Below are 115,343 nucleotides of genomic sequence, written 5' to 3'. Positions count from 1 at the left end.
AATCTTCTGGAATCATCATTTCTTTGACTACCCTATCTCTCTTTCTGCATCCACCTTGCGATCTATGGGCTTTGTGCTAACCATGAAAGTTGGTTTTAGCTACCTTTGGTCCATGATTCACAAGTTGCCAGAAACAAACCTCGAAAACTTCTACATTAATCGCTTTGGCAAAAAGCTGTATTCTATGTTCTTTGAGGGCTACACCGAGAAGCTTTGGGGCAGGCATCCAAGCCAGATTTCTGCCGATTGGGGTGCTCAGCGCGTTAAAGGCTTGAGCATTGTTGAAGTTTTGAAGAACGCTATTTCTAAGCTTATGCCTAAGAATAAGGCAAGTCAGAAAGAAGTTGAGACTTCTTTAATTGAGGAATTTTGGTACCCTAAGCTTGGTCCAGGTCAGCTTTGGGAGACTGTTGAACGCCGTTGCCGAGAAAATGGCGCTACTGTTTTAACTGGCTCTAAGGTTGTTGCCATAAAGCAGGCGGACGGCAAGATTTGCAGCGTTGTTGTTGAAAATCAAAATGGCGATCGCAGTGAGCTTCATGCAGATCAGTTCATTTCGTCTATGCCAATTAAAGATTTGGTTGCTTCTATTGAGCAAGGCGCGAATGGCGATGCAAATGCAGAAGTTCCACAAGACTTGCAAAAAGTTGCGTCTGGCCTTCCTTACCGCGATTTTGTGACTGTTGGCTTGCTTGTTAAGCGCATGCGTTTGCGCAACACTACCGACATTCCAACGCTTGGCAACCCACCTATTGTGCCAGATTGCTGGATTTACGTTCAAGACCCTGGCTACAAGGTTGGACGTTTGCAAATCTTTAACAACTGGAGTCCATACCTTGTTAAGGATGTTGATAATACCGTTTGGATTGGTCTTGAATACTTCTGCAGCGAAGGCGACGATTTTTGGAATATGAGCGACGAAGAGGCTCGCAAAAACGCCATTGACGAGCTGATTCGCATGCAAGTTATTGACAGCGAAGATGACGTTTTAGACGCTCATCGCGAACGCGTTCCAAAGGCCTACCCTGCTTACTTTGACACTTATGCTCAAATGCCTGAGCTTGTTAAGTACTTAGACGGTTTTGGCAACTTGTATTGCGTTGGTAGAAATGGCCAGCACCGCTACAATAACCAGGATCACTCAATGGCAACTGCTATTGAAGCTGTACAAAACATCAATAGTGGTAAGAAGTCTAAAGATAACGTTTGGTCTGTTAATACCGAAAAGTCGTATCACGAAAAGAAGTAGCGCTTGTAACGTTTATAACGTCTGCATTGCCACGCGTGTGTTGTGAGTCGTATGAGTGTAGTAGCATACATTTATCAGCGATTAATACACATTGATATGTGTTTGTCGTTATATTCACAACGGATTTTCCGTAATCTTCCACGTAAAGCTCCAAGCAGTCTATCTTGGAGTTAGGGAAAGGCATAACTGTGGCAACAAGCCAAAATCTTGATGATATGAAGCTTTCGGAGCTTAAGGATCTTGCAAAGCAAATGGGTCTGCGCGGTACGTCTACAATGCGCAAGCCAGATTTGGTTGCTACGCTAACTGCTGCGCGCAATGGTGGGGATGCGCCAGCTGGTGTTAGCGTTCATGTTCCTAAAAGCACTGTGCGAATAAATCGTGTTTCTCAAAGAGATGACGAAGAGCAAAACAATTCATCTTCTTTTGAACTCCGCTCGAGCATTGACACGAATCGCGATTTTAATGATTCTTCTGATTCAAGCGATGCAAATAGTGGTGAGCGTCATCGCAATTTTGCGCGCGAAAATCAGACTCATCGATATCGCAAAGAAGGCTCTACAAATGTTACGAGAGAAGATAACGCTCGTACAAATGCAAGCGTAAACGCTGAGCAAAATAATGGTAGTAATTTTGCTAAAACAGACGAAGTGGATGCTAATTTAGATCAGATTCTTGCCACTTTGCCAAGTGAAAAGTCTTCTACTTCAAACGCTAACCGCAACTCGGAATCGCGCAGAATGCGTATGTCTACTCGCTCTAGCGAAGAAAATGATTACACTTCTAAAGCAGAAAGATCTGATAGATTCCAGCGCAGAACGCGACGCACTAGAGACGACTACGATTCTAAAGCGGAACGTGCTGAACGTGCGGAACGCTCCGAGATTCGCGAAGAGCACGAGATTCACGAGCAAGCTCCACGTCGCGAAGAGCCGAAAGAAGAGCTTGTTCCAGTTGCTGGCATTGTAGACGTGCTTGAATCTTACGCATTTGTGCGTACTTCTGGCTATTTGCCTGGCCCAAATGACGTTTATGTTTCTATGAGCCAAATCAAAAAGTACGGCTTACGCAAGGGAGATGCGGTTCAAGGCTCTATTCGTGCTCCTCGCGAGGGAGATCGCAGGAATCAGCGTCAAAAGTTCGTTCCTTTGCAAAGTGTTGACAGCATTAACGGCATGAGCGTAGAAGAGTCTCAAAATCGCCCACAATTTGCTAAGCTCACACCTTTGTATCCGAATGAACGCTTAAAGCAAGAGACTACGCCAAATCGCATGCTTGGCAGAATCATTGATCTTGTGGCACCTATTGGCAAGGGTCAGCGTGGTTTGATTGTTTCGCCTCCTAAGGCTGGTAAAACAATCACTTTGCAAAATATTGCTAACGCAATTGCTGTTAACAATCCAGAAGTACATTTGATGGTTGTTCTTGTAGACGAACGCCCAGAAGAAGTTACCGACATGGAGCGCACTGTTCAGGGTGAGGTTATTTCTTCTACATTCGACCGCCCAGCATCAGACCACACTACTGTTGCAGAGCTTGCGATTGAGCGCGCTAAGAGGCTTGTAGAGCTTGGCCAAGATGTTGTTGTTCTTCTTGATTCCATGACTCGCCTTGCTCGCGCATACAATATTGCTGCTCCTGTTTCTGGCCGTATTCTTTCTGGCGGCGTAGATGCTCAAGCGCTTTACCCTCCTAAGAAGTTCTTTGGCGCAGCACGAAACATTGAAAATGGCGGCTCTTTGACTATTATTTCTTCTGCTTTGGTGGAAACTGGTTCAAAGATGGATGAAGTTATTTTCGAAGAGTTTAAGGGCACTGGAAACATGGAGCTTCGTTTGAGCCGCGATTTGGCAGATAAGCGACTGTTCCCAGCTGTAGACATTAATTCTTCTGGCACGCGCCGCGAAGAGTTGATTACTCCTGCTCAAGAGTTGCCGATTATTTATCGCTTGAGGCGATTGTTCGGCGGACTAGAGCCAGAACAGGCTTATCAGACTTTGGTGCCGCGCTTAAAGAAGACTGCTTCTAATCGCGATTTTCTTGCAGCAATTGTTCAGCAAGCCAACAATTCCACAAATGGCGGAACAAGCGCAATCGCGTAAAATTTAAGCGTAAAATTTACGTATAAAATAAAAATCTAAAATCTAAATTAAAATGCCTCTTGATTTAATAATCTGGGGGCATTTTTAATAATCTGATACACAAAAAATAGAATGGCCAAAAGTTTATATACGTAAACATGTGTTAAATAATGTGAAAAACCGTGATTTTTTATCTAATTTTGTTCTTTTTCATTAAAAAATACGATACGATTAAAGAGACTGCAGGGGGCGCAGCTAAAGTCGAAGAAGCAAAACAAAGATTTTGGTGGCGCTGTATGAGGATGGAGGTCGCATGACGGGAAACTCTCATAGGATTGAAAACAATATACCTTCTGGCTTGGAAGCCAGCGCGAGCACAGTTGCTCCAATAGATTCTACAGACGCAATCATTGTAGACATTCTTGAGCACGATGGTCGTGCAACATTAACCAAGCTAGCCAAAGCTTCTGGATTATCTGTTTCCGCTGTACAATCCAGAGTTCAAAAGCTCGAGCGCAAAGGAATCATAACTGGGTATCGCGCTTTGATTGACTACGAGCGCAGAGGATTGCCTGTAAGTGCATTCGTTGCAGTTACGCCTCTTGATTTTGAGCAAGAAGCTTCCGTTCCAACCAAATTGAAAGACATTGACGGCATTGAAGCGTGCTATTCGATTACTGGAAGCCCAAGCTTTATGCTTGTTGTTCGCGTTGCAACTCCTAGCAAGCTAGAAGAGCTAATCAACACAATTCACCGCGTTGTTCCAGTTAGCACAGAAACAACAATGGTTTTGCAAACTTATTTCGACTAGAAGTAATATGTGCGACTTTTATAAAGAATCGATTGACGCGCGCAAACATTTTGATGAATCGCATTGCAGCGATTTCAGCGATTGCAACGATTGCAGTGATTATAGTGATTGCAACGATTCAATGAATGAGATTTTTGCGCTGCGTCAGTCGATTGACAATATTGACAATGCAATTGTTTCACTTCTAGCAGAGCGCTTTAAAGTTACGGAAAAAGTCGGAGAAATAAAAGCTCGCGCAAATCTTGCTACAGAAGATAAGTCTAGGGAAAATCGCCAGGCGAATCGACTTAAAAAAATTGCTGAAGAATCTGGATTAAAAGAAGAAATCGCGCTAGAGTATCTACATTTTGTAGTAGCGGCGGCAAAAAAACGCCATCAAGAAATCAAAAATAGTCAAAAATAAATACAAATTTAATCAAAAATAGTAAAAAATATAGCAAAATATAAAAAATATGCGCGCTTAGAGTCATAATAAAAATATGACTATTGCAACCGTTGAACGTTACGCACAAATGCTTGATGCAGCCAGCAAAGGTGGATACGCCTACCCTGCGATTAACGTTACTAGCACACAGACCTTAAACGCAGCACTACAAGGATTTGCCGAAGCACAAAGCGACGGCATTATTCAAGTGTCTGTTGGCGGATCCGCATATTTTTCTGGCCAGTGCGTAAATAATCGCGTTGTTGGATCAATCGCATTTGCGCAATTCGCGCATCAAGTTGCTGCACAATACCCAAACATTACGGTTGCATTGCACACAGATCATTGTGCAGAAGCCTATTTAGACGATTGGATTAGGCCACTTTTAGCTTATGAAGCAGATCAAGTTGCAAACGGCAAAGAGCCGATTTTTCAGTCGCATATGTGGGATGGGTCCACAGTTAAACTTGAGCACAATCTAGATATTGCAGAAGAATTACTAGAAGAGTCTGCAAAAGCACGCACGATTTTAGAGATTGAAATTGGCGCAGTTGGCGGCGAAGAAGACGGCCACAGAGCAGATATTGACGAAAAGCTGTATTCCACTCCCCAAGACGCTATGCGCGTTGTTGAGCGATTAGGTTTAGAGGATCGCGCAAAATACATGGCCGCTTTTACGTTTGGAAACGTTCATGGAGCTTACAAGCCAGGAGTTGTTAAGCTTAGGCCGCAATTACTAGACAACATTCAGAGCGCTGTATACAACAAGTACAAGCTTGATTTGTGTAATCGCAAGTTTGGCGTGCCAACAAAACCATTCTTGCTAGTGTTCCATGGCGGGTCTGGCTCTACAGCCGAAGAAATTGCGCAAGCTGTAAAATATGGCGTTGTAAAAATGAATATTGACACAGATACGCAATACGCTTTTACGCGCGCAATCGCCGACCACATGTTCCACAACTACGATTCCGTTCTTAAAATCGACGGCGAAGTTGGCGCCAAGAAGCTTTACGATCCAAGGTCTTGGGGCAAAGAGGCAGAAAAAGCAATGGCTCAGCGTGTTGTTGAAGCATGCGTGCAGCTAGGCTCTGCTGGAAAAGCTCTAAAATAGTGTAATCGCAAATATTATTTGGCATTATTCAGCATTATTTGGCATTATTCGGTATTGGCTTTGCGCTAATCTTAACACGTAGGAATTGTGTTTATTTGGGCAACGTTAGCTCAAAAATGGAGGTTCAGCATGCCTGGAATTGTGCTTATTGGCGCTCAATGGGGTGACGAAGGCAAAGGTAAAGCAACTGATTTAATTGGTTCTAAGGTAGATATTGTTGCACGTTTTAACGGCGGCAATAATGCTGGCCACACTGTTGTTGTAGGAAACGAATCTTACGCATTGCACTTACTTCCTAGCGGCATAATCAGCCCAAACGTGACTCCCGTTATTGGAAACGGCGTTGTTGTAGACCCAGAGGTTCTTTTTGAAGAGATTGACGCGCTAGAATCACGCGGCGTTGACTGCTCGAAGCTGCTTGTTAGCGAGTCAGCGCATGTTATTACGCCGTATCATCGCGTAATCGATAAAGTTACAGAGCGATTCCTTGGAAAGCACAAGATTGGCACAACTGGCCGCGGAATTGGCCCGACTTATGCCGATAAGATTAATCGCGTTGGTATTCGCGTACACGATTTGTTTAACGCGGATCATTTGCGAGATAAAGTAGAAGCCAGCTTGCATCAAAAGAATCAAATGCTTGTTAAGCTCTACAACCAGCACCCAATCGATATTGATGCCGTTACAAGCCAGCTCGTAGAACTCGGAAAGCGCTTAAAGCCATACGTTGCCGACACTTCGCTTGTGCTAAACCAGGCAATGGAAAATGGTAAAACCGTGCTTTTTGAAGGCGGCCAGGCAACTATGCTAGACGTTGACCACGGAACATACCCATTTGTAACGTCTTCTAATCCTACAGCTGGAGGCGCTTGCACAGGTACGGGCGTTGGTCCTACTCGCATTAATCGCGTAATCGGTGTTGCTAAGGCTTATATTACGCGCGTTGGCGAAGGCCCATTCCCTACAGAGCTTTTGGACGAAAGCGGCGATTGGCTGCGCGAGCAGGGTCACGAATATGGCGTAACTACTGGTCGCCCTCGCCGATGCGGATGGTTTGACTCTGTTGTTAGCCGCTATGCAACTCGCGTAAATGGCCTAACTGATATTGTTCTTACAAAGCTAGATGTTTTGACTGGCTTAAAAGAGATTCCAGTTTGCGTAGCTTACGATGTGACTTTAGCAGATGGAAGCGTTGAGCGCGTAAACGAGATGCCAGTAGATCAGTCTTTGTTTGCTAGCGCTAAGCCAGTTTACGAGATGCTTCCAGGCTGGAGCGAAGATATTTCTAAAGTGCACAAGTTTGAAGACTTGCCTGCAAACACTCAAAGCTATGTAAAGCGCTTGGAAGAGCTTTCTCATTGCCGCATTTCTGCAATTGGTACTGGTCCTCAGCGCGACCACATTATTAGCGTTCATTCGTTGATTGATTAGTGGCTATTAAATAGTAATTTAATGCGATTTAAGGCGGCTAAAAATATGAGTGTTTCGAGCGAAAATCGCCCAGTCTTGCCTAAAAAGCGCCAGCATAAAACACTTGGAGCAAAAATCTATTTTGTTGTTTTTATTGGCGGATTGCTTGGCGCTTTTGTGCGTAGTGAAATAGGCGTTTTTACGCACGGTATGCATTGGGATTCGGGATATTCTATGCTTTTTAGCCGCTTTACTTTTGCAACTCTTTTATCTAACGTTTTAGCATGTTTTATTCTTGCTTTAGTGAGTTCTCTTGTTGCAAATAGATTGCACTGCAAAAATAAAGACTTAATAAAATACGGTTTTTGCACAGGATTTTGCGGCGGACTTTCAACAATGTCTACTTTTGCTTTTGAAGGCGCATATTCCGCATTTACCGCAATGAACATTGTAAAAGTAATTGCCATTATGGCATTTTCTATGATTTTTGGCATTTTAGCGGCTCTTGCTGGAAGCTTAATTGGAGATAAATTTTCTGCTTTTAATAACAAAGGCGGCGCAAAATGATGTTTTACACATACGTTCTTTTTTTGCTGCCTCTTGTTTTTGCAGGACTTGGCGCAATGCTCCGTTGCGCAATATCTGACGCAATCGGGCGAGTTTATAGCCACGATTTTCCAATCGCAACTTTGCTAATCAACGCTTTTGCATCTTTTATAATGGGCTTAGTTACATCCCTAAGTTCTGCAATTATATACAATTTAACTTTTGCTTCAGCTATTGTTTACACTTGCGCTTTGGGATTCTTAGGCGGATTTTCAACGTTTTCAACCGCAATCTTAGAAGTCGTAAGCCTGTTTAAGCTAAAGAAAATCAAGCTTGGACTATGGCTTTTTGTTAGCGAACTAATAGTGCCATTCTTATGCGCATTTATTGCATACGCTGGACCGTGTTTTGTAATGTTTTTACTTCTAAAGTCTTAGTTTTTAATTTTATTAATTGACGTATTTTATTTATTAATTAACGTATTTTATTAATTAACGTTTATTGTGTTATTAAAATGTTAAAATGCTTTGTGTATTTGTTTGCGATTTGATTTAAGAATAGGTTTATTGTGGCTTTGAAGAACGTAGGCGGTTTTATACGCGACTTTTTGCGCGACTTTTCGGATCGCATTCTTAAAACGCTTAAGCATCTTAGATGGAAGATGGTTCTTGCAGGCGTAGTTGTTGGCCTTGTTTCGGGAGCGCTTGTAGCAACTTATAGACTTGGGATTGAGTACGGAACCGATTTTGCGCGATGGATGTATGCGCGAATGCTGCAAAACATGCTTTGGATTGTGCCGTGCGTAGCTTTTGCGATTGTTGCTGGATTCTTTATTGGGTGGATGAGTCGCAAAGAAAGCATGGCGTCTGGAAGCGGCATTCCACAAGTTGTTGGATACGTTCAACGCGGTCTAAAAATGTGTTGGAACACCATTTTGCCTGTTCGATTTGTAGGCGGATTGTTGGGTTCACTATTTGGCTTGTCTCTTGGGCGCGAAGGCCCTTCGATTCAAATCGGAGCTTGCGGCGCGCAAATGATGTCTCGCATCTTTAGAAAAGGCAATAAAAACGATACGCAAGAGCACTATGTTGTAACTGCTGGAGCGGCAGCTGGCTTATCTGCAGCATTTAGCGCTCCACTTTCTGGGCTTATGTTTGCTATGGAAGAAGTTCAACACGGATTGTCTTCTACTGTTCTTATGGGAGCTGCTGCTGCATCTATTTGCGCGGATTTTGTGTCTCAAACATGCTTTGGACTTCGACCTGTTTTAGACTTTGGACGTATTCCAGACTTACCAATGACACTTCATTTTTGGCTGATTCCGCTTGGCATTTTTGCGGGACTTATTGGCTCTTTAATGAACAGATCCTTGCTTGGATTGCAAACGCTGTATAAGTATTTGCCAAAGTGGGCTCCCGTATCTGTAGCATGCTTAATCGCGATTCCTGTTGGCTTATATTTGCCAGATGTTCTTGGTGGAGGCTCGAATCTTGTTAAGCTCTCTGAATATGGAAAAGCAAGCATAGCGCTTTTGTGCATTCTGTTTGTTGCAAAAATGCTATTTACTTCTACAAGTTTTGGGTGCGGAGCGCCTGGTGGAATTTTTATGCCAATTCTTGCTGTCGGCGCTCTTGCAGGAGGCGTTGCTGCGCGCTCAATAATAAGCATTCCGATTCTTGGCATTGACGCAAAGCTAATGCCGATTTTTACAGTGTGTGTTATGGCTGGCACGCTTTCGGCTTCTGTAAAAGCTCCGCTCACTTCGATTTTGCTAACTGTAGAAATGTCGGGAACAATGATTCACACTCTTCCAGTTGCTGCATCTGCTTTTATTGCACTTCTTGTATCCGATATTTTGCACACTAAGCCAATCTATGGCGAACTTCTGGAAAGGTACATGGCTTCCAATCCAAAACTTGTGCGTTAATATGCTTATACGCTTGTACAAAAATACGCTAAAACAGCAATGTGGATAACTTTTTGGCGGATTTGCAACGTTTATTGAGCCTTTAACCACATTCTTACAAAAGTATTGCTTATTTATTTTGTATGCGATTCAATAGCTGCATGAGCAATATGAGTATTGATAACTACGATGCACCTTCGTGCGCTGCTAGGGTACTTAACACGTACCCTCCGCAGGCTAGTGCGCTTAAAAACGCCATTAATCAGTCTAACAATGTTAACGACTCAACTGTTATTGCATCTTTTAATCGCAGTTGTGAACTGGCTGAAAATCCTACGTTTAACAAAGATTTTGGCGTTATAAATAATCGTGTTCTTAAAGACAATAGTGTTGCTCAAGAAACTACTGGAAGCTTGAACTATTCACTAAAGCCTTTTCCAAAAAATGTTGTAATTGGTTCAGCAGCAAATAGCGGGATTGGCTTAAGTACTACTCTTGCACTTCTTGCAAGCAATATTGCTAGTAAAAAATACGTTGTAGCTTTAATCGATGCAGATATTTCTAATGGCGGTTTAGATGTTTTGCTTGGATTAGAGCAAGACGAAGGCAGAAGATTGCAAGAGGTTCAAGCTCCTTTAGGAAGATTAGACGGTTACGTTTTGCGTTGCGAGCTTTTGCACTGGAACAACGTGGATATTTTGGCCTATTCTCCTTGGAAAAATCAGGAGCCTAAGCCGTGGGTTATTGAGGCTGCAATTAGGGGTCTTGCTAAAGCTTGCGACGTTGTGATTGTAGATATTGGATCTGGATTTTCGGCAAGAAGACTTTTACAGAATCTTCCTCCCCTAGCGCATGTTCCAACAATTTTTGCATCGGAGCTTAGCGTTTTAGGTTTAGCTCGATTGCGAGCGCATATAAAAAATCTAGAGTCGGATCATAAAAATTACGCGGAAAATCTAACTTATATTGTTGCAGGCTTAAATCCACGCGGGCTTTCTAGCAGATTTTGCCCAGTAGAGATTACAGAAGCTTGTGATTATTTGCTTTGCAATGTAGAAGGCCCAATTGGTCACGATTCTAAGATGTACGAAGACATAATTGGCGGATATGGGATTAGAAACATACCAAAATGCGCGCAAAGTGCAGTAGAAAAAATCACCATATGGCTGCTTGGCGACTCGCGCAAATCGGGTTTAATGGCATCTAGCACGAAAGGTGATTCTTCTTATGCGTTTGGCAGATTTTCAAAAATAGTGGGTGGTAGGCATGGCTTTACAAGATATTGATTTTGGAATTTTGCAAGATATTGCAGATAATCCAAATGTAACGGATATTGTTGTTACAGACGAGGGCAGAGTTTGGGCAGACTTTGGGCTTGGGCTCAATGAATACAATCCAAGAATCCCGTTTGATAATCCCAGCGTTTTGCGCGAATATGCAGTCTGGCTTTGTGCTCAATTGGGTAAACGATTAGACGACGCATGCCCAATTGCAGACGCTTCTAGCCCACTTGGTGTGCGCATTCACGCGCTTATTGCACCAATAGTTTTGAGCGGAGCTGCCATTTCGATTCGCTTCCCCGCGCTAAAGCACTACTGTTTAACGGAACTTAGCAGCAAAGGCATGTTTCCAATTGAGCTATCTAGGATTCTTTATTTGCTTGTTGAAAGTCGCGCAAATATTTTGATTACAGGTAGCACGGGTTCGGGAAAAACAACACTTATGAAGGCTCTATTAGCTTCTTGTAATCCAAAAGACAGAATAGTTACTGTTGAAGAAACTAGGGAATTGGGATGCGTTTCTAACGATTACGTTTCTTTAGCAACAAGAGAGGCAAACGTTGAAGGCGCAGGATGCATTGATTTACAAGAGCTCGTAAAAGCCACTTTGCGAATGCGACCAGACAGAATCATTTTAGGAGAATGCAGAGGAAAAGAAATCGCCGATTTATTGCGCGTTTTTACATGCGGACACAAAGGCGGAATGACGACTTTGCACGCGGATAAAGTGCAAAAAGTTCCAGCACGATTAATGGCACTTGGCCTACTCGCTGGGTTGGAGCCAATGGCACTTTGCGCTCTTGCTGCAGATGCATTCGATGTTGTTATTCACGTTGAGCGAGTAAATGGAATGCGCGTTGTAAAGGAGCTTGGAGTTTTAAGATCTAATGATTCTGGCGCTCTGGAAGGTGTTCCTGTTTTAAGAGTTAAAGGCGCACAAATAGAGGCTACTTTAGCGTGGAAAGATTTTTCATCTAAATGGCATTTGCCACTAAATTCGCAAATCGTTTTAAGAGCTTAATAGGCAAAACAAGCAAACTAACAAGCAAAATGAGCTAACAAAGGATTTAACATGAGTATTGAAGAGTCGCTAGCATCTCTTGTTGCATCTTTAAAATCGGGAGCTTCGTTTGAGTCGATTATTAGCGTATGCTCCGATTGCAATGTTAATGGCGATGCGCGCAAAGCATACAACAAACAAATAAATGCAGAATCAATATTAAAGTGGATTGACTCTAGACTAAGCGAAAGCACAATAGAGTCTAGCCTAGATAGCTCTTTCAAAAACGCGAAGAAAACAAAAAATACAAAAAATTATAAAAATGCCAAAAAACAGAAAGACATTCGTAAAATAGCGCAATCTCTTATGAGTGTATACAAGTTGAGTAATTCGATTGGCTGCCCAATGGCAGATTGCGTTCAAGCTGTTGCGGATTCTTATTATGCAAACAAAAGGGTTGATGACTTAAGCGCAGAAGTTTTTGCAATGCCAAAAGCAACTATTAAGTTACTTATTGCACTGCCGTTTTTGTCTCTTTTAACTGGTCAGCTTTTAGGAGCAAACCCAATACTAATGATTTTTACTAGCTACAAAGGCTATACGCTTTTAAGCGTTGGAATGGCATTTTACGCGGTTGGAGTTATTCGGGTTGCGCGCATTCTTAAAAATTCTAGAAATGCAATGCAATCTGCTTCTTTTAATGGCAATTAAAACTCGAACAAAACAGCAATAAAAAAAAATAATCTAAGAAGTATTTTAGTCAAAACTTAATGCAGTAAAGGAGGATAAATGTTAAGAGCAATTATTATTTGGCTTATTTTAGTTGCATACATAATTATTTTGTGCAAACTTTTTTCTAAGCAAATGGCATCTAGCTCGCTCTATGAGCGCGCTGTTAAGCCGAGCGTTTTTATGCAAAACACTTACGATTTTAGACAAAACATAATAAGCGATATAGATCCGATTCTTGGTTTGCAAATGATAATAGTTGCACTAAAAAGTGGTGTTGCAATAACTAGAGCTCTAGACGTAGTTGGTTGTTCTTTGCCTGCATCAAAAGGAATTTGGCTAAGTCGCGTTTCTAAGGCGCTTATCTCTGGCAGCACTTGGAGAGAAGCTTGGAGCGAGCCACATGTTTGCTTTAGTAAAAAAGATAAGAACGCTTACACGTCTTTTATTTTGAGCACATGGCTAAAAAATTCTTTGCGTGAATCTTGGATTTACGGAAGCTCCCCCGTACCAGTACTTAACGCCGTTTTGCAAAACTACGAGCAATCAATGAAGAATGTTGCAAAAAAAGAAAGTTCTAAACTTTCTGTACGACTTCTTTTGCCAGTTGGATTGTGCTTTTTGCCAGCGTTTATTTTTGTTGGCATTTTGCCAACAGTTGCATCATTTATGCACTAAATAAAAGATTTTTGCAGATTGATAGTCGCGCGCAAAAATGGCACTTAAAAAATTTGTATCCAAGCTGGGTGCATAAATAAAAAATAAACAATAAATAAAAGAAAGGAAGATAAGTAACATGAAAACAATTGCTAAAGCATTTTCAAAACTTTGTTGCGAGCTTACAATAAACGCAAACAAAGGATTGATTAAAGCAGAACAGGCGTGCAATAGTATGCAAAACCGCTTGGATAACAGTCTAAAGAAACTAGACGAAGGAGCGGTTACTGCAGAATATGCGGTTGTTCTTATAGCTGCTACAGCTTTTGCAACAGTTCTTATTGCTATTGCTAAGTCGGATGCTGTGCACAAAGCTATTGGCGAACTTGTTAAAAGAGCTTTGCACGTTAGCTAATGTACAGAAGAATATACGCGTGAAACATTGCGTGAAACATTCTAAGCTCTTGTTGATATTTAACAAGATTTGATGAGATTAAACAAGATTCAGTTAAACAAGATTCAGTTAAACAAGATTAAACGAATACTAAAGAACTAAGCATAAACACTAATTGGAGATTCACTAATGCGAAAGAAATGAGAAAAATGAAGAATTATACGTTTTTGAATATTTTCAACAAAAGGAATGCAAAAAATACGAGCATAAATAGTTACAAGCACACTAAAAGCACTAAATTCACTAAAGATGCTAAAAATATTAAAAATGTTAAAGATTCAGGTGCAGTAACCGCAGAATTTGCGATTATTCTACCTACAGTTGCAATTCTTGCTATAGTGTTAATTTTTGTAGGCAAATCAGTAGTAAATACAATGAATTGCAACGATGCAGCAGGCCAAGTTGCCTATTACATTGCATCTACACACGATTCTAAAGAAGCTCAAAACATAGTGCATAAAGTATCTGGAAAAAATAGTTCTGTAAAAGTCGAATATGTTGGAAATATGGCAAATATTGTTGTTAGTTGCCCAGTCGTGCCAGACCCGCTGAAGGTTTTACCAATGCAAGTAGAAGCGCGCATTAGTCAGGTTTTAATATGAGTCAAAAAAGAGCTAAGCGATTAATAACGCAATGCTTAGAAGCTAAACATTCACGCGGAGCGGATTGCGGATCTGGAACTATGCTTGGCATAGGATTAGTAACCGCAATCTGCTCTATTCTGGTTCTTTGTGCGGTTATTGGAACGATTCTTGTTTCCAAACATCGCGCCTACGCGTTAGCAAATGCGGCAGCAATATCGGGAGCAGTTGCTATACAAAACATGCACGGAAATGCTTGCAAAATCGCGCAAAACACAGCTACAGCAAACAATGCAAAAATCGAGTCTTGTGTGGAAAAAGATAACGATGTATCGCTAAAATTAAGCGTTCCTTTACACGTTCCAATGGCATCTAGAATAACCGTAAGCGCTAAAGCAGGTTTAGTTGATTGTAGCGAGTGAACCATAATGTAGCATGTAGTAGAGTGCGCATCGTTAGCATGTTAGTGCTTAGATGCTTAAAATGGAACAGATGATTTGCTTAAACAGTAAGCGGATTTAAGTTAATATCTAGTTGGCGGTAGGTTATAGTTATGGCACTTGCGTTGTATCGAAGATATAGACCAGACACTTTTGAAGGTGTTATTGGTCAAAATCAGGTTACGATTCCGCTTATTAGAGCGCTTGATCAAGGCAAAATTACGCACGCGTACCTATTTTCTGGTCCGCGCGGATGCGGAAAAACAAGTTCGGCACGAATTTTAGCGCGATGCATTAATTGCGAACAAGGCCCAACTTCTAAGCCGTGCGGAAAATGCCAAAGCTGTAAAGATCTTGCAACAGGCGGTCCAGGTTCTATAGATGTTGTAGAAATAGACGCAGCAAGCCACAATGGTGTTGACGACGCTAGAGAATTGCGCGAGCGCGCAGGATTTGCACCAGCAAGAGATAGATATAAGATTTTTATTTTAGACGAAGCTCATATGGTAACTCCTCAAGGCTTTAACGCTTTGCTTAAGATTGTAGAAGAGCCGCCTGAGCACGTTATGTTTATTTTTGCTACGACTGAGCCAGATAAGGTGATTGGAACAATCCGCTCCAGAACTCACCACTACCCGTTTAGACTTGTGCCACCAGAAGTAATGGGCCCGTATTTAGAAAACATTTGCCAAAAAGAAGGCATTAACGCGCAAAAAGGCGTATTACGACTTGCTATGCGAGCAGGCGGCGGATCGATGCGAGATACTCTTTCTGTGCTAGATCAATTGATGATTGGCTCCGTAGATGGCGTTATATCGCTAGATTCTGCAGTTGCTCTTCTTGGATTTACGCCTTCTAACTTAATTGGGGATGTTGTTGACGCTCTTATTGAAAAAGATGGAGCAAAACTTTACGAAACTGTGCAAAAAGTTATTGTTGGAGGCTTCGATAGTCGCAAGTTTGTAGAAGATTTGCTTGGTCGCTTGCGCGATTTGTTGCTATTGTCTTCCGCTGGAATAGATAGTGCTAAAAACTTGCTTGGGGATTTATCTCCAGAAGACATGCAAGATTTGCAACGTCAGTCAAGTCAGCTCACTTTGCAAAGCTTGTCTAGAATGGCAGAAATAGTAAATAATGCTTTTGCTGGAATGGCAAATGCTGTTTCGCCTAGAATGAATCTTGAAATTCTTGTTGCGCGCCTGCTTTGCACTAGAACGGATTCAAGTGAAAACGCTCAAACGCAAGTTTATGCAAAAAATGTTGAAGCGCCAAAAGCGAACGTAAAGCATTTTATTGGCTCGGCCGACGCAACTAAAAATGCAAATGCAGCTGGGTTTACAAGCGCAACCGAGTCTGCAAGCATAATGCAGAACAATGCGCAAAACGCTACTCAAAACAATGCGCAAAACAATGCGCAAAACGCTCAAAAATCTGTTATTACAAATGCGATTGAAAATGATGAAACAGTTGCAAAGTGGCCAGAACAGCCAGAAAACGCAAATGTGAATGCAAGCGCAAATGTGAATGAAAACTCAAACGCGCCTCAAATTTTAGACGTTGACGAATCTTGGAACAATCTTGTTAAAAGTCTTCCAAACGACGTTCGCGAATACGTAGAGCGAAATCACGTTCCAAAAGTTAGATTAGATGAAAGCAATCCGCTAAAAAGAAAGCTTGTATTAACTTTTGACGAACCTATAAGTCAGCATGCTTTTGCGCTTGCTCTTTGCACAACTGCTCCTTACGATGGCAAAAAAGTTCCAGTTGTTGTTATGAGCAAAGTAAAAGACGTTTTTGGTAAAGACGTTTCAATCGCGCCTGATTCGGTTGCAGAAAACGGGCAAAAAGTTGAGTCTGTAGCAAAAATGGATCCGCAAAAGCTTGCGCAAGTTAAGCGCGAATTACTTATGCGCAAAGCTGGAATTGTAAAAGGATTTGGCAAAAAGACAAGCGAAGAAAGCGAGTTGAGCGCTGATAGCCCTTTAGGCGGCGATAATTCTTTAGACGAATCGCAAGATGACGCTTGGGCTAGTATGGCTTCTGCTCCAATGGGAGATGCGATTGCATATACACAGTCGCAAGATAAATCGCAAGCACAAGCTCAAACTCAGCAACCGCAAGCACTGCCTAGTCAGCAAGAAAAGCAAGCAATAAAGCCATTTAACAGTGCGCAAAACGTGCAAGAAATGCATGAAGCAAAAGAAGCTCAGCAATCGCAAGTTTCATCGCAAGCGCAAACTCATTCTTTAGAAGTCATAAATGGTGCTCAAGAAGACGAATGCTCAATGCAAGACGAGTCTTTAGAATCCGCTACAAATTTGAGTATAGACGACTTGGAAAAAATGTTTGAAGTCAAATCTGTAAAAGAATTCAGCGCAAGCGACCCAAATAATCCTAAAAACGCGCACACTCGCAAAAAGAAGAAAGAGAAATAAATGCATAATGTGTCATCATACGAAGGCGCAATCGGCAGAGTTATAGACGCATTTTCTAGCCTTCCTGGAATCGGCCCAAAAGGCGCACAACGAATCGCATTTTACATACTCTCGTCTTCTAACGTGCAAGCGCAAGAACTAATCGACTCAATTAACGACTTAAAAGAAAACGTGCGATTTTGCGAAATTTGTGGAAACGTGTGCGAAAAAAGCCCATGCGTTGTTTGCTTAGACCCCAGAAGAGACCACACAAAAATATGCGTTGTAGAAGAGCCAAAAGACATTATGAGCATTGAGCGCACGCACGAATACGCAGGCGTTTACCACGTTTTGGGCGGAGCGATTAACCCAATGGCAAACGTGGGGCCTGCAGACTTAAAAATAACGCAACTGCTTGAGCGCTTAAAAGACGCACAAGTAAAAGAGGTTATTTTAGCGCTGGACCCAAATATAGAAGGCGAAGCAACCGTTACGTATTTAGCGCGACTGCTTGAGCCGCTAGGCATAAAGGTGACTAGGCTAGCAAGCGGATTGCCAGTTGGCGGAGACCTTGAATATGCAGACGAAGTGACTCTTGGGCGCGCTTTTGCAGGAAGACAAGATGTTTGAAGATTGCACGCGGAAAAGTCGCAAGCAGCCGCTAGCCAGAATGCACGCCACTAATATATTGCAAAATAAAAATAAATAGAGCACGCTTGGTAATCTGATTTTGTAGTCTGATTTTAGATTAGTTCTTCTAACGCGCGTGCTTTAGAAGCATAACAGCTGAACATAAGGGGTTAAAGTGGCTCTTATAGTGCAGAAATACGGCGGTTCGTCTGTAGAAGACACGGACGCAATTCAACGCGTAGCAAAAAGGATTCTCGATACAAAAGCTGCTGGAAACGACGTTGCGGTTGTTGTTTCGGCTATGGGAGACACAACAGACAATCTGATTGACCAAGCAATGAGCGTAAACGCGCATCCGCCTGCACGAGAGATGGATATGCTTATGACTGCAGGAGAGCGCATTTCTATGAGCCTTCTAGCAATGGCGATTCACGCGCAAGGCTCGCACGCATACTCTTTTACAGGCTCGCAAGCTGGTTTTATGACGGACGCGCAATTCGGAGCGGCGCATATTCGCGCTGTTAAGCCAGATCGCGTTCAGCACGCGCTTAAAAAAGGCAGTGTTGCTATTGTTGCAGGATTCCAAGGAATTAGCGAGATTGGCGACGACACAACGCTTGGGCGAGGCGGCTCAGATACTTCGGCAGTGGCGCTGGCTGTAGCTTTGGGTGCGGATATTTGCGAGATTTACACAGACGTTGATGGCGTTTTTACAGCAGACCCTAGAATTGTTCCAACAGCAAAGCGAATCCCCGTTATTGACTACGATTCAATGCTAGAAATGTCGTCTTGCGGATCGCGCGTTTTGGCTTTGCGATGCGTTGAATATGCGCAACGATTTAGCATGCCATTGCACGTTCGAAGCTCTTTTTCGCACAGAAATGGCACTTTGGTTGTTCCTAATGGCGTAGATCCAAAGAGCCTGCCAAATCTAAGTTAATTATTTATTAAAAGATATAGGCATAAAACACAAAATAAAACACAAAATAAGACGGTAAATAACACAAAGTAAATAAGAAAAGACAATAGACATAGGCAATAGACAGAAGGCGGCAAAAATGGCAAATAAAATAGCAAATGTAGATATTCGCTCAACAATGGGCGATTTATTCCCAGACTTAGGCCCAGAGACCCCTGTGATTTCTGGCGTTGCGCACGATAGAAGCGAGTCTATGATTACTCTTCGAGGCGTTCCCGATAAGCCTGGAAATGCTGCAAAAGTATTTACAACTCTTGCTGCTGCAGACGTTAACATAGACATGATTGCCCAGGCAAGCGCATCCACAGAGACGGCAGACATATCTCTTACAGCTCCAAGCTCGGCTTTAGACGCCGTTTGCAAGGTTTTGCAGGGAGCGCGCGGCGAATTGCAATTTACGTCTATGGACGTGGACCCTTCTGTTGGAAAAGTCGCAGTTGTTGGCGTTGGAATGAAAACCTATTCTGGTCTTGCAGCCACCTTCTTTACAGCTCTAAGCGATCACGGAATTAATATTCTTATGATTTCCACATCCGAGATTCGCATTGCGGCGATTGTTCCAGTAAAACAGCTCGACGAGGCGGTTCGCGCACTTCACACAGCCTACGGATTAGACGCAAGCAAAGTCGAAGCTGTTGTTTATGGAGGAAGCGGACGCTAATCGCGCGCAAAAATCACGCAAAATCACGCTTAAATAATCGCAAAAATCAAAGAAAATCGCAAAATAATCGCAGAATAAGGGAGACAAAATGGCAATTATAGGCAACACGGGCGTAAACCTTGCGGTTTTAGGTGCCACTGGCCAAGTCGGAATGGTTATGCGCCGCGTATTAGACGAGCGCGATTTTCCAATTAAAAACTTGCGATTTTTGGCTTCCGCGCACTCTGCTGGAACCGTTTTGAACTATCGCGGCAAAGATGTTGTTGTAGAAGACGTAGAAAAAGCAGATTTAAGCGGAATAGACATTGCGATTTTCTCTGCAGGCGGCGGAACATCCAAAGTGTGGGCGCCGCGATTTGCGGATGCTGGCGCAATAGTAATCGACAACTCTTCTCAATGGCGTATGCATAACGATGTGCCACTGGTTGTTGCAGAAGTAAATCCGCAAGATTTGAACGATATTCCGCGTGGGATTGTTGCTAATCCAAATTGCACAACAATGGCGTGCATGCCTGTTCTAAAACCACTTTCTGACGCTTTTGGCTTAAAACGACTTATTGTATCTTCTTACCAGGCGGTTTCGGGAGCTGGCAGAGCTGGCGCGTTGCAACTTATGAACGAAGCGCAAGCGGCTTTAGATCAGGGCGCAGATAAGCTTGTGTTTAATGGAGATGCGATTGATTTTCCGCAACCAACAAAAGTTGCGCGCACAATCGCATTCAACGTTGTGCCATTTATTGGCGCGATTGTTGATGACGGATCGCAAGAAACCGACGAGGAGCAAAAGCTTCGCAACGAAAGTCGTAAAATTTTGCACTTGCCAAATCTTGCAGCAAGCTGCACATGCGTGCGCGTTGGCGTTTTTACCGGTCACGGAATGAGCATTAATGCCGAATTTAATCGCGATGTAACTCCAGATATGGCTCGCGAAGTGCTAAAATCGGCCGCCGGCGTTGCGCTAGACGATATTCCTACGCCTCAGCTTGCTGCAGGAAAGTCCGCAAGCTACGTTGGCCGCATTCGCCAAGACCAAGCAGTTGATGGAAAGCGCGGATTAGCAATGTTTATTACAAACGACAATCTTCGCAAAGGCGCTGCGCTTAACGCTGTGCAATTGGCGGAAATCGTAGCTAAAAAGCGCGGATTTGCGTATTAATCGAGCTAGGTCGCACTCGCGATTGTAGAAAATTTTACGTAAGATGTAATTATGTCTATTGCTTCGCAAGAAATACAAAAGCAGCTTGACCGCATTGTGGCTCTCGGCTACCCAGATGTTGCAGATATGAGCGCAGCGGCGTTTCGCGCTTTAGCATTGCCACTCATTCGCGCGCTTGAGCAAAGCGATTTGGGAACAAACATTCTTCTTGTTCCTACTCGCGAGCTAGTTTCGCCAGAATCTTTGATTTCTCGAACTAGCATTGAGCGAATGGCTGGGTTTACAACAATGCCGCCTCGAGATATAGCTAGTTTCTTGCCACAAGATGGTTTTGAGCCTCCAGAAGGGCCATTTTACCTTGCGATTGATCCGCATACGGGTACGTCGTATTTGAACCGTGAGCCAGATGTTGCTAGAAAGCTTATTGACTCCGATGAGCGCCTTCCTTTGACTTTAGAAGAAGGATTAGCGATTGCAACGCAGCATCCTGATTGGCTTGAGAGTAAGAATGGATTTAATCTTTTAGGCTCAAAAAGCTCCGATGGAAGGGTTCCAAGTATTTGGATAAGTCAAGGAGCCGCACGTCTTGGCGCTGTTTGGCCAAATTCAAGGCACACTTGGCTTGGAAACGCATATTGTACTGCAAGACGCGGCGTATCGCTGTTTCAATAGAGCATCCGCAAACCCCGCAAACCCAGAAAAGTCCTATAAGTAAGGTGTAATTTTGGCATACATAACATTTGATCATGTTGTAAAAGAGTACCCATCTGGTACAGGCGTCGTGCGAGCGCTAGATGATGCCAGTTTTACAGCCGAGCGCGGCAAACTAACTGTTATTTTAGGCGCTTCGGGAGCTGGAAAAACTACAGCATTGAATATTTTAGGCGGTATGGATACAGCAACAAGCGGTAGCGTAACTGTTGGCGATTTAAATGTTACAAAGCTAAATGGCCGTGGTCTTGTGAAGTATCGAAGAGAAGATATTGGATTTGTTTTTCAATTTTATAATCTTGTTCCAAATTTAACGGCATTAGAAAACGTGGAGCTTGCTTCCCAGATTTGCGCGGATCATTTTGACCCAGCTCAAACACTTATTGACGTAGGTTTGGAAAACAGACTTAACAATTTCCCAGCACAACTTTCTGGAGGCGAACAGCAGCGAGTTTCTATTGCGCGCGCACTTGCTAAAAAACCTAAGTTGCTTTTATGCGATGAGCCTACAGGTGCGTTAGATTACGAAACCGGAAAAGCTGTTTTGCAATTATTGCAAGATATTTGCCAAAAAGAAGGAATGACGGTTCTTATTATTACACACAATGCTGCTATTGCTCCTATGGCTCATAAAGTTGTGAGATTCCATTCTGGAAAAGTTATAAGCGAAACAGTGCAAGAAAATCCTACGGCAATTGCAGATATTGAGTGGTGATTTGTAGAGTGGTGATTTGTAGTGAGTATTGAGACTGTAAAATCTAAGAAAATCAAGCGCAAAATTGCGATTCGCAATAAGCGCACACACTCTATTTTGCCAATAGTTTTTATTAGCGCTGTAAGAATGTGGATTCACGAATGGCGTCGCTTTTGCATACTAGCAGTTATAGCAATGCTTGGTGTTGCTGTTATGACTGGCATTTATGCAGGATGCAACGATATGCTTCTTGGAGCAGATGACACTTACTCTAAGCTCAAAGCTTACGATTTACAAATCGTTTCCACTCTTGGATTGACTAAAAACGATGTTAAATCAATCAAAAAATTGCCATTTGTTAGTGAAGCCGAGGGCGAAAAGTCTTTTAAAGCTACTGCTAATCCTTCAAATAATGCCGACTCATCTTATGCAATGAACGTTGTGCAGTATAATCACGATTCTAAAAATCTAAATCGCCTGCATCTACTGCGCGGCAATATGCCAACTAATAATCACCAAGCTGCCGTAACTGAACGATTTTTGCACGATAGTGGATTGAATATAGGCAGTACGCTGTTTTTAAGTGTGCAACAAAACTCTGGTTTGCCTAATGCTACTAGTCAAAATCAAAAATATAAGCTTCTAATCACAGGAAGCGTGCTAGACATAAACGACTTAGACAATCCAAATGGGTATCAATCAAAAGCTTTCCGCAATTCTGTAATATCTCGCTACCCAATTTTTACATATGCGATTAGTGAAAGCACAAAAAATCTTCCATACACGTCTATTTCTGTGCGCCTAGATGAGGCTCGACGAGTTAACGATTTTTCACAAAAGTATCGCGCAATTGTGGCAAATGCTTCAAACCAAATTAAAAATAGCGTGCAAAATGATTGCGAAGAAGCGCGCACAAATCAAGTTATAGAAGACCAAACTAATCAAAAAGTAGATCAAACTATAGCCAACATGCCAATGCTTAAAAACGCTCCCAACTCGGTTTTAGCTAAGGCTCGTGCGCAAATTTACGCAAAAATTAAGCCAGAAGTGCAAAAGAATGTTCCTAAAGCAAAATGGTATATTACTACTCGCGTTGAGAATGGAAGCTATGCTCGCTTGCGATCCGACGTAGCTTCAATTCAGTCGCTTGGATATGCCTTCCCCGTGCTTTTTCTTGTAGTAGCAATGATGATGAGCCTTACATCCATGGCAAGAATGGTAGAAGAAGAGCGAGGGCTAATTGGAACGTACTTAAGCTTAGGGTATGGTCGTTGCGCAGCAATAACAAGACACGCTTTCTTTGCGATTTTTGCATGCTTTATAGGCGGTGGAATAGGCGATATTCTAGGATTCTTAGCAATCCCATCTTTACTACTTAAGATTTTGCGCGGATTGTACACAGTTCCTGGAGTTGTTTTACGATACGACTGGCTGTACGGCTCGCTTTGTGTGCTCGCGTTTGTAATACCAGTTGCAATATGCACAATAATCGTAAGCTGGAGGGAGACAAGGCAAGTTCCAGCGGCATTATTGCGTCCAAAATCTCCAAAAGCTGGAGCCCGCGTGCTTCTTGAACGATTACCTTTTATTTGGAATCGTCTAAGCTTCCTAAACAAAGTATCTATAAGAAATCTAGCTCGTTTTAAAAGCAGATTATTTATGACGATTGGCGGCGTAGCTGGCTGCACGGCGTTAATTGTATGCGCGCTGGCACTAAACGATACCGTTGCAACACTTGGCATTCGCCAATATGACGGCATTTACCACTACGACATGATTTCTATTTCCACTCCAGATGCATTCCAAAATATGAAGAAAAGCGTGCAAAAAGATAAATCCAACAATCTTGTTGATGCCATTTTGCCTGCCTACATTAGCTCTGGAGAAATCGCAAAAAGCAATGCGAATAATGGTAATTCTAACAGCAAATCTAACAGCAAATCACATAATAGCAGCGTTGAAGATTCCGAAAGCGTGCAAATCGTAGTTGTTAAAGATTCGGCAACGTTGTCTAAAATGATTCGCCTTCAAGATGTTAACAATAATTTGCAAAATATTTCGCTTGATGACTCGGGTCCGCTTCTTTCACAAAGCGCATCATCATCGCTAGGCATTTCGAGTGGAAACTACATTACAATAACCAACTCAAGTTTTAAGCGTGCAAAAGTGAAGTTGCGCGCAATCGTGCGTAATCTTATTGGTTCAAACATTTATATGACTTCTCGTTGCTATGAAAGAATATTCGGTTTTAAAAATGGGAAAAATGTTAAGAATAATGCGCTAATGATGCGCCTTCGCGGAAACGATGACGCAAAAATTCGTTACGCAGATCAGTTTGCAAACAGAAACGGCATTCTAGCTGTTATGAGCATTACGCGCATGAAACATTCGTTTAGCTTCGATTTAATGAATGCTGTTGTAGCGCTTATAGTAACTTTGGCTGCTGGCTTAGCATTAGCCGTGCTATTCACGTTAGCAAGCACAAATATTTCGGAGCGCTCGCGAGAGATGGCAACGCTAAAAGTTCTTGGGTTCTACCGTAGAGAAGTTCACGCTTACGTTCATAAAGAGATGTTTACTCTTACTCTAATCGGTGTGATTGTTGGCTTACCTCTTGGAAGATTGGTTGCAAGTCTATTAACAAACGCATTAAAGATGCCTGCACTGTATTTTGAGGTTGAGGTTTCTCCATTAAGCTATGCGATTGCTGGCTTTGCAACGCTGATTTTTGCTTTGATTGTTCAATGGTCAACTAATCCCGCATTGGATCGCATTGACCCTGTAAGTTCGCTTAAAAGTGTGGAATAATCCTATATGCGTTAAAAATGTTTAACAATAATCCAAATAATATAAATAATCCAATATTTAAGGGTTCCTATAAAATTGAAAGCTCACGACTAAAAGAATGGAGTTATAGCAATGAGTGATATTGACCAAACTAACAATGGTCACACTAACAAGATGGAGCGCAGCCTTACAAAAAGACACGTTCAATTCATTGCTATAGGCGGAACAATCGGCACTGGCCTATTCTTAGGCTCGGGCAAATCCATTAGTCTTACAGGCCCAAGCATTATGTTTGTGTACATAATTGTTGGCCTAATCATGTTTTTGCTTATGCGCGGCATTGGCGAACTCATGTATAAAGACCCAAACCAGCATACTTTTATTAGCTTTATTACGCGATATTTAGGCAAAGGCTGGGGCGATTTTGCAGGATGGTCGTATTGGATAGTGCTTGTGCTTATTGGCATGAGCGAGATTACGGCAGTTAGCACGTATTGCGTTACGTTCTTCCAAACTTTTGGCATAGACGTTAGCAGCTGGAAATGGCTTATAGAAGTAGCGTTTTTGGCTGCTTTAGTGTGCATAAATCTGGTTGCTGTAAAGCTATTTGGAGAAACAGAGTTTTGGTTCTCAATGATTAAAATCACGCTGATTGTGGCTCTTATTGTAACTGCTGCCGTGATGGTTATTATTGGCTACCATTACCCTGCAACGGAGATTAGTGGCGTTGCAAATCCCGCAGGTCACGCAGGATTTGACAATATTTTCAACAACTTCTCGCTTATGCCAAATGGATGGCTGGCATTTTTGATGAGCTTCCAAATGGTGTTCTACGCATACCAGCTTATTGAGTTTGTAGGCGTTACAGTTTCGGAAACTAAGAATCCTCGCCAAGTTTTGCCAAAGGCGATTAACGAGATTATTATGCGAATCTTGATTTTCTACGTTGGAGCGCTTGCTTCAATCATGCTGATTGTTCCTTGGCAACAATTTAAAGCCACCGATTCTAAAGGCGTTTATATGTCTCCGTTTATAATGGTTTTCCATTATGCAGGGCTTCATTGGGCTTCAGCGCTTGTGTTCTTTGTGGTTATTACGGCAGCATCTTCTGCGCTTAATTCGCTGCTTTATTCTGCAGGAAGGCACATGTATCAAATTGCGTTAGAATCTAATTCTCCTGTTCTTTCGCATTTGCGCAAAGTTTCGCGCACTAAGGTTCCTGCGCGAGCAATTATTTTTTCTGCTGCGCTAATCCTGTTCTCGCCGATTATTAACTCAATTCCTGGAGTGCATGGCGCGTTTATTGTGTTTGCTTCTGCATCTTCGGCAGTAATAATCATGATTTACATTTTGATTATGGTTACGCACAGAAAGTACCGCGCTTCGGCTGATTTTATGCCAGACGGCTTTGTTATGCCGCACTATAAGTTGCTTAATTCGCTAACGATTGCATTCTTTGTGTTTGTGTACATAACACTGTTTATTAGCGAAGACACTCGCGGATCTGCGATTGGCGGCCTTATTTGGCTCTTGCTTTTTGGAGGCTATTGCGCGTTGCATCAGCGCTGGCAGAATCGCGATTTAGCGGAGGCTTTGGGTAGGTAGTTTTTGTGCATGTAGTTACGCGATTTATGCTACGCTTTTTGTGTGCGAATTATTGTTGCGGATTGTAGTGCAGAATACACGGGCAGACTTAATGCAAGTCTTCCAACAGCTAAGCGCGTTTTGCTTATTAAAGAAGACGGAAGCGTGCTTATTTTTTCAGAGATTGGCTCATACAAGCCTCTAAATTGGATGGTTGCTCCGTGCACGATGCACGTTGAGAAGGATTCTGGCGAATCGTGCGAATCTGAAGAATCAGACGAATCAGATAGTAAATCTGAAGAATCTGATAGCGAATCTTGCGAATCAGATAATGAATCTTGCGAAGAATCTAATGCCGTGCCTAATGCCGAATCTGTTTTTGCAAACGGAACTGTTCTAAAAATAGCGGCCAAAAAGGGCAACGACATACTTCGCATTGTTTTGCAACACGTTTATAGCGATTCTTCCTACGACTTAGGAGAGGACCCAGGTCTTGTTAAAGACGGTGTGGAAGAGCATTTACAGCATTACTTAGCAGAGCAAATTGAACGCATTGGCAAAGGCGCAAAGCTTGTTCGACGCGAATACCCTACTGCGATTGGGCCAGTGGATATTATGGCTAAGGATTCTAACGGCGTTCACGTTGCTATTGAGATTAAGCGAAATGGCGGCATTGACGGCGTTGAGCAGCTTACGCGATATTGCGAATTGCTAAACCGCGACCCACTTCTTAAACCTGTTCGCGGCATTTTTGCAGCGCAAACAATTAGTCCACAAGCGCGCGTTCTTGCGCAAGATAGAGGATTTACTTGCCTTATTTTGGATTATGACGATATGCGCGGTGCTGATTCAAACGAGCTGCGACTTTTTTAGGCATACTCGCGAATCGCGTTCTGCTATCCTAGCGCATCCACACAGTTACGCATCCACACATCCACGCAGTCACACAATCGCGGTCGCTAAATCTCAAGCGTTCCAGCAGCCAAATCGCCAGCAACAAACGTCATAAAATAAAATGGCATAGTCGCGATTTTCTGATTTGCATCATAGCCATAATTATTTTTAGAAACTTTTATTGCAAACTCAAACTTATTGTGCATTGCAAACTTATTTAAAGAATTAAGAGTTCCTCTGCCTTTTTTAACATCAATCGGAAAAAGCTTGTTATTTGATTCAACTATAAATTCCAATTCCGAATCCGATTTTCCACGCCAATAAAACAGATTTAAACCATTTGCACTAAGTTCATTCGCAACGTAATTCTCAAAGAAAATTCCAGATAGAGTATTGTCTCTTTCGTTTGAAATAAAAGATGCTGCATTTATGCCACTTTGATACGAGAACATGCCAATATCGCACAAAAATAGTCGGAAATTACTTTCGTTTTCTTGCATAAGCGGCATGGTTATACGCTCTTTGAGTTGGAATGACTGATTAACAATATGGGTCATAAGCAGCCACTGAATGGACGTAGCAAAATCTCTAGTTCTACTATCTTTTTTAATAAGACCAGCTGAAAAGTTTTTTGATTCCTTGTTAAGCTCTCTAAAAATATTCTCAAATAAAAGTCGAGATCTTAAAATCGATTCGCTACTTGCTTGATACAACTCCATATCTGCAAGATAATTGTCATAAAGCGAGCGCAAAATCTCACGCGATTCTAGTAAATCTTTACGTTCAATATATGCTTCTACTGCTTCTGGCATACCCCCAATCAGCAAATATTTATACACCTCGCTTAATGCAAGATTGTGTATTTCGGAAGAAAGCGCTTGCTTAGAATCATAAGCTTCACGCACCTTAGAATATAAAAGACTGTTATTGTTTAGTAGAAACTCACCAAAAGTCATTGGATAGATTGTTATCTGGTCAATTTTGCCTACTGGAAATAGGAATTGACCAACTGCTGATTTAGACGAATTTTGCTTGTGAGCTTCGCGATGCAATTTGATTCGCACCATTGAACCCGTTGCAATTACGTGAATTTTTCTAAAATCTTGGCAAAAATATTTAAGCGACGAAATAATATTTGGGCATTCTTGGATCTCGTCAAAAATCAGCAAAGTGCCTTCATCTATAGCCTTGGAAAATCGCAAAGACAAGTATTCTATAATCTTTTCTGCGTTTGCTGTGCTTTCGCAAAAGTTACGAACCTCATCTTCTTTTTTAAGATCGATGTAAATATAGCTATTTTTATAATATTTTTCTGCAAATAAATCTTTTACTAGATACGTTTTGCCAACCTGACGTGCGCCCCATATTATTAGTGGCTTGCGATTTGGCTTACTATTCCAGGCGATTAATTTTTGTAATGCTAGTCGTTCCATGGCTTACTCTTTTTAATGTTGATATTACAACGATTATAGCATTATTTGCCAGTTTTGGGATGTTTTTTGAGTAATTATTTGCCAGTTTTGGCATGTTTTTTACGCAATAATTTGCCAGTTTTGGGAGAATTTATGTAAAAATTAAGTATTTATAATATTGTTACGTACAATATAACAGTTCTATCCCTATCTCTTCTCAAGAATTGGAAGTTAGAGCTGTAATTACTCGATTATCTCGAGCACCATCTCCTGCAATATCTAACTAATATTCTCAGCAACTATTTTGGCAATATATAGCCTATCTAGCCACCAACATTGTTTGGTGATAGTTTCACCGTTTGGAAGTGTTATAACATCATTGCCATTTTTACCGTGTGGCCTCATATGAAATACGTGATTAAATGACATCTTAGGAAGCTGATTCTCATCCGTTCCATAGCCAGTAGATTTACCAAATACCATAATCTCATGCACTTTATTCCATGCAGGCGCAACATATTTTTCAATATCTTCTTCTGGCATATTCCATAGAAAACCACCAACTAAAACATCATCTTTATAGCAAGTCGATTTTCTATTTCTCCCGTTGCTCTTAAAAACAACAAAATAGAACTTATTATTCTCAAAGAACTTATACAATCGTGAATCATGCCACTGCATATTTGGATCTGCCAATTCGGCCCAATCATCCTCTTTTAACGCAGGGAAAGACATATTCTGCTCTGGTTTACCATCATCATACAAAACAGTAGTTTTTAATTGAGTCACACTCGCTGCAGCAAACTGTTCAATTTCTTCTATTCTGTTCTTTTTTACGCCCAACATCTTCAGTGCAAGCTGCGAATTAAAAGAATAATGCGTTTTAAGCTCCACATTAAATTTGTTGGCCAAATCAGAAATTTTAGAACCAACATATTGCCCAATCTTCTTTTGCACATAATCATTAAGATTTTCGTTAATAGATATTGGCAACCGTTCAAAAAGACTACCGTCACCTAAAACTCTTTGTGCAACAATGGTCATATAGCTAGGCTTATACGAAAACGCGCGTTGTTTTGCACGTATATATTTACTTTCAAATCCACTTGGCGCAGGAGCATCTCTCAACGACTTTGCAGCCGTTTCTCCCTTAGTGCAAGCAGCAAGATAATTAGTATCGGACTCGCTTAACCTATCTGCATAACCAGAAGCTACTTTATTTTTTATGTATTCCCAATCTTTACGGATTGTTTCTAGCTCACCAGGTTCATATTTTAATACAAAAGAACCGTAAATAGTGCAATCAAGTCTGGATTGGTTAATTTTATCAATCCTGTTATCAAGATAATAAATAATAATCATCTGACGCGCTTTTTGCCAAAATGATGAATTATCAAAAACCTCATTACACAGCGTCAAATAGTTGATAATATCAACGACCAAACGTTCTTTAGCAACTATTTTATTTTTCTTATTTGAACGAATAGGCGTGACTTTCAATTCATAAAATTCATCAGCAACCATAATATCTGGTTGCTTATCGGAATTTATAGAATACCCAAAAACTGATTCTTCAATAATACTGCCTAAAGAACCCTTGTTACCTGCTTTTTCGCCACGACCAGTTTTATCAATCTCGCGAAAAGTTTTGCCATTTATTCCAGTAAGAAGAGCGGTTATTTCGTCAATGTCTGAAAACTTGCGATTATCACCTATATGATTAAACATGTTTTCCACCATTCTGCATCTTCCTACGCACAACTTTATTTATTACATTTTCCTATTAACTCAATTCCTACGCAACCTACAAATAATCATAATTATTTAGATATGAATTTTATGCCAAAATGTCATTAGCGAGAATTTCACCAATTCTATGAGGAATACCAGTAACCAGCGCATTCCCCATACAAAACGCTCTATGGCCATCACTCATTCCATCATTCGTCCAACCTTTAGGAAACATTTGCAGCTGGTCTAACTCATCTGGAACAAGCCTTCTCAATCTGCCATCTTGCATAACAACATGTTTGGTTCTGCTAGCGCTTTTCCCACCTTCACCTGTAAGAATAGTTCTGCTTGGTGCATCAATTTTATCCGGAAAAGCAACAGGACCTTCGGAATACATGTACTCGAATCCATTTGAAGCTGTTCGCAACTCCCTTTTACCGCCTTTAAGATACTGCCAAGAAGCAAGCTTGTCTTCTTCAATCCAATATTCTTTAGGCACTTGATTGGCGTTAACTAAAACGCTACCTAATGTCGTTGAATTGCCAGTAAACACAGCATCCGTTTTAACGGTATAAACTACTCCATCTTGCATAACACCAGCATTCTGGAATAGGCTCACTTTAGCCTGTTTGCCAAAATCTTGAGATATAACATACGGATTGTCACTAATAGAAAATTCATATTGCGCAGCGTTTTTTTCTGAAACAGATACTGGAAAAGCTCGTGCTATAACACCATTTTGCAAAAGCTGAGAAAGCTTGTTAGACCATTTTTTAGTATTATGCTCTGCAAAAATATATACACGTCTACGCCTTTGAGGCATCCCATACTCAGCAGCATTAATAACGCGCCATTCCACGCTATACCCTAAGCGAAAAAGACAAGATAAAATAATGGCAAAATCCCTACCACGCTGTGCGGCAGGTGATTTTAATAAACGATCAACATTTTCAAGTAGAACATATTTAGGGTGGCGTAATTCCAACATTTTATTAATACTCCACCACAGAACTCCTTTTTTGCCGTCAATTCCGGAAGATAATGCTAAAGGTTTTGCCACAGAATAATCTTGACAAGGAAAACCGCCAACAAGCATATCAAAATCTGGAATATCACATTCCCCATGTTCAAATTTTTTAAGCACTTCTGCTATATCTTCATTAACACAGCTACCTTTGCCAAAACGCTTCTCATAGCATCTCCACGCAAATTGCTTGGATTCTTGCCCGGCAGGCTCCCACTGGTTTGCCCAAACAGTTTTGAAAGGTCCTGCTGGTTCCGCAGTAAAATTGTTTCCATCAGAAGGAGTATATCCTTCAAGCCCAAGACGAAACCCACCTACTCCCGCAAAAAGTTCAGCAACTTTTATTGTCTTGGACATACAAACCCTCACAGCACTAACGAATTTCAACAACTACATAATTTAGTATAAATTCAATACACAAAAAGATCAAATTTAATTCAACTATAAATTCCAATCCCAAATCCGATTTTCTACGCACTTTTATATCAGTCATGACTATGTACAAAATATAAAATATTAAAAATATAAAACACAAAAGCCAGCAACTAAAAGTTGTGAAAGTAAAAGATTAAAGCACAACTAAAAGTTGCGGAAGAAAAACGCTAAAATAGTGAATATGAGTGCAACAGTAGCGAAGAGATACGTTGAAGCAGCTGGCGGAATCATCTACCGCTTGCGCAAAACTGCTAGCAAAGAAAGCAAGCCAAACAATCCGAACAGCACAAATCCAAATAAAGATTTCGGCAATGTTGGCAGCGAATCCAACGCTTGTAATCAAGTGTTAAACGAAAGCAACATAGAACTTTGCCTTGTTTACCGCCCAAAATACAACGATTGGAGCTGGCCAAAAGGCAAGAACGAAGCCAATGAATCGCATCGTCACACTGCTGTGCGCGAAGTTGGCGAAGAGACTGGCTACGCAGTTACACTTGGACCACATATTGCGCAAATCGAGTATCCACTCGAAAACGAAGGCAAAAAATCGTCTGCAAAAAACGGCATAAAAAGCATCACAAAAAACGGCTCGCAAAATAACGATCAGCCAGAAGTAATCAAGCGAATTCACTATTGGATGATGCGCGAAATCAGCGAAAGCGATGCAATAAAGCGACTTCCAGCATTTGGCCCAATAAAACCAGCAAAACCTACAGAAATTGGCAATGTTATTTGGCTTACACCCGAAGACGCTCGCAAAAAACTTACGCACGATAGCGATCAGCTTGTTTTAGACGCATTCCTTGAGCGAATCGAGTCTGGGCAAGCAAATTATAAAACGCTGATTCTTGTGCGTCACAGCAAAGCGGAATCGCGAAAAGCTTGGCAAGGCAGCGAAGCCACTCGCCCAATCACGCCTCTTGGGTCCGCCGCATCATACGCGCTTGGTCGCGAGCTTGCTTGCTATGCTCCAAACAAAATTGTTTCTTCTCCTTGGAAGCGATGCTTGGAAACTGTAGACGCTTTTGCAAAAAACTCTTCAATCAATATAGAAAAAATTGCAGAGCTTACAGAAGATTTTCACGACAAAAATCCAAAATCAACTCTAAACGCGCTAACAAGTGAAATCAAAAATCTTATAGATACAACTAACGATGGCAACACGACAGAAACAAAAACAACAAAAACAACAAAAACAAAAACAGAAACAGAAACACCAACCGCAACAACAGTTATGTGCTTGCATCGCCCAATTATTGGAACATTTTTTGCACATTTAAGGGATATTTCTAAGCCAAAAGCAAATAAACGCATACTTAGTCAAAAATCGCCATATATGCCTACTGGAAGTGCCGTAATTTTGCACATTGTAAGCTCCAAAAAAGGTCCTAAAATCATAAACATAGAAAAGGTTTTGCCAATTGTCTACTAATATTAATTCGCAATCGGGTTCAATTCACTCTAGCAGATCCGCGTTTATGCCAAGTCCAATCGGCTCGAATCGCCCTAGCAGGCCAGCGCAAATGGATCCAGCAATGCTCGCGCAAATCGAAGGCGGCACAGACCCACAAATCGTAAACGAAATTAGTCACACTTCAGCTGCCGTTTTGCTAAACCGCGTTCATAAAACGCAAACTCCCGAGATTGTTGAGCGCGTGCTTAACTTGGTAGAAAACGAGGGCATTGAAATTATTGCGGATTTGTGGAGTAAAGCAGAGGCCCAATCTCTTCCTGGAATGCTTTGGCGATTGTATTTGCTTAGAACATCACTACGCAAGAATGGCGACTCTTATGCTGCATATTGGCGCATTGGCGAGCCAGAGGCCACTAGCGCTTCGGCGATTACTGGAGTTGACGAGTCTCCTACAAAAGAAGATATTGCGCGACTTGCAGACTCGATTCTTTCTGGCGCGTTTACTGGCGATTTTGCTGTTGCACTATATCGCGCTTCGGCGTTTAGCGCGATTATTTCGCGCGGAATGCGCACGTACGCAAAAAGACTAGGCCAGACGCAAAATTCTGAAAGCAGCAGCGCGCAAAAAATTGCCAACGTTTTACACACTTGCGCAAACATGCACGCGCTTTCTTTAGACTTTGCTAGCGGCGCAAAATTGTGGCAGGCAGGCAAGCTTGATTAGATTATGCGCGGCGCGCTGAAATCGAAAAGCATGTATACTCGGGAGTGACGCTGGCTTGTGCTTAAGCCCCGGGCTCCATTTTTTGCCGCTGCGAGCGGCGTTTGCGCCGACAGGCGCTTTCGCAAGTCAGCGTTTTTAAGATGTTTTAAATTCTCCAACAATTCACAAAATTCAACCTTCATTAACAATTGTTTATATTTTTTCTAAATAATCACGGCACGCCGCTAGCTTAACGTGCAATGCTTGCACTAATCTAGAAGGTATGGATCTTCATGTTTTACATCATCCGCTGGTGGACCACAAGCTCACCGTTTTGCGAGATAAGAATACACCATCTAATATTTTCCGCGAGTTAGTTTCCGAATTGGTAACTCTCGAAGCATACGAAGCAACCCGCAACTTGGAAGTTAGCGATCGCGAGATTGAAACTCCTATTTGCAAAATGACTGGCAAGCATTTAAACCGTCCACGCCCAATGGTTGTGCCTGTTTTGCGCGCTGGCCTCGGTATGCTCGACGGCATGACTCGCCTTCTTCCAACCGCTGAGGTTGGATTCCTTGGCATGAAGCGCGATGAGCAGACGCTCGACATCGTCACTTATGCTAACCGTTTACCAGAAGATTTGACTGGTCGTCAATGCTTCTTGCTGGACCCAATGCTTGCCACTGGCGGCACTCTTATTGCTGCTACGCACTACTTGGCAGAGCGCGGCGCTAAAGATGTTACTGCTATTAACATTTTGGCAGCGCCAGAAGGCTTGGAGCGCATTGAGAAGGAGATTGATCCTTCTATTGACTTTAAGGTTGTTGTTTGCGCTGTAGATGAGCATTTGAACGACAAAGCTTATATTGTTCCAGGTCTTGGCGACGCTGGCGATCGTTTGTACGGCTTGATTGACTAATAATCACCAGCTAAATCAAACGAAAACTAGAATCAAAAGCTAGAAATAAAACTACAGAATAGCCTGCTGATTTGCAACACTTTGCAAGTTCAGCAGGTTATTTTGTATTTAGCGTTGACAAATTTAGCGCAGATAAATCTCTTACCGCGGACGAGTTACGGCGACTTCGCGAGCGCGCTCGGCTAATTCGTCTAATTTAGCAAGCTCTGCGCGTTGAGAATCAGTCTGCTGTGGCGCAAATTCACCGTAACGATTTTGCGCAGCTGTACGAATTAAAAAGTCAGCCAGACGCGGATTTTTCGGCAAAACCGATCCGTGCATATAAGTGCCAATAACGTTGTATTTGCGCGCACCTTCCGTGTGGTCTTCGCCGTTGTTCCCACAATTTTCGCCATCAACCAATCCAAGCGGCTGCGTTCCATCTTGCAAGCTTGTGCGCCCAGAATGGTTCTCGTAGCCCACAATATCGCCAAAATCGGCACTATGCTCCACAAGATTTCCAATCATGCGCACGTCTTGACCAACCGTATGCTCGCCAAGTATTCCAATTCCTTGAAGCTTTTGCCCCTCAGCGGTTTCAAAATACTCTCCAAAAAGCTGGTACAGCCCACAAATCATAAGCATTGGAACGCCATTTTTTGCAAGCTCTCGAATCGCGTCTGCGCGCGCAAATAAATCATCTGTAACTCTGCTTTGACCATGATCTTGGCCGCCGCCGCCAAGAATCATATCTACTCTCTTTGGCCAATCATCGCCAACGTTGTACTCGTGAAGCACAGGCTTGTAACCATACAATTCCGCTCGGCGCATAATCGTAAGCACATTGCCATAGTCACCATAAATATTCATGTCTTTTGGGTATAGCGACACAATATCTAATACGCGATTCTCGGCTTTACTTGCAACTACAGTATTCGCTTGACTAACATCACTAACATTATTCATGACGACTACTTTCTTTACTTTCCAACTCCAACGTCTTTAACGCTTGCGATTTGCCCCAATGTATCTCGCACGCGAAGCATTGCAGTGTATGTGCAATATATGCGTTTTGCGTTTTTAACATTGCTACTAAAATCGCCATTTACAAAAGCTTTAACATCTTCTTCTAAATCGGTGTTCACATTTCTAGAAGCAACTTTGTTGTATTGCAAACGCAAAGCCATATCCCACGCGCGCGTGCCAGAAACGCAAGCGACTCCAACGCCACTAAGGCTCGTAAAATCAACGTCCCACAGCCAGCTCATATCTCGCCCGTCCGCATATTCGTCGCAAATCGCTATCATGGTATCGTGATTTGCAGGCTCACACGAGGCGAGCGCAAGTCTAAATCCAATAGGATTTTTCACTAGAACAAGCTCCACAGAAGCGCCGTTAACTTCGATTACTTCGCCTCGCCCAAACGCTGGCGTTACGCGAGAAATCGCATCCATAAGCGCATTGTCGTTAAATTTTGCCAGCGTTGCATCTTTTTTAGCAGCATCCGCCAAAATCGCTCGCACAATCGTAGACGCAGCAGCAGCGTTAAAAACGTTATACACGCCTCGCAACTTAACGCTAGCAGTCTTTCTGCGCCCATCAATCAAAAAATCGGCCTTATTGCCATCAACTTTTGCCAACACAACATCTGCATGCAAAAGATTGCGCGAATCATCATGCGAATCATTGCGCGAATCATTATGCAAAGCATCACGCGAATCGCCAGCCAAATCGCCACCCAAATCATTATGCAAATCGTCGTCGGTTGGAAACATGCTTCTTAACGAATCATCCAAACCAAAATACTTTACTTTACAAGGCGGCAAAACGTCTTTAGAAAGCGCAGAAATTCGCGGATCTTCGCGATTTAGTACAACTACCTGCTTAGTCGCACGAGCCACATTACTCAACAATTTAGCTGTAGTGTCAATCTCGCCAAATCTATCTAACTGATCTCGCATAACGTTTAGAAGAAGCGAATAGCGCGGCTTTATTTGATTTACAAAATGCACAGCGTAAGCTTCATCAAGCTCTAAAACAGCTATATCCGCATTCAACTTTGTACCAAAAACAGGCATTTCTTGCACCAATGATGCAACAACTCCGCGCGTAAAATTCGATCCCGTAGGATTTGTAAACACGCGCAATCCAGCATCTCTAAGCATAGACGCAACCATGCGAGTTGTAGTGGTTTTGCCATTAGTTCCCGAAATTAGCACAACTCCGTAAGGCAAACTCCCTAGCGTTCTAGCCAAAAACCCACTGTCTAGTGTTTCTACAACTTTGCCTGGCAAAGCACTTCCGCCGTGGTGCAAAGCTCTAGAAACCGCACGAACCAGCTTTCCTACAGCAGGCATAAAAGCATCAAGCAGACTGGCCATCATAGCCTCCAACAGCATCGTTTCCTTGTGCATATGATTGCGACTGGTAGTCTTGCGGCATATCTTTAAACTTAGATGTTGCTCCAAGAAAAGCTAGATTAAACGTTCCTGTAGGGCCATTACGATGCTTTGCCATAATAATGTCTGCTTCGCCAGGGCGATCTTCTTTGTTGTAAAAATCAGGCCTATGCACAAGAAACACAACGTCTGCATCTTGCTCAATAGAACCCGATTCGCGCAAATCCGAAAGCTGCGGCTTTTTATCGTTTCGCATTTCTGGTCCGCGGTTTAGCTGGCTTAGTGCAACAACTGGCACTTCTAGCTCTTTTGCTAAAAGCTTTAACGCGCGCGAAAACTCGGAGACCTCTTGCTGCCTCGATTCAACCCTTTTACCCGAAGTCATAAGTTGCAAATAGTCGATTACAACTAGCTTTAAGTCGTTAGTCTGCTTTAGTCGCCTACATTTTGCGCGAATTTCCATAAGACTCATATTTGGGCTGTCGTCTATAAAAAGCGGAGCATCCTTCATTTTTGACCAAAACGCGTTTAGCTTAGTCCACCTATCGGTTGTAATGTCTTCTGGAGTTCCACGATGCATTGCCGTCATTGGAATATCCGTTTCAGCTGCGATTATTCTTTGAGCAAGCTCCAATTTGTTCATTTCTAGCGAGAACACTATTGTTGTCATATTGTGATGCAACGCTGCAGAACGCGCAAAGTCGATTCCAAGAGTTGACTTTCCCATTGCAGGCCTACCAGCTACGACTACCATTTGCCCAGGCTGCAAGCCTTGCGTACTATCGTCAATGTCTCTAAATCCTGTTGGAACGCCTTTTTCAATCTCGTTGCTTTGCAACTTGTCTAACTGTTCGAGAGCGTCTTGCACAACAGGACCAATAGCAGAATAATCCTGATGAACTTTGCCCGAGCCCATCTCGTAAACTTCGGATTGCGCAAGGTTCACAACATCTTCCGCTTGGTCTCCAGTGGCCGAATAGCCCATTTGCGCAATCTTTGTTCCAGCAGCAATCACGTTTCGCAAAATCGCATTTTTGTGCACAATATCCGCATAATATAGCGCGTTTGCGGCTGTAGGAACGCATGCTACAAGGCTATGCAAGTAGTCTGCTCCACCAATTTTCTCTAAGTTTTCGTCTTTTAGAAGCTCGTTTGCAACTAAAACAACGTCTACTGGTTGCGACCCAGAAAATAGGCTTATAATCGCGTCGTAAATTGTTTGATGCTTTGGAACGTAAAAGTCTGCCGTTTCTAGGATTTGCGAAACTTCGCCAATAGCATCTTTGCTCATTAGCATTCCGCCTAGAACGGCCATTTCTGCGTCTTCGTCGTGAGGAGGAACCTTGTCAAACAAGCTAACATTAGCGTTAGCGTTGTTTAATCGGTTTGAATCTTTTCGATTTGACTGCCACATATCATTATCTGCCATAAAATCGAGTATAAACGTCTGCACGGAGCACGCAAACAAAAGTTTATATAAACTAACACAAATCGTAAGTTAAATGCTTTGCGATTTTACAAATCAACTTAAAAGTAACAAGTCACAAATCACAAGTCACAAATCAACTTAAAAATCACAGATTTGCGCACTTCATCCAATCATCCGTTTTAACTCTAAGCGAATTTCCAAGCGCGCGTCCGCCAATATACACAGCATTAAGAGCAACCCACAGCGATATTGTTTTAGTAACATCTCCCGCAAAAAGAGCCACATTTGCCACACAAACCGCACTAATTGCAAGAAGATAAACAACTGCTGTAATTGAGCATGATTTAGCTAAATACTTGTGGTCTCCAGCTCCGATTAACACTCCATCTATCGCCCACATAAATCCAGATAGCGGCAAGAAAATTCCAAGAATCGTCATTCCGATTGAAACCAAAAGTTGCACTTCTGCATTTGGACTAAACAGCGGCGAGCATAACCATCCTGCAAATATCATTACAATTCCAACTATTACGCTACTTAACGCTCCTACTTGTGCGCAAACTTTTGTGATTACATTAGCGCGTTTTGATAATCCAGCTCCAAGCGCGGAAGCGACTATTGTTTGAGCTGCAATTCCTATAGCGTCTAATATGTTCATAACAAAATTCCAGCAAGAATTTGCAACTTGATATGCAGCTAAAGTATTGGTTCCAAGTCGCGCAGCCGCTGCAACAGTCGCCACCATGCACGCGCGTAATGCCAATGTGCGTATAAACAGCGGAATGCCACTTCCAGCGCTTTTAAGTATGCTGTGTGCTTGCGGACGCAAACGTGCTTTTTCGCGAGCTGCCCAAAAAATCGCTGGAAGCGTTAAAACAATACCCATATACCATTGCGCTATCATTGTTGCTATTCCAGACCCAGCAATTCCAAGGTTCATTCCAAACACAAATAGAATATCTAAAATCGCGTTTAGCACAGCTCCACTTATTGCAGCAAAAAGCGTGATTTTTACTTTGCTAAGTCCTCTAAAAATGCCATTTGCAGCGTAAATTAGCAACATTGCAGGTAAACCTGGCATAACAGTTTGAGTGTAAATAATCGCGTTTTTAAGCGTTTCGCCATTTGCGCCAAAACTTTGGCAAAGCGGGCGCGCAAACACCATTAAAACAAGCGTTAGAACAACCCCAAGCACGAGAGCAAGCCACAATCCATCCATTCCAACGCTTAGCCCTTGGCGATTTTTGCCAGCACCCAGTAGCCTTGCAACTTGGCTTGTTGTGTTATACGCCAAAAACAGGCACAGCCCCGTTGTTGTTAAAAGCACGGTTGAGCCTATTGAAAGCCCCGCTAATTGCGTTTTACCTAAATGACCTACTATTGCAGTGTCTACTAAAACAAACGCTGGTTCTGCAATAAGCTGGCCAAATGTAGGAATAGCTAGAGAAAATATGTGTTTCAGTAGGTCTTTTTTGTTAACGTTTTCACTCTGATCGCTCATAATAATGGCCTATTTAACGCCTTTTCATGCCTTTTTGGTAATTGAATCATTTATCTTGAATTATGCAATCGCTATCATAAAATTTTTTGAATTGCAAACTGAATATGATTTCAAAAAAGTTATCCGCAGGATATCCACAAAGTTATCCCCCATTTGTGGACAACTTTTATAGATATACACAGCAACACGCCTAAAATGTGGATAACTAAAAGTTTTATCCACATTGTGCAATCCGAGTGTGTCACATTTGCGTCTTGTCTTCAGCGTCAATCGCAGATTTTTCTTGAGCAATACCAGAAAAATCGTACGCGCGCTCACCTTGATCCGCTAAATCAACGCCCTTACGCTCTTTAGCCTCCGATATTCTCCAACCAAAAAGCTTCTCTAATCCAAATGCAAGCAACGCGCTAACGGCTCCAGAATAAAGAATCGTGATTGCAAGAAGGCATATTTGCGCAATTAGCTGATGCCAATCGCCAGTAGAAAGCAATCCGCTCGCATCCGCAAATAATCCAACAGATAGAATGCCAATAAACGCAGCAATGCCATTTACGCTTACAACGTGTAGCGCACCATCGTAGCGAGTAAAAGTCTTAGAATGCGTAGCAAGGCATGTAACAACTCCAACAATCGCACCCAATACAACCGCCCACAAAGGCGCTATAACGTCTGCAGCGGCGGCACTAGCAGCCAAACCAGCCATGATTCCACTAGCTGCTCCAACGGCACTAAAGCACCCCGAGCGCAAGCGTTCCGTAACGCCCCAAGCGAGCATAGACGCAGACGCTGTAATAGTTGAGCTAACCCACGCATATCCAGCAACTCCTGGAAGACCTACAGAAGAACCAATCATTAAGCCAAGCCAGCCAAACCAAATGATGAAAATTCCAAGAACAACAAATGGAACATTGTGCGGAGCGCGTGCAGAAACATTGGCAAAATTGCCATTAGCCGCAAGCTCGCTAGCGTTTTCTAAAGAAGAATCGCCCTTAGCTTTAGAATCATCGCTAGAAGCAGCAGAATCATTAGTCTTATTAGACTTTGCGACTTCCATCAAAAGTGCGCGAACTAAATTGCCCTTGTGCTCCGAATTTGCGCCACCCAAAGTCGCAAAAGACTTGGTATGCAAAACAAAATTCTTAAGAGGAAAATGAGCATGACCGCCAATAATAAGCACAATTGCTAAAGCCGAAACTGCCGCAGCTACGTGCAACAAAGATCCGCCTGCAAAATCATGAACCTGGATTCCAAGAGCCTGAGATATAGCGCCATTAGGAGAAAGCAGACCGCCTCCGCAAACCATGTGCGCAAGAGGCGCAAACACAAGAGTTACCCAAACAGCTACGAATATTAGCCAAATCGCGTAGCGCACACGACCAGCAAGCGCGCCAGTTATAAGAGCTACAGCAACAACCGCGCACGCAAGTCTAAATGCCGCTGGAATTCCGCCAGCAAGACCAGTGTTTGCGTCCATCGAAGTAAAAATGCCGTGATCTGCCACCATTGAATCACGTAGCAGCAATCCGCTTACAGGGTCGCCAACAACTCCGCCAATCATGTCTTTTCCAGCAAAGGCCATTGACCAGCCCCAAAGCGTCCAAACTATGGTTGTTACCGCAATTGCACCAGCGGAAAGCATCATCATGTTAACCATTGACGTTGCGCGCTCGCGGCCACCATAAAACAGTGCGATTCCTGGCGTAATTATAAACACTAATGCGGCAGCCAGTAACGCCCATTGCGGATCCATTGCGGTCATTTTTCACCTCACAAACGCAGCCATCGGTGGTTGCAATTTAATTTATATTCTAATCAACTCAAGCTAAAAGTTACTAAAGCAAAATTACTTAATCTAAAATGCGACTAAAACCAAAAGCAACTCAAGCCAAAATGCCGTCTACAAAACTTTCTGGGTCAAACGGAGCAAGGTCATCTGGACCTTCCCCTAGCCCAACAAGCTTTACAGGAACTCCAAGCTCGCGTTGAACAGAAATCACAATTCCACCCTTTGCGGAACCGTCTAACTTTGTTAGCACAACGCCCGTAATTCCAATAGCTTGAGCAAAGACTTTTGCTTGAGCCATTCCATTTTGGCCAGTTGTAGCATCAAGAACTAAAAGCACTTCGTCTACAGGAACAGTTTTCTCGATTACGCGGCGGATTTTGCCAAGCTCTTCCATAAGATTTGCCTTATTTTGCAACCTTCCAGCCGTGTCTACAATCAAAACGTCTGCGTTTGCTTCTTTGGCAGCCGTAGCGCCATCAAAAGCCACGGAAGCAGGATCTGCGCCATCTTTTTGACTACGAACAACTTTAACGCCTGCAGCATTTGCCCAAGTTTCAAGCTGATCGGCAGCAGCCGCGCGGAAAGTATCGGCAGCAGCAAGAATTACAGAACGATTTTTAGAAACCATTAGTCGCGCAAGCTTGCCAGCAGTAGTGGTTTTCCCAGTGCCATTTACGCCAACCATCATGATTACGCTTGGCTTATTTGCATCTTGCAAATCTGCTTTTAGGCTTCTATCGGTTTTGCTGCCAACAACATCCAGAAGTTTCGCGCGCAATGTTTCGCGAACCTCTTGAGCGTCTGCAGCCGCAGAAATCTTAGCGTCTTTTTTAAGAGACTCAACCAACTCTTCGCTTGCTTGAGCGCCAACATCTGCCATTAAAAGCGTATCTTCTACATCTTGCCAATCGTCTTCACTAAGATTATCTTTGCTTAAAATGTTAAAAAGCGCGCGTCCAAAAGGATTTTGACTATTCGCAAGCTTGCCTCTAAGCCTGGCCATTCTAGACGTTGCATTTTCTGGTAATTGCGCGCTAGAATCACCATTATTTTCAGCGCTACTAGACAATGGGTCTTCTTTGCTAGTAGGTATTACTGGGCCATGCGATTTTCCAATAATTCGCAAAACAACAGCTACCGCCACTAAAGCAACAGCTAAAATAACTGCGCCAACAGTAAACCATATAACCAAATTTAAGTCCATAACCATGTTCATATAATAAGCCTATGAAATTAAAGGGACACATTAAAGAAAATTAGCTTAAATTATAGTTGAAATTGTTGATTATTCGCAAAAATCACGCAAATATTAGTGTTCTAATACAATAATTTTTATAGACCATTATGAGTGAAAATTTATGCTACATTTGCAAACCACTTTAATGGCCACTTTAAAATCAAACTGAATTGGGGTGATAGTTTATGGAAAATTTGCCATTAGTCAATGTTTACGGAGCCGATTGGTGTGGCGATTGCATTCGCGCAAAGTCCGCGCTTAACCAGTTTAATGTTGCTTTTACTTGGCACAATATTGAGTCCGAAGACGGAGCTGCTCAAAAAGCTGTTGAAATTAGCGGTCAGAAGCATATTCCTGTTGTGACTTTTAGCGACGGCAGCTTTATGGTTGAGCCATCTGCAAGTCAAATCAAAGATAAGCTTATGCAACTAGGACAACTTGCAAACTAACACGCCAACATCAAAGAAGTTGGATTAGTCTACAAAATGTAGTACACTAAGCATTTGTTGCCCCTTTAGCTCAATTGGCAGAGCAGAGTCCTTTTAAGTCTTGGGTTGTGGGTTCGAGTCCCACAGGGGGCACAAAATAAGCACTGCACGTAGCAGATGGTTCTTAAATTCCAAATCATCTTGTTAAACGCAGTGCTTTTATGCTATAACACTTAGATTTCTATATCTCTACAAACAGATAACAAGTAAATAACAGATAAATAGCATATAAATATAAACTTATTTACCTATTTACGCTACTCTCCAGCAAACACCACGCCCTTACGCAGCATAATGTTAGCGTATTGAGCACGCTCACCCGTGGCAACAACACAATATGCCTTCTTTGCCTCATCGTAGAACGCAAATCTTTCAAGAGTTCCTAAAGTGCTTGCTCCACGCTTATCGTATTTAGCAATAATATCTTCATATTCTTTCCAGATTGGAGTTTCGCAAGGGTCTCCTGGAACAACTTCCATAAGTGTAGCTGGCTTATCGGTGTATTGATCGAGTGGCATCAACTTTAAGATTGCAGTTAGCAATTCCGAAGTTCCATGACCATCGCAGCGTACAACTATAGCGTCTTTTCCTACAGACTCAGTTGGAAAATTTCCATCGGCCAATACTAAAACATCTCCATGGCCCATTTCGCAAAGAACCTTCAGCAATGCTGGAGGAATTATAGAATCTACACCTTTTAACATAATAATCTCCCTTGATTAATTGATAAATAACTATGATTAGTTGGCAATCATTGACAACTAACAAGAAAATTCTATCACCATTCACAAAAGAAATTAACAAAATTCCTAAAATAAATACGAATTATTCCATATTTCAAAGAGAATAATTCCACACTTCACTAAACAAAAGTAAAGCAGATGCAAAGCAGGTGCAAAACAGGTGCAAAGTAAGGAATCTCTTAAAACGCTAGAAAAACAAAAATGCTCACAAAAGCACGCAAAAGCTCAGCTTGCCCAAACACTTGCATCTTGATCGTACTCATCGTAGTCGCTCGCTGCAGGAGCAGCTGCAGGCGCAGGCGTGGAATACGTGTACTCGTCGTCTACAACGCCAGAATCCGCATCTGCATTAATCGCAGCCAGAACGCGCTTATCCATCTTGTATTGTGGCAAAACGTTCTTAATATAACTTGTTACAGCATCTTGCATAGAAACGTCGTGCCCAACGCGCTCTGCCATAAACCAACGATGATCCAAAACTTCGTGGAAGAACTGCGCAGGTTGGATTTGCGACCTAAACTCAGGCGGAATCATGCGAACAGTAGGCTCAAATACTTCGCGCATCCAGTCCGTAGCAACAATCTCCAGCTCTTCGCCTTGACGCCATGTAGAAGTGCGGTACGCGTCTAAATCGTTAAGCAACCTACGAGCTTGATTTTCTTGCACATCTAAGCCAGTTAAGCGCAAAAGCTTTCTAGAAGCGTATCCAGCGTCCACAACTCGCGGTCTAACCAAAACTCTTCGCCCATCTTCGGAAGTCTTCATCTCAAGCTCGTCTACGTCAAATCCAAGCTCGTTAAGACGATTCACGCGGCGCTCAATACGCCACATTTCGTCTGGGCTAAACTTATCTACGTCTGTAAGCGTGCTCCAAAGCGAGTGATATCTGTCTACGAGCCTGTTTCCAATGCTAATTTCGTCAACTTCTCCAGGCAAAAGCTGGCCAGAACTCAAATCCATTAATTCGCCGATTATATTTGTGCGAGCTAAGTCAATATCGTATTCTCGCTGACCTTCAGTAAGGCTTCCATGCAAATCGCCAGTTTCCGCGTCCACCAAAAACGCAGTAAATGCATCGGCATCGCGCAAGAACAGAACGTTAGAAAGCGAAACATCTCCCCAATAGAATCCGGAAAGATGCAAACGGACCATAAGCACAGCAAGCGCATCAATTAAACGCTCCGCAGTATCTGGTCGCAAAGTTCTAGCAAATAGCGCACGGTACGGCAAAGAGAATTTAAGATGACGAGTAACAAGCATTGCTTCAAGTGGCTCGCCATTCTTATCTTTTCTACCAGCAACAACCGCTATAGGTTTAACTGTTGGAAGTTCCAGCTTGCGCAAACGTCTTAAAAGCTCATATTCGCGCTCCGCGACTTGACGAGTAATCTCCTTCATTGCATACACTTCGTCGCCTACGTGTACAAATCGCACAACGTGCCTAGATATACCTCTAGGAAGGTTAACAAAAAGATTTGTAGGCCATTGAGAAAGCGGCAGCTCCCAAGGAAGCATAAACATTTGAGGATTAGAGCTTGCAGCAGTAATCTTCAATGCTGGCGGTTCCGCAGAAGATACAGTCTCACTAAGTGCAGAAACCGATGTTGCTTGCGCAGCACGCGGATCCATTGAAGGAGTATCGTTCCATTCCATAAAATCTAGTCTACCCGTAAAGATGAACGCTAATAACCAAATGTGAATAAATGCAAATATAGCTACAAACTAAAATAAGCTAAATCATGCGAAAACGGGGCTCGCCTAGCGAACCCCGCCATACCCTTATACAGAAATCTTGGGCACTTAAAGCAAAAGCAAGTGCCCAAGAAAACGCTAGTTCAAACGCAACTCTGTAGAAGGTGCAAACAGGTGCATCTTGGATGGATCAATCTTAATCTTTACAACGTCACCAACCTTTGGAAGCGCACGTGGGTTCACGCGAATCGTTGTGAGCTTGTTCTGGTCGCTCATCATTGTAGATGCTTCTTCTGGAGATCCATCGGTGATGATGTTTCCGTAGATGTAACCGTCGGAGCCAAGATCTTCCACGTTTACAACCTTCAAGGAGAAGGCATTTGGATCGTCGGAAGTTGCCAAGCTTGCATCTTCTGGACGGAAGCCAACAATAATCTGACCCTTATCTTCTTCTGTAAGCTTATCAACAGCTTCTGCTGGAAGAGTAATGGAATCTTCGCCAATCTGAGCCTTGCCATCAACCACTGGATGCTGGTTAATGTTCATAGATGGGGAACCAATGAAGCCTGCAACAAACACGTTTGCTGGGCGGTCATAAAGCTCGGTTGGAGCGCCAACCTGCTGCAAAATGCCAAGCTTAATAACGGCAATGCGGTCGCCCATTGTCAAAGCCTCGGTCTGATCGTGCGTTACGTAAAGAGTAGTAACGCCGAGCTGACGCTGCAATGCTGCGATTTGTGTACGAGTCTGTACGCGAAGCTTTGCATCAAGGTTAGAAAGAGGCTCATCCATAAGGAAGACTTTTGGTTCGCGAACAATTGCGCGACCCATTGCAACACGCTGACGCTGACCACCAGACAAAGCCTTTGGCTTACGATCCAAGTACTCAGTCAAATCCAAAACTTCAGCAGCTTTTTCAACGCGCTTGCGGATTTCTTCCTTGTTTACGCCTGCAATCTTAAGAGCAAAGCCCATGTTATCTGCAACAGTCATATGTGGATACAATGCGTAGTTCTGGAACACCATTGCAATATCGCGATCTTTTGGCTGCATTGTAGTAACGTCTTGACCACCAATAAGAATGCGACCTTTGTTAACCTCTTCCAAACCAGCCAACATTCGCAGCGTTGTGGACTTACCGCAACCAGATGGACCAACGAGTACAAGGAACTCGCCATCCTTAATAGTCATGTTCAAATCATCAACCGAAGGCTTATCGTTGCCTGGGTAGATTCGAGTTACATGATCAAATACAACTTCTGCCATGATATTTTCCTTTCATCGGCAGGTACGTGCCGAACGATCCGTTGTGAAGGGTGTGCACCAAAGACCCCAAGTCCTACATCGGCGGCGTCAATCGTCCACATTTACTTACATGGTTCATTGAAGGTTCTCTTCGTTGAGCCATGATTTAATATATCATGTTTATTCAGTAAAAACAGCAAAATTACAGTATTTTCTAACACTTCGGCGTGTCGAGTATAAAAATCACTCATAAACAAAGGCTTATAAACACGATTACTTTTACAGTAGATATATAAACATTTGTTTATAAAATCGCGTGTTTAGTGTTAAAAAACAAATTGGCATAGCTGCACACTAACATAATGCATTATGGAAGATGTGAGCATGTTTGACTTGCGCTCTGGCCAAAATGTTGGCGGATACACGCTGATTGAGCGACTGGGCGGAGGCGCTATGGGCTCCGTTTGGCGAGTAAAAGACGACGGTGGCCATTTTTACGCAATGAAGATTTTGCGCGCATCGATGCTAGAAAACGAAGACGATAATTTGGAGTCTGCCGAAGTTAGCAATCCGCAAGAGCAAGCGAGACTTAGACTTAGGCGCGAGGCGCTAGCTTTGCAAAAAATACACCACGAAGGCGTGTGCTCAATAGTAGATATGGAGCTTGATGCTTCAATCGCTTTTATAGTCACAGAACTTATTGACGGCCACAATCTTAAAGAAGACGTTGCAATTAACGGCCCATACGCTGGTGGCGATTTAGAACGACTTGCGCACAAACTAATCGACGCTGTAAAAGCGGTTCATAGTGCGGGCATAATTCACCGAGATATTAAGCCTACAAACATAATGATTTCCACTACTGGCCCCATTTTAGTTGATTTTGGAATATCTATGGGGCAGGGCGAGTCGCATGTTACGCGAACTGGCCTTGTAATGGGAACCCCTGGATTTATTGCTCCAGAAATCATTGAAGGCGGAGAATCGAGCGAACTTACAGATTGGTGGAGCGTAGCTGCCGTTCTAGCTTTTGCAGCAACAGGAAAGCCTGTTTTTGGAACCAAGCCAATAATGGCAGTTTTAGAAAGAGCAGCATCTGGGAACGCAAATCTTAATGGCCTTCCAATAAGAACAATGCAGGCGTTCAAAAGCGCATTAAATCCTAAAAGAAGCGAGCGATGCACTCCAGAACAGCTTGAAAACGCAATTTTCCAAGATGCCATGAACCCTACAGACTGGCAGGATTCAAGCTACCCTTTTGAGCACAGCTTTAGTGGAGAAACTGTACCCAATAATGCCAAAACTCACGATTTTAACACGACTTTTCAAACAAGAACGCTTCCAGAAAACCCTAGAAAAATGTGGGTTTCTAAGAATGTTGACAATACAACTTTGTTACACTCTACAGAATCGGATTTAATAGACCCCGAGCCAACATCTTTACTAGACGCCACTAGCACATCCACTACCAAGGTATACGCAAACGGGTTAGAACAAGCTATAGATCCAGAACAGGTTACAGAGCCAGAACAAATCGCAAATTCAGAACAAGCAACCAAAATTGCTGAGCCGCCTGAGTTAGATGAAAATCCGCATCCAAACGTAAATAAATACTTATTTCGCGGGCGAGTAGCCGCGGCTATATTCCTTACTCTTGCAAGCTTACTAGCTGCGATTTCTCCAATAGATGCGCTTGCAGCAAATCTTATTTTTATGCTAATTACAGCAACAATCGGATACAATGTTTGCTCAAGTGTACGCAGAAAACGCGCGAACGAATCCGTTGGTGGAAAAGACGTATTCATAAGAATCGCTAGCATACCGTGGCATTTTATTAAAGCAATAGCATACTCGATTAAAAAAGTCATAACTCTTGCAATAGCAGGAGTTATTGGAGCATACGTGTACCCAATTTTAATCCACGCATCTAGCCAATTAATCAAAGTTCAAGTTTGGTCAATTAGCGTGATTTTACCAACATACGCTCCAGATATTTGTTCGCCAACTTCAATTGGATACATTATTGGATTTATTGCAGGATGGATTATTTCTTTTATATTAGGTAAAACTAAAATATTCGCCGTTGGAGCAGGGGCCATTTGCGGCGCGGGAAAATCGCAAGCAACCGATGGCGATTAAGCCCGTTGATACCGTAATCTAAACTATTCTTTTAGATTAATTTACTTATGTATGTTATTTGTAAAAATCAGGGGAAGGATAGGCATGCCTAACAGTAGCAAAAGCGCGCAAAATCAATCAAATCAAAATCTTCAAGCGCGCAAAGCTAAAGAATTACGCCAACAAACAATCGTTGGAATTGTTGTTGTTGTCATTTTAATTGGCATGATTGCAGCAATTGGAATTACAGCCCTTAACGCCACTAATGCGCAAAATCAAAAGAATGTCGAGCAAGCTCAACAAGCAAGACGAGCTGTTAAAAAGCTTACGACTAATCAAAAGCCTAAGTACGCAAACGAACAAGGCGGAATTTTAATCAGCAAAAACGGCTATAACACAACGGCTCCAAACGCTCCGACTATAGCGGTTTATGCCGATCCTTTGTGCCCAGGATGCGGTAATTTTAATCGCGATTCCGATCAAATGCTTATTGCAATGATGAAAGCCGGCCAAATCAACCTTGAGATTCACCCAATGTCGTTCTTGGATCGAATTTCTAGCGACCACTATTCAACACGCGTAACTGGCGCAATCGCATACATTTCTTCTAACGACGACAATCCTTCGCACTTACTTCAATTTATTAACAACATTTTTGCCGAAGACTTCCAGCCAGAAGAAGGCGACGACTACAAGCCTGTTAGCAACAAAAAGCTGATTGAGCAAGCCATAAACGCTGGCGTTAGCGAAGAAGTGGCAAACAAAGCATTCAACAGAAATTATCTTGATTGGCAAAACGCTATTAATGCCGATACACCAAATCGCAAGGCTTTGTGGAATGTTAGTGGAGCAAATAAGGGAGCTATGACAACTCCTACAACCACTATCAACGGGAAGCTGCTTGATATGGTTGAGGTTAGCAAGAAGAAGCTTAGTACTCCAGATGCAATTCTTAAGTCTATTGGATTAGATAAGTCTAAGGTTGGAGTTGAAGGTGTTATGCCAAAAGTAACAGATAAAGATCAGCCAAATCCTCTTGACTAGTTCTTGTTGATTAGCGTGTTAGCGCCGAAGAGTTGCACTTGACAGCGGATGCTGATACACTAATCAATGTTTTGCTCGCGAAGATTTTTAACTAGCGTGCAAGAACTCGCCTCCTTAGCTCAGATGGCCAGAGCGGCCGCCTTGTAAGCGGCAGGTCGCCGGTTCGATCCCGGCAGGAGGCTCCATTTTATAGGCGTTTTGCAGAGTAAAAGCAAAGTAAAAGCAGAGTAAAAATAGTCTGAATTATAAAAATCCACTTGTATGCATATTATGAATCATAAGCATGTAAAAAGTTTTTAGTAAATTTACAATAACAATAATAAGATAATAAATTATAAATAGATTTATTTTATGATGAACCGTAAAGCTTACAAGAACAATTTATGCTGATTACTTCGCTTGAGTAAGTTCTCGGGAACCTTCCCCCAACTCAGGGTTTCCGAGCAAGAGGATGGAGCGTCCCCCAACCAGCTCCTCCTCATGGGGGCAGGACAAATCCCCTTCTCTCCTGCCCCCTTTACCTTTTATAGTTTTATAGTTTAAGATTGATTCTTCTTAACGCATTTTTAATGAGTTAGATCATATGCTTATAGTCTTATTTTTGGCTGATTGCAATCATTGCTATAATTAAAATTCAGTTTTGCATTGAAAGTGAGGTTGAATGGCACGCAGATGGACACCTCAGCGGTTTGTAATAATGAGAAGACTACGCGTTTTTATATGCGTTCTAGCTCTTATTATTTCTAGCACTGGGATTTTTGCACTTTCTGCGCGTAAATCTATTGCTTTAATCATAAATGGCAAAACTAAAGTAGTAACAACTTATGCATCTACTACACAAAGACTTCTACAAGAACAAAAAGTACCAGTTAAAACACACGACCAAGTTATTAGTACTTCGGGAGACATATTAGCAGATCACGCAACTGTTACCGTTAGAAGCGCTTATCAAACATCCATTACAGTAGACGGTGTAACAATACCATTTTGGACTGTTGCAACAAGCATTGATCAATTAATCGGATTCTTCCAAGCAAACGCAGATCATGCTGCAAAAATAACTGTTAATTTGCAAAACATTTATAACAAGCTTACTGGTGGACTTTCTATAAACAAAAAAGGACCAGTCACAGTTATTTGCGATAACAAAACAAGAGTTGTTCCAGACGGAACACTGCCAGCAAGCTCAATTCTTGATTCTTTAGGAATAGTCTTAGGAAAAGAAGACCAAGTAACTGTTAGCGAAGAAAACGGAAAAACTTTGCTTCGCATTCTTAGAGTAACGCATGGAAAAGAATCTAGAAACGTTGTTATTCCATTTAGCACTATAAACGTAAACGACTCAAGTCTTGCAATCGGAGCTAGAGTTATTAAACAAGCTGGCGCAAATGGCGAGCGCATAGATTTGTATAACGTGACTTATGTGGATGGCAAAGCTCAAAGTGCAACGCTAATAAAGCAGTCAATTGTTAAGCCGTCGATTGATCAAATTGTTGCAATTGGCGCAAAGTCTACTCCTAAAACTCAAAACGAATCTAAGCCAAGCAAACAAATCAATAAACAAGAAGAAAACAAGAAACCAAATAGTCAAACTAGTCAAACTCAATCGCAAAAAACAAACACGAATCAACAAAATACACAAAACAAGAGCGCACAACAGGGCGCGCAAAATCAAAACATTCAACAAAATAATAACAACAATCAGCAAAGTTCTAAGCAAACTGCTGAAACTTCACAAGCTATAAAACAAACACCTGCCCCAACACCAACACCAACTCCTGCACCTGCACCTGCAGATAACCCAAACGGCATGGTTCATGCAACGCCCGAACAAGCAAAACTTTATGCTCAAGCAGCATGCGCACAACTTGGTTGGACTGGAGCAATGTGGGAAGACCTTGTTAAATTGTGGACAAAAGAATCGAATTGGCGCTGGAACGCAGAAAATAAAAGCTCTGGCGCGTACGGAATTCCGCAATCACTTCCAGCAGATAAAATGGCGAGCGCGGGAGCAAACTGGCATGAAGATGCATCAATACAAATAACGTGGGGCCTTAGTTACATTAGAAGTAAATACGGAAATCCTAGCGAAGCGTGGAAGCATTCACAAGAAATTGGATGGTATTAAAGTTTGGATGGTATTAAATTGACGAAAGATAATATTGAAAATCAACAAGGCCGTCTTCTTGGAGCAGCTGATATTCGCGCAATCGCAGCGCAAGAAGGCATTACGCCTACAAAAAAGTTTGGTCAAAATTTTGTTATTGACCCTGGAACAGTTAAGAAAATCGTTGCTGCGTCAAAAATTAATTCAAACGATTTTGTTATGGAAGTAGGCCCTGGTCTTGGCTCTCTTACACTTGCGATTCTTCAAGCGGGCGCAAATCTTACTGCTGTAGAAATAGATCCTCCGCTTGCTAAACGTTTGCCGAGTACTGTTAAAGAATTTATGCCTAATGCTTTAGAACGGTTTAATGTGATTCTTAAAGACGCGTTAGAGGTAAACGCTCAAGATGTTCCCGATTTAGCAAAAGCGGCGCACTTTACGCTTGTTGCAAATCTTCCATACAACGTTGCAACACCGATTATTCTTACTCTTTTAGAAAAATTCGATAATCTTACAAGCTTTCTCGTAATGGTTCAAAAAGAAGTTGCAGATCGCTTATGCGCGCAGCCTGGCAATAAAACGTATGGCACTCCAAGCGTAAAGTTGGCTTGGTATGGTACTGCTCAAAAAGCTGGTTTGATTGGCAGAAACGTATTTTGGCCTGCTCCAAACGTTGACTCCGCGCTAGTGTACTTTAAGAGAAACGATAATCCAAAAGGCAGCGAGCAAGAAAAAGAAAAAGTGTTTAAGATTATTGATGCAGCATTCCAGCAGAGAAGAAAAACGCTAAACGCAGCACTAAAAGGCATTGTTCCTAAAGAAGCTTACGAACTTTCTAAGATTGATTCAACAAGACGAGGCGAAACTTTAACTTGCGACGAATTTTTAGCTCTCTGTAAAGCTTTTAACAGTTAAAATACGTTGCTAGCACACCGTCATGCATAGTAAGTAAAATAGCTAACACTTATGCATACGCATATGCACGCAAGAAGCACATAGTATAAAGCACACAGTACAGATCGGAAGTTAGCATGACGCAGTTTTACGACGAGCGACTAGCCCGAAGAGAGTTCATGTATCAAAGAAAACGATTTGTGCTATCGTCTGTTGCAATCGGAGTTGCAATTGCCTTTGTTTTAGCTCTTATTGTGCAATCGCATCTTTTTGGAATCGCTGCTCCTAGAACTCCAGAAGTAGACCCAAACTATGGCGTTCAAGCGCCTTGTGCTATAAAAAACAAAGACGAAAATAAAGCGTCTTATATAGATAATCGCGCTGTTTCTATACGCGTTCTAAATGGAACAAAATTCCGCGGATTTGCGCGAGCAGTCGGGGAAGGCCTTAGAAATCGCGGTTTTAACTTAATCGAAGTTGGAAATAGCGAAACACGCGTTAAGCGCACAACAATCTATTTTGGAAAACAGTCGATTAACGAAGCTTATACACTAGTAGCCAATTTTAAGGACGCCATTTTGCGCATAGATGACCGTCAAGATAAGCTTATTGACGTCGTTTTAGGAGCCACTTTTAGCAATCTTCGTCCTAAAACCGACGTTCCTGCCGCTGGAGCTGCAATTAACGAGATTAGAGGCTGCGCAGCGTATAACACAATTAAGAATCTTCCAAAAGCTGCAAACCACAAGCCTATTCAGTAAGATTCTAGCTTACATAGACGCTTTGCGCGATTCGCTTTATTCAGCTTGACTTTCGTACCATTTTTTAAGCTCGTCAACAGCAACACTGTGCTCTACAGGACCATTATCTAGTCTGTATTCCAGCATGTGCTTGTATGCTTTACCAACAATAGGACCAGGCTCCAAACCAAGAAGATTCATGATTTCATTGCCATCCAAGTCTGGACGAATTGCGTTAAAATCTTCCTGCTTTTTTAATTCGCGTACGCGATCTTCCATCTCGTCCATCGCATGCTCAAACATAAGCGACTTGCGCTTGTTTTGAGTAGTAGCATCTGCGCGCGTTAGGCGATTTAGACGCTCGTACAAGTGTCCTGAATCCTTAACATACCTTCTAACTGCAGAATCCGTCCAAGGCTCGTCTACGTAGCCATGGAATCGCAAATGCAAATTCACAAGCTCGCTTACATCGTCAATAATATGATGGTCAAAATGCAAAGCTTTCATGCGCTTTCGAGTCATTTTAGCTCCAACAATATCGTGGTGATGGAAGCTAACTTTTCCGCCGTCTTCAAACTTTCTAGTGCGCGGCTTACCAATATCGTGCAAAAGAGCAGCAAGTCGCAAAGTTAAATCTGGGCCAGGAACCGCACCTTCGTCATCTGTTTCAAGCGCTATTGCGCGCTCAAGAACCATCATTGTGTGCTCAAAAACATCCTTATGCCTGTGATGCTCGTCGATTTCTAAGCGCAAAGCAGGAATTTCTGGCAAAACCCTATCTGCAATACCAGAATCAACCATTGCTTCAATTCCAGCGCGCGGATTTGCCGAAAGAAGCATCTTTGTTATTTCGTCGCGAACGCGCTCCGCAGAAACAATATCTAATCTAGAAACCATGCTCAAAATGGCCTCAGCCGTGCTTGCTTCAATAGTGAAACCAAGTTGAGCAACAAAGCGAACAGCACGCATCATTCTTAAAGGATCGTCGTCAAAAGATTGACGTGGATCTACTGGAGTTCGCAAAATACCTTTAGATAAGTCGCTTGCTCCGCCAAATGGATCCACAAATTCTAGACTTGGCACGCGCAAAGCCATTGCGTTTACAGTAAAATCGCGCCTAGAAAGATCACCTTCCAAAGTATCGCCATATTTTACTTCTGGCTTTCTAGAATCTGGATTATAAGCATCGCATCTGTAAGTTGTTATCTCTACTTTTACTTCGGTTCCGTCTTTTCTGCGCTTCAAAGCTCCAAGCGTGCCAAACTTTCGACCCATATCCCAAAAACCGTCATGACCCCAAGACCTAAGAAGTGGCTCAAATTCTTCTGGCTTAGCAGATGTGCAAAAGTCAAGATCGTGCGAAACTCTATGCAAAAGCATGTCTCGCACAGGGCCGCCAACAAGCGCCAACTCGTAATTGTGATCGGCAAATAATTTACCCAACTCTATGGCTTCTGGCCAAACTTCAAAGTTCACAGACACGCTTAAAAACACCCTTTCAGCAAAAATCAAACTACATTCCAGCATACCGTTACCCCAATGCACAGCGGATTGAGTAAGGTGGAGTGTATGGTTACTCCGAAAGACTTAAGACGCATGCTCGCCAGAGCCTCGGATAATCATACCCAAAACACTCCAAGCATTCGAGTTACTCCTCTTGATGTTGCTAGAATGAAAAGCAAAATTCAGCCACAACAAGCCGAAGAAGAGGAGTCGATTTTTGTTGATATTTCGGGCTTTTCAGGCAGCTACACTGTTGAAAACATTCATGTTAATATAACGGAATCCAGGCAGCAAATATCTTCTATTAATGCCCCTTCTCCTGCATTAATGCCTCAAAGAAGAGTTAATGACGGCCCTAAAACTTTTGCTTCTCTAGACGCACAGGATTTGCCTATTGTTCGAGAATATTCCGCTGGAGGATTAGTTTTTGACTCTCTTGGGCGTGTCGCGGTTATAGCACGGCATTCGCGAAGTGGCCACATGGAATGGTGTTTGCCAAAAGGTCATATTGAAAAAGGCGAAACACCGCAACAAACAGCAGTTAGAGAGATTCGCGAAGAAACGGGTATTCTTGGCGAAGTTGTTGATTCAATCGCAACTATCGACTACTGGTTTACTGGAACAAGCCAGCGTGTGCATAAACTTGTTCACCACTTTGCGCTTAAGTATGTTAGCGGCGAATTATCTGTTCTTGGAGACCCAGATCACGAAGCAGAAGATGCGATTTGGGTTGATTTTAAGAACCTTAACGACATTTTAAGCTACCCAAACGAACGAAAAATAGCATGGATGTATGCTAAAAAGGCGAATAGGCGGCAAAACCGTGATTAACGTTACCAATGTGATTAATGTGATTGATTTTTCAAAAAACCAGTTGCGTAAGTCGCAAAAAAACGCGTTTTTAAGACTTTGCGTAACCACAGTTCTAATGGCACTCTTGCTTGCGACTTTCCCATTTTTCTTCGCACCAAAAATCGCGTATGCTAATCAGTCTTCCCTAAGCTCCTACTCTTTGTATAACACAAAATCCAAAGGAATTTCGCTAAAAATCGTAAAGTCAACTTCGATTCTTACAGATAAAAGCGGATACCACATTAGTCTTCTGCTTAAAAACAACAGTTCTAAAGATTTTCCAGAAGGCAAAATTCAAGTCACTTTTAACCCTTGGTACACTTTTATGTCTAGAACCGACTTGCAAAAATGGAGCCAAGCCGAGTCTAGGATTCCAACGCCTCAACTAATAGGCGAAGTTAGTGTTCCAGCGCTTGCAAGCGGAAAATCTTATAGTGCGCAAATCGACGTTGATGCAAACAGTCAAAATCTTTCAAACATTATTTATTGGGGTCCAAAACCTGTTTCTATAACGTATTCTTCTTTAGATTTTAAGCATTATTATTCTGTTAAATCGTTTGTAACTCGAGCAAATATTGGCATTAAAAACGTTCAAACTCCGCCAATTAATGTGACTTTACTAATGCCAATAATCGCAAAATCTTCCGATTGGCGTTTTAACATTAGCAAGCACAATATTTCTCCTTCTATTAACGCCATTAGTGAATCGCAAGAAAATTTAACAAATCCTACAACAGGCTCCACAACAAGTTCTGCAACTAACAGAAAAATCAGACTTAGTAAAAACAGTATTAAGCGCATTACTTCTTTGATAAATCTTGTTCAAAAGCATCCAAAGTTGCAAACAATAGCAGACCCAAACACTCTTAAATTTAGTGAACCAACATTTACACCTTCCGTATTTATGCAAAATAACGGTTTTAACATAAGCAGGTATGCGGAATCTGAAAATCATGTTTCTTATAAACTAGCCGGAATTGGTTTAGATTCTTGGAGTAAAAAATCATCTGTATTAGAAAATTCAACAACAAAGCCGCTAAATCTTGATTCCTACGCTTTTCAAACAGGCGAAAAATGGACTCTACGCGCACTAGAACAGGCTGCCGCAAACGGATACAAAACAGTAGTGGCAACTAGCGGATTCGACCCTCTAGCAAACCGTTTTGCCATAAAAAATGGTGTTTACGAGGTTCAAACATCTTCGGGAAGCGTAAAAGTGCTTTCTTGCCAAGAAACGCTTAACGAATTAATAAATGGACATTTTACGAGCGTTCAATCGGCAGCAGAAACCACTAGCGCAGGACTTCTAAACAGACTTGCAGCACAAAGCGCCTTCTACCAGATGGAACAGCCTTATATGCCTAGGCATTTGCTACTAACGTTTAGCCCAGATTCTTCTATACCTTTAATCGAATCAGTTGTAAGCATTCTAGAAAAATCGCCTTGGATTAGTCTTCTAGATATAAATTCTTTAACACACTCAAAAGCGATTACTAAAGAGCACCTTGGATATAGCCCAGTTCCTAAGACGAGCGCAATCGAAGGAAAATCATTAATCGCAAGCAAATCTAAGATTAGCCAACTAGCTTCCGATAGAATGCTAGTAAACCAATTTATAAACAGCATTCTTGATCAAAATGAGCTTAATAACCATAAAACATGCGAGTCAGATGCTCAGTCTCTTGCAAAACAAAACGCAAAGTTAAAAATTAATCAAAACAGCAAAATCTGGAGCGAAAATCTTATTAAACTTTTTGACGCAATGGCTCAAAGAGAGCTAGATAATACGTTAAATAGCGCTAGCCAATCAAACAGTAGCGCTAGCGAATCGCAGACACAAACCAAAAATGGCACTCACGATTTGGCTAAAATGCTCATTTCTGGAATCAATATTATTCCTCCAAAAGACGTTACTCTTGTAAGCGAAACAGCAACCATGCCGATTACAATCAGCAACACAAACCCATACCCGATTAGCGTATATTTAACTGCGTATACCAATTCTATGGAAATAGTAACTAGAAGAAAAACACCAGTTAAAATCGCAGCAAATAGCGAATCCCAGGTGATTTTGCCACTTAGATCTACAACATCTAGCAAAGTTAAAGCCACTTTTGCTCTAGAAGATAGAAACCACAACGTTTTTAGTAGCACTAAAGAGACGGCAATCACAAGCACGCTGCAAATCAGCGATAAAAGCGGTACGATTATTATAATATTTGCTTTTGCACTTGGAGCTTTTGGGCTTTTCAGGCAGTTTAATCGTAAAAAGGATCCAGACGAATGAATTCAGTAGGCCGCAACTCGATTATAATGGCAAGCGGCACGGCTGCTTCCAGAATAACTGGCCAGATTAGAACAATTTTGCTCGCCGCAGCTCTTGGCACAACTGGTTTAGCAGCAAATGCTTACCAGGCTGGGTCTATGATTCCTCAGCTTATTTATACGCTTGTTTCTGGCGGAATTTTCAACGCTGTTCTTGTTCCACAAATCGTTAAGACTCTAGAAAAACAAGATGCAAAAAATAGGCTAAATAAGCTAATAACATTTGCTATTATCCTGCTTTTAGGCGTAACCGCTTTAATGGCGATTGCCACACCTGTTTTAACATGGCTTTACGTTGGGTCCAACCCAGCAATGATTGCACTTACAAACGCTTTTACGCTGTGGTGTATGCCTCAAATATTCTTCTACGGACTTTATACAGTACTAGGCCAAGTTCTGGCTGCTAAAGGCAAGTTTGCAATGTACGCTTGGAGCTCTGTTGCTGCAAACATTGTTAGTTGCACGGGATTTGGCGTGTTTATTGCGATTTTTGGAAAGGCAAGTAGGCAGCCTGCACATTTTTGGAACAACACTACAATGCTTTTAACTGCAGGCTTTTGGACTTTAGGTGTTGCAGCTCAAGCACTTGTTTTGTTTATTCCTCTTAAAAAAATCGGATTAAAGTATAAGCCAAGTTTTGGCATTAGCGGCATTGGCTTGCGCTCTATGGGACCTGTTGCAGCTTGGAGCTTTGCAATAGTGGCTGTTAGTCAGCTTTCTACAATGGCTACAACTCACATAACAACAAGCGCACCTTCTATAGCCGAAGAAACCTTGGGATTAAGCCAATTTGATGTTGCAGGAAACGCCACTTTTCAAAACGCATACACAATGTTTATTCTGCCATATTCGCTTATAGCTGTATCGGTTGCAACCGCTGTTTTCCCCAAAATCTCCAAGTCGATTGCGCAACACGATTTATCTACAGTTCGCGCAGATTTAAGCTCTTGCATTAGAAGCGTTAGCATTTTAATGTGCTTCTTTAGCGTTGCTTTTATTGTTATTCCAATGCCTATCTCTTTGGCTCTGCTTCCTTCAATTAGCATAAAAGAGGCGTACTTAATGGCCGATCCTCTTATGATGCTTTCGATTGGCTTGCCACTATCTAGCGCCTATTTGATTATTCAACGCACATTCTACGCTTTTGAAGACGGAAAGCATCCATTTATGTTTTGCGCAGCGCAACTTTGCGTAGAACTTGTTATTGTGTTTTCTTGCATAAAGTTCCTTCCGCCAAACTACTGGGTTAGCGCTTTAGCAGCAGCTGCATCATTTAGCTACATTCTTACTTTCCCTGCTCTTGTTAAAATGATTAGGTCTCGTTTTAACAATAATTTAGACGATAAGCAGCTTATTGTTACTCACATAAAGGTGATTGCGGCTGCTATTGTTTCTGCTGTTGTTGGAATTTTGGCTCGAGAATTTATTTACAAGTGGATTTCTTTAGATTCACCAAACCTTCGTGGCGTTAATCGATGGTTGCTTGCGATTTTTGTTTGCGCAATTATAACTATTATTCTTGTAATCGTTTACGTATCTACTCTTTTGCTTTTAAGAACAAGCGAATTGGCAATCATTATTAATCCAATTCTTAAAAAAATCGGCGTAAAATGGTCGTTCTTGCTAAATCTTGAGCGCGCAAATGCTGTTAAAAGTAATGCCAAAAACAGCAGTGAAAGCAGCAGCAAAAATGGCAACAAAAATAATTCGTCTCGCGTTGTTCGTTCAAAATAGGCAAAAACGGTGCAAATGTGTAATAAAAGGTCACAATAGTCAACAATAATCGTCACAATACAAGTTGATAAGCATAAATCAACACAGTGAGCAATAATTAAATCAAAATAATTAAACAACAATAATTGCAAAAATAAGGAGCGTTTACTAAATTCTTCAATTACAATAATTGATGGGATTTATTATTTACGCATATTCATTACTCATGTAGGAAGCCGGGGAGTAGATGAAACCTCAGTTGGGAGATATTATACTTAATCGCTACGCTCTAATATCACCTTTGCGAGAAGAAGCAGGCATTCAAGTATGGAAAGCTAGCGACCGCATACTTGCTAGAGATTGCCAGCTCTTTATTGTGCGCGACCGTAGATTCCTTCCCGAAGTAAACACAATATCTTCTACTCTTGCACTATCTAGAATCCGCAAATTTACGCCAGTTCTAAAAATTCATAACATAGATGATGTTGCTATTATTATAACTGAGTTGGATTCTGGAATAACTGTAGACGACTACATAAAATCACATAGCTCTACACTTAGCTACGAAGCTATACGCTCTATTGTTGCCGAAGCAGCAAACGCGCTTAGCAAACTTCTTGCATCTGGAATAACTCATTATGCTATTTCAACAAACACGGTAAGAATCACAAATAATGGAGTAGAGCTAGCTTGCGCGCCAATAAGCCCTCTACTAAAAGACGTTACTGTTGAATATTCAAAGCAAGATTCGCAAAAAAACAAACAAGATAAGCCGAATACTAAAAATAAGCAAGACGCGCAGGATTCACAGAATTCGCAGGATTCGCAAAACGAAAGCGAAAATCAAAACAAAAGCGAAGAACAGTCTAAAAACTTGCCACAAAGTGTAGAAAACATTGCAACACATCAGCTTTCTGCGCTTTTATATGCTCTTCTTACGCGCACTGGATACACGCAAAATAACACAGTTTTTAACGTTTCTAGACTTGCAGACGGCGTTCCTGGCGAATTTGTTATGATTTGCAAAAGAGGCCTTTCTTCTGCTAAAGATTCAAGCATTATTCCAATGGCATCTATTGGGGAGCTTCTTGCACTTTTAGGCACATATACTCCTGTTAAAAAGCTTAGCGAAAAAGATATTATTCTTAACAATAATGCAAGCGAATCTTCTATTCAAAAAGCACTACTTTTACCTTGCAAAGACGAAGATCTTATTGATTTTCCAGAAGGATTATCTAAGAACGAAGATTTGCTTGAAAACGAACTATCAAGTCAAGAATCTATTGGCATTTTAGATTCAAGTGATTTATCAATAAAAAACGAAGACGAAAAGCTTAACAAGTTTGGCAAAAACGCTAAAAATACTGGTCTTAAAAATGCAAGCAAAACCATTGGTGCTTTAAGCGCTTTGCTAAAAAGAAATGGTGATAATTCTGGGAAAAAACTTGATTCTTTGCCAGAGTCCGATTCAACTGGAACAGACTACGACTTCCACGATATTGCTGCAGCAGAAATGGCGAATATTTTAGCTCCAACTGAGCTAGACGCCGATGATTCAATTTTCCACAATTTGTCTTCAACATACACAAGTTTCCCTAGCTATTCAACCGATAAATCGCAAGCAAGCGAAGAGAATAAGGTTGGCGAAAATAAAAATAATAAAAATAACGAGAATAGCAAGAATGCAAACATTGGCAATGATTCTACAAACGACTCGTACGCAAAAGAAAATGGAAATAAAAGCGCGTTAAACACTTTAGACTCGCTAACTTCTGGAAACGATTATTCACAAAAAGATGACTTATCTTCGCCACTAATGCCTAGAAGATTCGACTTTGAAGACCTTCTAAGCAGTAACACAAAACACACGGAGTTGCTTTCTAAGCCGCAAATCTTGCCATTAGAAGCCGAATCAACAGGAAGAGTGCCTGTTGTAGACAGCAATGGGCGTTTTGTTGCTCCTGGCGAAGAATCCGCTAGAGCATTGCGAGAAGAGGAGCTAGAAAACGAGGAATATGGCGATTACAGCAGCCAAAATGCTGGATTATTGTCTCACTCATCCATGCCTCCTAGCTTCCAGCCTCACGAGCATCAAGACGACTTAAAAGCAAAGAAATCTTCGAATCAAAACAATGTAGATATTGCGGATGCTAAGATTTTTGGAGGACTTTCAACAAAAGTCTTAGCTATTGGCATTGTTGCATTGCTGGTAGTTGTTGTTTTTGCAATATCTTTGCATAGTCTTTTTAACTCTCACGAAGCGCCATCAAACTTTGCAAAATCTAATTCTTGGGATTCGCAAAGTGTTGAAAATGTGCCTTTTGGAAGTCAAGGTGTTCTTTCGGAAGATAAAAGCGATTCATCTAAAGAAAAGCAACCAAGTAAGAACAATACGAGTAAGGATGGCGAAAAGAAGGCTGGCGAAAAGAATAAGAGCAATAAGGATAATAAAAGCCTTAAAAACAAGCATAAGAAACAAAATAAACGCAAGAAAGTAAAGCAAGTACCAAAGCCTAAAATGCCTACTAACAACACGCCTTACCCTATAGATATTCAGCAATTCTTGGAAGATACGGGCAATCAGCGCGGCTACGGCTACTACATGCACTTAACTCAGCCTCAAGAAGCATACAGATTTGTTGTTTCGATTCGCTCTTCGGGCGGGCATGGGTATTTGATTGCAAATTCCAAGAACGATCCTAGCGCTGGAGAAAAAGTTGCAGACTTTACCTTTGACGCTAGCGGAGTAACAGATGTAAAGTTCAAAAAGCCTATAACTGCGCAAGACTTTATCTTGTGGGTTCCACAAGGATCTATACCAATGAATGGGCTATATATAAACTACGTTAGAATTTACTAAAAAATATTAAAACTATTAGGAATATTAGGAATATTTTATGAAAACTGTGCAAAAAAACGTAATTATTATTGGCTCTGGTCCTGCTGGATACACTTCTGCTTTGTATTTAGCGCGCGCCGGCTACAGCCCTCTAGTTATTGCTGGAGCACTAACACCTGGCGGGCAGCTTATGAACACTACCGAAGTGGAAAATTATCCAGGATTTGCAGACGGCATTTTAGGCCCAGACTTAATGGAAGCAATGCAAAAACAGGCAGAAAAATTCGGAGCACAAATTTTGCTTAACGATGTTATTTCTGTAGATTTTAATGGCGATTTAAAAGCGGTTACAACCGACGATGGCGTAACTTACACATCTAAGGCTGTAATCGTTTCTACGGGCTCACAAGTGCGCAAATTAGGCGTTCCAGGAGAGCAGGAGTACTCGGGCCGCGGTGTTTCTTATTGTGCAACTTGTGACGGATTCTTCTTTAGGGAAAAGCCTATTGTTGTTGTAGGCGGTGGTGATTCTGCTTTCGAAGAAGCACTTTTCTTAACGCGTTTTGGCTCTTGCGTAACGCTTATTCACAGGCGTGATTCATTCCGCGCGTCTAAGATTATGGTTGACCGCGCGCGCAAAAACAGCAAAATCAATTTTGTTTTAGATTCTGTTGTTTGCTCTGTAAACGGCGTGGATGGAGATGCACAATCTGTAACTGTTAAGAATGTTAAAACTGGCGAGACGCAAAATATTGAGGCAAGCGGAATTTTTGTTGCAATCGGCCACTCCCCATCTACAAGTTTCTTAGATGGTGCTTTAGATCTTAACGAAGATGGCACTATTGCTGTGCAAGGAGCATCTACTAGAACTTCAGTTCCTGGCGTTTTTGCTGCTGGCGATGTTGTAGATAGCGTGTATAGGCAAGCAATATCTGCTGCTGGCATGGGCTGCCGCGCGGCTCTTGATGCACAAGCCTATTTGAATGATTTAACTGATTTGAACGAACAATAGTTTTGTTCCACGTGAAACAATAACCCCCAATAGTTGTATTAACAGCTTATTGGGGGTTTATTATTAATCTTTTTTATCTACTAAAATATTGACTATTCGATGCAGTTCTTCTGGAGAAGAAAATACTATTTCGATTCTTCCGTGATTTTCGCTTCCCTTAATGGCCACTTTTGTGGAGAATCGATCTTCAAGCTGCTTTCTAATTGGAGAAGACACCCACTTGTTGTTTCGTTTAACTCTAGTTCTTCTAGAAGAATCGTCTCCATTGTCTACTTTAATCGAAACAATTTCTTCCGTACTGCGAACCGATAAGCCTTCTGCAATAATACGTTTTGCGAGATTTTCCATTTCTTCTGTAGAAGCTAATGCAAGAAGAGCGCGGGCGTGACCCGCAGAAAGCACTCCCGACGCAATATGCTTTTGCACGCTGGCTGGCAAATTCAAAAGTCGCAAGGTGTTTGCGATTTGAGGACGAGACTTAGAAACGGATTTAGAAAGCTGAATTTGCGTAAGTCCAAAATCATCAATCATTTGAGCATAAGCTGCAGCTTCTTCTAACGGATTTAATGCAACTCTGTGCAAATTCTCCAAAAGGGCATCCCTAAGCATGTTTTCATCCGAAGTGGTTCTAACAATCGCTGGAATCTTTTTAAGACCTGCTAGCTGTGTTGCTCTCCACCTTCGCTCGCCCATTATTAACTCATAATGAGCATTGTGTAAATCACCTTTACTTGCATCCTTGATTTTTCGCACAACAATCGGCTGCAAAACTCCAACCTCTTTGATTGAAGCAGACAATTCTTGAAGCTCTTCTTCGTCAAAAATCGTACGTGGCTGATGAGCATTAGGAATAATATCACTTGGATCTAAATACTCTAAATACCCACCTTCAATAGGCTTTAGCTCTTGCGTTTGGCTTGTTTGTTTATCTTGCGATATTTTTTCTGCAACTTTATTTTTATCATTATCTTCGTTCTTTTGCTTTGAAGAAACAAATGACTTAGAAGCAGAATCACCAAAGAAAAAGTCAATTGGCCTTGTAACGTCATCAATTGACGGCATAGAAGTTCGCTTTGCTGAATGCTTATTTTTGCTAGCGATTGACGGCACTGTTTCACGTGAAACAGAAGTATTTTCCCCCAATTTTTGGCTTAAATGCGGGGAAATTGAGTCATCAACGCTAGGAACCTTAGCGGGCTTTTTTGCAAATACTTTGGTTTCACGTGAAACATTTTTTTGCGTATTTTTATCTACGATTTTACTGTCTGTTTCACGTGAAACAGTGCTCGACGTGGTGTTACTCTCTAATGTTTCATGTGAAACATCTTCAATCTTTTTGTTAGCAAACTCATCTAAACTATCTTCTCCAGGAAGTGCAGGGAATAATGCACCCAATCCTTTACCCAAACGCGATTTACTTGCACTCATCACTCATTACCCTCTCTTTTTGAATCAATAACAGACAAAATTACATCAGACTTATTAGCTATCTCAAATGCAGCTTCTCTATAAGAAACAGCACCTGTTCCATGCGGATCGTAGGTTATAACACTTTGATTAAAACTTGGCGCTTCTGGAATCTTAACAGTTCGCGGAATAGTGGTATTAAGAACAATATTTGGATAATGATTTTTAACTTCTTGAAAAACTTCCCTACCAAGAAGAGTTCGCTTATCAAACATTGTTACAAGCATTGTAGAAACAACAAGCGCAGGATTATAGTGCTTTTGAACCAAACCAATTGTTCTAATCAACTGGCCTAAGCCTTCAAGAGCATAGTATTCCGCTTGAATCGGAATTAGCATCTCGTGCACAGCACACATTGCATTAATTACTAAAAGACCAAGAGAAGGTGGGCAATCAATAAAAACGTAATCGTAATGTTCGCTGCTAGAGCTTAAAAACTTATCAATTGCGTTCTTAAGAAGATTATTCCTATCTTCCATTTGAGCAACTTCTAATTCAGCACCACTTAACTCAATCGAAGCTGGAACAACATCTAGCCCTGCAATATCTGGGCACTCTTGTTTAACATCAGCAATAGTCTTTCTTCCTTCAATAACATCATAAATAGAAGGATCTGCGGAAGAATGTGGTATATTCATTGCCGTAGAAGCATTACCTTGCGGATCCATATCAATTAATAAAACTTTTGACCCACCAACAGCCATTGCTGCCGACAAATTCACAGCGGAACTGGTTTTTCCAACTCCGCCTTTTTGATTCGCAACCGCAATAAAACGTGTAGTCTTCGGCTTAGGGAACACAACGCCATCAATGGCGTGAAAGCGACTGGTTATATCTGCCAACTCACCGCCCAAGGAAGATCCAGAATCCCCAAAAATACGTTTAATTGTATCTTCTGCTGATTCCACCATTCACACCACCCCGCCCACCTATGGGAAATTACCAAACTAACCAATTTAACCGTAGTATTTTCAAGTTTCCTTTCTTCTATGGACATAAAACACCAGAAAAATTGCAGAAAATACTACAAAAATATTATAAAAACACACCGTTTCACGTGAAACATATAACATCTTTATTCAGTTTCACGTGAAACATTCAATGAAAGTTAACGCAACAAAATAATTGCGAAAAAATACAGAACTAAATCACAAAACTTAAATCAGCCTTTATCAATTATTACAACACTTGTTGATTGAAGACCTTTAGCAACAGGGGCATCAACTACTCTAGGATTTAACCCTTTTACTTTTTTAATCATCTTTTCAGCCTTATCAATCTCCGCTTGTGCAGACTTTCCTTTTAACGCAATTAGTTGGCCATTCTTGCCTAATAGTGGAATGGTCCATCCAGCCAATTTTGTCATAGGCGCAACAGCTCTACATGTAACTACGTCAAAGGCTGGAATCTCGTGAGACTTAACTTTAGCAATAACTTCGTCTGATCTTCCATGAAAAACTGTAACATTTTTTAGGCCCATAACCTCTACGCATTCTTTTAACCAAAGAACTCGTCTTTCCATTGGTTCAATTAATGTTACTTTGCAATCTGGCAAACAAGCAGCAACAACAATTCCTGGAAAACCTCCGCCGCTTCCAACATCTGCGATGGATTTTTTATTTGACTTTTCAACTGCTTTTTTAACAAATGGAACAACTGCAGCAGAATTTAGAATATGCCTTTCCCAAAGAATATTCATATCTCTAGGACCAACAAGGCCGCGAACTAATCCCTCTTCCTTAAGTTTCACGTGAAACATCTTACATTTATCAAGAGCATTGCCTAAGACTTCGCTCAACAAAGGGGAGTTATCTAATTCATCTACATTATTTTCATCTACATTGTTTTGTAAATTGTCAGCCTGTTCCATATCTAAAATCTTTTCCGCAAATCAGCCCCTCAAACAAAAAGTAACACAATAAAACATTTTTGTTCCATTGTGTTACTTTTTATTTAAGTTAATTGCTACTCTGTATATTCTTCGTCCAACTCTACGTCTACATCATCCATGTCTACATCCACATCTTCATCTAAATCATCGTCTTCAATGGCACTTGCAGGCATATAAACAGTAACGTAGCGATGTGGTTCTTCTCCATGAGACCTAGACCTTAAGCCTTCTTCTCTAACTGTATCGTGAATAACTTTACGCTCAAACGAATTCATTGGCTTCAAATCAACAGAATCGCCAGTTTCGCGAACTTCATCAACAGCATCCAACGCAATATCTCGCAAATGTTGACGCTTACGCTTAAGGAACCCATCAACGTCTACAATTAAGTGCGATCTTTCACCAGTTTTTTGCTGAACAGCTAGACGGCTCAATTGTTGCAAAGCATCAACAACCTCTCCATCTCTACCAATCAAATGCTTAATGTCGGAATCATCATCCGCAACAATTTGAATCATTGGCCTATTGTTGCGAACGCCCATTTCAATATCGCCTTCGTAGTCGGCAATATCTAAAAGTCCTTCTAAGTAATCGGCAGCTATATCAGCTTCCTCATTGAGCTGGTCAATGCTCCTGGTCTCGTCTTGTGCCATTTACATACTCCTTAATTTCAATAAATGTCAAGAATCACAATTCTGTGTACAGTTTAACTGAAGATAAATCCAAATTTATAAATTATTTTAATAATTTTAATAAATCTAATAAATAAATTCACATTTACTTCGTATTAACGTTATTTATTTGTTTTTCGCTTGCGATTAGGCTGCTTACGCTGGAACCCTTCGGATTCTCTGCGCTTAGCTTCTTCGCGAGCTTGTTGAAGCTTTTCTTCTTCAATAGAAGGTAAGCCTTCACGCTTTCTGCGCTCTGTTTCTTTCTTATAATCGCGCTCTTCTTTTTCCTCGGCTGCAGGAGATCCTGGAGTTGGGAAGGCATACACCTGCCAAATAGAGCGAAGCATATTAATAATGTTGTTTACAAGCCAATAAACAAGCATTGCAAACGGAAGAGCAAATGCAGAGAAAACGTAGATTAATGGGAATCCCCACATCATAAGTTTTTGCATTGTGTACTGGCTGCCTTGCTTAGATTCCGGAGGAAGATTCTTGCGAATATTGTTAAATTGCATGTACCACATTGCAGCGCACATCAAAATAACAAAGATTATAATAACAACTTTTCCGCCTGCTTGAACCGTCATAAACGTGTCGGAAACACCAACGCCAAACACATGCGTTTTAACAAATTGCTGTGCTGTAGAAATATCAAAAGCACCAAGAGCAGCATGCTTGCCTCGAGCAATAAAAGGAATAACGGAAAGCGTATACCAAATACTCATAAATGCTGGGCCTTGAATCATCATTGGCAAGCAGCTTCCAGCAGGATTCGCGTTATTCTCCTGATACAGCTTCATCATTTCTCGCTGCATTGCTTCTTTGCTAGCAGAATCGTTTTTACCCTTATACTTTTGCTGAATTTTCTTCATTTTAGGAGCAATCGCTTGCATATTGCGCATACCTTTAATGCTTTTTATAAAGGCAGGGAATATGCACGCGTGCACAACAAGCACAAGAAAGACGATTGAAAGAACCCAGGAGAATCCAATTTCATTCATTCCAATAAGAACAAATAGCTTGTGGAAAAGCGCCATTACTTGAGTCATAAGCCACTCAACTGGCGTAAGGATTTTATAGAACCATCCCCAAGGTCCGTTATCAAGTAAAAAGTGGTCTTGATTAAACATTAGTTTTCCTTGTCTTGATCAGCCAAGGGAGTTAACCGTGGCTCTTCATGCGCTTTGGACCAAGCGCAACGATAAAAAATTGAATATTTGCGTGGTACATCGTCAATACTGCAGCTAGTCCATGGTCTACAGCGCAACAGCCGTAAAACGGCCAGAACGCCACCCTTAAACGCTCCATAGCGGCTAACGGCTTCTATAGCGTATCTTGAGCAAGTTGGGTAGTATCGGCAGCAAGCTGGTCTATTAGCAGAAATTGCGCGTTGATACCAGCGAATTGCTTTTATAATCAAATTCGCTACAACACTTTTTCTGCTGCTCATAGCTATCACTATTCCTTAAACCAACTTATTAAATCAACTTATTGTTGTTTTTTGCTGATTAATAGCGGTTATGCTGCTTGATTTAATTTGTGATCTACTTCTGCGGATTCCTGATTTTTATCTTGATTTCTGGCTATTTTTCCAAAAATCTTTTTAATCTGCTCATTTAATGATTCAAACGATGCACTAGAAGCAGTAGATTTAGCTCTTAGAACTACGTCACAACCATTTGGAAGTAACGATTGATGCTGTTTTGCTATTACTCTAAAGCGTCTTTTTACTTTATTTCTAACAACAGCTTTTCCTACGCTTTTAGATACAGCAAGTCCTAGCCTTAAGTCAGCTTCATTTTGTTGAGTCTGATTTAAGGTATCACAAAATGCCGCGGGTGTATTACCATCACAACCCGTGGCAATCTGATTCAGACTTGTTTTTTCGCCTTCGTTAAGCGCGTTTAACACGGCTATATCGCCACGCATGCTGTAATGCGCGACGATATCCCGTGAACACACCTTGCGTCGTTTTTTGAGCACCGCAACAAAATCGCGATGGCTTTTCAGCCTATCCATGCTTTACGACGCGCTCCATCTCAGGCAGATAGTGTCTTACGACCCTTAGCGCGACGACGATTAATCACTGCGCGGCCAGCACGAGTACGCATGCGAACGCGGAAGCCGTGCTTCATGTGACGACGACGGTTGTTAGGCTGGAATGTCCTCTTCATAACTAACGCTCCTGTATTTAGCCATGCAAAAGCACGGCTCCGTATGAGTCAAGCTATACTAAATTACTATTACCCCTCACCAAGAGTCAAAAAATCTTTTTATAAACGTGTTTACAATTGCGCTTGAGTAAGTCAAATTTTTTAATACCGTAAAATTTTCTGTACCATTTTTACCAAATCAAACTACTTATAAAAGCCTTGAAAAATGTGGATTGGCAGCTTTTATTTTATCCACAAATTACACACATGTTATTCACAATTAAGCATTTTCAACACGCGAGGCTGTGGATAACTTCTTAGGGTCGGAGTAAACATATTCTACTAGCACTCTTTACGCGCGCGAATAGATATGCATTCTGTTGTGCATTTCTGTTGATTAAGCGTAAAGACTTGAATAAAATGTTTCTGCCGGTTTTAGGGGGTGTAGCATGACGGATTCTTTTAGCGATCCAAATGCGCAAGCCACTATTGTGTGGTCAAATACCCTTGCAGTGTTGCGTCATAACGCTCTATTAAGCAACCGCGATAAAAGCTGGTTTGAAAGTGTAAAACCTGAATCTATTTTTGGAACTACCATTGTTCTTTGTGTCTCCAATATAGAAACACAGCAAGCTTTGCAAAATGAGCTTAGTTCAGCGTTGCTTACGTCATTAAAAATTTGTACTGGAAAAGATATGTTTCCAGCTTTTAAGATTGTTCCTCAATCAGAAAACAACAATACTGCCACTAATAGCGCAGACACTAACATCAATGCCGCTAATAGCTCTTCCGATTTAAGCAATCTTAATCAGAATGTAAACGAGAATTCCCAAGTATTTTCAACATCTTTAGAAGAAAATACAAACGTTAATTCAGACTTATCTTCTTCTAAAAGCAACTATTTAGAAAACATAAAATCAGATTTTGGTGCACAAACTGTTGAAAACACTAGCATTCCTGTAAACACTAATAGTGTTGAAAATGTTGATTCATCTAGCAACACTCCTATTCAAAACGATTTTGACTACATAACTGGCTTAAATACCATGCAAAATACTGGTTTAGTTAATTCTGGTATTAATTCTGGTATTAATAGTTCACAAGCAAAAATTCCTTCTTCAATAAAAAGGGATCCTGTTACTCACTTAAATACTTGCGCAACTTTTGACACTTTTGTTCCTGGAGATTCTAATCGTTTTGCGCGCACAGTTGCTTTAGCTGTTGCAGAAGGTTCTGGAAAAGACTTTAATCCTTTATGTATTTACGGCGGATCTGGCTTAGGTAAAACACATTTGCTTAATGCTATTGGCAATTATGCTCTTGTTAAGGATTCTTCACTTAAGGTTCGTTATATTACAAGTGAGGAATTTACTAACGAATTTATTGAAGCTTTGCAAAATACAAGTCAAAACCAGGGTCAAATCGCTAATTTTAATAGACGATTCCGCGAGGTTGATGTTCTTTTAATCGACGACATTCAGTTTTTGGGAGGAAAAGAAGCAACTCTGGAACAATTCTTCCATACTTTTAATGCTCTTTATCAAGCAAGTAAAAGAATTGTTATTGCTTCCGATGTTGCTCCTAAAAATCTTAGAGGATTTGAATCAAGACTTATTTCTAGATTTGAATCTGGATTAACTGTTGATATTAAGCCGCCTGATTTAGAAACCCGAATAGCCATTCTAAGAATGATGGCATTAATGAATAATTCTAACGTTCCTAGCGATGTTCTAGATCTTATTGCGGAACGTTTTACAGAGAATATTCGTGAGCTTGAAGGTGCTTTAACTAGAGTTACAGCCGTTGCATCATTAAGTAATCAACCCGTAAGCAAAGCCTTGGCAGAACAAGCTTTACAAGACTTCTTTGCTTCCGATATTGAAATTCGCCCAACAGATATTATTGGTCAAGTCGCTAAGTACTTCCACATGACTTTTGACGAGATTGTTGGCAGATCTAGAACTAAGAATGTTGCTTTGGCGCGTCAAATTGCAATGTATTTAGCTAGAGAAATGACAAGCATGAGTCTTGTTGATATTGGCGAAGTCTTTGGCGGGCGCGACCACACGACTGTTATGCATGCATATACTCGAATTAGCGGAGAGATGCAAGAAAAGCAGGAAATCTATAACTATGTTATGGAATTAACTGTTAGATTAAAACAAAATCCTACAAACAAAAAGTAGTTTTACACAAATCTGTGCAACTCTGTTAATTAAAATAAAAAAAGTTATCCACATAGTTAGTCACAAATGTGGTTAAACCCTGCGGATAAGCGGTGGAAAACGCCGTTAAAAAAGTGAATAAACTGTTTATAAAGCAGCTCAAAATGTGGATTACCGAAAAAATAGCTTCGGTTGTGGATAACTCGGCTTTTTCTGCACACAATTACCCATAGGTTATCCACATTTTTCTTATGTGCATAACGGCTTTAACAAAGCCTTTCTAGGTACATGTCAACATTTCCACATTGCTTATTACTACTATTACTTTATTTTTTGAATAATAATAATATTTTTTATTAACGATTAGCATTTATTTCTAAATTAGATTTTCATTAGCCAATGAGATAGAATAAACACAGTTTTAATGAAATGAGGAAATATGAAAGTTGAAGTTAATTCCGCTTCTTTTGCAGACGCACTATCTTGGACTACTCGCGTTATAGATAATCGTCCAGCAAATCCTATTCTTGCAGGCTTAAAGTTAGAAGCAAAAGACGGAACTTTGCAACTTTGCGCATTTAACTATCAACTTTCTAGCCGTCATCATATTGAAGCAGGTGTAGACGAAGCAGGTAGTGTGCTCGTTTTAGGTAGACTACTTGCAGATATAACAAAATCTTTGCCAGCAGAAAAAACGTATTTGTCTTCTACTGAAACAACTCTTACGATTACTTCTGGTAAGTCAACATTTACTTTGCAACTCATGCCAGAAGGAGAATATCCAGATTTACCAGAAGTTCCTTCAAAACTTGGTCAAGTAGATGCTCCTACTTTTGTTCAAGCTGTAAATCAAGCTTCTGTAGCAGTTTCTAGAGAAGAAGATAGGCCAGTTTTAACAGGAATTCATGCTCGTTTTGAAGATGATACTGTTACTTTTACAGCTACAGACAGATATCGTCTTGCTCGTTCCACCTTTAGATGGACTCCAGAGCATAACGATATAAACACTTCAACTCTTATTAAGGGAAGTATTCTTAAAGATATTTCACGCTCTGTTGACGAGCATCAAAATGTTGTTATTAGCTTAGATGAGCAAGAACCTTCTGTTCTTGGATTTGAAAATTCTGGAAGAATTAGTACTTCTCAACTTATTGATGGAGAATTTCCTTCTGTAGATAGTCTTTTTGTTGATGAGTATCCTATTCACGCAATTATTAATCGACAAATGCTTATTAACGCAATTAAGCGCGTTGCTATTGTTGCAGAAAAATATGCTCCAATCTATATGTCTTTTGCGGAAAATGAACTTACTTTAAGTGCTGGAAATGAAAGTGAATCTAAAGCAAAAGAAACTATTGACATAGATATGGATGGTCAAGATATTATTGTTGCTTTTAATCCTAATTATTTGATTGAAGGATTAAGCGTTATTAGTGAGCCATTTGTTCACGTAAAAATCACATCTACTATTAAGGCTGTTGAATTTAATGGTCAACAAGAAGCAGATAGCGATGAATCAATGAATTACAGATATCTTGTTGTTCCAATGCATCCTTAAAACGAATACTTATAACGAATAACTGTAGCTAAATAAATGTATGTTTCAAAGCTTGCATTAGATCATTTTCGTTCGTGGAGCAATTGTGTACTCGACTTTTCCCCAAAAATTAATATTCTATTAGGTTCAAACGGTTTAGGTAAAACTAATATTGTTGAATCGTTAGAAGTTATTTCAACGGGAACAAGTCATAGAGTATCTTCTTTAATGCCATTAATAGAGATAAATCATAATTGCGCTACAATACGTGCAAATGTTAAGGATTTTAACAATACTTTCAATAGCAATACTTTAGATAGTTCAAATGATTTAAACGAAACAACATTTGAGCTAAGCATTAATCTAAAGGGTGCTAATAGAGCAAGGATTAATGGTAAAAAATCTCTATATATGAAAGATATAGTTGGCTTAGTTCCTTGTGTTTCTTTTACTCCAAGAGATCAAAATTTGATTGTTTCAGATCCTACTGTTAGAAGAACATTCATTGATCAAGCTGGAGCATTATTAATACCAAACTATTTGCCTATTTTGCAAGAATATAATCATATTGCAAAGCAGCGTTCTGCACTATTAAAAAGTTTATCTAATAATTATTCACCAAATTCAATGAATAATTACAATACGGTTTCTGATTTAGAAGTATGGACTGCTAAATTTATTGAAGCTGGAATAATTCTTACAAAATTACGCAAACAAATAATAGAGTTACTTAATAATGTTTTTTCAAATATTGTTAAGCATCTTTCTAACTCATCTAATTTTGCTTCAATCGAATATAATCCTTCTTTTAGTGAGATTGATTTTAGCGAAAATAATTTTGAAGACGATTTTGAAGACGATTTTGAAGAAAACAATGATAATTCTATTAGACTTGCGATTAGTGAGCATTTTCAAAGAATTTATAATGGAGAAGTTGCTAGAGGATACAATCTAATAGGGCCTCATCGAGACGATTTTACTATATTGCTTAATAATTATAATGCAAAAGAATTTGCTTCAAACGGTGAATCCTGGACTCTTGCATTAGCATTAAAAATGGCTTTATTTAAGTCATTAGAAAAAAAGAATGGAAAAAAACCTATTGTTATTTTAGATGATGTTTTTGCACAACTAGACGAGTCTAGAAGAAAACAAATTTTAGAATTTGCAAAAAATCAAGATCAAGTTTTTATTACTGTTGCATCTTTAAGTGATATACCAAAAGATGAAAGTGTATTAGAAAACTCGATTATTGATGTGTCTAAAATAGCAAAAAATCAAAATGAAGATAAATCTAAATCTTTAGAAAACAATATTGATATTAGTCATAAAATTTTATTGGAAAATATTGTTAATAGTCGTAAAAATAGTGTTGATTATATTGAAAATAATCAAAATAAATCTACTGACTTAGGGGATGCTATATGAAAATTCCCGTAAATAAAATACTAAAATTAGATACAAGAAAGCTTCCAGAACTAATTTTTACGCCTATTAAAAAGAAGGCAATAAAAAAGGTAGTTAATGAACAGAATGCTTATAAAGCTTTAGAAAGTTTTGGAAAACCTGGTAGAGATCCACAAAATCTTTATTCTTTACTTGCAAATTTTGCTAATCAAAACAATTGGAATGAGCAACTTTCTATAGCAAAAATGCGCGAAGATTGGTGGAAAATAGTTGGAAAAAGCGCATCATTGAATTGTTATATAGACAAAATAAAAGATGGCGTTTTAATTGTTAGAACAAAATCAAATGTTTGGTATACGCAACTTATCTATTGCAAGCCTATGCTTGAGAAAAAAATATTTGAATATTCTAAGAATATTAATATTAAAGAAGTCAAAATAGTTGGCCCATCTTTGCAAAAAACAGGCAAAAAATCAATAAACAGTAGGTTTAATATTAATAATCACTAATAATGGCTCTTAATAAAGAGCGGTCATTATGCATGTGTAGAATGTTATGTAATATAGTTAAATCGCTAGAAGACCCTTTTTTGTGCTTTCTAGCGTGTATCGACCTCGTAAATGCCTCTTGGCATGAGGTAATACGGGAAGGGATCTAAAGTGTTAAACACTGAAGATAATTCAATGGAAAATTCTGTTGAAGAACATAAACTAGATGATGCTCAGCTAGATGATTCACTTTCTCCTGAACATTATGATGCTAGTGATCTTCGAGTTCTAGAAGGATTGGAAGCAGTTCGAATTAGGCCAGGTATGTATATTGGTTCAACTGGCCCTAGAGGATTACATCATCTTGTATACGAGATTGTAGATAATTCGGTTGATGAAGCTTTGGCTGGTTATGCTTCTCACATTGAAGTGGCAATTTTGCCAGACAATGCAATAAAAGTTGTGGACGATGGACGTGGTATTCCAGTTGACGAAGTGCCAGGCGAAGGCGTTTCTGGTGTTGAAACAGTTATGACTAAGCTTCACGCTGGCGGAAAGTTTGGCGGCGGCGGATACGCTGTTTCTGGCGGCTTGCACGGCGTTGGTATATCTGTTGTTAATGCTCTTTCTACGCGTGTAGAAATTGAAGTTCGTCGTCAAGGATTCCATTGGACTCAAACGTATGTAGATCAACATCCAACTGCTCCTCTTAAAAAAGGTCAGCCAATGGAAGATGGTGAATCTACGGGAACTTCTGTAACGTTCTGGCCAGATGGCGCAATTTTTGAAACAACTACGTACGATTTTGAAACTTTGCGATCTAGATTCCAGCAAATGGCTTTTCTTAACAAGGGATTGAAGATTTCTCTAACTGATTTGCGTAAACCAGATGAAGCAGGGGACGAAGTCACTGGAGAAAATGAATCAATTAGCGAAGAAAAGCATCAAAGCGTTAGCTACAAGTATGATCATGGAATTAAAGATTATGTTGACTACTTGGTTAAATCGCGTAAAGCTGTTCCTGTAGAGCCAGATGTTATTGATTTTGAGGCAGAAGATCTTGAGATTGGTATTTCTGCAGAAATCGCTATGCAATGGACTGTTGCATATTCGGAAGCGGTGCATACTTTTGCAAACACGATTTCTACTACAGAAGGTGGAACGCACGAAGAAGGATTCCGTGCTGCTCTTACATCTCTTGTAAATCGTTATGCTCGAGAAAAGAACATATTAAAAGAAAAAGATACTAATCTTTCTGGTGACGACGTTCGAGAAGGCTTAACAGCAGTTGTTTCTGTAAAGCTTACAACTCCACAGTTTGAAGGTCAGACTAAAACAAAGCTTGGTAATTCCGAAGCTAAGACTTTTGTTCAGCGAGTTATGACCGAAAAGCTTGGAGATTGGTTCGACGCTCATCCAAGTGAAGCAAAGAACATTATTCAAAAAGCAATTGAAGCATCGCGTGCGCGTCTTGCAGCTAAGAAAGCTCGCGAAAATACGCGTAGAAAGTCGATTTTTGAAACTGCTGGAATGCCAGATAAATTGAAGGATTGCCAGTCTAATAATCCAGAAGAATGCGAGCTGTTTATAGTGGAGGGTGATTCCGCAGGTGGCTCCGCAATTCAAGGACGAGACCCTATTACTCAAGCAATTTTGCCATTGCGCGGTAAGATTTTGAATACTGAGCGCGCATCAATCGACAGAATGATGAAGTCGGAAACTATTGAATCATTAATTACTGCTGTTGGTGGCGGTTATGGTGAAGACTTCGACTTAAGCAAAGTTAGATATCACAAAGTCATTATTATGGCTGATGCTGATGTTGATGGTGCTCATATTGCAACATTGAATTTAACACTGTTCTTCCGTTATATGCGTCCAATGATTACAGCAGGCTACGTTTACGTTGCAATGCCTCCGCTTTATCGTTTGAAGTGGAGCAAGGGTGCGCATGATTTTGTTTATACGGATGCAGAACGAGACAGAGTTCTTGCAGAAGGTAAAGCTGCAGGCAGACAACTTCCTAAAGGCGAAGGCATTCAGCGATACAAGGGTTTGGGTGAGATGAGCTATCAGGAATTGTGGGAAACAACAATGGACCCTGAGCACAGAATCCTAAAGCAAATTCATATTGAAGATGCTGCTCGAGCTGATGAAACTTTCTCAATGCTTATGGGAGACGAAGTGGAACCTCGTAGGCTCTTTATTCAACGTAATGCTCACGATGCAAGATTTATTGACGCTTAAAAAGTCAAAAAAATTGTCAATAAAAGCATTAAAGCAAATAAACTTAAAGCTAAATAAAAAGGAATTACAGTGGTAGACGAAATAAATGCCGCTAATAATAGCGAAGAGCCAGATCAGTTGCCTGATGGTTCAATGGAACCACAAAGCCCACAAGAAGCAGATAGTACTGATTATGGCTTAATGAAAGGTGCTCGCGTAAAGCACATGGATTTGCAACAAGAGATGCGCGAATCCTACCTTGCTTATGCACTTTCTGTTATTGTTGAGCGAGCTTTGCCAGATGTTCGAGATGGCTTAAAACCAGTGCATCGTCGCGTTATTTACGCTATGTATGATGGTGGATATAGGCCAGATCGAGGGTACAACAAGTGCTCTCGTGTTGTTGGCGATGTTATGGGTAAGTACCACCCTCATGGTGATTCTGCTATTTACGACACTTTGGTTCGTATGGCTCAATCTTGGTCAATGCGATACATGCTTGTTGATGGCCAAGGAAACTTTGGTTCCCCAGGTGACGATCCTGCAGCAGCAATGCGTTATACAGAATGCCGTATGGCTCCTCTTGCTATGGAAATGGTTCGAGATATTGACAAAGATACTGTTGATTTCTTACCAAACTACGATGGTAAAACTCAAGAGCCAACAGTTTTGCCATCTCGTTTCCCGAATCTTTTAGTTAATGGTTCTGCAGGTATTGCTGTTGGTATGGCAACAAATATTCCACCTCATAATATGCGTGAGGTTGCCGATGGCGTACATTGGGCTTTAGATCACCCAGATGCCAGTAATTCCGAGCTTCTAGAAGCTTTAATTCAGCGAATTAAAGGACCTGATTTTCCTACTGGAGCAACAATCTTAGGTCACAAGGGAATTGAGCAAGCGTACCGTACGGGTCGCGGCTTAATTACAATGCGCGCTGTTGTTAATACAGAGGAAATTAAGGGACGTATGTGCTTGGTTGTTACTGAGCTTCCATACCAAGTTAATCCTGATCGTTTAGCTGCCTCTATTAGGGAAGCTGTGCGAGATGGAAAGATTCAAGGCATTGCAGATATGCGCGATGAAACGTCTGGCCGTACTGGTCAGCGTTTGGTTCTTGTTCTTAAGCGAGATGCTGTTCCAAAAGTTGTTTTGAACAACTTGTATAAGCATTCGCAATTGCAACAAACTTTCGGCGCTAATATGCTTGCGCTTGTTGATGGTGTTCCTAGAACTTTGAGCTTGGATGCGTTTATTCGTCATTGGGTAAGTCATCAGCTTGAAGTTATTGATAGGCGCACACGCTACTTAAAGCGCGAGGCCGAAGAGCGAGATCATATTTTGCAAGGCTACTTAAAAGCTTTGGATATGATTGACGAAGTTGTTGCATTAATCAGATCTTCTAAAGATGTTGAAACAGCTCGCACTGGTTTGATGAATTTGCTTGACGTTGATGAAGTTCAAGCAGATGCTATTCTTGCAATGCAACTTCGTAGACTTGCAGCTTTGGAACGTCAAAAGATTCTCGACGAGCACGAAGAATTAATGCGCAAGATTGAAGATTACAACGATATTCTTGCAAGCCCAGAACGTCAGCGCAAGATTGTTGGCGATGAGCTTGACGAAATCGTAGCAAAATATGGAGATGAGCGCAGAACTAAGATTCTTCCATTCTCGGGAGAAATGAACGTTGAAGATCTTATTGCCGAAGAAAACGTTGTTGTAACAGTTACTCGCGCAGGCTATATTAAGCGCACAAAAGCAGATGAGTATCGCGCACAACACCGCGGAGGTAAGGGTATTAAGGGAGCAAAGCTTCGTGAAGATGATGTTGTAGATCACTTCTTCTTAACATCTACTCACAATTGGCTTTTGTTCTTTACTAATCGCGGACGTGTTTACCGCATTAAAGCATATGAGCTTCCAGAAGGATCAAGAGATTCTAAAGGTCAGCATGTTGCAAATCTTCTTCAATTTACTCCTGGAGAAACAATTCAAGCGGTATTGTCAATTCAAAATTATGATGTAGCAAAGTATTTGGTATTGGCAACTCGTTCTGGAAAAGTTAAGAAAACTGCTTTGCAAGAATATGATTCTCCACGTCAAGGTGGCTTGATTGCTGTTCGACTAATGGCAAACGAAGAAACTGGAGAGCCAACAGACGAGCTGATTGGTGCAGCATTATGCAACCCAGAAGATGACATTATTCTTGTTTCTAAACTTGGTATGAGCCTTAAGTTTAGAGCAGATGATGAGCAACTTCGACCAATGGGCCGTCAAACTGCAGGCGTTCAAGGCATGAGATTTAGAGAAGGCGACGAACTGCTGGATATGGATGTTGTGTCGGTAGATACAAGCAAAGATCTTCTTGTTGTTACAAACGAAGGATTTGCTAAGCGTACAGCTATTGAAGAGTATCGTTTGCAAGGAAGAAACGGCTACGGTGTTAAAGCTGTACAGCTTACAGAAGGCCGCGGTTCTTTGGTTGGTGCTTTGATTGTTGAAGAAACAGATCAAGTAATGGCAATTATGAAGTCTGGTAAAGTGATTCGTTCCGACGTTAACGAAGTTAAGCGCACAGGTAGAACCACTCAAGGTGTGACTTTAGCAAAGCCAGATAAGGGTGATGAAATCATCTCGATTGCTCGAAACGAGGAAAGAGATGATGATGAAACTCAAAATGAAGAATCATCAGAAAAAACTATTGGAAGGAACTTAGATGAGTGAAGATTTTGAAGCATCCAATAGCAAAGTTAGTGGAGAATCTAATACTAGTTCTCCAAGAACAGTAGGTGCAACAGCTACGTCTTCTTCTAATGGATATAGCGTTAGAAAATCTACTCAACCAAGAGCTAGAAGGATGAGTCTTTCCCTAGTTAGAGTAGATGCTTGGAGTGTTGCAAAAGTAACATTTTTGCTAAGTGTTGCTGGCGGAATAATACAAGTTATTGCAGCGGGATTAGTTTGGCTATTTCTAAACATGATTGGTGTTTTTGATCAAGTAACACAGATTGTTTCATCAACAGGCTTAGATAGCAACGGTTTTAACCTTGCAGACGTGTTTTCTTTGCCAACTGTTTTAAGTGCTGTAATAATTTTTTCTGTTGTAGAAATAGTTATTGCAACATTATTATCTGCAATTGGATCTTTGCTTTATAACGTTGTTGGATCATTAGTTGGTGGAATTCACTTAACTCTTGGTGATGACTAAAGAAAAAAGCACGTATAATTAATGATTTAATCTCATAAAATTAATCCCCACTAAACTTTAAGTAGATTAGTGGGGATTATTTTTATAAAAATTATTTATAAAAATCATTAAACAAACTATTTTTTGTAAGATAGATCTCGAATATCTTCCAAAATTTTAATCATTTTTTCTTCGCGATCTTTGCGTTTTTCTTCATCACTCTTTTCTTTTTCAAATTGCAAGAAAGGAAGACCAATCTCTCTTAACTTGTTAATAGGAAGAACAATGCAAAAATAAACAGCTGCAGCAACAATAAGGAAGTTTAAGATTGATCCAATAACTGCACCAAAAGAGATTGTTGCACCATTTATTGTTATTGTTAAAACACCATCAAGATCTGGCTTTCCACAAATTATTGCTATAAGTGGATTAATAATGTTTTTAACAATCGAAGTAACAACGGAAGTTACGGCGCTGCCCATAACAACACCGACTGCCATGTCGATTACGCTACCTCGTGCAATGAATTTTTTGAAACCATTAAACATATAAAATACCTTCTGCTATTTAATATTTGATGTCTATTTGATATCTATATTATTTTAATTTTCTTAATATTTTGTTGTAAATAAAACTATTACTTTTAGATAGATTAAGAATAGACAAAACAAGTATTGGGTACATTATTGCAGAAGTTAAAACATCACTAGGGAAGTGTGCTGCAACAACAAGTCTAGAAATTGCAACAACAGCAACAATAATAATGCTAACGATTAATCCAAGCCTTAAGAAAGACTTATTTGCAATATAAATAATCATAAGAGCCATTGAACAAATAGCTACTGCTGCTGCAGTGTGACCGCTTGGGAAGCTTGGATCTGGTGGAACTTTAATTTTTACACCAATAAATGGCCTAGGCCTATGAACTATGAATTTAACAGCAAAGATATAAATCATTGGCAAAAGGCAAGTCGCAAGCTGTATTAGAGTTATGCGCCAATCTCGTTTTATAAAATAAGAAACAACAGACAAAATAAAAAGTATAACAATGCATGATTTTGTAGAAAAAACTATTGCAAGCAATTTAGAAAGAGCCATTATAAAAGACGGAGAATAGTTGTGGAAAAATGCTACGATTCCTGCTTCAAAAGATCTTTCTGCACTATTAACAAGCAAAAGTTTTCCAATTAACGGCACTAAAATCGCAAGAAGTATAACAGTAGAACACTTCTTATTATTAGTTATATAGAACTTTATTTTTTCTAAAAATTCGTAAAGCTTATTTTTTTGATTCATAATTAAAGATTACACTTAGAAATATATAATAAACTTGTAATATTAAATTGGTTTATAAGTTTTATTTGTTTATTTTGCATAATTTTGTAAAAATGTAGTATATAAACAAGTATGTAAATAAATTTAGCAAACGCATGTTTGGTATTTAGATGTGATTTGTACACCGTACGAGGTGACGAGTAGTATGAGGAAAGGTAGAAAGGGTTTACAATGAGCGTGCTTGACAGACTTGAGAAGAGCGTTGAAGGTGCAATGAATGGAGTCTTCGCAAAATTCGGGTCTAAAGACTTGCAACCTGTTGATCTTTCTAGTGCATTAGAGCGAGAAATTGATAACCAGTCTATGCCAATTGATCGCGATCGTACGGTTGCGCCAAATGAGTATCACTTTAAGCTTAGTACTCCAGACTTTGATCAGCTCGGTAGTGAAGCTTTAGCAAATGAGCTTGCGGATAATCTTACACAATATGCAAAAAGTCAGCATTATGCTTTTGTTGGCCCAGTTGCAGTTATTTTTGAAGAAGATACTGATCTTACAAAAGGTAATTTCAATTTAACTTCTGATTCTGTTCCAGGAAACGCTGTTCCTGTAACAACTCAAGAGCAGTCAGAAAATCATCCAATGCTGGAGATTAATGGAAATAGGTATTTGTTAACAAAAGATCGCACAATATTAGGCAGAGGTTCTGGTTGCGATATTGTTATTGATGATCCTGGAATTTCGCGTAGACATCTTGGAATAGACGTTACACCAGACGGTGTTATTGCTAGGGATCTTGGTTCCACTAATGGTACTTATGTTGAAGGTCATCAAACTCCAGCAGCAACGCTGTTAGATGGAAACACTATTACTATTGGGCGCACCCGTATTCTTTACTGGGCTTCGGATCAAGATCAGGAGTAGTAGACGAATACGTAAAGAGATACGAGTACACGCATGATATTAACCGAGTTGACTTTTGCTATACTTAAGTACAGTTTTTTAGTACTTTTGTGGGTATTCGTATGGTTTGCTGTTCGATCTTTACGCAAAGATATTGAGATTTTTAGTCCTAAAAAGTCTAAAGCTTGGAAGAATAAGTCTCATCGTAGGTCAAATCCTTCTAATGATGAATCTTTAAGAAATAACAATATTGCTTCTGCTAATTTAGAGAAGAATAATCAAGCTGAAATGCCAACTTTGCTTGTTATTATTGATGGTCCTTTAGCTGGTTCATCGTTCCCGTTGGAGCCTTCTGGCGTAACTCTTGGAAGATCTGCAAACAATACGGTTGTTCTAAATGACGAATTTGTTTCTTCTCATCACGCGCGCGTGTATTTTAATCAATCTGTAAATTCTTGGGTTCTTGAAGATTTAGGTAGCACTAACGGAACTATGATAGGTCATAGTAGAGTTAATGAACCTGTTGTTTTGCCTCCGCGCAAGCCTGTGCGAATCGGAGCAACAATGTTTGAATTGAGGTAAGTAAATGGCGCAATTCGATTCAAACATTGAAGATAAAACAAGTAGTCAAAAGCAGCAAGATCAAGTTGATTCTGCAAGTAATGGCGTTGCAAGTAGTGACGTTGCAAATGTTGTAAGTAGTGACGCTGTAAATAATAATCCAGTAAATAATGCTGCAAAAAGTGAAGAACAAAACTTAAATAAGGCATACTTTATAGATAAAGCGTTGTTTATGTATTCAACAGCTGTTAGCGATGTTGGTACTGTTAGAAGCAATAATCAAGATTCTGCGTTTGCTGGAGAAAGATTGGCCTCTATTTGCGACGGTATGGGCGGTCATGCTGGAGGAGATACGGCTTCTACAATCGCAATTAGGTCTTTAGCTCACATTGAGCAAGATTCAAGACCAAATGATGTAAAAGCTGTTTCTTCAATGATGGAAACCTCGATTATGGCTGCTCACGACGCAATTGTTGGCAAAGCCAAAAGAGAGCGCAGACTTGCTGGAATGGGAACAACAGTAACAGCCGTATCTCTTGTAAATGGTTACTGGGTTCTTGCACATTTGGGTGATTCTAGAGCGTACTTGTTGCGAGATAATCATCTTACAAGAATGACTTGCGACCATAGCTACGTTCAACATTTAATAGACACGGGTCACATTACGCCAGAAGAAGCAAGAAATCATCCGCAGCGAAATGTTGTTATGCGCGTTTTAGGTGATTTTGATATTGATCCAAGGCCAGATATTGCTATTAGGCAGGCGCACCCTTCCGATCGCTGGCTTTTATGCTCGGATGGTGTGTGTGGAGTATTAGAAGATTCCACAATTCAAGAAGTTATGAGCACTGTATCTAATCAAGAAGAGTGTGCTCAAAAACTTGTTTATATGGCACTTAAAGCAGGAAGCACAGATAATGCGACTGCTGTTATAGCAGATGCAACTTTGGCACTAGACGCAGATGCTTTTGATTTGCCTCACCAAACTCCATTAATTGGCGGTGCTGCAAGCAAAGATTTAGAGTCTATAGCAGATATTGTTAATAAGGCTGTTTCTTCTACGCCACCATTACGTGAAGGTAAAGATTCTCCTGCTCAAAGAGCTGCTGCTCTTATGCAAACAGACGCAAAATCGGCGGAAAAAGATGAGAAAATTGTAGAAACTACTCGACTTGTGCAGCCTTCTCATTTAAGAAACGAAGAGGAATTAAGATCTACAGACACAAACGAGATTCCTATTGTAAAAAAGAAGAACGGTAGAATATCAACAGATCCTAGGGATCCAGATGTTCAGCGTGCTGTTAAAAGAGAACAGGCAGAAGCACATAAAGCAAATAGAATTAGAAGAAGATGGATGAGAATAGGTGTTGCTTTTGCAACGCTTGTTGTGTGTGCGATTGTTGCTTGTGGAGCTTATCTTGTTTATTCTTGGACTCAAAAGCAATACTACATTGGCAAGGGAAACGGCAAAGTAGTTATTTATCAAGGTGTTCCTACTAACATATTTGGATTAGAGCTTTCACACCAGATTGAAGAAACAAATATTAGAGTTAAGAATCTAGATAAGTCTTGGCAAGATCAGCTTGACGAAGGTATTAGCTTTAGCAGTCTTAAAGAAGCAAGAGGTCATGCAAGGCTAATCGGAAGAGAAATGCGCGCTCGAGAAAGCGAGAAGCGCGGCAATAAGCCAAAAAGTATTATTTCTAATTCAGATAATAAAGACGGAAACAATAGTGGAGTCGTAGATTCAAGCAATGATTCAGGAGGTAAAACCTCGTGAACATGTTTAGTATGCGTATTAAGCAAATATCTTTGCTTCTGTTTTCTGTAATTATATCTGCAGTGGCATTTTTGCAAATGTTTCTAAGGATTAATGGATTCGTTCCAGCAAACTATGTTGGTATGCTTGCTTTAACAACAGCGTTGTACCTTGTTTTGTGGGGCGTTTTGATTGTAAAAAAGCCTTATTCTAGCCAGGTAATACTCCCTTGTATTCTTCTTCTTACAGCTATTGGAACTGTTATGATTGCAAGAATAGATAAACAGCACAACACTAATGTTGCTATGAAACAGCTTATTTGGGTTTGTGTTGCTCTTGTATTATCCATAATTTTTGTGATGGTTCTAGAAGATTATAGGATTCTTAGAAGATTCTCGTACGTTAGCATGGTGATTGGTCTTGTTCTTCTTTTATCTCCAATGCTTCCAATAGTCGGTAAGGAAATTGGCGGAGCGAGAATTTGGATTGGTTTTGGAAACCACACTATTCAGCCAGGAGAATTTGCAAAACTATTCTTAGCTTTCTTCTTTGCAGCATACTTGTTTGATCATAGAGACAGACTTGCAGTTGGTGGAACAAAGATTTTTGGAATTCATCTTCCACGATTCAAAGATATGGGTCCTATAGCGCTTGTTTGGGCTGCTTCAATGTGTGTGCTTGTTGTGCAACACGATTTAGGAACATCATTAATGTTCTTTGCAATGTTTGTTTCTATGCTTTACGTTGCAACTGGAAGAAAAGGCTGGCTTGCAATAGGCTTTATAGCATTTATAATTGGATGCCTAGTTGCTGTTAAACTTTTTGCACACGTTCAATACAGAGTTGACGCTTGGCTTAACCCATACGACCCCGTTATTTACAACAGATTCCCAGGCGGGTCTGCTCAAATTGTTACTGGATTATTTGGCCTTGCTGCAGGAGGTATAACTGGAACGGGATTAGGCCAAGGTCATCCTTCTTTAACGCCACTTGCTAACTCAGATTTTATTTACGCTTCGGTTGGGGAAGAATTAGGATTAACTGGGCTGTTTATAGTCTTAATGCTTTACATGATTATTATTGCGTCTGGCATGATTACAGCTATGAAGATTAAAGACGGTTTTGGAAAGCTTCTTGCATCTGGTCTTGTTTTTACAATGGCATTCCAAGTATTTACTGTTGTTGGCGGAATTACGCTTGTTATTCCACTTACTGGCTTAACAATGCCTTATATGGCAGCTGGAGGGTCTTCTCTAGTTGCTAACTATTTGCTTGCATCTATTTTGATTGTTATATCTAATGCGGCTAATAAGCCGGAGGCTGCTATATCGTCTGATACTTTCCAATACGAAGCTTTAGCTGCTCTTAGGGAAAGAGAGCTTAAGCAAAGAGAAAATAAGTCCTCTAATCTTAAAGAAGATGGGGGTGAATCTTATGAATAAATGTTTGAAGCAGCTTTTTAGTGCAGTAATTGTGTTGTTTGTTGTTTTATGTATTTCTAGCACGTATATAACATCTATAAAAGCAAACGAATTAAATTCTGATCCTAGAAATAGGCGCGCGTTATATCACGAATTTGGCGCTCCAAGAGGAGCAATTCTTGCATCCGATGGAACTGTTTTAGCAAAGTCAGATCCATCTAAAGATGCGTTCGTGTATCAAAGGTCATATTTTAACGGCCCTGTTTATGCTCCAATAACGGGTTATTATTCGATAAGTCAAAGGGCAGATAGGGGCATAGAGGCTTCTAGAAATCAGCTTTTAAGTGGAGAATCCGACGCGTTATTCCTTCAAAAGTTTAAGTCTCTATTTACAGGAGCAGAAAACAGAGGTGCTTCTATAGAAACATCTATTAACACTAAGCTTCAAACTCTTGCATACAATCTGTTAAAAGACAAGAATGGCGCTTTAGTTGCAATAGAGCCAAAAACTGGAAGAATACTAGCAATGGTTAGTACGCCTAGCTACGATCCTTCTTCTCTTGCATCTCACAATGTTGCTTCAGCAAACAGAGCATATAAGGATCTTATATCTAACATATATAATCCAATGCTAAATCATTCAATATCTGAACTTTATGCTCCTGGTTCTACTTTCAAAACGGTTGTTGCGGCAACTGCGCTAGAAACTGGAAAATATGATTTAAATACTTCGATTCCAGCTGGATCTTCGTACACTCTTCCAGGAACGCAAACGCATCTTACGAATGTTGTTCCAAGCGCTAGCGGATCGAATGGTCAAATATCTTTTGAAGATGCTCTAGCTTATTCTTCAAATACTGCATTTGCACAACTAGGAGTTTCTTTAGGATCGGATGCGATTGTTAAGCAGGCTAAAAAGTTTGGATTATTTAGCTCATTTACTTTAGATGGATCTGATTCAACAGGATTCCCAATGAGAGTTGTTGCGTCTTTGCTTAATCAAAAGCCAACGCAAGATAAGCTTGCTCTTCAGTCGATTGGTCAGGGAGACGCTAGGGTTACTCCTCTTCAAAACGCTATGATTGCAGCTGCTATTGCAAATAATGGAACACTTATGAAGCCAACGCTTGTTGATTGCGTAAGGTCTAGTGACTTGTCTGTTATTTCTCAAACAACGCCTACGGTTATGAGTCAGGCTTTAAGCGCGCAAAGTGCTGCAAAACTCAATGCTATGATGCAAAGTGTAGTTGTAAAAAGTAATCAAAATCTTTCTTTGCCAAATGTTGCTGTTGCAGCAAAATCGGGAACAGCACAAATTGGGTTTAGAAATCAAGCTATTAATGGGTGGGTTATTGGATTTGCTCCTGCACAAGATCCTAAAATAGCTGTAGCAGTTGTTATTCACAACGCTAGTACGTATGGAACGCTTACAGCAGGGCCAATTATGAGACAGGTGATGAAGGAGGCGCTTAAGCAATGAAACTTGTTGAAGGACAGTTAGTTCATCATCGATACAGACTAGATAGAAGACTTGCACAAGGAGGCATGGGAGAAGTCTGGAAGGGCTTTGATATACAGCTCGGCAGGATTGTTGCCGTTAAAGCGCTTAGAACCGATACAAGCAATGTTGAAGCTAAATTACGCAGACTTAGAGCAGAAGCACATAATTCAGCAAATCTTGCTCACCCAAATATTGCAGCGTTATTTGACTACTACGAGCATGATGGCATTGGTTTTTTGATTATGGAATATGTTCCCAGCAAGTCTTTAGCAGACTTATATCATAAAGAAAAAACTGTTGAGCCAACGCGATTGCTGCCTATACTTATTCAAACTGCAAGAGGTCTTTTTGTTGCACATTCCCATGGCGTTATTCATAGAGATGTTAAGCCAGCAAATATTATGGTTTCCGAAACGGGAAGCGTAAAGATAACAGATTTTGGTGTTTCGTACTCTAGCGACCAAGAGCAGATTACTCAGGATGGAATGGTTGTTGGAACAGCTCAATACATTTCCCCAGAGCAAGCTCAAGGAGAGCAAGCAACAGCCCAGTCCGATATTTATTCTCTTGGAGTTGTTGCATACGAAGGACTTTGTGGGCATAGGCCATTTACTGGAACTACTCCTGTAGATATTGCAGCCGCACACGTTAATGACCCTGTTCCACCTCTTCCAGATAGTGTTGACCTTCAATTAAGACAGTTTGTAATGTCAATGCTTTCTAAGAATCCAAAAGATAGACCTAAAGACGCTCTTGTTGTTTCAAAAGTGCTTGCAAAAATTGAAAGAAGACTTTTGGATCAGCAAACAGCGTTTAACAATAAAAACACAATAGATTCTTCCAATGCTCAGCGCATTAAACGCAGCGTTAGAAGTGTTCCAAAAACACAAGTTAATATTATTAACATTTTGAATAATAACGACCGCAAGGAGCAGCAATGAGTAACACAATGCCTACCTCATTAGCGAATGGACGGTACCAATTAGGTGAATTGATTGGCCGCGGTGGAATGGCCGAAGTGCGAGTCGCAGAAGATAAGCGCTTGGGTCGTACCGTTGCTGTTAAAATCATGCGTTCTGATTTGGCAAATGACGAAATCTTTTTGTCTCGTTTCCGCCGAGAAGCACATTCTATTGCGCAAATGAATAATCCAAACATAGTGAATATCTATGATTCTGGAGAAGAGTCTGTTGTAGACGACAATGGCGTAGAAGAGCATTTGCCGTATCTTGTTATGGAATATGTTAAAGGAAAAACGCTTCGCGATATTCTTAAGATGAATGGCGCTTTAAGCCAGCGTGATTCTGAGCAGGTTATGCTTGGAGTTTTGAACGCCCTGGAGTATTCGCATAGAATGGGCGTTATTCACCGAGATATTAAGCCTGGAAACATTATGATTTCCGAGCAGGGCATTGTTAAGGTTATGGATTTTGGAATCGCAAGAGCGCTAGACGATTCTGCAACAACAATGACACAATCGCAAGGTGTTGTTGGAACTGCGCAATATTTGTCTCCAGAGCAGGCCCGTGGAGAACAGGTGGATATGAGATCCGACTTGTATTCTGCAGGATGCGTCTTATACGAGATGCTAACTGGAAGGCCGCCTTTTACTGGCGATTCTGCAGTTGCAATCGCATATCAGCATGTTTCAGAAGTTGCAACTCCTCTAAGTACGCTTGTTCCAGGTCTTCCTTCAATGTGGGATAAGATTTGCGCAAAAGCAATGGCAAAAGATAGGCAGAATAGGTACGCAACGGCTGCTGAATTTAAGAACGACATATTAGCGTTTATGAACGGCGGTGTTCCAGTTGCAGCAGCATTTAATCCGCTAACAGATTTAGCTAATATGCGCGCAAGAAAGCAGGCAGAGCAGAATGCGGCAACTCAAGCTATTGGAGCGGCAGACACTGCATCTACTCAAAGTTTTGGCGCGATTACAGGCCAGTTTGATGCGTATCCAAATACGGGCTACAACACAAGAGCCGCTCAGCGCGCTGCAAATCAGGCAAAAAGAAGTAAGCGCATTGTTATTGCTTCTGTTGTGTCTGCGATTGTTTGCGCGATTGTTGTTGGCGGAATTCTATTTATGCTAAATCGCAGTAAGCTAGCTGGAGATATTGTTGTTCCAACATTTAGCGAAACTACAACTCAAGATGCTGCTAAAGAAAAGCTTCGCGCGCTTGGTCTTATTCCAGATATTTTGGAAGACGATAAGTCTACTAAGCCAGAAGGTACTTTTACCAAGCAATCTCCTAAAGGTGGAGAGAAGGTTGCGTCTGGGTCTAGAGTTAGCGTTTGGTTCTCTATTGGTCCTCAATCAACTAAGGTTCCAGATGTTACTGGAAAGTCGCAAGAAGCAGCTAGAAAAGCTCTTGAGCGCGCAGGATTTAAGATTTCTAACGTTAGAGTGGAAGATAGTACAGACGTTAAAAAGAATCACGTTACTAGAACTGACCCAGTTGCAGATTCGTTTGCCGATAAAGGTTCAATGGTAACTTTGTACATTTCTTCTGGCTTAACTAAGGTTCCAGATGGAATGGTTGGGCAGTCCAAAGATATTGTTGCTGGAGAATTGCAAAATCTTGGATTTACTGTTAATACCGTAGAAGAAGAATCCGACACTGTTGCAGAAGGAATGGTTACTAAAATGAATCCGTCTTCTGGAGCTGCTGTAAAACCTCATAGCGCTATAACTGTGTATGTTTCTAAAGGAAAGCCTAAGGTAGAAGTTCCGCATATTGCTCTTGGAACATCAACACTAAAGCAAGCTAAGCAAATACTAGAAGCAAAGGGCTTTAAGGTTGTTGCTGATGGCTCCGCTACAGATGACGATATTGTTGATAGTATGTCGGAAAAAGAAGGGTCTAAGATAGATAAAGGCTCTACAATAACGCTTACTGTAAAAACTCCTCAGCCTTCTGTAGACACCACTACAAAGCCTGGAAGAACTTCAACATCTGACTCATCTTCTACAACAACAAGCGATAGTGATAAATAACAAGAAGCCACCTAGCTTGCCGTTGCTTTAACGGTGCTAGGTGGCGTTTTGTATTTAACTTGTAAGCTATTTAACTTGTAAGCTACTAAGATTAATAGTTTGTGTTTTAATAAGCTGTTTTAATAAGCTAGCAAACCAATGATTTATGAGCTGCTTGTAATCTAATAAGCTAGAAAACTAATTAGATAAGTAAACTGTAAACTAATAGATTCCTAGCTTATTAGTAGCGATTTAATAAATCGTTGTTGTGTATGCAGACATTTCTCTTAAGAATGGAATTGTTGCCGAAGCAAACGGATATATCCATTGCATAAGAATTGCAATTGCTGTTACGTAGATTAGTGCACAAAGAACTAATCTTATTGGCAAAATACCAGGCTGCAAGCGCATAAGTCCGCCAAAAATGCTAAATTCTGGCTTTGGCTTTAATCCAGCTCGAATTTGACGTCTTAGAGGCCACTGCCAAGCTATAGCTGCTGCAGCGAAGATAATAATGTACGCAACTATAGCAATAAGCATAATTGGCACAAGTGAATCTAGCTTAGAAACCAAAGATTGCTGTTCGTTGTTTACAAACTTAACTTGACCGTTTGCATCTACCGTAGAAAGCTCTTTAGGAATACCGTCGGAAACCTTAGCCCAATAATCAAACTCGCCAAAGCTAATAAAGCGGAACTTAGGAGTTGAATATTTTGGCTCACAAGTAACAAGCGTAATCATGCGCTTTTTAGGATTCTTGCTGTGATTTATTGGGTCTTGATCAAGAACTTCACTTTGATCTGGTCTAACAATCTTGTGAGTAACGTACTTATAAACGAACCAATAATCTTTTGTGCGAATAATAATAGGATCGCCCTTTTGGAATCGGTCAACGTCTGCTAAAGGCTGACCGTAACCATTTCGGTGACCACTAATAGCCAAGTTTCCAATTTCTCCTGGCATTTCTGTTTTAGGGAAGTGTGCAAGTCCTCGCCTATTTAATATTTCTAGGCTAACGCCTTCAACAATATTGCGCTCCCATTGATCGCCAAACCTAGGAATGTATGCTCGAGCAACAAGTTCTCCATACTTTACTTTTTGCAATTTAGGAGGATCGTCTACTTGAGGAAGAGCAATCTTGGTTTTTTTACCAGCAGCAGGATTCTTCCACGAAACAGCCTCTCTGGTTTCAAACTGTACATGCTCGGATTGAGCGCCCGTCCACCACATTTGCCAGACAATGTACAATGCGCAAACAACTGCAAAAGCTATAAGAAGTTCTCCAACAACGCCAGCTATTGTCCAAAGTGCGCTAGCCTTTGTTGCTTTGGCTTCGCTACGTTCGTGCTTGTAGTTAGAACGCTTCATTTTACTCCTTTATTGTTTGGTGGAATGGTGTTGGGGAATATTGTCAATAATATCTGCATCTTTTGGAACCGATGCAAACCTTAGAGGCTGCAATAATGCAGACGACTCTAAGAACTTTAGGTTCCCCCTTTTTTCCACTTTCCATCCCAGCCCAAAAGTACTGACATAGTCTTTATATGTTTGAATTGCTGGAGAATTATCCAACGATTCTATCATGTCTTCTATTGAGCCAATAGCAGATATTCTATACGGTGGCGAGTACTGATGGCCTTGCAGCATAAGCACATTTCCAATACAAACAACAGCTGAATTAAACAAGATTCTTTGACCCTGAATTGTTATAGCCTCCGCTCCGCCTTTCCATAGGGCATTTATAACGGCTTCTATATCTTGTTGGTGAATTACATAGTCATTTATGTTTGCGGAGCTTCCAGACCCGTTTACGGCCGTTTTCCAAAGTGGTGAATCGTTTAGCGTTACAGTAATTCCTGGTCCTTGTATTGCTGGAAGTATTGTGCTTGCACCAGTATCGTCGGAAGAATCAGACCCGCTTGTGCTGCTTGTTAACGTTTTGTTTAGAAGATTAACTTTAGAATCTAACTCTTTAACCTCTTCTCTCAAAGATTTTGCTCTTTGAGAATTTCTTTCCACCATTTGCCCCGTATCGGAAGTTACGAATGCAGTACGATTTATGCGCAAATTAGTAACGAATAAGTAACCAGTAAAACAAATTGCTAGGGCAACGGCAACGCTTCCTAACAGCGATTTTCTAGCGCCGTGTTTACCTGTTTGTTTTGCCATATTACCCATTCTTCTTCTTGCGTTCGAGTGTAACTATTATTATAGCGTGTAGCCGATTGATTGGAGTGTTACTGTTATGGCTGACGAAGAATTGAATAAATTGAACACCACTTCATCTGCCGATGTGGATGAATCTCAAAACTCTTCTAAAGAAGACTTGTATGGTGTTCCTATGGAACAGGTTGAAGCTGTTTTGAATGCAACTGCCGATAAAGAGTCGTTGTCTCCGCAAATACAGCGCATGATGAAGCGTCAAGAAGAAAATACTCGCAGAGTTGAAGAGTCCATTAAGGGCACTAAAGCTAATGCTGGATGGTTTGTTCCACTATTTTGCACGCTTATGATTGTTGGCTTGTTCTGGGCTGTTATTTATTACTTGAATCCTGCTTTGCCAATTCCAGGAATTGGAGCGTTTAATCTTTTGATTGCAGCATGCTTGGTTATGGCTGGGTTCTTAATGACAATGTGCTGGAGATAGTTTGTATATAGCTTGATAGCTTTATATAGCTTGTAGATAATTTGATTTTGGCTGCATGTAATAAGCATGCAGCCATTTTTCATATGCGTGCTTTGTGTGTTTTGCGCATTTTGTGTGTTTATTACTCCGCTTTACTTGCACAAATAAGAACATGATTATTTTTAGAATCGGTAGTTGCAATAATCCTAGTGTTTCCACCGTCTTTTAACTTAAGTCGTTTTTTTAAGTCGTTTACACTCAGCGGAAAATTGTATGTTGCAATATTTGCGTAAGTTATTTTAGAAAGAGCTTTGCTTATTTCTTTTTTGTTTAAGCTACAAATATTGTCTATTTTCCAAATGTTTCCAGGAAAATCTGATTTATATTCGCAAGATATAAAAACGTGGCTGTTGCTTGCGATTTGAACCACGCTGTATTTAGAGCTTAAAATCTTAAAGCATCCCGACTTCATAATTGAAGAGTTTGGCTCATAAACATATTTAGCACAGTTTTTCCAATCGCTTATTGAATCATTTGAGTTATTTGAATCATTTGAGTTTTGCTCGTTTTTTATGTGTGATTCCTGCGATTTTTGCGTATCTTGTGATTCTTCTACTTTATTTAAGTCTGGATTGTATTTTGCGTTAAAAACGGTTACTGAATCGTTGTTTGCGCAATAAACTTCAATATTTGAATGCATGTTTGAGTCCAACACTAAAAGCAGCTCTTTGCACTCGTTATTGTGCGAAACAATGTGTACTTGACTAACGTTTCCACAAAAATCGCAAACAGATTTTCTCCAATCAAGCATTGGAGATAGTTTAATAATCACAAATTTCGCTACTTGCAGCATGCGTTGTTTTAGTTCTAAAACATTAGGCGTGCAATCTTTAATCGCGTATGTTCTAGCTCCACTTTTATCTCGTCTTGCTGGATCAATGTAAATAATCGTTGCGTAGTCTACTTTTTCTAGCACTTCTACGCTTGTTGAGTTTACGCATTGAACATTGTTTAAGCGCATAACAGTCATATTGTGTTGGCTTATGGCCGATAGTTCTTCTTGAGTTTCTACGCAAATGGCTTTGCAAAACTCTTGGCTCATAATTGCGCAATCTACTCCAAATCCGCCAGTTAAGTCGATTAGGGTTGTTTTGCACTTATCAATATTGTTGTTTTTTATAAGACGATTTGCTATGCGTGCTTTATATTGCGCGGTTGCTTGCGACGAGCACTGTTCCATAGAAATATGTGATGGGTAAATAACTTGATTGTTTTTATACCACATTGGCAGTTTTGTTTTTGCAATCTGCTTTCCGCTTATTTGATTAACAGCAAAAGCAACATTCACGTTTGGGTTATTAGACGCTTTTAGTGCAGCTTCTTTTGGGTTTGTGTTTTGATTTTGAAAAATAAAATCAATAGTTTGCTGATTTTGATCTTGTAGTTGTTTTGTGTGAATGTTGTTAGATTGCATAATTCTATTTTTGATTAAGGTTTAGAGAAAGTCACAATTTTTCAAAAATGTGGATAACTTTTATACACTTGTTAACATGGCTGAAAATGCAGAGTTATCAACGATTGTGTATAACAATGTGGATAACTTATTTAGATATACCCATGTTATACCCAGGTTATGCACATTTATGTCCACAATTGTGGAGAACTACACGCGTGTAATTTAACGAGATTTATTGTAAACAGAATGCGCTTATTGCCAGAAGAACAATAAGTGTTAGTAAAGAGTAAACAGCAAATCTCTCATTAAAAGATGCTTTTTTAAGAAGAGGATTATTAGTGCCGAGTAAAGCAGACAGAACTATTCCAGTAACAATTCCACCAATATGAGCTTGCCAAGCAATATTTGGAACCAAAAGAGGCATTGCAAGCGTTAGGCCAATCCAAATTAAAGTGCCATTAACGCTTTCGCCAAGTCGCCATTGCGCAACCAAAAGAGCGCCAATAAGCCCCATAATCGCTCCCGAAGCCCCATAAGCTGCAATCACCCAGTCTTGTGTAAGCTTTGAGTAAAGTAGAGTTGCAACGCATCCACCAAGCCCACTAATAGCGTATAAGAAAAAGAACTTCCATTTACCAAAGAATCTCTCAAGCTCTACGCCAAGCGAATACAAGCAAATCATGTTAAAAAGAATGTGCGTAAGTTCTGGCGCGTGAACAAACATAGACGTAAACCAAGTCCAGCTTGCTTTTGTAATCAAAAATGGCGCAAAAGCAGTATTTTCAACAAATAGTTGATATGCGCTTGGCAAAAAAGTGTGAAGAATTATCTCAATAATCCACACAAACACGCAAATGTAGATAATTGAATACGTTGCGGTTTTGCAATTAGTTTTAAAGCGCTTAACAATAGTGTTTATGTCAAAATTGTTCATAAAATAACATTATCTAATTGCATACACAAATTTGCATACATAAGTAGTAACCATAATGGTCATTAAAAATGTTTTGTAAGATTTATGCTGTTTTGTGCATAAAAATATAATAAAAAGATGCAAGTGTTAAAAAAAATCACTATTATAGTGAATACACGAGTAAACTCGATACAAACGTTGACTTGGACGAGCAGGTCAGCTTAACGAAAGGAGCCATCATGGAGAACAGGTCCTCTGGCGGTTGGAAGTTCTTTGCACTGCTCTTTGGAGCACTGCTCGCAGGTATTGCAGCATTGTATGTTTACAAGCAGCATAATCCTGATTACGATCCATGGGAGCAGCCATGGGAGAACAGCTCTTCGCCAATTAACATAGGCGCAGAAAAAGAAGATAAAGACGCAGAAGCTGATAAGCCAGTAGAAGCTTAATAGCTTAACTGTTTATAAACGTAAGTGGCGGTAGATTTCTTTGAGAACCTGCCGCCACTCGTGTTTTATTTTGTTTTTTATTTTGTGTTTTATCTAAATATTTTTTAGAACCAAGAAGAACGAGGACGAGTGTTCTGTTCGATTCCTCTTGTATTGTCTGCAATCTCTCTAGTGTTGTTAGCAATTGCGCTTGTATTGTCTGCAATAATAAAGCTATTAACGCATGTCATAGTTTGAAGAACGTTAGAAATCTTCTGTAGCTTAATCATCTCTTCTTGATTCTCAAGCATTGTCTTCTGATTATCAACCATAGCATTCAGCTTTTGCCGCATATCCATTTGATTATTAAGAACTTGGTTATGATATTGATCTCGCTTGTATGCAGTAATCATCTCTTTGATTGTATCTGCCTCGTGATTCTTAACTAGAGAAATAAAATATTCAACAGAATCTAAAACATAGTAATCATTTGGATACCACGAAGAAGTTTCTGCAAGCATACGCTCTTTAATGTCATTCATTTCTTTGTATAATGCGCTACGACGCTCGTCAACCATGTTATTGTGTTGAACAATCTGATCATTCTTCTCTTTAATTTGTGCATTTAATTCAGAAACACGTTTTTCTTCTTTATTGTTATCGCGATTAATTTTTTTATTATATTTTTTAACAATAATCGCAGCTACAATAGCCGCAACAACGAATGCAATAACATTAATAGCAGCATAAAATACAAACGATCCAACATTGTTGTATTTAACCGAAAAAGTATAAGCATTCCACAATCCACTAAGCCAAGCTAATATAAGCAGAACCAGTAAGACTCTTCCTGTAATTAACATTGCTTTGCTGTTCTTTGCTTTTCCAACAGCAAATACAGCTGTTATAACTGCGCAAAAAATAAGTCCGTTAATATTTCCACTTAGTGCAGTAATAACTCCGAATACGACGCTAAAGGCTATACCAGCCATAAAAAGACCATAATCAGATTTTTCTTTAGCGCTGTCTGTTTTGATAAGTTTTTTAAGAATAAGTTGCTGTTCAGATAGTAATTGTCGTTTTTCTTTTTCTGCTTGCATAAACAAGCTAAGTTTTTCATTAAACTTTTGTATATAATCCCTTACAGAATATAATCCGTTTAATAATTCGGCACCTTCTGGTAGCAAACTATGCTGCATATTTTCTTCTACAGACATATTTTTTCCTTAATCTTAGATTAATTAAAACGTATATTTACCGCGTTATATTGTATGACTTTAAGATTACAAGTAACACATTTTATAAAAGATTGAAGAACGCATAAAACGCATAAAACATATAAAAAGAGCAGCGGAAAAATGTTTCCACTGCTCCTTTTATTTATTTAATGGCTATTACAGTCATTAGCGCCTTTTGCTTATTCAGCAGTTGGAAGAGCGCCAGTGTGCCAAATGCGATCGAGGTAATCTTCGATAGAGCGATCGGAAGAGAAGTAACCAGAGTTGGCTACGTTCAACACAGCCATGCGTGCCCACTTCATTGGATCGCGGTAAGTTTCCTCAATTTGAGCTTGAATATCCATGTAAGAGCTGAAGTCAGCCATTGCCATGAAGTAATCGTGGGTAAGCCAATCATTAACGAGTGGCTCGTACACGCTCTTGTCGCCGTTGGAGAAGGTGCCGTCAGCAACCATGTCTACAGCAGTCTTCAAGCGAGGATCAGACTCGTAGTACTTGCGGGAGCCGCCGTGATCGTAGCCTTCAGCGTAGAGCTTCTCAACCTCGTCAACAGTCATGCCGAAGAGGAAGAAGTTCTCAGCGCCAACGCGTTCACGAATCTCAACGTTTGCACCGTCGAGAGTACCAACAGTCAAAGCACCGTTCAAAGCGAACTTCATGTTACCAGTGCCAGAAGCTTCCTTACCAGCTTGAGAAATCTGCTCATCCAAATCGGTTGCAGGAATCAAGTTCATAGCAAGTTCAATGTTGTAGTTCTCTGGGAAGAACACTGCAAGCTTGCCCTTGCATGCTGGATCGTTGTTCACAACGCGAGCAACATTGTTGATGAGCTGAATCGTAAGCTTTGCCATAGCATAGCCTGGAGCGGACTTAGCGCCGAAGAACACGGTGCGTGGAAGCATCTTGTCTACATCGATTGTACCATTCTTGATTCCAGCGTATGTGGAGATAACCTGGAGAATCTTCATGGACTGGCGCTTGTACTCGTGCAAACGCTTAACAATGGTGTTAAACATAGTGTCTGGGTTGATTTCAAAGCCATACTTGTGCTTTGCAAAATCAACGAAGGCAAGCTTGTTCTCCTGCTTGACTTTAGCGAACTTCTTAACGAAGGAAGGATCGTCAGCCAATGGCTTCAAACCTTCAAGAAGCTCCAAATCACCCTGCCATGCGTCGGTGCCCAAGCCCTCAGTAATAAGAGCAGACATGCGTGGGTTGCTCAAGCGCACGAAACGACGAGGAGTTACGCCGTTAGTAACGTTCTTGAACTTATCTGGGTAAACGCTGGAGAAGTCCTTTAAGGTGACGTCCTTCAACAACTCAGAGTGAAGCTCAGCAACACCGTTAACGTAAGATCCGCCGTAAGTAGCCAAGTAAGCCATGCGAACTACAGCGCCTTCGCCATTTTCGTCGGCGTCGGTAGCGATGCGCATGCGCTCAACCTGATCCTCGGAAACGCCCTTGCTGCGAAGCTCGTTGCGGAACTGCTCGCTAATGCCCTGAATAATCTCAAGGTGGCGTGGCAAAAGTTCGCCAATAAGCTTGGCTGGCCAAACTTCCAAAGCTTCTGGAAGAAGCGTGTGGCAAGTGTAGTTGAAGGTCTTGGTGGTAATGCCCCAAGCGGTGTTCCAATCGTAGCCGTATTCGTCCATAAGAACGCGCATAAGCTCTGGAATGCCGATAACTGGGTGAGTATCGTTCAACTGGAAGTTGATCTTACTTGGGAAGGTTGTAAGATCTGGCTTATCTTGACCAGGATAGAACACGCGGATTGCATCGTGAATAGAAGCAGCTACGAAGAAGTATTGCTGCTCAAGACGCAAAGCCTTGCCCTGTGGAGTGGAATCTTCTGGGTAAAGAATCTTAGAAATGTTTTCTGCTTCAACCTGTGGCTTAACAGCATCCAAGTACTCAGACTTGTTGAAGGTGAGCAAATCAAATTCGTCGTAAGACTTAGCAGTCCACAAGCGAAGAGTGTTTACGCGACCAGAATTGTAGCCTGGAACCATGTAGTCAACTGGTACTGCGCGAACAGCCCATGCTGGCTTCCAAACGCGCTTGCCGTTTTCTTCAACAACTTCGCCGCCGAAGTTAACGCGCTGATCTCTGCCGTAGTCAACGTGACCCCATGGCTCTTCGTTGCTAAGCCAGTAATCAGGGGTTTCTACCTGCTTACCCTGCTCGTCGAAGCGCTGCTTAAAAATGCCGTAACGATATTGGATGCCGTAGCCGAATGCTGGAACGCCGATAGAGGCGAGCGAGTCAATAAAGCAGGCTGCGAGACGACCCAAACCGCCGTTACCTAAACCTGGCTCATACTCAGCATCGATAACATCTTTTGGCTCAAAACCAAGCTTTGTAACAGCCTTGTTGAACTGATCGGTAAGGCCAGCGTTAAGCAAAGCATTTTCAAGCTGCTTGCCCATTAAGAACTCTGCGCTTAAATAGCCAACAGCCTTTGTGTTTCCGTTAATCATGTCATGCTGTGTCTGCATCCAAGAGTCCATCAAATGACGACGGACAGCGGTAGCAGCGGCAACATACACATCAGCCGTAGTGGCCTGTTCTGGGGTGACACCCTGGGTGTACTTCAGATGTTCTTGAAGTTCTTTGGCAAATGCCGCCGCAGTAGTCTTGGCTTTCGGCGCGACGTGTTTAGTCATATTTGACTCCTTGTGCCGTGAATAATATATTTACCTAAAATGTGCGAATAGCAACCCTTGATTATGTTGGTTGTAGCCGCGCCAAATTGCACTTAACAAGACGGTACGCGGCAATGCACACGTTTTCATTGTTGATGATACCACAACCCCAAACCCTTATTAATAATTATTCACAATATGACTTTTATAAAACAACATTAAAATCGCAAATAATAGTTAGATAATTTGTGAGATAATTCAAATATGGCTGTTATACGAGAAGCGGATATAAGTAGTGCTAAAAAATCGTTTGAGACGTGGGCAAATAGCGCAAAATCTTATATAAATTCTATGAAAATAGATTCTACGAACAGTAAAAAAGATTTGTGTTGCGTAAATTCTAATAAGATTGGCGTTAGCGTAAACGATGAAGCAATGGCTGTTAGATATTCGCTTTATGTGTTAGAGCATATAGCTCCTGGTTGCGCTGTGGAAGTAAGAGTGGCCCCTTGGGGAGCTGTAAAAATCTTAGAAGGTCCACATTCGGATCCGCACAATTTAACGCCGCCAGATGTTATAGAGCTTGACCCAGATGTTTGGTTGCGACTTTCTTGCGCAATAACAAAATGGGATTACGAGCAGCAAATTGGGAATATAAGCGCAGTTGGAGAGCGAGACGATTTAAGCAATTTGCTGCCCGAACTTACAAAAGCTCTTTTTAATAATTAAGGCGAGTCTGCCTATTTGCAACCTACTTATTTGCTTATCTACTTATATAAGTAAGTGTTTTTGCGCAATTTTTGTGTAAAACTCACTTGTTCTTATGCATAAAATTAGGCATCGGCATAGGAATGTGATGATGAACAACGCCAGAATTACTAGACGACTTGTCTTTAGTAGCGGCTTGAGCTGCGGATTGGGCTGCCCACTTTGCGTAATCGTCTAAGTCGTCATCTCCACTCGAAACGGAATCGTGCAAGCTGCCAGCGTTATCATTACCAGCATTAGTGTTGGTGTCTTTAGAATCGTCTTTTACAGAAGAACTTTCGGAATTATCTTGATTATCTAGATAATCCTCATTCTTGTAGCTATCAGATTCAAACGGATCGAAGGATCCTTGACCAGGCTCGTGAGTATTAAGCTCTTTAGCAAGCTCGTCGTAATCCGTATCGGTCGTCAGGTATTTGAGCTTACGGGCAATTTTCTGTTGCTTTGCCTTCTGTCGTCCGCGGCCCATCTGACCCCCTCTAATTTACCGAAACAATCAATTCATCACACAAGAGCGTACCACTTTGCCGCAACAGAGTATATTGTCTGAGCGAACTTTTACCATAAAAGCCATATTTTAGGCGTAAAAATCGCAAGAAAAATTGCGTGTGTAAGGAGTTAGAAATGGCAGAAGAAGCACAGGTTACAGCTGCTGGAAACGAGATAAGCGCAAGCTTTGTGGCAGCTCAAAAACGTTCAGATGCAACACTTGAGAAGCTAAAAGCAAATCCTAGCTCCTTTACAATGCTTACGGGAGATAGGCCAACAGGAAGGCTTCACTTAGGTCATTATTTTGGTTCGATTCGTGAGCGTGTCGCAATGCAAAATCTTGGCGTAAATACAAACGTGATTATTGCAGACTATCAGGTTATTACAGATAGAGACACTGTTGAACACGTAGAAGATAACGTGCTAAACCTTGTTCTTGACTACATGGCTGCTGGAATTGACCCTAAGAAAACCATGATTTTTACTCACTCCGCTGTGCCTGCAGAAAACCAGCTTATGCTGCCATTCTTGTCTTTAGTTACAGAAGCAGAATTGCATAGAAATCCTACTGTTAAAGCCGAAATGGAAGCTTCTGGTCATGCTTTAACAGGACTTTTGCTTACGTATCCGGTGCATCAAGCTTGCGATATTCTGTTTTGCAAAGCAAACGTTGTGCCAATTGGCAAAGATAATTTGCCGCATATTGAGATTACGCGCACGATTGCTCGCAGGTTTAACGAGAGATACGCAAAGAAGAATCCTGTTTTTCCAGAGCCAGCTGCGATTCTTTCGGATACGCCAGAAATCCCAGGATTGGATGGGCGCAAGATGAGCAAGTCTTACGGAAACTCGATTATGCTTGGCGCAACTGCCGAAGAAACAGCAAAGTTGATTAAGAAGAGTCCAACTGATTCTGAACGCACAATTACTTTTGACCCAGTGGCTCGTCCGCAAGTTTCTGCGCTTTTGACTACTGCGGGTTTGGTTACAGGCAGAGATCCAAAAGATATTGCGCAAGAAATCGGCAACGCGGGCGCAGGAGCACTAAAAGCGTATGTTATTGAATCTGTAAACAACTTCCTTGCTCCACACCGCCAGCGTAGAGCGGAATTGGCAAAAGATATGGATACGATTCGAGATATTTTGCACGATGGAAATGCAAGAGCTGCTGCGATTGCGCAAGAAACACTTGATCAAGTGCGCGAAGCAATGAATATGAAGTATTGATTAATTCTTGCTTGATTGCATACAAATAAAACGCCCAGTAGCAGCTGGGCGTTTTTGTTTATTAGCTTATGACTATTATGACTATGGCTAAATGTCGTATCGCCAGCTTTTATCTGTTATAACGCGCGCAACTGCAAGTCCTAATGGCAAGCAAATAATCACCATAAACGCGCGGAAAGTCCAGTCTAAAGCAGGAAGAGTATTAAACTGACCGAGATAGAACATTGCGCGATACATATAAAGTCCAGGAACCATAATCACAATAGATGGAACCGTAAGACCAATGCGCGGATATCCTAAGTATTGCGGCGCCCAGCCTCTATGCACAATTGCACGCCAAGCGGAAGCCAAAAGACCAGCAAGCAAAGCGCCAGTAAACGCTGCGATCTCTGCAGCTACGCCAAAATCAGCCATTGTTAAGCGCAAAGTATCGGTAATTGCGCCGATTATTCCAGCAACAAAACACATTCTTTGAGGAGAATTAAACAGAACGGAGAATCCCCACACGCCTGCAAACGCTGTAATCATTCTAAGAACAGCATTAAGCCAAGGGTTTAAGCCAAGTGGAGTAAAGCCTTGAGGGTCCAACTGAACAAGACTTGCAACCATCCATCCTGCAAGAGTACCCATTAGAATAATCGCCATTGTGTAGCAAAGCCGCTGAATGCCAGAAGGAAAATCAATCTTAGCAATATCTAAGCCGCCTGTAATAAGCGGGAAGCCTGGAATTACAAACAAAACAGAGCCAATATAAGCCGTATTGTGATGCAAAGCAGAAGGGTCAAAGCAGCCAACAATGCGCAAAGAAGCAATGCAACTTAAAGCGCCAACAGCAACAGCAATAAACGTTACAACAAATTGGTTTAGATGATGCATAAACATGCGTCTTCTAACGTAGTGGCCGATTCCAGCTCCAATAAAAGCACCAAGCATATCGTAAGCGCCGCCGCCGAGCAAAAATGCGAAGGATGCGCATGCTACTGCAGACGCAAGGCCTGCAAACCACGGTTTATAAAGAGGCTTGCGGTTTTTGATTAGGTCTAGACGGTCGTGAACTTGGCGAACGGTAAGCGGCGCGGAAAAATCGCCAGCAGGATTTGCGTTAGATGAAGTAGCAGAATTGTTTTTAGGATCTGAATTCAAATTATTTTGGCTATGTTGAGCATTTTTAACATTCTTGACATTTTTAACGTGAGAAAAATGCTCAACATACGTTTTTTCTGGCTGGAGCGCAAAAATTCCGCGAGGTTTTTCTTTGCGAATCGCCTCTTGAATTGCCATTTTTTCTTCGACTTTTGCAGCATTCTCCTCTGACTGCTTAGCTGTTTGAACAATCGCGTTCTCGTTGCTGCTAGCTTGAAGAGTGTCTACTAATTCCTTGGAAACGGTGGCTTTTGAATGGTATAAGGAATCATTTCCAAGTTTAACGTTAAACCAGTCTGCAAAATGTTCGAGCAACCAAATTCGCTCAGTGTTTACGCCAGTAGTAGGCAAATCAACAACTTCTGTAATTCGCTCATGCTTATCTGTGCAAGTAGCTTCAATATCTGTTAGATTAACGTCTGCACGAACATTTACACCCATCGGTTCGCCAACCCTATGCATAAGCTCGCGAACGCGGTAGCTTCCAGTGCCAGCGCCTAAACCTAAAGCGCCAACACGAATAATAATGCTGGATTTTGCGGCAATTCCAGCTTGCGTAACTGGTTTATCCCAATCGCGCTCAACATCTTCCATATCTAGCGGAATCGCGTGCGTTTGAAAACGGCCAGAAGGCTTTCCAACAATATGGCCAGTCGAAAGTATTTTTGGCTTATTACTATCGCTGTTACTGCCGTTATTATTGCTGCTATTGCTATCGCTGCTATCCGCGTTATTCTCTTCTATGCTCACAATTTTTAGTATACGCATTGCATTGCCTATAAAAATTTATATAAAAAATTTATATAAAAAATCAGTCCTAAGGTCGGTTCACAATTATTTTGGAATCTCGCTGGAAACAAAGGCTGTGGGCTTGCAACTTTTGACCTAAATAACCGCGGAGGAGCCGTGGAAGTCGAATGACCAAGCAACCTTATGACTAGCACAAGGAGGTCTGATGACAACTCAAAATCAACAGGTAACTCCAGCAGACGCAACGATTGTAACGTCTGGTTTAGGGCGAAAAGGCCCCGAGGAGCGCGAACTGCCAGCATCGCTTAAGCAAGACATGGATTTGTGCTTGCATATTCTGCGCGATGTTTTAGGCGAATTTGATGAAAAATTATTAACCGTATTTGACGAAGTGCGCTTAAATGCTGTAGACGCAAGTGCAGCACACTTTAATCAAATGCTTGATGCTCAAGAAACAGAAAACGACGGACTAAGCAAGTCTGTAGAAAAAATCAACGGCATGGATTTGCCAGATATGCAATTGCTTGCGCGCGCGTTTGCTACATACTTCCATCTTGCAAATCTTTGCGAAGAAAACTACAGGGTTTCTGTGCTGCATCAGCGCGAATGCGACGTTGAGGATTCTAATCCAGTGGATCCAGTGAACGAGCTAACTTGCGCATATCACAAGTTGCTTACAGAAATGAGCCCTGCGCAAGCTAAGGAATTGCTTGCAAAGCTTGAGTTCCACCCAGTTTTTACTGCGCACCCAACAGAAGCTAGGCGCAAGGCTGTAGCTGGTAAAATCCGCAGAATATCGCAGCTTTTAAGTAAGCACAATACTTTAGGTGGATCGGATAAGCGCGAGAATTATCGTAAGCTATACAACGAGATTGACGCATTGTTGCGTACATCTCCAATCGCACTTAAAAAGCCAACTCCTGTTGAAGAAGCGGACACGATTCTAGACATTTTTGACGCCACTTTATTCAACACGATTCCGCTGGTTTATCGCAGATTTGACGATTGGCTTTTGGGTAAAAAAGCTGGCTTAGTGCCACCGCGTTGCCCAGCGTTCTTCCATCCAGGAAGCTGGATTGGCTCCGATAGAGACGGAAATCCAAACGTTACAGCAAAAGTTAGCAGGCAAGTTGCTAGAAAGTTTAGCGACCACGTTCTTGCTGCTCTAGAAGAGCGCACGCGTGAAGTTGGAAAATGCTTAACAATGGAAACGCGCACAACTCCTCCAAGTGTTGAGCTTTTGGAGCTTTGGAATCGCCAGCGAGAAATGAGCGAGCAGCTAACGGAAAGCGCATCCGACGTTTCCAACAGCGAGCCACATAGAGCCGTTATGCTTGTTATGGCAGATCGTTTGCACAGAACAATTAGCCGAGATACAGACTTAATGTATCATTCTTGCGAAGATTTTATTGAAGACTTGCACATTGTGCAAAGGTCTCTTGCGGCTGCTGGCGATTCGCGCGCGGCTTATGGTCCGTTGCAAGATCTTATTTGGCAAGCGCAAACCTTTGGATTCCACATGGTGGAAATGGAGTTCCGTCAGCATTCGCTCGTGCATTCTCGCGCTTTGGAAGATATTCGCGAACACGGTTTGCATGGTGAGCGTGGACCTCTTCAGCCAATGACTCGCGAAGTTCTAGACACTTTCCGCGCGCTTGGTGCTATTCAAAAGCGCAACGGTATGCGTGCAGCTCGCCGCTACATTATTTCGTTTGCAAAGTCTGCTCAGCATGTTCGCGATGTGTTTGAGCTTAATCGCCTTGCGTTTGCTCACCCACAAGATGCGCCAACAATCGACGTAATCCCACTTTTTGAGCAGCTGGAAGATTTGCAAAATTCGGTTAATGTTCTGGAAGAAATCATTAAGATTCCAGAAGTTCAGGCTCGCTTAAAGGCCACTGGCCGCAAGATGGAAGTTATGCTCGGCTACTCCGACTCTTCCAAAGACGCTGGCCCTACTTCTGCAACGCTTGCTTTGCATTCTGCTCAAGAGCGCATTGCTCAGTGGGCTAAAAAGCACGATATTGACTTAACGCTGTTCCATGGCCGCGGAGGCGCTGTTGGACGAGGCGGAGGCCCTGCAAACCGTGCTGTTTTGGCTCAGCCAGTTGGGTCGGTAAATTGCCGATTTAAGCTTACTGAGCAAGGCGAGGTTATTTTTGCTCGCTATGGTAACCCAATTTTGGCGATTCGCCACCTGGAATCTGTTGCTGCAGCAACTTTGCTTCAGTCTGCTCCAAGCGTGGAGAAAACAAACACAGAGATGACGCATAAGTATGCGGATATGGCTCAAAAGCTTGATGTTGCAGCGCATAATCGTTTTATTGATTTGCTTCAAACAGATGACTTTACGCCGTGGTTCTCAACTGTTACTCCGCTTAGTGAGATTGGTTTGCTCCCAATTGGTTCTCGCCCTGCAAAGCGTGGACTTGGTGCAAAGTCTTTGGATGATTTGCGCACAATCCCGTGGGTTTTCTCTTGGGCGCAAGCTCGAATCAACTTGGCAGCGTGGTACGGCTTGGGTACAGCTTGCGAAAAGTTCGGCGACTTGCAAACTTTGCGCAAAGCGTACGAAGAGTGGCCACTTTTCAGCACTTTTATTGACAACATTGAGATGTCTTTGGCTAAAACGGATGAGCGCATTGCTCGCATGTATCTAAGCCTTGGAGATCGCGAAGATTTGAGCGATAAAGTGCTTTCGGAAATGCAACTTACTCGCAAGTGGGTTTTGCAAATTGTTGGAGATAAGTGGCCGTTGCAACATCGCCATGTGCTTGGTCAGGCGATTCGCGTGCGCTCGCCTTACGTGGACGCGCTTTCTGTAATCCAGTCACTTGCATTGCATAAGCTGCGCAATAAGGTAGATAAAGAAGAGTTTAGCGAAAGTCAGCAAGCCGAGTTTATTTACTTGATTCTTTGCACAGTTTCTGGTGTTGCTGCAGGCTTGCAAAACACTGGATGATTTTAATAAATCACTGAATCAAGAAGGCTCTCGTATTTGCGAATTGTAATACGGGAGCTTTTTTGATAATAGGCTTATATTAATAGGCTTATATTCTTAAACAAAATTCTTATTTACTACGAAAGATACAATATATTCTAAGTCAAAAATTTTAAACTTTAAGCAACTGAAAATATTGCCAATGCCAGTGTAGGAGTTAATAATGCAAGAAGAAGTCAGCGAAGATTTTGATAATGAAGATTCAGTTTTAGCTACATCGGTATTAAACGCAATGCTTGCGGGAAATCGCAAATTTGCAGACGGCAATTCAGCGCATGCAGGCGTAAATTCAGAATCGCGTATGAAACTTATTGACGGTCAGCATCCTGGGGTTGTTGTGCTTTCGTGTGCAGATTCGCGAGTTGCTCCAGAATTTATATTCGACGCTGGTTTGGGCGATATTTTTTCTGTTCGCACAGCTGGAGAAGTGTTGGATGATGCCGTAATAGCTTCGCTAGAATACGCTGTAAGTGATTTGGGGGTAAAAGTGTTGGTTGTGCTTGGGCATGAGCATTGCGGCGCTGTACAGACTGTTTTGCCGAACGTGCAAAAGCTGGTTTCTGAATGCGGCGAAGATAAAACAAGCGAAATAATTGAGTCGAGCGAGTCAATATTGCTGCGTTCTTTAGGGCCTGCTGCGCTCGCAGGTGTTGAGGAAAATTTAGATACAGATGATATTGAACGTATTCACGTGTCTAATATTTTGGCTGAAATTTGCGAAAAATCACAAATAATTCGCGAAGCTGTTTTCAAAGACGCTTTGATGCTTGTTGGAGCAAGGTATCGAATGAGTGACGGCTTGGTGGAAGTGTTGTCATGCTAAAAACAGAAACCGAAGCAAAAACAACGAGCCAAGTAGAAAAAGCAAGTAAAGCAAGTAAAGCAAAACAAGCAAATTCTGCAAACTATCTATATTTGATTATAGGGATTCCTTTTATTTCTTTGATTATTGCAATGCTTCCAGCTTTGCAAGCGCGCAACCCGTGGTTGCCTGTAAACACTGTTATTAGGGGTGTTTCTGGCTTGCTTTTGCAAGCTGTTCCATTTACGTTGATTGGTGTTCTTGTTTCTGCTGCTGTAGAAACGTGGGTTACGGAAGATTTTATTGAAAAACACGCTCCAAAGTCTATTGCAAACGGCTTTTTAGCTGCGATTCTTGCAGGTGTATGTGTTCCTGTTTGCGATTGCGTTGTTGTTCCAACTTTTTCTCGTCTTGTTGCGCGAAAGCTGCCTTTGCCTTGTGCTGTAACGTTTTTGTGCGCTGTTCCAGTAGTGAATCCTGTTTCTATTTGGGCTACTTGGTACGCGTTTGCGGATGTTCCAGCAGTTGCTGTAACTCGAGTGGCTTTGGGTGTTGGTGTTGCTCTTTTAGTGGGTGTTAGTTTTGTGATTTTTCCTGTAAAGTCGCAAGTTTTAAGGCGAAATGTATTGGAAAAAGTTCGTGCGGATTGTGCGGATTGTGCAGATTGTGCGGATTGTGTTGATTGTGCGTATTGCGGCGGCTGCAATAAGTCGCAAAGTGGCCATTCTTTGCAAAAAAATTCTTCCAGCTTTAAGTCTGATATTAAAAATAGTTTGAAAACTTACGCACATCACATTTATTTAGATTTTATGCGACTAATGCCAATAATTTTGTTTGGAACAATAGTAGCTTCGATTATTCGAGTTTGGCTTGGGGCAGATCCTGCATCAAAAATAAACACAACAACTGTTTTTGTGGCAATTCCAGCAATGATGTTAATAGCGTATGCAAGCTCACTTTGCTCCAGTTCCGACGCTGTAATCGCGCGCTCTTTGGCCTCCTCGCTTCCAATGAGTTCAGTAATTGTTTTTCTGCTTTTTGGGCCAATGCTAGACATAAAAAATATGCTTATGCTTATTGAAGATTTTAAGGGGAGATTTGTTATACGCCTAACGGCAACTATTGCTATTGTTTGCTTACTTGCGTCTCTGCTTGTTCACTTGGCTTGGGGAGTAATGCTGTGAGCAGTGTAAATGTTGTATGCAATGTGGATCGCAAAAAAAATAGTCATAAAATAACATTTGCAAGCATTATTCAAGCATTGTGTTTATTTTGTTTTTCTGCAACTTTAATGCACAGTGCTCTAAGTGGATCTTATGCAATTTTGACTACTCCGCGCGCGTTTGCTTATCTTATTTTTGCTGCGATTTTGCTTTTTGTTTTAGGAATTTGCTCACTTTTTGGACTTTTCCCTGCACATGCTAAAGATTGCAAAAAAATAATGGTTTCAATTGTAGTGCCAATGCTTATTATTTTGATTCCACTTCAAATGTCGCAATCGTCGCTTGCGAGCGGTTTTGCAAAGTCTGCAGGTTTTGACGAGTATGCTTCTGGTCGCGCAATAGCAATCGCGTCTAATCGTAAAAATAACAAAAAAACTTTAAGCGGATTAGATGTAGTTAATAAAAAAATTGTTGTTGCAGACGATGATTTTGGCAATTGGTACAACGAAATTGACCATAATTTTGATAAATACAAAGATTATACGATTGTTGTAAAAGGGTTTATAAGCAAAGAATCTACGCTTTCTAAAGATCAAGTTCGCATATCTAGACAGTTTATGTCTTGTTGCATTTTAGATATGTCTCCGTTTGGTTTTGTTGCACAAATGCCCAAAAATTTGCAGTTTTCGCAGCATCAGTGGGTTGTTGTTAAAGCCAAAATAGCTCTTGGAAAGGTTGGGATAAAAGGTTACTCGCAAGATGGAATTGTTCTTAAAGTTGAATCTGCTAGCGTTTTGAATAAAGCGCCTTCGGGGTATTTCTATAGAACTTGATTGCGCGTATTTGTTTATTATCCGCATATTATCAACATTATTAACATTGCTTTTATACGCACTTTTTATATGAGCTAAATTCAACTAAGATAGCAAGTATGTCGTTGGGTTTTAACATTGCACTCATTGTTGTGTTCCTTTTGTTTGGTTCCATATTTGCAGCAACCGAACTTGCGCTTGTTAACTTGCGATCGTCGCAGCTGGATCGCATGGAAGCACAGGATGCGCGAGGAGCGCGCGTAGCAAAAATCGCCCGCGATCCAAACACTTTTCTTTCCACTCTTCAAATCGGAGTTACGCTTTCAGGTTTTCTTTCGGCATCTTTTGGCGAATCTGCAATAGCACCTCATGTTGTGCCATTAGTGGAGTCTTGGGGTGTTTCAAAACATGTAGCAGGCCCGCTTACGACTATTGTTTTAACGCTTATAATATCTTATTTTTCAATCGTAATTTCTGAGCTTGTTCCAAAAAGAATCGCAATGCAAAGATCGGAGCAAATCGCAAGGGCTGTTGTTCCTGCAGTAGACGTGTTTTCTAAAATATGCAAGCCTTTAATATGGCTGATTGCTAAGAATACCAACGGTTTTGTGCGCCTTCTTGGGTTCGATCCAAACGAAAAAGAAAGTGAAGTTTCCGACGAAGAGTTGCGCGTTTTAGTTAATTCCAATAAAAAACTTAGTCAAGATGAGCGCACGATTTTAGACGATGTTTTTGACGCTTCCGAGACGATTGTTGCAGAAGTCATGCGTCCTCGTGCAGATGTTGAGTTTTTGGATGGCTCACTAAGCCTAGAAGATGCTGCTGCAAAGATTCGCGAGCTTCCGTATTCTAGGTACCCAGTAACAGGTAAGGATTTTGATGATGTTATTGGATTTGTTCACGTTCGAGATTTGCTGGATGTTAAAGATCCAAACGCAAAAACGGTAGCAGACGTTACGCGAGAGGGAATAAGTCTGCCTGGAACATCTAAGTTGCTTCCAAGTCTTGAGCTTCTTAGAAAGCGAGGGGTTCATCTTGCGGTTGTTATTGACGAGTATGGTGGAACGGATGGCATTGTAACTCTTGAAGACATGACCGAGGAGCTGGTTGGAGATATTCGAGACGAGTACGACTTGCCAGATGAGTCGGATTTAAGCCGCGATAGTAAGTCTACAGCGTTTGTAAACGGAGTAGCTACTGTTGATGGCGGAATGACGATTGAAGACTTTGCAGACGTTACTGGAATCGAATTGGAAGATGGCCCTTACGAAACGGTTGCAGGGTATTTTCTGGCTCGAACAGGCTCGATGGGTAAGGTTGGCGCTGTTTTGCACGATGCGGATGGTTACGATATGACTGTTGCAGAAGTGGATGGTCGTAGAATTGCTACGATTGAAGTTAGAAAAACAGAGCAAAATAAAGATTTGAACAAAATCAATAACAAAAATTAATAAAAAACAAAAAATGGAGGATACTATGGCTTTAATGCATATTGTGCCAGGTTTAGACGAAGTTTCTAGCGAAAAAGCTATTGCGGTTTTGCAAAATCGTTTAAGCCACGAGCAGGAAGCTGCTTTAGTCTTAAAGCATGCGCATTGGAATGTTACAGGCCCAGACTTTATTGCAGTTCATGAAATGCTTGACCCTCAAGTTAGTGAAGTTTTGGCTCAAGCAGATGAGACAGCTGAGCGAATTGCAACGCTTGGAGGCTCGCCATCGGGTCGCGCGGACGATATTGTTGCATCGCGCACATGGAAGCGTTTTTCTCTTAGTGGCAGAAAATCCACTAAAGAATATTTGCAAGCGTTAATTGAGTATTACAACGATATGATTGCGGACGATAGAAATGCCATTGCACAGCTTGATAATCTTGATATTGTTAGCTCAAATATTATTCAAGACCATGTTCAGCAGCTTGAAAAGTTCCAGTGGTTTATGCGCAGTCATTTAGAGTAATTTTGTAGAATAATTTTGCGACACGCTTAGATTTGCTATTTGACATTTTTGTTTCATGTGCTAATCTAACTACTTGTATGTTTTCAACATACAAGTTGGGCCCGTAGCTCAGGTGGTTAGAGCGCATCCCTGATAAGGATGAGGTCGGAGGTTCAAGTCCTCCCGGGCCCACGAAATTGAACATCTTGTTCATTTTCTACAATGGGGCTATGGCGCAGCTGGTAGCGCATCTGCTTTGCAAGCAGAGGGTCAGGAGTTCGAGTCTCCTTAGCTCCACAAACAGGGTTTCTAGCAAATGCTAGAAGCCCTTTTTTCATACATTCGCACTACCGATTACCCCTCTTACCTGTGCTGTGCGATTTTTTCTTATAGGGATTTAGAAAAATGCTGTGCCAGCTATGTTATGAACCCAGATGTACAGGTCTAGTTCCTTGTTCTGGAAGACTACCTCATTGGTGTGCTCTAGCAGGAAATCGGAGGGCGGAGATGATGATGTATTGGAATATCTCGTCCTCCAAATCGCCGTTTATCAGCTCTAGCGGACGGCTTGCAGTCTCATTGGAGAGAACCACCCGCCCACCTGCTTCGATAGGTTTTCGTAAGTCTTGATGTAATCGTTGAAATCCATGTGAATCCTCCTTTGTTTCGTGCAATCTCGATCGTCTTCAGACGGTCTTGCTGGATACGAAAAAGCCGATTTATCTGGTGAAATGTTGTACAATAATACGTAATTACGTGAATACGTGTTACAGGAGAGCTTGATATGAACAAAAAAGACGAAAAGAAGCTCTTAGGAGACGTCAGGCGAACGAAGCTGACGCTCTCTGTGACGGCAGAGGATAAGAAGAGATTGAAAATCATTGCAGCCAAGAGGGAGAAATCTATCTCAGCGATGCTGCGTGAGTTGATTGAGAAAAATGCAGAGGAGGCTGAAGAATAATGGCAAAGAATTTAACTGAGGATGAGGTACGTGATATTGCTCGTAACATCCTCGGGTTCAAAGATAAAGCAGGCGTGAAGTCTGGCGTTGGTCAGTTGACGACATTCAATCAACTTGGTTTTTTGGGTGTATCAGACAAACCGGATGGATGGTATCTGCCAGACAATCATGCAGATACAGCCGTTGTGCTTGAAACTAAGGCAAGCAAGATTAGTCTCGGCAAGGCACAGGTTGATGAGGTTCTGAAGAACATCCGTATCATCGAGGAGAAATACGAGCATGTTGTAGGCGTTCTCTACAACGGCGACGATACGCGCGTGTTCAAGGGTGAGAAAGAGTATAAGGCACAGGGTAGCAATGTGCTGCATAACGTAGAGTATTATGTTTCTCTCTTTAACGTCGATAACATCGACAAGGAACGTATCTACGCTCTGACAGCAAAGATTAATAACTGCCTGCACTTCGAGTTTGGCATCAAGAACCTGTATCATCGCATGATTTTCACAGCTTGTGCGCTGGTTGCTGAGCGTTACGGTGCTGGACTGAAGAGACTCAAGGATATGGGCTATCAGACGTTCCACACAGCGATTCATTCGGTTTTGTCGAAATCGCTTGAGAGTAGCCGCAACCAAAACACGAAGATTGACATCCTGCTGGAGGAGTATTCCGACATCAAGATGAACACGACGGACAATCAGAAGGCAATCAATGATTTCATTGATTGGGTAGTTGAGATTTCTGAGTGCGTCAATTCTAGTGAATGGCGCGGAGAGGATGTCATGGGCATCTTCTTTAACGAGTTCAACCGTTATAAGAAGAAGTCTGAATCGGGACAGATTTTCACACCTGAGCACATCACCGATTTTATGTACCGCATCCTTGAGGTAAACAAGGATGACCGCGTTCTGGATGCAACAT

97 protein-coding genes and 4 tRNA genes (2 of these 101 cut by a window edge) are annotated in these 115,343 nt (G+C 41.1%); 70 read left to right on the top strand and 31 right to left on the bottom strand.

The window, feature by feature from the left end:
• The 26 genes from ACPEIW_RS00695 to nucS form a co-directional block, all read left to right on the top strand.
• Positions 1 to 1,249, top strand: partial view of an NAD(P)/FAD-dependent oxidoreductase gene (locus tag ACPEIW_RS00695; protein WP_425663813.1) — the 3' portion only. 371 nt of this gene lie to the left of the window's left edge; only the last 1,249 of its 1,620 coding nucleotides appear in the window; its start codon lies beyond the left edge, outside the window; the stop codon is at positions 1,247 to 1,249.
• 188 nt (positions 1,250 to 1,437) lie between these two features.
• Positions 1,438 to 3,351 carry a transcription termination factor Rho gene (gene rho / locus ACPEIW_RS00690; protein WP_425663811.1) on the top strand — a complete coding sequence of 638 codons (1,914 nt, stop codon included), beginning with the start codon at positions 1,438 to 1,440 and terminating at the stop codon, positions 3,349 to 3,351.
• A gap of 292 nt (positions 3,352 to 3,643) precedes the next feature.
• On the top strand, positions 3,644 to 4,141 hold the full coding sequence (locus tag ACPEIW_RS00685; protein WP_004131477.1) for an Lrp/AsnC family transcriptional regulator: 498 nt from the start codon (positions 3,644 to 3,646) through the stop codon (positions 4,139 to 4,141).
• A gap of 7 nt (positions 4,142 to 4,148) precedes the next feature.
• Entirely contained in the window at positions 4,149 to 4,544 is a 396-nt protein-coding gene (locus tag ACPEIW_RS00680; RefSeq protein WP_425663808.1) for a chorismate mutase, read from the top strand.
• A gap of 76 nt (positions 4,545 to 4,620) precedes the next feature.
• Positions 4,621 to 5,676, top strand: a complete 1,056-nt coding sequence (gene fbaA / locus ACPEIW_RS00675; RefSeq protein ID WP_016636068.1) for a class II fructose-bisphosphate aldolase — start codon at positions 4,621 to 4,623, stop codon at positions 5,674 to 5,676.
• Between the two features lie 129 nt (positions 5,677 to 5,805).
• Positions 5,806 to 7,107 carry an adenylosuccinate synthase gene (locus ACPEIW_RS00670; protein WP_425663806.1) on the top strand — a complete coding sequence of 434 codons (1,302 nt, stop codon included), beginning with the start codon at positions 5,806 to 5,808 and terminating at the stop codon, positions 7,105 to 7,107.
• Positions 7,108 to 7,152: 45 nt separating this feature from the next.
• Positions 7,153 to 7,653 carry a fluoride efflux transporter FluC gene (locus ACPEIW_RS00665; protein ID WP_425663804.1) on the top strand — a complete coding sequence of 167 codons (501 nt, stop codon included), beginning with the start codon at positions 7,153 to 7,155 and terminating at the stop codon, positions 7,651 to 7,653.
• Complete coding sequence (locus ACPEIW_RS00660) at positions 7,650 to 8,069, top strand: fluoride efflux transporter FluC (RefSeq protein WP_415694947.1); 420 nt, start codon at positions 7,650 to 7,652, stop codon at positions 8,067 to 8,069. The genes ACPEIW_RS00665 and ACPEIW_RS00660 overlap by 4 nt, the downstream gene beginning before the upstream one ends.
• A 131-nt stretch (positions 8,070 to 8,200) precedes the next feature.
• Entirely contained in the window at positions 8,201 to 9,559 is a 1,359-nt protein-coding gene (locus ACPEIW_RS00655) for a ClC family H(+)/Cl(-) exchange transporter (RefSeq protein ID WP_425663802.1), read from the top strand.
• 140 nt (positions 9,560 to 9,699) lie between these two features.
• Positions 9,700 to 10,824, top strand: coding sequence for a hypothetical protein (locus ACPEIW_RS00650; protein WP_425663800.1), 1,125 nt, complete (start codon positions 9,700 to 9,702; stop codon positions 10,822 to 10,824).
• Complete coding sequence (locus tag ACPEIW_RS00645; protein WP_016636074.1) at positions 10,805 to 11,839, top strand: CpaF family protein; 1,035 nt, start codon at positions 10,805 to 10,807, stop codon at positions 11,837 to 11,839. The genes ACPEIW_RS00650 and ACPEIW_RS00645 overlap by 20 nt, the downstream gene beginning before the upstream one ends.
• A 51-nt stretch (positions 11,840 to 11,890) precedes the next feature.
• Complete coding sequence (locus tag ACPEIW_RS00640) at positions 11,891 to 12,529, top strand: type II secretion system F family protein (protein WP_425663797.1); 639 nt, start codon at positions 11,891 to 11,893, stop codon at positions 12,527 to 12,529.
• A 78-nt stretch (positions 12,530 to 12,607) separates the two neighbouring features.
• Positions 12,608 to 13,225: a type II secretion system F family protein gene (locus tag ACPEIW_RS00635; RefSeq protein ID WP_116438118.1), complete on the top strand. Its 618-nt coding sequence runs from the start codon at positions 12,608 to 12,610 to the stop codon at positions 13,223 to 13,225.
• 118 nt (positions 13,226 to 13,343) lie between these two features.
• Positions 13,344 to 13,619, top strand: coding sequence for a DUF4244 domain-containing protein (locus tag ACPEIW_RS00630; RefSeq protein ID WP_425663795.1), 276 nt, complete (start codon positions 13,344 to 13,346; stop codon positions 13,617 to 13,619).
• Between the two features lie 188 nt (positions 13,620 to 13,807).
• A complete protein-coding gene (locus ACPEIW_RS00625; protein ID WP_032813680.1) occupies positions 13,808 to 14,260 on the top strand; it encodes a TadE/TadG family type IV pilus assembly protein in 453 nt (150 codons plus the stop codon).
• Complete coding sequence (locus ACPEIW_RS00620) at positions 14,257 to 14,661, top strand: Rv3654c family TadE-like protein (protein ID WP_016795449.1); 405 nt, start codon at positions 14,257 to 14,259, stop codon at positions 14,659 to 14,661. Before ACPEIW_RS00625 ends, ACPEIW_RS00620 begins: the two co-directional genes overlap by 4 nt.
• Before the next feature lie 131 nt (positions 14,662 to 14,792).
• On the top strand, positions 14,793 to 17,114 hold the full coding sequence (locus ACPEIW_RS00615; RefSeq protein WP_425663793.1) for a DNA polymerase III subunit gamma and tau: 2,322 nt from the start codon (positions 14,793 to 14,795) through the stop codon (positions 17,112 to 17,114).
• On the top strand, positions 17,115 to 17,723 hold the full coding sequence (gene recR / locus ACPEIW_RS00610) for a recombination mediator RecR (protein ID WP_016636081.1): 609 nt from the start codon (positions 17,115 to 17,117) through the stop codon (positions 17,721 to 17,723). It abuts the gene before it with no gap.
• Positions 17,724 to 17,898: 175 nt separating this feature from the next.
• Positions 17,899 to 18,663: an aspartate kinase gene (locus tag ACPEIW_RS00605; RefSeq protein ID WP_004131083.1), complete on the top strand. Its 765-nt coding sequence runs from the start codon at positions 17,899 to 17,901 to the stop codon at positions 18,661 to 18,663.
• Between the two features lie 118 nt (positions 18,664 to 18,781).
• Positions 18,782 to 19,363: an ACT domain-containing protein gene (locus ACPEIW_RS00600; RefSeq protein WP_004132324.1), complete on the top strand. Its 582-nt coding sequence runs from the start codon at positions 18,782 to 18,784 to the stop codon at positions 19,361 to 19,363.
• 88 nt (positions 19,364 to 19,451) lie between these two features.
• On the top strand, positions 19,452 to 20,519 hold the full coding sequence (locus ACPEIW_RS00595) for an aspartate-semialdehyde dehydrogenase (protein ID WP_119529094.1): 1,068 nt from the start codon (positions 19,452 to 19,454) through the stop codon (positions 20,517 to 20,519).
• Between the two features lie 51 nt (positions 20,520 to 20,570).
• Positions 20,571 to 21,191 (top strand): DUF5701 family protein, encoded by a 621-nt coding sequence (locus tag ACPEIW_RS00590; RefSeq protein WP_004131086.1) that lies wholly within the window; start codon positions 20,571 to 20,573, stop codon positions 21,189 to 21,191.
• A gap of 52 nt (positions 21,192 to 21,243) precedes the next feature.
• The gene (locus ACPEIW_RS00585; RefSeq protein WP_422112820.1) at positions 21,244 to 21,945 is read left to right on the top strand and encodes an ABC transporter ATP-binding protein; all 702 of its coding nucleotides are present in this window, start codon (positions 21,244 to 21,246) and stop codon (positions 21,943 to 21,945) included.
• Between the two features lie 21 nt (positions 21,946 to 21,966).
• Entirely contained in the window at positions 21,967 to 24,732 is a 2,766-nt protein-coding gene (locus ACPEIW_RS00580) for an FtsX-like permease family protein (protein ID WP_425663788.1), read from the top strand.
• Positions 24,733 to 24,843: 111 nt separating this feature from the next.
• The gene (locus ACPEIW_RS00575; protein ID WP_425663786.1) at positions 24,844 to 26,316 is read left to right on the top strand and encodes an amino acid permease; all 1,473 of its coding nucleotides are present in this window, start codon (positions 24,844 to 24,846) and stop codon (positions 26,314 to 26,316) included.
• 42 nt (positions 26,317 to 26,358) lie between these two features.
• Positions 26,359 to 27,168, top strand: coding sequence for an endonuclease NucS (nucS, locus tag ACPEIW_RS00570; protein ID WP_425663784.1), 810 nt, complete (start codon positions 26,359 to 26,361; stop codon positions 27,166 to 27,168).
• A gap of 86 nt (positions 27,169 to 27,254) precedes the next feature.
• On the opposite strand, the gene ACPEIW_RS00565 is transcribed toward nucS, so the two are convergent.
• The 3 genes from ACPEIW_RS00565 to dcm all read right to left on the bottom strand — a co-directional run bounded on the left by ACPEIW_RS00565 (position 27,255) and on the right by dcm (position 31,713).
• Positions 27,255 to 28,622 carry an ATP-binding protein gene (locus ACPEIW_RS00565; protein ID WP_425663782.1) on the bottom strand — a complete coding sequence of 456 codons (1,368 nt, stop codon included), beginning with the start codon at positions 28,620 to 28,622 and terminating at the stop codon, positions 27,255 to 27,257.
• Between the two features lie 258 nt (positions 28,623 to 28,880).
• Positions 28,881 to 30,341, bottom strand: coding sequence for a Sau3AI family type II restriction endonuclease (locus tag ACPEIW_RS00560; protein ID WP_425663780.1), 1,461 nt, complete (start codon positions 30,339 to 30,341; stop codon positions 28,881 to 28,883).
• A gap of 97 nt (positions 30,342 to 30,438) precedes the next feature.
• A complete protein-coding gene (gene dcm / locus ACPEIW_RS00555) occupies positions 30,439 to 31,713 on the bottom strand; it encodes a DNA (cytosine-5-)-methyltransferase (RefSeq protein WP_425663778.1) in 1,275 nt (424 codons plus the stop codon).
• 259 nt (positions 31,714 to 31,972) lie between these two features.
• Here dcm and ACPEIW_RS00550 point away from each other — a divergent pair, with 259 nt between their 5' ends.
• From ACPEIW_RS00550 to upp, 3 genes are all read left to right on the top strand, one after another.
• Positions 31,973 to 33,223: an NUDIX hydrolase gene (locus tag ACPEIW_RS00550; protein ID WP_425663776.1), complete on the top strand. Its 1,251-nt coding sequence runs from the start codon at positions 31,973 to 31,975 to the stop codon at positions 33,221 to 33,223.
• Positions 33,224 to 33,269: 46 nt separating this feature from the next.
• Positions 33,270 to 33,929 (top strand): thymidine phosphorylase, encoded by a 660-nt coding sequence (locus tag ACPEIW_RS00545; RefSeq protein WP_116286121.1) that lies wholly within the window; start codon positions 33,270 to 33,272, stop codon positions 33,927 to 33,929.
• Positions 33,930 to 34,191: 262 nt separating this feature from the next.
• Positions 34,192 to 34,830 carry a uracil phosphoribosyltransferase gene (gene upp, locus ACPEIW_RS00540; protein WP_004120306.1) on the top strand — a complete coding sequence of 213 codons (639 nt, stop codon included), beginning with the start codon at positions 34,192 to 34,194 and terminating at the stop codon, positions 34,828 to 34,830.
• Positions 34,831 to 34,971: 141 nt separating this feature from the next.
• Here the strand turns inward: upp and ACPEIW_RS00535 are convergent, their stop codons facing one another.
• The 6 genes from ACPEIW_RS00535 to ftsY all read right to left on the bottom strand — a co-directional run bounded on the left by ACPEIW_RS00535 (position 34,972) and on the right by ftsY (position 43,140).
• A complete protein-coding gene (locus ACPEIW_RS00535; protein WP_425663773.1) occupies positions 34,972 to 35,775 on the bottom strand; it encodes a type 1 glutamine amidotransferase in 804 nt (267 codons plus the stop codon).
• Positions 35,776 to 35,789: 14 nt separating this feature from the next.
• Positions 35,790 to 37,190 (bottom strand): MurT ligase domain-containing protein, encoded by a 1,401-nt coding sequence (locus tag ACPEIW_RS00530; protein ID WP_425664351.1) that lies wholly within the window; start codon positions 37,188 to 37,190, stop codon positions 35,790 to 35,792.
• Positions 37,174 to 38,637, bottom strand: coding sequence for a replicative DNA helicase (dnaB, locus tag ACPEIW_RS00525; RefSeq protein WP_016635481.1), 1,464 nt, complete (start codon positions 38,635 to 38,637; stop codon positions 37,174 to 37,176). The genes ACPEIW_RS00530 and dnaB overlap by 17 nt, the downstream gene beginning before the upstream one ends.
• 145 nt (positions 38,638 to 38,782) lie before the next feature.
• Positions 38,783 to 40,138: an MATE family efflux transporter gene (locus ACPEIW_RS00520; RefSeq protein ID WP_425663771.1), complete on the bottom strand. Its 1,356-nt coding sequence runs from the start codon at positions 40,136 to 40,138 to the stop codon at positions 38,783 to 38,785.
• 241 nt (positions 40,139 to 40,379) lie between these two features.
• Positions 40,380 to 41,897 carry an ammonium transporter gene (locus ACPEIW_RS00515; RefSeq protein WP_016635483.1) on the bottom strand — a complete coding sequence of 506 codons (1,518 nt, stop codon included), beginning with the start codon at positions 41,895 to 41,897 and terminating at the stop codon, positions 40,380 to 40,382.
• A gap of 121 nt (positions 41,898 to 42,018) precedes the next feature.
• The gene (gene ftsY / locus ACPEIW_RS00510; protein ID WP_425663769.1) at positions 42,019 to 43,140 is read right to left on the bottom strand and encodes a signal recognition particle-docking protein FtsY; all 1,122 of its coding nucleotides are present in this window, start codon (positions 43,138 to 43,140) and stop codon (positions 42,019 to 42,021) included.
• 206 nt (positions 43,141 to 43,346) lie between these two features.
• Here ftsY and ACPEIW_RS00505 point away from each other — a divergent pair, with 206 nt between their 5' ends.
• Both ACPEIW_RS00505 and ACPEIW_RS00500 read left to right on the top strand, forming a co-directional pair.
• Positions 43,347 to 43,610: a mycoredoxin gene (locus tag ACPEIW_RS00505; RefSeq protein WP_016635485.1), complete on the top strand. Its 264-nt coding sequence runs from the start codon at positions 43,347 to 43,349 to the stop codon at positions 43,608 to 43,610.
• Between the two features lie 59 nt (positions 43,611 to 43,669).
• Positions 43,670 to 43,742, top strand: a tRNA-Lys gene (locus ACPEIW_RS00500).
• Between the two features lie 164 nt (positions 43,743 to 43,906).
• Here the strand turns inward: ACPEIW_RS00500 and ACPEIW_RS00495 are convergent.
• The 3 genes from ACPEIW_RS00495 to ACPEIW_RS00485 all read right to left on the bottom strand — a co-directional run bounded on the left by ACPEIW_RS00495 (position 43,907) and on the right by ACPEIW_RS00485 (position 47,350).
• Positions 43,907 to 44,353, bottom strand: a complete 447-nt coding sequence (locus tag ACPEIW_RS00495; protein ID WP_004131125.1) for an RbsD/FucU family protein — start codon at positions 44,351 to 44,353, stop codon at positions 43,907 to 43,909.
• A gap of 264 nt (positions 44,354 to 44,617) precedes the next feature.
• Positions 44,618 to 46,045, bottom strand: coding sequence for a DUF4032 domain-containing protein (locus ACPEIW_RS00490; RefSeq protein ID WP_425663766.1), 1,428 nt, complete (start codon positions 46,043 to 46,045; stop codon positions 44,618 to 44,620).
• 177 nt (positions 46,046 to 46,222) lie between these two features.
• The gene (locus ACPEIW_RS00485; RefSeq protein WP_004131128.1) at positions 46,223 to 47,350 is read right to left on the bottom strand and encodes an ABC transporter ATP-binding protein; all 1,128 of its coding nucleotides are present in this window, start codon (positions 47,348 to 47,350) and stop codon (positions 46,223 to 46,225) included.
• Between the two features lie 348 nt (positions 47,351 to 47,698).
• Here ACPEIW_RS00485 and ACPEIW_RS00480 point away from each other — a divergent pair, with 348 nt between their 5' ends.
• The 6 genes from ACPEIW_RS00480 to ACPEIW_RS00455 all read left to right on the top strand — a co-directional run bounded on the left by ACPEIW_RS00480 (position 47,699) and on the right by ACPEIW_RS00455 (position 54,253).
• Positions 47,699 to 49,468 (top strand): serine/threonine-protein kinase, encoded by a 1,770-nt coding sequence (locus tag ACPEIW_RS00480; protein WP_425663764.1) that lies wholly within the window; start codon positions 47,699 to 47,701, stop codon positions 49,466 to 49,468.
• A gap of 84 nt (positions 49,469 to 49,552) precedes the next feature.
• A complete protein-coding gene (locus ACPEIW_RS00475) occupies positions 49,553 to 50,491 on the top strand; it encodes a DsbA family protein (RefSeq protein WP_425663762.1) in 939 nt (312 codons plus the stop codon).
• Between the two features lie 108 nt (positions 50,492 to 50,599).
• Positions 50,600 to 50,676: transfer RNA gene (locus ACPEIW_RS00470), tRNA-Thr, on the top strand.
• A gap of 476 nt (positions 50,677 to 51,152) precedes the next feature.
• On the top strand, positions 51,153 to 52,619 hold the full coding sequence (locus ACPEIW_RS00465; protein ID WP_016793939.1) for a G5 domain-containing protein: 1,467 nt from the start codon (positions 51,153 to 51,155) through the stop codon (positions 52,617 to 52,619).
• 3 nt (positions 52,620 to 52,622) lie between these two features.
• Entirely contained in the window at positions 52,623 to 53,513 is an 891-nt protein-coding gene (gene rsmA, locus ACPEIW_RS00460) for a 16S rRNA (adenine(1518)-N(6)/adenine(1519)-N(6))-dimethyltransferase RsmA (protein WP_016635490.1), read from the top strand.
• 116 nt (positions 53,514 to 53,629) lie between these two features.
• Complete coding sequence (locus ACPEIW_RS00455; protein ID WP_248898876.1) at positions 53,630 to 54,253, top strand: LytR C-terminal domain-containing protein; 624 nt, start codon at positions 53,630 to 53,632, stop codon at positions 54,251 to 54,253.
• A 36-nt stretch (positions 54,254 to 54,289) separates the two neighbouring features.
• Here ACPEIW_RS00455 and ACPEIW_RS00450 read toward each other — a convergent pair whose 3' ends face one another.
• Positions 54,290 to 55,759 carry a CCA tRNA nucleotidyltransferase gene (locus ACPEIW_RS00450; protein ID WP_050567582.1) on the bottom strand — a complete coding sequence of 490 codons (1,470 nt, stop codon included), beginning with the start codon at positions 55,757 to 55,759 and terminating at the stop codon, positions 54,290 to 54,292.
• Positions 55,760 to 55,801: 42 nt separating this feature from the next.
• Between ACPEIW_RS00450 and ACPEIW_RS00445 the strand changes: the two genes are divergently transcribed.
• The 5 genes from ACPEIW_RS00445 (at position 55,802) to trxB (ending at position 64,476) form a co-directional block, all read left to right on the top strand.
• Positions 55,802 to 56,566 carry an NUDIX hydrolase gene (locus tag ACPEIW_RS00445; protein ID WP_032815375.1) on the top strand — a complete coding sequence of 255 codons (765 nt, stop codon included), beginning with the start codon at positions 55,802 to 55,804 and terminating at the stop codon, positions 56,564 to 56,566.
• A complete protein-coding gene (locus ACPEIW_RS00440; RefSeq protein ID WP_016635494.1) occupies positions 56,529 to 58,874 on the top strand; it encodes a DUF6049 family protein in 2,346 nt (781 codons plus the stop codon). Before ACPEIW_RS00445 ends, ACPEIW_RS00440 begins: the two co-directional genes overlap by 38 nt.
• Positions 58,871 to 60,646, top strand: coding sequence for a murein biosynthesis integral membrane protein MurJ (gene murJ / locus ACPEIW_RS00435; protein ID WP_016635495.1), 1,776 nt, complete (start codon positions 58,871 to 58,873; stop codon positions 60,644 to 60,646). Before ACPEIW_RS00440 ends, murJ begins: the two co-directional genes overlap by 4 nt.
• 226 nt (positions 60,647 to 60,872) lie before the next feature.
• Positions 60,873 to 63,485 (top strand): kinase, encoded by a 2,613-nt coding sequence (locus ACPEIW_RS00430; protein ID WP_425663757.1) that lies wholly within the window; start codon positions 60,873 to 60,875, stop codon positions 63,483 to 63,485.
• 37 nt (positions 63,486 to 63,522) lie between these two features.
• Positions 63,523 to 64,476: a thioredoxin-disulfide reductase gene (gene trxB / locus ACPEIW_RS00425; protein ID WP_016635497.1), complete on the top strand. Its 954-nt coding sequence runs from the start codon at positions 63,523 to 63,525 to the stop codon at positions 64,474 to 64,476.
• Between the two features lie 63 nt (positions 64,477 to 64,539).
• Here trxB and ACPEIW_RS00420 read toward each other — a convergent pair whose 3' ends face one another.
• The 8 genes from ACPEIW_RS00420 to rpmH all read right to left on the bottom strand — a co-directional run bounded on the left by ACPEIW_RS00420 (position 64,540) and on the right by rpmH (position 70,682).
• Entirely contained in the window at positions 64,540 to 65,904 is a 1,365-nt protein-coding gene (locus ACPEIW_RS00420; RefSeq protein WP_425664349.1) for a ParB/RepB/Spo0J family partition protein, read from the bottom strand.
• Complete coding sequence (locus ACPEIW_RS00415) at positions 65,904 to 66,854, bottom strand: ParA family protein (protein WP_425663755.1); 951 nt, start codon at positions 66,852 to 66,854, stop codon at positions 65,904 to 65,906. The genes ACPEIW_RS00420 and ACPEIW_RS00415 overlap by 1 nt, the downstream gene beginning before the upstream one ends.
• A 251-nt stretch (positions 66,855 to 67,105) precedes the next feature.
• Positions 67,106 to 67,813 (bottom strand): 16S rRNA (guanine(527)-N(7))-methyltransferase RsmG, encoded by a 708-nt coding sequence (gene rsmG / locus ACPEIW_RS00410; RefSeq protein ID WP_020758772.1) that lies wholly within the window; start codon positions 67,811 to 67,813, stop codon positions 67,106 to 67,108.
• 95 nt (positions 67,814 to 67,908) lie between these two features.
• Entirely contained in the window at positions 67,909 to 68,487 is a 579-nt protein-coding gene (locus tag ACPEIW_RS00405; RefSeq protein WP_016635500.1) for a protein jag, read from the bottom strand.
• Positions 68,488 to 68,627: 140 nt separating this feature from the next.
• The gene (gene yidC, locus ACPEIW_RS00400) at positions 68,628 to 69,638 is read right to left on the bottom strand and encodes a membrane protein insertase YidC (protein ID WP_425663753.1); all 1,011 of its coding nucleotides are present in this window, start codon (positions 69,636 to 69,638) and stop codon (positions 68,628 to 68,630) included.
• Positions 69,638 to 69,958 carry a membrane protein insertion efficiency factor YidD gene (gene yidD, locus ACPEIW_RS00395; protein ID WP_032812863.1) on the bottom strand — a complete coding sequence of 107 codons (321 nt, stop codon included), beginning with the start codon at positions 69,956 to 69,958 and terminating at the stop codon, positions 69,638 to 69,640. Before yidD ends, yidC begins: the two co-directional genes overlap by 1 nt.
• A gap of 68 nt (positions 69,959 to 70,026) precedes the next feature.
• Positions 70,027 to 70,527: a ribonuclease P protein component gene (rnpA, locus tag ACPEIW_RS00390; RefSeq protein WP_425663751.1), complete on the bottom strand. Its 501-nt coding sequence runs from the start codon at positions 70,525 to 70,527 to the stop codon at positions 70,027 to 70,029.
• Positions 70,528 to 70,547: 20 nt separating this feature from the next.
• Positions 70,548 to 70,682: a 50S ribosomal protein L34 gene (gene rpmH / locus ACPEIW_RS00385; protein ID WP_004114029.1), complete on the bottom strand. Its 135-nt coding sequence runs from the start codon at positions 70,680 to 70,682 to the stop codon at positions 70,548 to 70,550.
• Positions 70,683 to 71,110: 428 nt separating this feature from the next.
• Here rpmH and dnaA point away from each other — a divergent pair, with 428 nt between their 5' ends.
• The 7 genes from dnaA (at position 71,111) to ACPEIW_RS00350 (ending at position 81,695) form a co-directional block, all read left to right on the top strand.
• Positions 71,111 to 72,847 carry a chromosomal replication initiator protein DnaA gene (dnaA, locus tag ACPEIW_RS00380; protein WP_425663748.1) on the top strand — a complete coding sequence of 579 codons (1,737 nt, stop codon included), beginning with the start codon at positions 71,111 to 71,113 and terminating at the stop codon, positions 72,845 to 72,847.
• Positions 72,848 to 73,265: 418 nt separating this feature from the next.
• A complete protein-coding gene (dnaN, locus tag ACPEIW_RS00375; RefSeq protein ID WP_425663746.1) occupies positions 73,266 to 74,384 on the top strand; it encodes a DNA polymerase III subunit beta in 1,119 nt (372 codons plus the stop codon).
• Positions 74,385 to 74,420: 36 nt separating this feature from the next.
• Positions 74,421 to 75,791: a DNA replication/repair protein RecF gene (gene recF, locus ACPEIW_RS00370; protein WP_425663744.1), complete on the top strand. Its 1,371-nt coding sequence runs from the start codon at positions 74,421 to 74,423 to the stop codon at positions 75,789 to 75,791.
• Positions 75,788 to 76,279: a DciA family protein gene (locus tag ACPEIW_RS00365; protein WP_016829493.1), complete on the top strand. Its 492-nt coding sequence runs from the start codon at positions 75,788 to 75,790 to the stop codon at positions 76,277 to 76,279. The genes recF and ACPEIW_RS00365 overlap by 4 nt, the downstream gene beginning before the upstream one ends.
• A gap of 150 nt (positions 76,280 to 76,429) precedes the next feature.
• A complete protein-coding gene (gene gyrB, locus ACPEIW_RS00360; RefSeq protein WP_425663742.1) occupies positions 76,430 to 78,505 on the top strand; it encodes a DNA topoisomerase (ATP-hydrolyzing) subunit B in 2,076 nt (691 codons plus the stop codon).
• A 69-nt stretch (positions 78,506 to 78,574) separates the two neighbouring features.
• Positions 78,575 to 81,211 (top strand): DNA gyrase subunit A, encoded by a 2,637-nt coding sequence (gyrA, locus tag ACPEIW_RS00355; RefSeq protein ID WP_116438086.1) that lies wholly within the window; start codon positions 78,575 to 78,577, stop codon positions 81,209 to 81,211.
• The gene (locus tag ACPEIW_RS00350) at positions 81,204 to 81,695 is read left to right on the top strand and encodes a DUF3566 domain-containing protein (protein WP_016829497.1); all 492 of its coding nucleotides are present in this window, start codon (positions 81,204 to 81,206) and stop codon (positions 81,693 to 81,695) included. The genes gyrA and ACPEIW_RS00350 overlap by 8 nt, the downstream gene beginning before the upstream one ends.
• 116 nt (positions 81,696 to 81,811) lie before the next feature.
• Here the strand turns inward: ACPEIW_RS00350 and mscL are convergent, their stop codons facing one another.
• Both mscL and ACPEIW_RS00340 read right to left on the bottom strand, forming a co-directional pair.
• Positions 81,812 to 82,222, bottom strand: a complete 411-nt coding sequence (gene mscL / locus ACPEIW_RS00345; protein WP_116438085.1) for a large conductance mechanosensitive channel protein MscL — start codon at positions 82,220 to 82,222, stop codon at positions 81,812 to 81,814.
• Positions 82,223 to 82,271: 49 nt separating this feature from the next.
• Positions 82,272 to 82,970 carry a phosphatase PAP2 family protein gene (locus ACPEIW_RS00340; RefSeq protein WP_425663739.1) on the bottom strand — a complete coding sequence of 233 codons (699 nt, stop codon included), beginning with the start codon at positions 82,968 to 82,970 and terminating at the stop codon, positions 82,272 to 82,274.
• A gap of 210 nt (positions 82,971 to 83,180) precedes the next feature.
• On the opposite strand from ACPEIW_RS00340, the gene ACPEIW_RS00335 reads away from it, so the two are divergent.
• From ACPEIW_RS00335 to pknB, 7 genes are read left to right on the top strand one after another with little or no spacing between them, the layout of a single operon-like run.
• Entirely contained in the window at positions 83,181 to 83,873 is a 693-nt protein-coding gene (locus ACPEIW_RS00335) for an FhaA domain-containing protein (protein ID WP_004131193.1), read from the top strand.
• A gap of 33 nt (positions 83,874 to 83,906) precedes the next feature.
• A complete protein-coding gene (locus ACPEIW_RS00330) occupies positions 83,907 to 84,434 on the top strand; it encodes an FHA domain-containing protein FhaB/FipA (protein ID WP_116438084.1) in 528 nt (175 codons plus the stop codon).
• A gap of 4 nt (positions 84,435 to 84,438) precedes the next feature.
• On the top strand, positions 84,439 to 86,193 hold the full coding sequence (locus tag ACPEIW_RS00325) for a PP2C family protein-serine/threonine phosphatase (protein ID WP_425663736.1): 1,755 nt from the start codon (positions 84,439 to 84,441) through the stop codon (positions 86,191 to 86,193).
• Positions 86,190 to 87,614 carry an FtsW/RodA/SpoVE family cell cycle protein gene (locus ACPEIW_RS00320; RefSeq protein WP_425663734.1) on the top strand — a complete coding sequence of 475 codons (1,425 nt, stop codon included), beginning with the start codon at positions 86,190 to 86,192 and terminating at the stop codon, positions 87,612 to 87,614. The genes ACPEIW_RS00325 and ACPEIW_RS00320 overlap by 4 nt, the downstream gene beginning before the upstream one ends.
• Positions 87,607 to 89,073, top strand: coding sequence for a peptidoglycan D,D-transpeptidase FtsI family protein (locus tag ACPEIW_RS00315; protein ID WP_162862642.1), 1,467 nt, complete (start codon positions 87,607 to 87,609; stop codon positions 89,071 to 89,073). Before ACPEIW_RS00320 ends, ACPEIW_RS00315 begins: the two co-directional genes overlap by 8 nt.
• Positions 89,070 to 90,035, top strand: a complete 966-nt coding sequence (locus tag ACPEIW_RS00310) for a serine/threonine-protein kinase (protein ID WP_004131203.1) — start codon at positions 89,070 to 89,072, stop codon at positions 90,033 to 90,035. The genes ACPEIW_RS00315 and ACPEIW_RS00310 overlap by 4 nt, the downstream gene beginning before the upstream one ends.
• Positions 90,032 to 92,092, top strand: a complete 2,061-nt coding sequence (gene pknB, locus ACPEIW_RS00305; RefSeq protein ID WP_425663731.1) for a Stk1 family PASTA domain-containing Ser/Thr kinase — start codon at positions 90,032 to 90,034, stop codon at positions 92,090 to 92,092. Before ACPEIW_RS00310 ends, pknB begins: the two co-directional genes overlap by 4 nt.
• 231 nt (positions 92,093 to 92,323) lie before the next feature.
• On the opposite strand, the gene ACPEIW_RS00300 is transcribed toward pknB, so the two are convergent.
• Both ACPEIW_RS00300 and ACPEIW_RS00295 read right to left on the bottom strand, forming a co-directional pair.
• Complete coding sequence (locus tag ACPEIW_RS00300; RefSeq protein WP_016793990.1) at positions 92,324 to 93,439, bottom strand: class E sortase; 1,116 nt, start codon at positions 93,437 to 93,439, stop codon at positions 92,324 to 92,326.
• Positions 93,440 to 93,448: 9 nt separating this feature from the next.
• The gene (locus ACPEIW_RS00295; RefSeq protein ID WP_032815999.1) at positions 93,449 to 94,240 is read right to left on the bottom strand and encodes a DUF881 domain-containing protein; all 792 of its coding nucleotides are present in this window, start codon (positions 94,238 to 94,240) and stop codon (positions 93,449 to 93,451) included.
• 76 nt (positions 94,241 to 94,316) lie between these two features.
• Here ACPEIW_RS00295 and crgA point away from each other — a divergent pair, with 76 nt between their 5' ends.
• Positions 94,317 to 94,718, top strand: a complete 402-nt coding sequence (gene crgA, locus ACPEIW_RS00290; RefSeq protein ID WP_004131207.1) for a cell division protein CrgA — start codon at positions 94,317 to 94,319, stop codon at positions 94,716 to 94,718.
• Between the two features lie 121 nt (positions 94,719 to 94,839).
• Here crgA and ACPEIW_RS00285 read toward each other — a convergent pair whose 3' ends face one another.
• Both ACPEIW_RS00285 and ACPEIW_RS00280 read right to left on the bottom strand, forming a co-directional pair.
• Entirely contained in the window at positions 94,840 to 96,171 is a 1,332-nt protein-coding gene (locus ACPEIW_RS00285) for a THUMP-like domain-containing protein (RefSeq protein ID WP_425663728.1), read from the bottom strand.
• Between the two features lie 214 nt (positions 96,172 to 96,385).
• Complete coding sequence (locus ACPEIW_RS00280; RefSeq protein ID WP_425663726.1) at positions 96,386 to 97,087, bottom strand: rhomboid family intramembrane serine protease; 702 nt, start codon at positions 97,085 to 97,087, stop codon at positions 96,386 to 96,388.
• 218 nt (positions 97,088 to 97,305) lie between these two features.
• Here ACPEIW_RS00280 and ACPEIW_RS00275 point away from each other — a divergent pair, with 218 nt between their 5' ends.
• A complete protein-coding gene (locus ACPEIW_RS00275; protein ID WP_032815991.1) occupies positions 97,306 to 97,515 on the top strand; it encodes a hypothetical protein in 210 nt (69 codons plus the stop codon).
• Between the two features lie 104 nt (positions 97,516 to 97,619).
• On the opposite strand, the gene ACPEIW_RS00270 is transcribed toward ACPEIW_RS00275, so the two are convergent.
• On the bottom strand, positions 97,620 to 98,711 hold the full coding sequence (locus ACPEIW_RS00270) for a hypothetical protein (RefSeq protein ID WP_425663724.1): 1,092 nt from the start codon (positions 98,709 to 98,711) through the stop codon (positions 97,620 to 97,622).
• Between the two features lie 200 nt (positions 98,712 to 98,911).
• Positions 98,912 to 101,395: a glycogen/starch/alpha-glucan phosphorylase gene (locus tag ACPEIW_RS00265; RefSeq protein ID WP_425663722.1), complete on the bottom strand. Its 2,484-nt coding sequence runs from the start codon at positions 101,393 to 101,395 to the stop codon at positions 98,912 to 98,914.
• Between the two features lie 243 nt (positions 101,396 to 101,638).
• Here ACPEIW_RS00265 and ACPEIW_RS00260 point away from each other — a divergent pair, with 243 nt between their 5' ends.
• The gene (locus tag ACPEIW_RS00260; RefSeq protein ID WP_425663720.1) at positions 101,639 to 102,103 is read left to right on the top strand and encodes a sterol carrier family protein; all 465 of its coding nucleotides are present in this window, start codon (positions 101,639 to 101,641) and stop codon (positions 102,101 to 102,103) included.
• Positions 102,104 to 102,185: 82 nt separating this feature from the next.
• Here the strand turns inward: ACPEIW_RS00260 and ACPEIW_RS00255 are convergent, their stop codons facing one another.
• The gene (locus tag ACPEIW_RS00255; protein ID WP_410294439.1) at positions 102,186 to 102,611 is read right to left on the bottom strand and encodes a DUF3073 domain-containing protein; all 426 of its coding nucleotides are present in this window, start codon (positions 102,609 to 102,611) and stop codon (positions 102,186 to 102,188) included.
• Positions 102,612 to 102,766: 155 nt separating this feature from the next.
• On the opposite strand from ACPEIW_RS00255, the gene trpS reads away from it, so the two are divergent.
• Positions 102,767 to 103,858, top strand: coding sequence for a tryptophan--tRNA ligase (gene trpS, locus ACPEIW_RS00250; protein WP_016801872.1), 1,092 nt, complete (start codon positions 102,767 to 102,769; stop codon positions 103,856 to 103,858).
• Positions 103,859 to 103,945: 87 nt separating this feature from the next.
• Here trpS and ACPEIW_RS00245 read toward each other — a convergent pair whose 3' ends face one another.
• The gene (locus tag ACPEIW_RS00245) at positions 103,946 to 105,751 is read right to left on the bottom strand and encodes a threonine/serine ThrE exporter family protein (protein ID WP_425664347.1); all 1,806 of its coding nucleotides are present in this window, start codon (positions 105,749 to 105,751) and stop codon (positions 103,946 to 103,948) included.
• A gap of 205 nt (positions 105,752 to 105,956) precedes the next feature.
• On the opposite strand from ACPEIW_RS00245, the gene ACPEIW_RS00240 reads away from it, so the two are divergent.
• The 10 genes from ACPEIW_RS00240 to ACPEIW_RS00195 all read left to right on the top strand — a co-directional run.
• Positions 105,957 to 108,713 (top strand): phosphoenolpyruvate carboxylase, encoded by a 2,757-nt coding sequence (locus ACPEIW_RS00240; protein ID WP_425663717.1) that lies wholly within the window; start codon positions 105,957 to 105,959, stop codon positions 108,711 to 108,713.
• Between the two features lie 202 nt (positions 108,714 to 108,915).
• Positions 108,916 to 109,575 (top strand): carbonic anhydrase, encoded by a 660-nt coding sequence (locus tag ACPEIW_RS00235; protein WP_425663715.1) that lies wholly within the window; start codon positions 108,916 to 108,918, stop codon positions 109,573 to 109,575.
• Positions 109,569 to 110,738, top strand: a complete 1,170-nt coding sequence (locus ACPEIW_RS00230) for a permease (protein ID WP_425663713.1) — start codon at positions 109,569 to 109,571, stop codon at positions 110,736 to 110,738. The genes ACPEIW_RS00235 and ACPEIW_RS00230 overlap by 7 nt, the downstream gene beginning before the upstream one ends.
• Complete coding sequence (locus ACPEIW_RS00225; RefSeq protein ID WP_425663711.1) at positions 110,735 to 111,550, top strand: TIGR03943 family putative permease subunit; 816 nt, start codon at positions 110,735 to 110,737, stop codon at positions 111,548 to 111,550. The genes ACPEIW_RS00230 and ACPEIW_RS00225 overlap by 4 nt, the downstream gene beginning before the upstream one ends.
• 98 nt (positions 111,551 to 111,648) lie before the next feature.
• Positions 111,649 to 112,980 (top strand): hemolysin family protein, encoded by a 1,332-nt coding sequence (locus ACPEIW_RS00220; protein ID WP_018642222.1) that lies wholly within the window; start codon positions 111,649 to 111,651, stop codon positions 112,978 to 112,980.
• Between the two features lie 25 nt (positions 112,981 to 113,005).
• A complete protein-coding gene (locus ACPEIW_RS00215) occupies positions 113,006 to 113,485 on the top strand; it encodes a Dps family protein (RefSeq protein WP_004132408.1) in 480 nt (159 codons plus the stop codon).
• A gap of 97 nt (positions 113,486 to 113,582) precedes the next feature.
• Positions 113,583 to 113,656: transfer RNA gene (locus tag ACPEIW_RS00210), tRNA-Ile, on the top strand.
• 32 nt (positions 113,657 to 113,688) lie between these two features.
• Positions 113,689 to 113,761: transfer RNA gene (locus ACPEIW_RS00205), tRNA-Ala, on the top strand.
• Between the two features lie 487 nt (positions 113,762 to 114,248).
• On the top strand, positions 114,249 to 114,425 hold the full coding sequence (locus tag ACPEIW_RS00200) for a ribbon-helix-helix protein, CopG family (RefSeq protein ID WP_425663708.1): 177 nt from the start codon (positions 114,249 to 114,251) through the stop codon (positions 114,423 to 114,425).
• Positions 114,425 to 115,343: the 5' portion of an HsdM family class I SAM-dependent methyltransferase gene (locus ACPEIW_RS00195; protein ID WP_020757050.1), read on the top strand. The gene runs 884 nt beyond the window's last position; only the first 919 of its 1,803 coding nucleotides appear in the window; the start codon lies at positions 114,425 to 114,427; its stop codon lies off the right edge, out of view. The genes ACPEIW_RS00200 and ACPEIW_RS00195 overlap by 1 nt, the downstream gene beginning before the upstream one ends.

The sequence above is a fragment of the Gardnerella piotii genome, assembly GCF_049815665.1.
GTDB classification, from domain to species: domain Bacteria; phylum Actinomycetota; class Actinomycetes; order Actinomycetales; family Bifidobacteriaceae; genus Bifidobacterium; species Bifidobacterium piotii.
This window is presented reverse-complemented; position numbering and strand designations above follow the sequence as displayed.

Coding starts and splice junctions, on each gene's coding strand:
- ACPEIW_RS00405 (WP_016635500.1), bottom strand. CDS start 68,487: ATGGCACAAGACGAGACCAGGAGCATTGACCAGCTCAATGAGGAAGCT.
- trpS (WP_016801872.1), top strand. CDS start 102,767: ATGGCAGAAGAAGCACAGGTTACAGCTGCTGGAAACGAGATAAGCGCA.
- ACPEIW_RS00565 (WP_425663782.1), bottom strand. CDS start 28,622: ATGGAACGACTAGCATTACAAAAATTAATCGCCTGGAATAGTAAGCCA.
- rsmG (WP_020758772.1), bottom strand. CDS start 67,813: ATGGAACAGGCTGACAATTTACAAAACAATGTAGATGAAAATAATGTA.
- ACPEIW_RS00215 (WP_004132408.1), top strand. CDS start 113,006: ATGGCTTTAATGCATATTGTGCCAGGTTTAGACGAAGTTTCTAGCGAA.
- ACPEIW_RS00485 (WP_004131128.1), bottom strand. CDS start 47,350: ATGGCAGAAGTTGTATTTGATCATGTAACTCGAATCTACCCAGGCAAC.
- ACPEIW_RS00300 (WP_016793990.1), bottom strand. CDS start 93,439: ATGAAGCGTTCTAACTACAAGCACGAACGTAGCGAAGCCAAAGCAACA.
- ACPEIW_RS00625 (WP_032813680.1), top strand. CDS start 13,808: ATGAAGAATTATACGTTTTTGAATATTTTCAACAAAAGGAATGCAAAA.
- ACPEIW_RS00330 (WP_116438084.1), top strand. CDS start 83,907: ATGATATTAACCGAGTTGACTTTTGCTATACTTAAGTACAGTTTTTTA.
- yidC (WP_425663753.1), bottom strand. CDS start 69,638: ATGTTTAATCAAGACCACTTTTTACTTGATAACGGACCTTGGGGATGG.
- trxB (WP_016635497.1), top strand. CDS start 63,523: ATGAAAACTGTGCAAAAAAACGTAATTATTATTGGCTCTGGTCCTGCT.
- dcm (WP_425663778.1), bottom strand. CDS start 31,713: ATGTCCAAGACAATAAAAGTTGCTGAACTTTTTGCGGGAGTAGGTGGG.
- dnaA (WP_425663748.1), top strand. CDS start 71,111: ATGACGGATTCTTTTAGCGATCCAAATGCGCAAGCCACTATTGTGTGG.
- ACPEIW_RS00280 (WP_425663726.1), bottom strand. CDS start 97,087: ATGAACAATTTTGACATAAACACTATTGTTAAGCGCTTTAAAACTAAT.
- crgA (WP_004131207.1), top strand. CDS start 94,317: ATGGCTGACGAAGAATTGAATAAATTGAACACCACTTCATCTGCCGAT.
- ACPEIW_RS00520 (WP_425663771.1), bottom strand. CDS start 40,138: ATGAGCGATCAGAGTGAAAACGTTAACAAAAAAGACCTACTGAAACAC.
- ACPEIW_RS00590 (WP_004131086.1), top strand. CDS start 20,571: ATGTCTATTGCTTCGCAAGAAATACAAAAGCAGCTTGACCGCATTGTG.
- ACPEIW_RS00600 (WP_004132324.1), top strand. CDS start 18,782: ATGGCAAATAAAATAGCAAATGTAGATATTCGCTCAACAATGGGCGAT.
- ACPEIW_RS00315 (WP_162862642.1), top strand. CDS start 87,607: ATGAATAAATGTTTGAAGCAGCTTTTTAGTGCAGTAATTGTGTTGTTT.
- ACPEIW_RS00495 (WP_004131125.1), bottom strand. CDS start 44,353: ATGTTAAAAGGTGTAGATTCTATAATTCCTCCAGCATTGCTGAAGGTT.
- ACPEIW_RS00680 (WP_425663808.1), top strand. CDS start 4,149: ATGTGCGACTTTTATAAAGAATCGATTGACGCGCGCAAACATTTTGAT.
- ACPEIW_RS00490 (WP_425663766.1), bottom strand. CDS start 46,045: ATGGAATGGAACGATACTCCTTCAATGGATCCGCGTGCTGCGCAAGCA.
- ACPEIW_RS00430 (WP_425663757.1), top strand. CDS start 60,873: ATGAAACCTCAGTTGGGAGATATTATACTTAATCGCTACGCTCTAATA.
- ACPEIW_RS00340 (WP_425663739.1), bottom strand. CDS start 82,970: ATGAATCAAAAAAATAAGCTTTACGAATTTTTAGAAAAAATAAAGTTC.
- ACPEIW_RS00660 (WP_415694947.1), top strand. CDS start 7,650: ATGATGTTTTACACATACGTTCTTTTTTTGCTGCCTCTTGTTTTTGCA.
- murJ (WP_016635495.1), top strand. CDS start 58,871: ATGAATTCAGTAGGCCGCAACTCGATTATAATGGCAAGCGGCACGGCT.
- ACPEIW_RS00515 (WP_016635483.1), bottom strand. CDS start 41,897: ATGACCGCAATGGATCCGCAATGGGCGTTACTGGCTGCCGCATTAGTG.
- dnaN (WP_425663746.1), top strand. CDS start 73,266: ATGAAAGTTGAAGTTAATTCCGCTTCTTTTGCAGACGCACTATCTTGG.
- ACPEIW_RS00505 (WP_016635485.1), top strand. CDS start 43,347: ATGGAAAATTTGCCATTAGTCAATGTTTACGGAGCCGATTGGTGTGGC.
- ACPEIW_RS00230 (WP_425663713.1), top strand. CDS start 109,569: ATGCTAAAAACAGAAACCGAAGCAAAAACAACGAGCCAAGTAGAAAAA.
- ACPEIW_RS00270 (WP_425663724.1), bottom strand. CDS start 98,711: ATGTCTGTAGAAGAAAATATGCAGCATAGTTTGCTACCAGAAGGTGCC.
- ACPEIW_RS00450 (WP_050567582.1), bottom strand. CDS start 55,759: ATGCTGGAATGTAGTTTGATTTTTGCTGAAAGGGTGTTTTTAAGCGTG.
- ACPEIW_RS00635 (WP_116438118.1), top strand. CDS start 12,608: ATGTTAAGAGCAATTATTATTTGGCTTATTTTAGTTGCATACATAATT.
- ACPEIW_RS00350 (WP_016829497.1), top strand. CDS start 81,204: ATGAGTGAAGATTTTGAAGCATCCAATAGCAAAGTTAGTGGAGAATCT.
- ACPEIW_RS00240 (WP_425663717.1), top strand. CDS start 105,957: ATGACAACTCAAAATCAACAGGTAACTCCAGCAGACGCAACGATTGTA.
- ACPEIW_RS00645 (WP_016636074.1), top strand. CDS start 10,805: ATGGCTTTACAAGATATTGATTTTGGAATTTTGCAAGATATTGCAGAT.
- ACPEIW_RS00260 (WP_425663720.1), top strand. CDS start 101,639: ATGGCTGTTATACGAGAAGCGGATATAAGTAGTGCTAAAAAATCGTTT.
- ACPEIW_RS00335 (WP_004131193.1), top strand. CDS start 83,181: ATGAGCGTGCTTGACAGACTTGAGAAGAGCGTTGAAGGTGCAATGAAT.
- ACPEIW_RS00530 (WP_425664351.1), bottom strand. CDS start 37,190: ATGGCCAGTCTGCTTGATGCTTTTATGCCTGCTGTAGGAAAGCTGGTT.
- ACPEIW_RS00455 (WP_248898876.1), top strand. CDS start 53,630: ATGACGCAGTTTTACGACGAGCGACTAGCCCGAAGAGAGTTCATGTAT.
- ACPEIW_RS00265 (WP_425663722.1), bottom strand. CDS start 101,395: ATGACTAAACACGTCGCGCCGAAAGCCAAGACTACTGCGGCGGCATTT.
- ACPEIW_RS00650 (WP_425663800.1), top strand. CDS start 9,700: ATGAGCAATATGAGTATTGATAACTACGATGCACCTTCGTGCGCTGCT.
- ACPEIW_RS00420 (WP_425664349.1), bottom strand. CDS start 65,904: ATGAGTGCAAGTAAATCGCGTTTGGGTAAAGGATTGGGTGCATTATTC.
- ACPEIW_RS00365 (WP_016829493.1), top strand. CDS start 75,788: ATGAAAATTCCCGTAAATAAAATACTAAAATTAGATACAAGAAAGCTT.
- ACPEIW_RS00235 (WP_425663715.1), top strand. CDS start 108,916: ATGCAAGAAGAAGTCAGCGAAGATTTTGATAATGAAGATTCAGTTTTA.
- ftsY (WP_425663769.1), bottom strand. CDS start 43,140: ATGAACATGGTTATGGACTTAAATTTGGTTATATGGTTTACTGTTGGC.
- ACPEIW_RS00575 (WP_425663786.1), top strand. CDS start 24,844: ATGAGTGATATTGACCAAACTAACAATGGTCACACTAACAAGATGGAG.
- recF (WP_425663744.1), top strand. CDS start 74,421: ATGTATGTTTCAAAGCTTGCATTAGATCATTTTCGTTCGTGGAGCAAT.
- fbaA (WP_016636068.1), top strand. CDS start 4,621: ATGACTATTGCAACCGTTGAACGTTACGCACAAATGCTTGATGCAGCC.
- ACPEIW_RS00415 (WP_425663755.1), bottom strand. CDS start 66,854: ATGGTGGAATCAGCAGAAGATACAATTAAACGTATTTTTGGGGATTCT.
- ACPEIW_RS00295 (WP_032815999.1), bottom strand. CDS start 94,240: ATGGCAAAACAAACAGGTAAACACGGCGCTAGAAAATCGCTGTTAGGA.
- ACPEIW_RS00465 (WP_016793939.1), top strand. CDS start 51,153: ATGGCACGCAGATGGACACCTCAGCGGTTTGTAATAATGAGAAGACTA.
- ACPEIW_RS00595 (WP_119529094.1), top strand. CDS start 19,452: ATGGCAATTATAGGCAACACGGGCGTAAACCTTGCGGTTTTAGGTGCC.
- rnpA (WP_425663751.1), bottom strand. CDS start 70,527: ATGGATAGGCTGAAAAGCCATCGCGATTTTGTTGCGGTGCTCAAAAAA.
- ACPEIW_RS00310 (WP_004131203.1), top strand. CDS start 89,070: ATGAAACTTGTTGAAGGACAGTTAGTTCATCATCGATACAGACTAGAT.
- ACPEIW_RS00640 (WP_425663797.1), top strand. CDS start 11,891: ATGAGTATTGAAGAGTCGCTAGCATCTCTTGTTGCATCTTTAAAATCG.
- rpmH (WP_004114029.1), bottom strand. CDS start 70,682: ATGAAGAGGACATTCCAGCCTAACAACCGTCGTCGTCACATGAAGCAC.
- ACPEIW_RS00535 (WP_425663773.1), bottom strand. CDS start 35,775: ATGAATAATGTTAGTGATGTTAGTCAAGCGAATACTGTAGTTGCAAGT.
- mscL (WP_116438085.1), bottom strand. CDS start 82,222: ATGTTTAATGGTTTCAAAAAATTCATTGCACGAGGTAGCGTAATCGAC.
- ACPEIW_RS00615 (WP_425663793.1), top strand. CDS start 14,793: ATGGCACTTGCGTTGTATCGAAGATATAGACCAGACACTTTTGAAGGT.
- ACPEIW_RS00255 (WP_410294439.1), bottom strand. CDS start 102,611: ATGGGCCGCGGACGACAGAAGGCAAAGCAACAGAAAATTGCCCGTAAG.
- ACPEIW_RS00685 (WP_004131477.1), top strand. CDS start 3,644: ATGACGGGAAACTCTCATAGGATTGAAAACAATATACCTTCTGGCTTG.
- recR (WP_016636081.1), top strand. CDS start 17,115: ATGCATAATGTGTCATCATACGAAGGCGCAATCGGCAGAGTTATAGAC.
- dnaB (WP_016635481.1), bottom strand. CDS start 38,637: ATGGCAGATAATGATATGTGGCAGTCAAATCGAAAAGATTCAAACCGA.
- upp (WP_004120306.1), top strand. CDS start 34,192: ATGGATCTTCATGTTTTACATCATCCGCTGGTGGACCACAAGCTCACC.
- ACPEIW_RS00670 (WP_425663806.1), top strand. CDS start 5,806: ATGCCTGGAATTGTGCTTATTGGCGCTCAATGGGGTGACGAAGGCAAA.
- ACPEIW_RS00200 (WP_425663708.1), top strand. CDS start 114,249: ATGAACAAAAAAGACGAAAAGAAGCTCTTAGGAGACGTCAGGCGAACG.
- ACPEIW_RS00275 (WP_032815991.1), top strand. CDS start 97,306: ATGGAGAACAGGTCCTCTGGCGGTTGGAAGTTCTTTGCACTGCTCTTT.
- ACPEIW_RS00480 (WP_425663764.1), top strand. CDS start 47,699: ATGGAAGATGTGAGCATGTTTGACTTGCGCTCTGGCCAAAATGTTGGC.
- ACPEIW_RS00220 (WP_018642222.1), top strand. CDS start 111,649: ATGTCGTTGGGTTTTAACATTGCACTCATTGTTGTGTTCCTTTTGTTT.
- ACPEIW_RS00440 (WP_016635494.1), top strand. CDS start 56,529: ATGCTAAAAAGGCGAATAGGCGGCAAAACCGTGATTAACGTTACCAAT.
- ACPEIW_RS00630 (WP_425663795.1), top strand. CDS start 13,344: ATGAAAACAATTGCTAAAGCATTTTCAAAACTTTGTTGCGAGCTTACA.
- ACPEIW_RS00285 (WP_425663728.1), bottom strand. CDS start 96,171: ATGCAATCTAACAACATTCACACAAAACAACTACAAGATCAAAATCAG.
- ACPEIW_RS00475 (WP_425663762.1), top strand. CDS start 49,553: ATGCCTAACAGTAGCAAAAGCGCGCAAAATCAATCAAATCAAAATCTT.
- pknB (WP_425663731.1), top strand. CDS start 90,032: ATGAGTAACACAATGCCTACCTCATTAGCGAATGGACGGTACCAATTA.
- yidD (WP_032812863.1), bottom strand. CDS start 69,958: ATGAGCAGCAGAAAAAGTGTTGTAGCGAATTTGATTATAAAAGCAATT.
- ACPEIW_RS00325 (WP_425663736.1), top strand. CDS start 84,439: ATGGCGCAATTCGATTCAAACATTGAAGATAAAACAAGTAGTCAAAAG.
- ACPEIW_RS00560 (WP_425663780.1), bottom strand. CDS start 30,341: ATGGTGGAAAACATGTTTAATCATATAGGTGATAATCGCAAGTTTTCA.
- ACPEIW_RS00445 (WP_032815375.1), top strand. CDS start 55,802: ATGGTTACTCCGAAAGACTTAAGACGCATGCTCGCCAGAGCCTCGGAT.
- ACPEIW_RS00620 (WP_016795449.1), top strand. CDS start 14,257: ATGAGTCAAAAAAGAGCTAAGCGATTAATAACGCAATGCTTAGAAGCT.
- ACPEIW_RS00665 (WP_425663804.1), top strand. CDS start 7,153: ATGAGTGTTTCGAGCGAAAATCGCCCAGTCTTGCCTAAAAAGCGCCAG.
- ACPEIW_RS00550 (WP_425663776.1), top strand. CDS start 31,973: ATGAGTGCAACAGTAGCGAAGAGATACGTTGAAGCAGCTGGCGGAATC.
- ACPEIW_RS00545 (WP_116286121.1), top strand. CDS start 33,270: ATGCCAAGTCCAATCGGCTCGAATCGCCCTAGCAGGCCAGCGCAAATG.